The sequence below is a fragment of the Thalassotalea ponticola genome, from assembly GCF_041379045.1.
Lineage (GTDB): Bacteria > Pseudomonadota > Gammaproteobacteria > Enterobacterales > Alteromonadaceae > Thalassotalea_A > Thalassotalea_A ponticola.
Genome location: NZ_CP166871.1, coordinates 2940206 through 3055548 on the forward strand (window position 1 = coordinate 2940206; position 115343 = coordinate 3055548).

Below are 115343 nucleotides of genomic sequence, written 5' to 3' on the forward strand. Positions count from 1 at the left end.
GTCAAACCTGTGGCTTGAGCAACAACGCAATTAACGCCGGCGGTATTCGCGGCTTGTGTAAGCACCGGTTTGACCGCTACAAAAAAGGCTAGCTCAGTGCTAACCTTTTCAGTTTAAGACAACGAGGTGTCTTTGTTATTTGTTCGCACGAGATACGTATTCGCCACTGCGGGTATCTACTTTAACCACTTCACCTATTTGGATGAACAGAGGTACGCGAACCACGGCTCCGGTGCTCAATGTCGCTGGCTTACCACCTGTTCCGGCGGTATCGCCTTTTAAGCCAGGGTCGGTGTCAACAATTTCAAGTTCTACAAAATTTGGCGGAGTTACGGTAATTGGGCTTCCGTTCCACAAAGTGATGGTACACATGTCACCTTCTTTTAACCACTTCACATTATCGCCCACTGCTGCTTCGTCTGCTGCAATTTGTTCGAACGTGTCGTTGTTCATAAAGTGCCAAAACTCACCATCGGCATATAGGTACGCCAAATCGGTATCCATAACGTCAGCACCTTCAACTGACTCACCTGATTTAAAGGTTTTTTCAAGAACTTTACCTGAAATTAGCTTGCGGATTTTTACGCGGTTAAATGCCTGACCTTTACCGGGTTTAACAATTTCGTTTTCTAGAATGTTACACGGCTCTCCGTCAATCATTAACTTCAGGCCAGCCTTAAATTCATTGGTACTATAATTACCCATAGTGTTCTCTTATGTATTTGTGTTCTCGAATAGATTAAAATCTGTCGCCAAGATAAATACGCTTGGTATTTACCCGTAGAGATTATTAATGACGCAAATAATAACCCGAATTGAGGACAATGTGCATAGCTTTTGGGAAAAAGAGTTAGCAAATGTTGTCACCGACCCCAAACAACTCTTGTCTATGCTAAATATAGACGAGAAACAGTACCGTTCACATTTTAATGCGCGCAAGCTGTTTCCAGTTCGAGTACCGCGCCCGTTTATTGCCAAAATGCAATGTGGGAAAATTGACGATCCGCTATTGCGTCAAGTCATGCCGAGCAGTGAAGAGTTTGTCGACGTCGAGGGCTTTATCAGCGATCCGCTTGAGGAACACAACACCGTAGCCGAAGGTTTACTGCACAAATATCACAATCGCGTATTGATGATTGTTAAGGCCGGTTGTGCGGTTAACTGCCGCTATTGTTTTCGCCGTCATTTTCCCTACCAAGACAACAGCCCGAACAAGCAAAGGTGGCAGCCAGCACTTGACTACATCAGTGCCCACGACGAGCTCAACGAAGTGATCTTTTCAGGGGGCGACCCACTCATGGCAAAAGACAGCCACCTGCAATGGCTCGTTGACAAAGTCAGTGACGTTAGCCACATTAAACGCCTGCGCATTCACACTCGACTACCTGTTGTCATCCCCAAGCGCATTAACCAAGCGCTACTCGACACCTTGTCGCAAACTCGCTTGCAAGTTGTTATGGTATTACACATTAATCACAGCAACGAGTTGTGTGACGATCTTGCTCAAGCGGTGGCGCAACTAAGACAGCACAATGTACTGGTACTTAACCAAAGCGTGCTGTTAAAAGGCGTCAATGACGATAGTGCGGTACTGTGTGAGTTATCTGAGCGCTTATTCGATATTGGTGTGATACCCTATTACCTGCATCTGCTCGATCCGGTAAAAGGGGCTGCTCACTTTAACGTTGAGCTAAGCGCCGCCACCACGATTGCCAAACAAATGATGGCTAACTTGCCTGGCTTTTTAATGCCCAAAGTTGTGCAGGAGCTCGCTGGAGAAGCCAACAAAACCCCGATTAATTTATCATTGTGTTAAGAAATACTTATGACGTCAAATATTGAAAAACACCTAGTAGACAACATTTCTCAATTGTTAAAACGCTCGCTAACGATCGATGCGACGCTAAACGAGTTACGCCAACAAAAGCAAGCTAACTTTAACGCTATTTTCCCGAAGAACAGTGAGTTTAAGGTACACGCTGATACGTTTCAGCCGTATATTGAAGAGCTCGCTGATGAATTGCTTATTTTTCAGCAGACCCAAAATAATGAGTTGCTTATGGCGATGGTGAAAAAGATCGAGTTGTTGTACTCACTGATCAACAAGTTTGAAACCTTATACGAACAGTAACAATGAGCGGGCAATGGTTATGCCATTGCCTGCGTTATTTACCATCGCTAAACGTTTGTTCAAACCACTCGCCAATCATCGCTTTTTCATAGCTAAAGTTTTCGTGGCGCATGCTGCGTTTTGGACTGTTAAAAAAGCCCATGTCCTTGAGCTTCTCTTCGCCTTGCTTCAATACTTCGCCACTTGCGTCGGTCAACTGATAGCGAAAACGCATTTTTGGAAAGTACAAGTCTTCAATGACTCTGACTGTTGCATTATTAGGGCCTACCATGTAGCGAACATCACCTGCCAAATCGAGGTTAGTAACATCCATTTGTAGTGTTTGTCCGTCGGGTAACGTTGCCGCCAGTTCACCTATATAGGTTTCTAGCTCACTAAATACGCGCTTTTCAAAGCGTTTACGAGGTTCATCGCCAGGACGAATATCGGTGTAGGTATTTGGTTCGATCCAATTGACTTTCGCCTCACCGGCATAGGCGTGCGTTATTGAAAACAGAGCCCCACAGATAAGACTGTTCAGAATAAACGTATTTATCTTCATTGATATCACCTTGTCATTATATTTACCCTACATAGACAACGCAGTTGGTAATAAAGTTTAATAAAATTTCAACATTTATTATCGTAACAGGGACACCGCCTTACCCGCCCCTATGGTTTATCGGTGGCGTACCGGTGGTGTGCGAGTCGATTCGACATTGTCGCTTCTGCTTTTGCTGAACGTATCATCAGCCGCTAGGAACTGTTAAAGGTTGTGATAGCACCACACCTAGCGCTGACAGCGGGTGTTTTAACAACGCGACCATAGCTGATATTTTCTAGGCTGTACAAGCCATGACAACGCATTAACTCTCGATTAAGACTAACCTAGCTTTGACTGCTTTAACAGCGCACAGCGCAAGCGTTTTCTACACGATTAACTTGAAAAACGTACAGTTTGTGTGTTTTGATTATTTGAAAAACAGTATACAGTTAGCTTCATAGGGATGATTTATTAGGGTTTATTGACATAAATGTAGCTCGACCTAATTGTTATCGAACCATTGATATTAATAATATGAAATTCGTTACCTCCTTCAGACATTATTTTTTTCTATCGGCCTTTATAGGGATTATGACGGCTTTAATGATGGTATTTTTAGAGCCTTTTGATACCAAACAGCAATTTAGCGTTATTGATACTCTGCGCCTAGCTGGATACGGGGTAGTGGTGACTATCTCGTTATTAATCAGTTACTCACTGGAGAGGCAGTGGTACATAAAAAGTGGCAAGGTCTGGCATATTGCCAACGAAGTGTTTGCCATGACGTTTTTGTTTATTCTGATCGCAACGTGTACTAACGTGTATCACGCATTCATGTTTGGTGCTGAAGATAAGTCTATGATCGAATTTGGCTTGTTTGTGATCAAGTTTGTCTTGCCATTTGCCGTGTTCTTTTTCCCCGTCATCATGTTACTCAGACAATATTTTGGCTCTGACGCTCAACCATCCGCTAATGAGCCAAAGAACATTGCACCTACCGATGCTTTGGTGACGTTAAAAGGTGAAAATACTGACGAGCAGTTGACGTTTGCGTCTTCGCTTTTTTGCTGTGCGATAGCCCAACAAAATTATGTATCGCTAAGTATACTCAACTCACAGGGCGAAATAACAGACGTGTTGTTACGAGCGACACTGTCTGACATTCACAGGCAATTGCCTGAGGCGATGCGAGTACACCGCTCCTATTTAATCAATCCCAATAAGATAACAAAAGTGTTTGGCTCTAAGCGCAACGCCAAAGTCGTTATCGAACATATCAGTACGCCAATCCCCATTGGAGTTACCTATTTCGACAAGGTCAAAAACAAGCTGTAGTTTCGTCCCTGAAATCGGTAATTCATCCCAAAAACAGCGACTTAATCAAGCGTTCGGTCCCCTCGTCACTGATTTCCCACATTAGCGTTTTATTTCGATATTGTTGATACAACACATCAAAGCCAAATGGGAAATGAACAATGAAATTGACAAAGTTACTAGTCGCTATCTTATCCATCATCACCATATCTGCCTCAGCAACCTGGGGGCTTTTCTATGCGAGTGAATATGTGTCAGGAACAGACTATGTTGAGTATTTAAACAGGAACAAAGAATCAAAACCCTTATCCGAGCCGTTTGAGTTTGATTTGATCAAAGGAGATATCAGCCGCCACTCGTTAATCTTAGTAGGCGAAATTCACGGATTTCATACTCCCACTGAATTCGATGTAGAATTTTTTACCTACCTAAGAAAGCATTTCAATGTTAAAACTTACCTACTTGAAATGGACTTTAGCCAAGCCTACTTCATGAATAAGTACAACCAAACTGGTGATGAGGAAATTCTTGAAAAGGTGTTAAAAAACTGGGTGGTGAACATTGGTCAGGATAATTCATCGTATAAAAAGCGCTGGCAGAAGTTACAGAAACTCTATCAAACCGGTGCCACCTTCGAATACGTTGGCAACGATAAACTGCGCGACATAGGCATGCTCTATGCCCATCTTAATGAGTTAGACCAGCAACTGTTATACGGTGTTGATACCAATCAATCTGAACAGGAACTACTGCGATTAGCACTTGAGGCGATAAATAGCCGCTTGGCGATGGATATAGCAGCCGAACTCACTAGTCAATTAACCCACATAAAACGCAATATCGAGTATAAGATTGAAAACACCCATAGAGAACAAGTGCTAACAACGAATCTGCTTGACTTATATGAGCTTTATGGCCTTTATGAACAACAAGTTTACGGGTTTTATGGGCTAGGTCACACCTTGCTAGATCCCATTGCTGAAGGTCATAACCCGATGGCGTCCAGACTGACTGAACACGACAGCTGGTTTTTGGAGAATACACTGGCGATCAACATGGTGTTTGTTGACAGCAACATGACCGTAAGAAGCAATACATTACCGGCATTTATGCAAGATGAAGGGACGTATTCAAAACTGCCGGTGTCTTACGACAGCCTGCTTACGTATTATGCATATGGCATTATGGATCTGAAGCAAGCAACCAGTCGAGGTTCTAAAACGCTGTTCAAATTAAACAATGTCGATAGTCCATATCAACAAAGCCAGCGCCTGTTTAATGCCTTTAAACTTCTGCCGATGGGCCAGACGATAACCGCCACCGATAAGTCGGTAACGACAGATTACAGTCAGTACTTACTGTTTATTCGGGATTCAGATTGGGCTATGCCATAGACAAGATGTATGCCTAAAAAGAAAAAACCCCGCAACCGAATGGGTTGCGGGGTTAATGAAACAGTAAGTGTTTCGATGAACGGTGGACGTTCGGGCTTACATCATGCCGCCCATGCCACCCATGCCGCCCATGCCGCCCATATCAGGCATTGCTGGAGCTGCATCGTCTTGTGGTACATCAGTTACCATTGCTTCGGTAGTCAGCATTAACGCGGCTACAGAGGCAGCGAACTGAAGCGCACTGCGGGTTACTTTAGTCGGATCAAGGATACCCATTTCCAACATGTCGCCGTAGGTGCTGTTACCAGCGTTGTAACCAAAGTTACCTTCGCCTTGGCGCACAGCATTTAATACTACCGCAGCTTCGTCACCACAGTTGGTTACGATTTGGCGAAGCGGTGCTTCCATCGCGCGCAACGCTACTTTAATACCGTGGTTTTGGTCTTCGTTAGCACCTTGAAGATCTTTGATCTTGTCGGCAACGCGCACTAAAGCAGTACCACCACCAGCAACAACGCCTTCTTCAACGGCAGCGCGAGTTGCGTGTAATGCATCTTCTACGCGTGCTTTTTTCTCTTTCATTTCAACTTCAGTTGCTGCGCCAACTTTAATTACCGCAACACCGCCAGCCAACTTAGCTAAGCGTTCTTGTAGTTTTTCTTTGTCGTAATCAGACGTGGTATCTTCGATTTGACCGCGAATTTGCGCAACGCGACCATTGATATCTGCCTCTTCACCGATACCATCGATAATCGTAGTGTTGTCTTTTGAGATCACAACGCGCTTGGCTTGACCTAAATCTTCAAGAGTCGCTTTCTCAAGTTCCATGCCGATTTCTTCAGAGATAACCGTACCAGCAGTTAGTACCGCGATGTCTTGTAGCATTGCTTTGCGACGGTCACCGAAGCCAGGAGCTTTAACCGCTGCCACTTTAACGATACCGCGCATGTTGTTTACAACCAGTGTTGCTAGTGCTTCACCTTCAACGTCTTCTGCGATAATTAACAGTGGCTTACCTGCTTTAGCTACCGCTTCAAGTGTACCTAGAAGTTCGCGAATATTTGAAATCTTCTTATCGACTAATAGGATAAATGGGTTTTCAAGTTCAACAGTACCGTTTTCTTGGTTGTTGATGAAGTATGGCGATAAGTAACCGCGGTCAAACTGCATACCTTCAACGACATCCAGTTCGTCAATTAGCGCTTGACCTTCTTCAACAGTGATAACGCCTTCAGTACCCACTTTCTCCATCGCTGTTGCGATGATTTGACCTACTGTGCTGTCAGAGTTCGCAGAGATAGTACCAACTTGTTCAATCGCCTTGTTATCTGCACATGGCGTTGAAAGGGCTTTTAATTCGGTAACCGCTGCACTAACAGCTTGATCAATACCGCGTTTTAAATCCATAGGATTCATGCCCGCAGCAATTGATTTTAAACCTTCATTTACGATAGCTTGCGCTAATACGGTTGCGGTAGTCGTACCGTCACCAGCTTCGTCATTGGCTTTAGACGCAACTTCTTTAACCATTTGCGCACCCATGTTTTCGAACTTGTCTTTTAGTTCGATTTCTTTCGCTACGCTTACACCGTCTTTGGTGATCGTTGGACCGCCGAAGCTTTTGTCTAACACAACGTTGCGGCCTTTAGGACCTAGGGTTACTTTTACTGCGTCTGCTAAAACATTAACGCCCTTAAGCATTTTTACACGAGCGTCATTACCAAATAATACGTCTTTTGCTGCCATTTCTTTTTCCTTCTAAGCTGTTCTATTCGCGTTGGATTACACCAATGCGCTGTAAATTATTCTACGATTGCCAGAATGTCGGCTTCACTTAAAATCAGTACTTCTTCGCCGTCTAATTTCTCAGTTTTGGTACCGTAACCTTCTGAAAATATGACTTGATCGCCAATTTTCACATCTAATGGACGTACCTCACCGTTTTCAAGAATACGACCATTACCAACGGCAATAACCTCACCGCGAGTTGATTTTTCTGCTGCACTACCGGTCAACACAATGCCACCAGCAGACTTAGTTTCAACTTCTTTGCGCTTAACAATCACACGATCGTGTAAAGGACGAATGCTCATTTTTTTCTCCTGATATAATTATGAGAACTTCTACATGTTTATGTTTTAAGCAAATAAGGGTTCGCTTAATGTTTTTCAAGGTTCTTTTACTAAAAAATAGCGAACTAATTTTTTTTAGAGTAAAGACGCCTTATTTATCTAATCTTTTGGTATTTTCGTCGGTCTCGACAACCGTACTCTCAACTTCAATATCAATCACATCATCACCGGCATCGTCGCGGCGTTGCGAGGATGAATTTCTCTGCTGATAAAAATCGTGGTATGTTTGCTGAGTACTGCTGTAAAAAAAGGCTGAACCGTTTTTGTTGGCCTTGAGCAGTTGCTGTTGTACGAGCTTGACAATCGCCGATCGAGATACCGGCCAAAGCAGGGCTAAGCCAAAGGCATCGGTAATAAAACCAGGGGTTAACAGTAAAACGCCGGCCACCAGCAATAACAAGGCAGCGATAATTTCATCCGACGGCATTTGCCCTTGTGCCAGCTTGTGCTGTACCGACTGATACGTGGTTAAGCCTTGTTGACGCACCATTGTCGCGCCAAGCCATGCGGTGATGATTACCAATAAAATCGTCGGTAACGCGCCAATAAAAGCCCCAACATTGATCAACACCATTATTTCGATAATGGGCATAATAATAAAAAGTAAAAACAGTACTTTGAACATGGCTTAAATCTGAAATCTGTATTTGATGCAACTTATATTGGGTTTATTCGCTATTTTTCAAGCGCCAAGCCCGCTTTCGTGTTAAAAAGTGAAGCCATTGTTATCTAAATTCGGGTTAACAACGTACATCATCGATGATAAGGATCAATAACCGTGTATCAAACCGTATTGTGTAATTGCCCTAGTAAAGACATCGCCGTCGATATTGCCAAGCGCTTGGTGCGTGATAAACTTGCAGCCTGTGTTAACGTGATTGACAATGTCAGCTCGATTTATCAATGGCAAGGCGACGTCGTTGAAGACATTGAAGTGACTTTAATTATCAAAACTAAGGCAAGCGTTTTTGATCAGCTAGCAACAACCATAGAGTCTATGCACCCCTATGACGTGGCTGAAATTATCGCTTTCGACATCAACCAAGGTAGCCAACAGTATTTGGCGTGGATCAACGAAACAGTGAAGTAACCTATGCGCTTAATCCCTTTAATATTTGCCGTATTATGGCTAGTAACAAGTGGTACTGGTAAAGCTCAAGAGTCCCTTTTTGATACCTCATCACTCGATAATCTTTTTTCTAATCAGCAAGAATTTTTGCCCGTTGAAGAAGCCTTTCGCTTTGACTTCAATCAACAACAGTCCGAATTAGAAGTCTACTTTGCCATAGCCGATGGCTACTACATGTACCGCGATAAATTTAAATTTACCGCCAATAAAGCCACCTTTGAGCAACCCGAACTACCGTTAGGTACTGAGCATCACGATGAATACTTTGGCGTGCAGCAGGTGTTCTACAACCAAGTCAAATTTACCATTGACCTGTTAACCGTAGACGCCGATGCGGATATTACCATTACCTATCAAGGCTGTGCCGATAAAGGGCTTTGTTACCCGCCGACCAAAAAAGTGGTTAATTTAGCGCAATTGAGTAACACATCATCATCTGCTAGCGATGTGTTAGCCAGTATCGCTGGCCCGTCACCGCAGCAAGCCAGCTCAGATACCAAGGCACTTAATAAGCCACCAATAAGTCAACAAGATAATTTGGCTGCTCGTCTGAGTTCCGATAATCTGCTTTGGGTATTGCTGAGCTTTTTTGGTTTGGGTGTACTGCTGTCGTTCACCCCATGTGTCTTTCCTATGTACCCGATTTTAACCGGTATCATCGTTGGTCAAGGTAACTCTTTAACGACCAAAAAAGCGTTTGCTTTGTCGTTTTCCTACGTTCAAGGTATGGCCATTACCTATACCATTTTAGGGGTCGTTGTCGCTCTTGCGGGGGCACAATTTCAAGCTGCTTTCCAGCACCCTATTGTACTTGTTGCACTGAGTATTTTGTTTATTGTCTTAGCGTTGTCGATGTTTGGCGTATTTAACTTAGCGCTGCCGTCTAGCTGGCAAAACAAACTCACCGAAATAAGTAACGGTCAAAAAGGTGGAGCCTATTCTTCGGTGTTTACCATGGGGGCGATATCCGGTTTGGTGGCGTCCCCGTGTACTACAGCGCCACTTACCGGGGCGTTGATCTACATCGCTCAATCAGGCGACGTTGTGGTTGGCGCCTCGGCGCTTTACGCATTGAGTTTAGGTATGGGCTTACCGCTACTGGTATTGGGCAGCTCCGGTGGTAAATTACTGCCCAAAGCCGGTAATTGGATGACGGTTATAAAGAATATTTTTGGCTTTTTACTGCTCGCCGTACCGATCTTTTTACTCGAGCGCTTCATTGATCAAGATATAAGCCAACTGCTGTGGGCATTGCTTATTTTTGCCACTGCCAGCTACTTTTACGTGGTTAATTCAACGACTAAGATTGAAGCAAGAGGCTTTTGGTTTGGAGTGCGAGCCTGCTTTATTTTTGCCCTGCTGTTCACCGGTGCTATAGTCGCGTATCAAACCTTAGTTAAACCGGAACACGTCGTTGCTGAGCACAAAACGGGGTTTGTTCACGTCAACAATTTAGCCGAATTACAGCAACAGATAGCCATAGCCAATCAACAAGGCTTAACGGTGATGGTCGACTTATACGCCGACTGGTGTATCGCCTGTAAAGAATTCGAACAATACACGTTTCCCAAGGCCAATGTTCAGCAAGCGTTAGCCAATTCAGTAATGATTCAGATAGACTTAACGGATACTGGTAACGACGAGAGCATTGAGCTGATGCAACATTTTAATGTGTTTGGTTTACCGTCGATTTTATTTTTTGATACCCAAGGCAATGAACTCACCCAACAACGCGTAACGGGCTTCATGGCAGCCGATCCATTTGCCGCTCATATCAATCGCATCTTTAATCAATAATCGATTACTCTCTACTCAAACGCGATCACCACTGAGGTGATCGCGCATTTCCGCCGCCTACAAACCACCTGTAGTGATTAGACCAGTATTTTGGTGCTAATTGCTGCGAAAATAACTATAATGTGCGCTAATTTGGAAAAACTTGCATTTGTGTGAAAGTTTCAGCAAGCTTTTTGATAACGACTCATGCTATTGTCTAACAATAATAAATAATAAACGGAATTCTCAACAAATGACGACAAAGTTTAAAGTTTTACTGCTTAATGGCCCCAATTTAAACATGTTGGGTAGACGAGAGCCGAGCGTATACGGCGATCAGACCCTTGATGATATTGTTGGCCAATTACACGTTGCAGCCAAAGCACTAAACATTGAACTGTCGCACCAGCAGAGCAATGCCGAGCATGAATTAATTGATGTTATTCATCAAGCGCACAACGACGTTGATTTTATCATTATCAACCCCGCGGCATTCACCCACTCGAGCATTGCCTTGAGAGACGCTTTATTGGCTGTAAGTATCCCATTTATTGAAGTGCATTTATCAAATATTCATGCACGTGAACAATTTCGCCATCACTCATACCTTTCAGACATTGCTGAAGGGGTTATTTGTGGTTTGGGCGCGCTAGGTTATCAATACGCCTTGCAACACGCCCACCATGTATTGAATAAAAATTAAGTAAAAACATTATTAATTAAAGGTGTACCAATGGACATTCGCAAAATTAAAAAGTTAATCGAACTGGTTGAAGACTCAGGTATCAACGAATTAGAAATCTCAGAAGGGGAAGAGAGTGTGCGCATCAGCCGCGGTGGTCAAGTTGTGGCTGCGGCACCAATGGCAGCACCAGTTGCAGCGCCTGCACCAGTAGCTGCGTCTGCACCAGCAGCGGCACCTGCGGAAGCGGCAACAGCGGCCAGTGAAATTACCGGTCACATCGTTCGTTCACCGATGGTTGGTACCTTCTATTCTTCGCCTTCTCCTGAGGCTCCTGCGTTTGTTGAAGTAGGTCAACACGTCAACGCTGGCGATACTCTGTGTATTGTTGAAGCGATGAAGATGATGAACCAAATCGAAGCGGACAAATCAGGTGTTATCAAACAAATCCTTGCTCAAAACGAAGACACCATCGAGTTTGATCAACCTCTATTTGTTATCGAATAAACGACAAGGGAAAGTAATTCCATGTTAAAAAAAGTTGTAATTGCTAACCGAGGCGAAATTGCACTGCGCATATTACGTGCCTGTAAAGAGCTAGGTATCAAAACGGTTGCTGTGCATTCTACTGCTGACAGAAACCTAAAACACGTGTTGCTAGCAGATGAAACCATTTGTATTGGCAAGCCAGCCGCCACGGAAAGCTACCTTGATATTCCGCGCATTATCACCGCGGCCGAAGTCACCAATGCAGACGGTATTCACCCCGGCTACGGCTTCTTGGCTGAAAACGCTGATTTTGCTGAACAAGTAGAAGATTCAGGTTTCGCCTTTATCGGCCCTAAAGCCGATGCGATTCGCTTAATGGGTGACAAAGTATCTGCCATTGAGGCGATGAAAAAAGCCGGCGTACCATGTGTACCGGGTTCAGATGGTCCTCTAACAGATGACGACGAAGCCAACTTGGCTCACGGTCGTCGCATTGGCTACCCAGTGATTATTAAAGCATCAGGCGGTGGTGGCGGACGCGGTATGCGCGTTGTTCGCGAAGAATCAGCACTGTTAGAAGCGATTCAACTCACCAAATCTGAAGCTCGAGCAGCGTTTAATAACGATATGGTTTACATGGAGAAATTCCTTGAGAACCCTCGTCACGTTGAAATTCAAGTACTCGCAGATGGCCAAGGTGGCGCAATTCACCTAGGCGAGCGCGATTGCTCAATGCAACGCAGACACCAGAAAGTGGTTGAAGAAGCACCAGCGCCAGGCATCAGCGAAGAAGTTCGCGCTAAAATTGGCGAGCGCTGTTGTAATGCGTGTATTGAAATTGGTTATCGCGGTGCCGGTACATTTGAGTTTTTATACGAAAATGGCGAATTTTACTTCATCGAAATGAACACCCGCATCCAAGTTGAGCACCCAGTCACCGAAATGGTTACCGGCGTTGACTTAATCAAAGAACAGTTGCGAGTTGCGTCTGGTGAAAAGCTCACGTTAAAGCAGCAAGATATCAAGGTATCTGGTCACGCTATTGAGTGTCGCATCAACGCCGAAGATCCGCGCACGTTTATTCCTTCTCCGGGCAAAATTAGTCGCTTCCACCCACCAGGTGGAATGGGGGTTCGTTGGGATTCACACGTCTACACGGATTACTCTGTGCCGCCACATTACGATTCAATGATCGGCAAACTGATCACCTACGGTGAAACCCGTGACGTAGCTATTGCTCGTATGAAGAATGCGTTGGATGAGTTGGTCATTGACGGCATCAAAACCAACATCGCTTTACAAGAAGACATTATGGATGACGCAGGCTTTGCTCGTGGTGGTGCTAATATTCACTACTTAGAGAAAAAGCTAAGTAACCAAGATTAGTGTTGATCACGCGTTGTCGACACAACGTACATTAACCAATATCTGATAACGCCAAAAACCCTGCTTATGCGGGGTTTTTTGTTGTTGAGACACGCGTTATTATATGTCGGAACTTGATCAACAATAGGTAGTGATATGTCAAACAGCACTTCAACAATGGAAAAACCGCTTCCCCCAGGCGACGGCGAATGTTGTGAAAGCGGTTCGTGTAACCCATGTGTATGGGACTTTTACTACAGCGAATTACAGCAATGGCGTATTCAACAAGCCGAACTGAAAGCTGAGCAAGCAACATCGCCCTCAAGCGACACTGATTCCTGATTGTTCTAGGGGCTAACTAAGCATTGTTGTCAGCCTCTTAGAACAAAGCTAATGCGCTCGCATGTCAAACCTAGCATTGCCAAATATTGTCTGGCGACGGTAAACAACGCTTGCGGCGCTACCCGCATTTACCGACTCGATTTATAGCTCTCGACGTACCCATGCCCCGTTTTGGCGTATGGCAAATGCCATTGCTCTCCCTGCAATACCCGTCAGCGTGTATTTAGGCTTGCGACGTATTGAACTCGCTTTTTTCAGCTATAGTAATATATAGCATTTTGTTTGCTTAACACTCCCCCTGTTTAGGGGTATTGCCTGAATTTTTTGTGTGGTGAATCCGCTTCAGTTAGTGTCAGAATTATTTACACATTGTGAAGGCTCAAACGCCATCGGCACGTGTAACGTCGTACAAGGCGCTGATAATCAAGCAGACTAAATACATGGCGTAATAATTGCATTTATTTACTCAAGAGGAACTGTGTCGACGTAATGATGTAAAGTTGCCATGCGCTGTTGACAACGCGCATGATCAAGCAGTAGCAACTTGTTGTAATAAGGAACACAAGCAGTACTTATGGCAATGGACGTGCACTGGATATGGAATAGCCAGCGTATACGGAATCCGGTACGTGTTTGTCAGCGTTTTACACATGTCCCTTTCATTTAATCACTCCGTTAGAGCGGTTAATGGTAAGTTTTAGTTTGGAGAGGTAATTATGAAAACAATTAGGCTGATAGCGCTGTTTTTTGTCACCGCTTTTTCTAGCCAAGCCTATGCAAATCTGGTGTTGAGTCCAGAAGTTTGTGATGGTGGTGAAATATGGTGTGCGACGTCAAATGACAATAGTGCCAATAAAACGCTACAAGAGTTGTTTGGTGTTGACGCTTCTGATCTTCTCTACAAAGGTCAGGTTGGTGGAAGTGATGAGGGTAGCGCTGCATCGGTATATGATACAGTTTTTGCGAATACGTCTAATGATCCAGAAGACGCCACCATTTCTTACACTTCGGGCGATGCGTTAGATTGTGTCAACAACGAATGTTATCTTGAAGTAAAAGACGGTAAGCAAGAACCTGCGCGTTACTTATTCAACATTACTGGTTGGGACGGCACGACAGATATTGTTGCTCAGAACTTCTGGCCTGACAACGGCGCCATTTCGTATATTGCGATTTGGGGTGGTTCGCCAATTTGTACCGATGGACAATCGTGTCCTCCGGGCGACCCGCGCACCGACGTACCAGAGCCGAGTACACTGATGATTTTATCGCTGGCTTTACTCGGTTTAGTATCGCGTCGTAAATTAAAGGCATAACGCGAGCTAAGTTGTCAATCCGGTATCTGTGGTTTACGACACATAACAAGGATTGAGCTAAGTACTCGTAGTTATTAAGAAATCAAGGGAAACGGGGCATACCGTTTCCCTTTTGTGCTGGTATGTTATTTGATTGCGCTTATGATTGCGCTTACAAAACGCCTCACAGAGCGTTTTCCTTCCTTCTTGATAATACCCCACTATTCTTTACCTAGCGCTATGTGTTGTTATCTGTAGTGCAATATTTCACCTACATTAGCGGCTGCGTTGATAGCCAAAGGGACGACCACAATGACATGGCATTATTAAACTATGCTTTGGCGTTGGACGAAATACTGAGGTTTGATCGCAAAAAGTAAATAATGAGCACTAATGAACTAAACATCAGTAGCGCAAAAGGCAGCGGTGTATCATTGTGAAAAAAGGTTAATATAGGCCCTGCTGCGGCGCCGATGCCAAAGCGAAGTGTACCGATAACAGCGGTCGCGGTACCACTGTGCTCGGCAAATTCCATTAAAATTAACGCATCCGAGTTAACCGCGATCAAGGCTATGCTGCCCATTAACGGCATAATACAGACAACGGTCCATACAAGGGACAGTTGTAGGACATGGATCAATACCAACAATGAGGCAAACAGTAGCCCGAGATAAAGCGCGCGAATTAAAATGTATGTCGAACCCAACCGAGATACAAAGCGGGAATTGAAAAACTGAGCCAACATAAACGAGACAATATTTAACGCAAATAAGGCACTGAAAACGAATTCGCCCGTTTGATAAAACTGTAAGTAAATAAATGGAATCGAGGTTAAATACGCAAAAAACGACAAGGAAACGAGCATTGAGGTGATAATGTACTTACGCGCCGGTTGATGAGAGAACACGGTTTTGTACCGCCCAATAATATCAATTGGTGGACGACTTGGCTCTGTCGAGAAAGCGCTGTGCGGTAATTTGGAAACGCTAAGAGTAAAAATACTTATACCGTATGCCCCGAGAAAGTAAAACATCGCCTGCCAACCTAAAGAGTACATGATCACGCTTCCCATTGTTGGCGCAACAAGAGGGGCCAGCATCATAATCATCGATACGTAAGACATGCCTTTGGCTGTGTCTTTACCATAAAACTGACGTATCACCCCTGGCACAACAACGGTTGCTGCACTTCCACAGAATGCTTGAATAAAGCGCAATACGGTAAACATCTCCACCGATGAACACAGCGGTAATAACAAACTTGCAATAGAAAACGCCAACAGACCGGGCAACGCCAATGCTCGCCGACCAATGCTGTCGACCATAGGACCAAAAAGAAGTAAGCCGGCGGCATAACCCGCTAAGTAAACACTCAACGAATTTTGTACAATAGCAACTGAAGTGTGAAAATAGTCAGCTATGGTTAACATAGCAGGTAAATACATGTCTAATGCCAACGGAGTGATGGCGACAATCGATGCTAGCAACGGTAGCAATGTTGTCATCCGTGAAGCGGCTGGCTTGGAACGAAAAAAAGACATGTTGATATTGCCTAACGATTTGCACTAATTTAGTTTATGATGAGGGCTACAGTATAACGGATTTTTATTTTTGCCGTAGCAAAAGCTGATATCCTCGTATTAACCACGTTTGGCATTATGACAATAAAGACCATCACTAACCTATATGCGTACCCGATTAAATCCACCTCGGCTATCGAACTACAACAGGCTAAGGTAAGTGATACTGGTATCGATTTTGACCGTTATTTTGTCGTCACCGATCGCAATGGAAAGTTTATTACCGGTCGTACCAAAGCAAAACTAGTCTTAGTACAAAGTCATATACGCGGTAAGCAACTGACCATCAGCGCCCCAAACACGGAAGCACTAACACTAGATATCAACCAATTTCCCCAACAGTATCGCCCGGTTAGCGTTTGGAACGATACGATATCGGCACAGCTCACCCATGAAAAAGCCAACCAATGGTTTAGCCGTTTGCTCAACTGCGAGTGTTACTTGTACTTTTTAGGAGCTGAATCGATTAGGCCGCTTGCTAATTTTAACAATAACTTGAGTTACGCCGACGGCTATCCCTTACTGATTATATCCAAAGCATCATTGCGTGATCTCAATCAACGTTTGCAGCACCCGGTAAGCATGGCCCATTTCCGCCCGAATATCGTCGTTGATGGCTGTGAACCTTATGAAGAAGACAGCTGGCATACAATCCGTATTGGCGACATGTCATTGCAGATCGTTAAACCTTGTAGCCGCTGTATTTTTACCACCGTCGATCCGTTAACCGGTGTTCGCCGTAGCAATCGCGAACCATTAACAACCCTAGCGGATTATCGCCAGGCCCACGATGGACAGGTTTACTTTGGTCAAAATGCGCTGGCACTGCAACGCGGAACATTGCGCGTTGGTGACTCACTTGAAGTCGTGCGCAAACAAACTGCAATACAGTTTAGTCAATAAAATATTTGCTCGTTTTACCGCGTAACGGCAAACATAACTAGGTTTTACCCGCTAAGGCGATATAATACACACGAGTAAAACCCGACAATTTATTTGGAACCATGCATGTTATTGATGATTGATAACTACGACTCGTTTACGTATAACTTAGTCCACTATTTTGAGCATTTAAACGAACGCGTTGTCGTGGTCCGCAATGATGAAGTTAGCATTGCTGATATTATCAGCATGAATGCGGATAGAATTGTTATCTCGCCCGGCCCCTGCAACCCAGATAAAGCAGGTCTGTCACTCGACATCATTGATCACTTTAAAGACAAATTGCCGATATTAGGCGTGTGCTTAGGACACCAGTGCATAGCCCAACACTTTGGCGCAGTGGTTGAACGAGCCCGCCAGGTAATGCACGGTAAAACATCGTTGGTGAGCCATAATAGTCACGGTTTATTTGCGAACTTGAACCAGCCACTGCAGGTCACTCGCTATCACTCGCTTGTCGTCAACAAACAGTCGTTACCGACTTGTTTACACGTTACCGCTTGGACCGAGGACGCCAACGGTGAAATGGATGAAATTATGGCCCTTGAACACAAAACCCTGCCTATCATGGGAGTGCAATTTCATCCCGAGTCGGTGTTAACAGAACAGGGTCATCAATTATTAGATAACTTCTTGTCAATTTAACTCACTGAAATTTTGCGTTATTTTGATAATTTCACAACTTAAGTTATGATTGAAAAATAACAACTAGAAAAATGATTTCCATGGAAGCCAGACTACACCCGCGCAAAAATATACACGCGAGCATCCGTTTGTTAGCCGACCCCGAACAACAGCGCTTTGATACAACCAGCACCAATCTATCGATGTCTGGCATCCAAATTGCGGCCAACAAAGAACTCGTTGACCACTTACTGAAACAGCAAACACGACCAATCCACTTTGACATCTTGTTTGACACATATGACTCATTGCCATTTCGATGTCGCCTCATCGTTAACCGGCGACAATCGCATGACGAGTTTTTGCTTGGCTGTAAATTTATTCAATTGAGCGATGAGCACCTTGAATTGTTAACCCGCATACTAGACCAGCAAGCGTAGAGCTCTGCCACTGTCATCGCTTGTGGTCGCTAAATACGTCAGCATAACTAGTATCAACTCGTTATTGACCTACCCTCCCCTAAAACATTCATAGCATTTAACCAACAGCCCGCTAAAATCAATGAAACACTAAACCAACAAAACTTTTACCTTGTAATCCACAATTATGTGTTTAAAAAGCTCATAATAGTTATGCAACGAAAATGAATAAAACTCGCCAACCCCTTATTTTCATTGATGTCCAGCGCGATTGGCTAAAGACAACTCGCTTATATTCTGCGATAATGTTGGCACTTTTTTAGCTGAACCGCCCACAAACAAAAGTTTATTAGCAAATAACAAGGTTCACTAACTTTGATTTTTCAATGAGGATTTCGAACATGACTGAGCAAATTTCAGTAAATCGCGAATTATTTGATGATGTGATGGTGCCTAACTATTCACCGTCAGCAGTTATTCCAGTAAGAGGTAAAGGCTCTCGAGTATGGGACCAAAATAATAATGAACTGATCGACTTTGCTGGTGGCATCGCGGTAAGCTGTTTGGGTCACTGCCATCCAGCGCTAGTTGAAGCTTTAAAATCACAGGGCGAAAAGCTATGGCATTTATCAAATGTAATGACCAATGAACCAGCATTGCGCTTAGCTAAAAAACTCGTTGATAATACGTTTGCAGAAAAAGTGTATTTTGCCAACTCGGGTGCCGAGTCTAACGAAGCAGCCCTAAAATTGGCTCGCCGTTGGGCATTAGAGGTTCACGGTGAACACAAGTCGCAAATTATTTCGTTCAAACAAGGCTTCCACGGCCGTACCTTTTTTACCGTAACCGTTGGTGGCCAAGCGGCTTACTCGGATGGCTTCGGCCCTAAGCCGGGTGCGATTGATCACGCAGAATACAACAACCTAGCGTCGCTTGAAGCCCTGATCAGTGACAATACCTGTGCGGTAATGATGGAGCCACTGCAAGGTGAAGGTGGCATCGTATCACCGACTCAAGAATTTGTTGAAGGCGTTCGTGCGTTGTGTGACAAGCACAATGCATTGCTTATTTTTGACGAAGTACAAACGGGTGTTGGTCGTACCGGCGACTTATATGCTTACATGGGCCTGGGTGTTACACCTGATATCTTAACCACAGCTAAAGCACTCGGTGGTGGCTTCCCGATTGGCGCAATGTTAACGACAACTGAGCTTGCTAAGCATTTAAAAATTGGTACACATGGTAGTACATACGGTGGTAACCCGCTGGCCTGTGCTGTAGCAGAAGCGGCATTTGATACCGTTAACGATCCAGCGGTATTAACCGGCGTTCAAGCAAAAGAGCAGATTTTTAAGCAAGCGTTGCAGAAGATCAACGACAAATACAACGTATTTAGTGAAATTCGCGGTAAGGGCTTATTGATCGGTGCCGTGCTAAACGAACAATACCAAGGTCGCGGTAAAGACTTCTTAAATGCGGCTATGGCACAAGGTCTGATGACCCTCGTAGCGGGCGCGAACATTGTTCGCTTTGCACCATCGCTTATTATTCCTGAAGTTGACATCCTAGAGGGGATGGATCGTTTTGAAAAGGCGGTCAACACAATCGTAAACGGTTAATGCTACTCAACACTAGGACGATACTATGATTATTATCAGGCCAATTCGCAGCAGTGATTACGAAGCGCTACATCAAATTGCTGTTGAATCGGGACATGGATTTACTAGCTTGCCGGTCAACGAAGAACTGCTGGTTAACCGTATCAGTCGTGCTAATCAAGCCTTCCATCGCGATCAAATTGAAGGTGATGAAGGCTATTTATTTGTCATGGAAGATACCGCCACAGGCGAAGTTGTTGGTACCAGTGGTATCGAGGCTGCGGTTGGCTTAAACGATGCGTTTTATCACTATCACTTAGGCAAAGTCGTGCACTCATCACGCGAGTTAAATATCTACAACAATGTCGATATTTTAACCCTCAACAATGATTACACTGGTGCTACTGAAATATGTACCTTGTATTTACGCGAGTCATATCGCGCCAATAACAACGGTCGTTTCTTGTCGAAATTTCGATTTTTATTCCTAGCCGAGCACCAGCAACGCTTTAACCACCGAGTTATAGCAGAAATGCGCGGCGTCTCTGATGAAAATGGTAAGTCGCCGTTTTGGCAGTGGCTAGAAGAGCATTTCTTTTCAATGGACTTTCCAACTGCAGACTACTTAAGCGGCATTGGTAAGAAAGAGTTTATTGCCGAGTTAATGCCCAAGTACCCCATTTATGTCAGCTTACTGAGCAAAGACGCACAAGCGGTTATTGGTAAAGTACACGATAATACACTACCTGCCCTGCGTTTATTAGAAGGTGAAGGTTTTGTAAATCGGGGTTATGTCGACATTTTTGACGCCGGACCAACTGTTGAATGCGAGCTTGACGCGATTAAAACCGTTCGCCGTTCACGCAAGATGACGGTCTCCATTGGCGAGCCTCATGCCGGTCAGCGAACGATGATAATCAATACCAAAATTCAAGACTTTAGAGCGGTTTTCCAAGATGTTGCCATCGATGAAGACAGTAACACAGTCACCATTAACGCCGCGACAGCGGATGCTCTGCAAGTCGGTGAAGGCGATACTGTTCGCCTAGCAAACAGCTAAATTAGAGGAACTTATGACTCAATTAGTACAATTTATAAATGGCCAGTGGCTTGCAGGACAAGGCACTTCGATGCAATCACTAAACCCTGCGACCAATGAGACCTTATGGCAGGGAAAAAGCGCATCGCCAGAGCAAGTCGATAACGCTATTCACAGCGCGCGGAAGGCGTTTGAAAGCTGGGGGTTCTTAACCGTTGACGAACGCCTTGCCATCATCAATCGCTTCTTAGACGTGCTAACTGAAAATAAAGAGCAGATGGCAATCGCGATTGCTCGAGAAACCGGTAAGCCACTTTGGGAGACCCGTACCGAAGCAGGTGCCATGATCGGTAAAGTGAACATCTCGATTAAAGCCTATAATGAGCGCACCGGTACCGTTGAAAACCCAATGCCGGGTGCAAAAGCGTTTATTCGCCACAAGCCTCACGGTGTTGTCGCCGTATTTGGTCCATACAACTTTCCAGGTCACTTACCTAATGGTCACATTGTACCTGCACTTATTGCTGGTAACACCGTGGTATTTAAACCTTCAGAACTAACACCTATGGTTGCCGAGCTTACCATGAAGCTTTGGCAACAAGCAGGCTTACCTGACGGCGTTATTAACTTAGTTCAAGGTGAAGTTGAAACCGGCAAAGCCCTTGCATCACACCCTGAAATCGACGGCTTATTCTTTACCGGTAGCTCAACCACTGGTAAGTTGTTACACCAACAGTTTGCTGGTCAGCCTGGTAAAATCTTAGCCCTAGAGATGGGTGGTAATAACCCGCTCATCGTGAGTGATGTGGCTGACGTTGACGCGGCTGTACACGATATTATCCAGTCTGCGTTTATTTCAACGGGTCAACGTTGTACTTGTGCGCGTCGCTTATTCTTAAAAGACGACGCCAACGGCGATGCCATTTTGACTAAACTAATTGCCGCAACTAAAGCGATTAAAGTAGGTTACTACGATGATGAGCAGCAACCGTTTATTGGTTCGATGATCAGTGCAAAAGCGGCAGCAGGTATGGTTGCAGCGCAACAAAAAATCATTGAATTAGGCGGCAAAGTGTTGGTTGAATTAACCCAACCAAATGCTGAAACCGGTTTTGTTACACCGGGCATCATCGATGTAAGCGAGGTAACTAACCTTCCCGATGAAGAGCACTTTGGTCCGCTGCTTAAAGTTTACCGCTACAGCGATTTAGACCAAGCGATTGATCAAGCCAACAACACTAGTTTTGGTTTATCAGCGGGCTTATTAAGTGATAGTGAAGCAACTTACCAACACTTCTTTAAGCGCATCCGTGCAGGTATTGTTAACTTTAACAAGCCGATTACTGGTGCAAGCAGCGCAGCACCATTTGGTGGCATTGGTGACAGCGGCAACCACAGAGCGAGTGCTTACTACGCTGCTGACTATTGTGCATTCCCAGTTGCCTCTGTTGAAGCCGAAAAAGTTAGCTTGCCTGAAAGCTTAAGCCCTGGACTGAGCATTTAATGAAGTTAAGTTACCAACTGCAAGTCGCTAGTATCAAACCCGGCTTTTTCAAAGCGGTTGATAACCTATAAAACAACAGGCGAAGGCGCTCTCCTTCGTCTGTTAATTCGCATTAACTCACCAGAGCCTCTTCGCCTACTTAACAATAACACCACATTGCGGTGATATATGGGGATAACTATGAGTAACGAAGTAAAACAATTATTCGCCAACATTTGGCAACAATATCTTGAAGTAACGCCATCTGCAAAGCAAGTACATCAATTACTGGGTAATGGTCACGATATCATTAATGACCACGTTGCCTACCGCACCTTCAATTTAGATAAAGTAAACTTAGACAAGCTAGCACAACATTTGCTTAAGTTAGGCTACCGCGAGTGTGGCGAATACCATTTTGAAGCGAAAAAGCTTTACGCCAAACACTTTGAACACGCTGACGATACATTACCAAAAGTATTTATCAGCGAATTATTGGTTGAGCAATTATCAGCTCAAGCACAGCAGATCATTAAGCGCATTGTTGATGATATTGACGCTGATGCAATGAATGATGCAAGCATCCTCTACGCTGGCCGTAGCTGGGATATCAGCTTTAAAGAATACCAACAATTAGCGAGCGAGAGTGAATATGCTGCGTGGCTTGCTGCATGGGGCTTTAGAGCGAACCATTTCACAGTAAGCATCAATCACTTAGCCAACTACGAAAACATTGAACAAGTTAACCAAGCAATTAAAGACGGTGGTTTTGAGCTAAATAGTTCAGGTGGTGAAATAAAAGGTGATGCGAGTGTGATGCTCGAGCAATCATCGACGATGGCTGATAAAGCCGATGTTGCATTTACCGACGTAACCACAAGTATCCCAAGCTGTTTTTACGAATTCGCCAAACGTTATCCGATGAATGACGGAAAACTTTACACCGGTTTTGTCGCAGCGTCAGCGGATAAGATTTTCGAAAGTACTAACAACTAAACCTCTGGTAGCCGAATAAAGTGAACCTTGGGTTCACTTTTTTTTAACTGTCACTTTCTCGAGTATTTAACACTTGGCCACATGTAAAAACTAATCGCTATGCAAGCGCCTTGTTAAATTCTTAGTGTCAGTTAGAATAAGCCGACAAATTAAAAGGAGTGTATATGAAAGCACAAGTTAAATGGGTAGGCGATAACACCTTTATGGGCACATCTGATAGTGGTCATAGCATGTTAATGGACGCCAATGGTGGTGCCACAGCAGTAAGCCCAATGGAAAACGTACTACTGTCATTAGGTGGCTGCTCGTCAGTTGATGTGGTTAGTATTCTAGAAAAAGCTCGCCAACAAGTGACTCAATGTGTCGTTCACCTTGAGGGAACCAGAGCTGAAAGCACACCAAAAGTGTTTACTGATATCCACCTGCATTTTGTAATTACAGGGCACGATGTATCAGCTAAGCACGTTGAACGAGCTGTAGCACTATCTGCCGATAAGTATTGCTCTGTTGCTCTAATGCTTAACAACACGGTGAATATTACTCACGACTTTGAGATTGTTGGTGCCTAATCAACTTCTATCTACAACTTGTCGCTAATCTATTAGCGACAAGTTATCTGCGCTTGCCAACGACGTCGCGCCAATTACTACGGTATCCCCTCGTAACAGAACATCCCCACTTAATGGCGGATTATACGCTTATATAAAAATAAACCCTGTTCTGCGCATACTCGCATTCTAATAAAACCGCAATAAGGGTAACACTAGTACTCCAGCGCTCGCCTTAGAGTGCAATAGAGCGTCGCTAGCACTCTTATCGCGCTTATCGTTGATAACGAGTAACATGGACCTTACAAGGGCGCTTAAACCCAATGTCACGCCTTAGAGATGCAACGTGGTGGCATCGCAACACCCCAATCAACGGTAGGTTTGCATCCAGTCCATTTGCTGGTTAGCAAGTTGCTTTTTTTCCATGAGTTGCTCTATCAACGGGGTTAATATTAGCTCCATAGCTAAACCCATTTTACCCCCCGGTACCACAAGCGTGTTTATACGCGACATAAATGCGCCATCAATCATCCGCAAATAATATGGGAAATCGACGTTTTTCTTTTCGCGAAAACGAATAACGACAAAACTCTCATCGGCGGTTGGGATGGCTTTCGCGGAAAATGGATTAGAGGTATCAACGGTTGGCACCCGTTGAAAATTGATATGAGTCCGTGAAAACTGAGGTGTGATAAAGTTGAAATAGTCATCCATTGAATTGACAATGCTATCACTGACTGCTTCTCTAGAATGGCCACGTCGGCTCGTATCGCGAATGATTTTTTGAATCCACTCCAAATTGACAATCGGTACCAAGCCAATTAATAGATCAACGTGCTTTGCCACATCGTTTTGTTCAGTTACCACGCCCCCGTGTAAACCTTCGTAAAACAATAAGTCACTATCGGCCCCAATTGACTCCCAAGGAGTGAACGTGCCAGGCATTTGATTATATGGCACCGCTTCGTCAAAGGTGTGTAAATAACGACGCATGGTACCCTCACCCTTCTCGCCAAAATCGCGAAACAGTTGCTCTAAGGCACCAAAATCATTGGCTACGTCACCAAAATAACTCACCGAACGGCCTTCGCTTTTTGCTTTGCGACGCTCGAGTTCCATCTCCGGTCGTGAGAATCGGTGAAAACTATCACCCTCGACCATCGCTGCACGGATATCAAGCGACCGAAACATATGGGCAAATGCTTCAGAAGTCGTTGATGTGCCGGCACCGGATGATCCAGTAACCGCAATAATAGGGTTGCGTTCAGACATGATGTTTAAAAAAAGTTAACAGACCTACTGTTATACGGCGAATTGGCTGACGGGTCAAGGTTTGAGCGATTTGCAGGAGTTTAAACATCTAAACCACAACGGGATTTAAAGAGATCACATCCTCGGCATCTGCTCAATGCGTTGCTCTACCTCCTGAATCCTTGAAATCGAAAAACGTGATGGGATGATGTATAGGGACATACAAATGCCAGCAGATTCAGGGATGAATGCGTTATGGTGGTGACGTATAGGGACATACCAATGCCAGCAGATTCATGGGTGAGTAGTTTATGGTGATGACGTGCAGGGAAATACCAATGCCAGCAGGTTCATGGATGAAAGCTTTATGGTGGAGAGGACGCTACTTTTCTAACGCTAAGCAACATAGAGCGAGGAAACATTGATATGTTCACGGCAAGTAAATACGAGGTGTGGTGTTATACGTGAGTATTGACTTCACAAAGAACGTAGCGGTTTTAACCACTCTAAAATTAAGAAATAAAAAAAGGAGCCCTTAGGCTCCTTTTTCACATCTTATATTGCAATTATGCTTCAGCTGAAGTTTCTTCTACTTCAACAGTCTCTTCAACTGCTGGTAGGTCAACAAGCTGGATATAAGCCATAGGTGCTTTATCACCAGTACGGTAACCGCATTTAAGGATGCGAGTGTAACCACCTGGACGCTCTTGGTAACGAGGACCAAGTTCGTTGAATAATAAACCTACTACTTCTTGGTCGCGGGTACGAGCAAACGCTAAACGGCGATTTGCAACGCTATCAGTTTTAGCCAATGTGATTAGTGGCTCAACAACGCGACGTAATTCTTTAGCTTTAGCAACAGTAGTTTTGATTGTACCGTGCTTAACTAGAGAACTTGCCATATTGCGGAACATCGCTTGACGATGACTGCTATTACGGTTTAACTGGCGACCGCTTTTACGATGGCGCATAAGTTAATCCTTCTTCTCTATAAACTATTAATGTGATCGACTTAGTCGTTATCAGCAATGCTAGCTGGTGGCCAGTTTTCTAGGCGCATACCTAGAGATAGACCACGAGACGCCAATACGTCTTTGATTTCAGTTAGAGACTTCTTACCAAGGTTTGGTGTTTTAAGAAGTTCTACTTCAGCACGCTGTACTAAGTCACCAATATACTGAATCGCTTCTGCTTTCAAACAGTTAGCTGAACGAACTGTTAATTCTAGATCGTCAACTGGACGCAGAAGAATAGGATCAAAAGCAGGTTTTTCTTCCTTAACTTCTTCTTCTTTAACGTCACGTAAGTCAACAAATGCATCTAATTGCTCAGCAAGGATGGTTGACGCACGACGGATAGCTTCTTCTGGATCTAACGTACCGTTAGTTTCCATATCGATAACAAGCTTATCCAAATCAGTACGCTGTTCAACACGAGCTGAATCAACGTCATAAGCAATTCTATGAACAGGACTAAAAGAAGCGTCAACTAGTAAGCGACCAATTGCGCGCTCCTCTTCTTCGGCATTACGACGCACAGAAGCAGGTACATAACCACGACCCATTTCTACTTTGATGCGCATGCTGATCGAACCGTCACCTGTAAGTGTACAGATAACGTGCTCAGGATTAGCAATACTAACATCGCCATCGTGCTGAATATCAGCTGCCGTTACAGGGCCTTCACCCGACTTAGTTAAAGTTAAAACTGCTTCAGTTTTGCCTTCTAAACCAACAGCCAAACCTTTTAGGTTCAACAAGATCTCGATGATGTCCTCTTGAACACCTTCTTTAGAGCTGTATTCGTGCAATACACCATCAATTTCCACTTCAGTCACTGCGCAACCAGGCATAGATGAAAGAAGGATACGACGTAGTGCGTTACCTAAAGTATGACCAAAACCACGTTCAAGTGGTTCTAAAGTTACCTTGGCACGAGTTGGCGATACATTTTCAATACCAACCAATTTCGGCTTAAGGAATTCGGTTACAGAACCCTGCATTATTGTCCTCTCTTAAAGTTCAGCTTTATTTCGAGTAAAGCTCGACAATCAACTGTTCGTTAATTTCTGCTGATAGGTCAGAACGGTCAGGAATACGCTTGAACGTACCTTCCATTTTCTTACCATCAACTTCAACCCAGACTGGCTTCTCACGTTGCTCAGCAAGTTCTAAAGCAGCAACAATACGCGCTTGAGATTTTGCTTTTTCACGAATAGAGACCACATCGTCTGCCTTAACAGCGAAAGATGGAATGTTAACAACTTTACCGTTAACCATGATAGCCTTGTGGCTAACTAGCTGACGAGCTTCTGCGCGAGTTGACGCGTAACCCATACGGTAAACTACGTTGTCTAAACGCTTTTCTAAAAGCTGTAGCAAGTTTTCACCTGTGTTACCTTTTAGACGAGCAGCTTCTTTATAGTAATTACGGAACTGTTTCTCAAGAACGCCGTACATACGACGAACTTTTTGCTTCTCACGAAGCTGAACACCGTAGTCAGATAAACGACCACGACGTGCGCCGTGCTGACCCGGAATAGTTTCGATTTTACATTTAGTATCGATCGCGCGAACACCAGACTTAAGGAATAAGTCGGTACCTTCACGACGGCTAAGTTTTAGCTTAGGACCTAAATATCTTGCCATTTTCTTTCTCCAACTTACCTATTAAACGCGACGTTTCTTAGGTGGACGACAACCATTATGAGGAATAGGTGTTACGTCAGTGATGTTGGTGATTTTAAAACCAGCAGCATTTAAGGCACGGATTGCAGATTCACGACCTGGACCTGGACCTTTAACGAACACTTCAATATTCTTCAAACCAAACTCTTGTGCGGCTTTACCAGCACGATCTGCAGCAACCTGTGCAGCAAATGGAGTAGACTTACGTGAACCACGGAAACCTGAACCACCAGCTGTTGCCCAAGATAACGCGTTACCTTGACGATCAGTTAGAGTTACGATTGTGTTGTTGAAAGAAGCATGGATATGAGCCATGCCATCAGCAACTTGCTTTTTAACGCGCTTACGTGCGCGAGTTGGTGTTTTAGCCATGTCTAATTACCTCGATCTACTTTTTAATCGGCTTACGAGGACCTTTACGGGTACGCGCATTAGTCTTAGTGCGTTGACCACGTAGAGGAAGACTGCGACGATGGCGTAAACCACGGAAACAGCCAAGGTCCATCAGACGCTTGATGTTCATTGATACTTCACGACGTAAGTCACCTTCAACGGTAAAATTCGCCACTTCGTTACGAAGCAAATCGATTTGAGCTTCGTCTAATTCACTGATCTTAGTATCTTCAGCGATACCAGTTGCCGCACAGATAGCTTTTGCGCGGGTTGCACCGATACCGTAGATAGCAGTAAGGGCAATTACTGCATGCTTACGATCAGGGATGTTAATGCCAGCGATACGGGCCACTAACACATCTCCTATAATTTAGGTTAAAAGAAACCGGTTGAAAAGCCCGTAAGGATACTCAACCAGCAGTTTATTTGCAATATAAAGTGTCACAAATTGCACTATTTTACAACTTGTGACACTTGAATAAAAGATTAAGCGATTAACCTTGACGTTGCTTGTGCTTAGGGTCGGTCTTGCAAATTACGCGAACAACACCTGCACGTTTAACAACTTTACAGTTACGGCAAATCTTTTTAACGGATGCACGAACTTTCATTTTATACTCCGCTGGTCTTATCGACCATAGCCTTTAAGATTGGCTTTCTTCAGTACGCTGTCATATTGATGTGACATCAAATGAGTTTGTACCTGCGCCATAAAGTCCATAATTACTACCACAATAATGAGTAGAGACGTTCCACCGAAGTAGAATTGTACGTCCATAAATATCATCATGAACTCAGGAACCAAACAAATCAAAGTAATGTATAGAGCCCCAGCTAATGTTAAGCGGGTCATTACTTTATCAATATACCTAGAGGTTTGCTCACCAGGACGAATGCCTGGGATAAACGCACCAGATTTCTTCAAATTATCTGCTGTTTCACGCGGGTTGAAAACAAGCGCCGTGTAGAAAAAGCAGAAAAAGATTATTGCTGCAGCATATAGCATTACATACAGTGGTTGACCTGGTGACATTGCCAGAGAAATCTCTTGCAAGAAATCAGCAACCGGGCCACTACCTTGACCGAACCAACTCGCGATGGTTCCAGGGAACAAGATAATACTTGAAGCAAAGATAGGTGGGATTACACCCGCCATGTTTACTTTCAACGGTAAATGCGTGCTTTGAGCGGCAAATACTTTACGACCTTGTTGGCGTTTAGCATAGTTTACCACAATGCGGCGTTGGCCGCGCTCAACAAATACCACAAACCAGGTTACAACAGCAACGATACCACCAATCAACAATAATGCTAGTGGATGCAGTTCACCTTGACGCGCCATTTCTGCAGTTTGACCAACTGCTGATGGCATGCCTGCAACAATACCAGCGAAAATAAGGATTGAGATACCATTACCGATACCGCGCTCTGTAATTTGCTCACCTAACCACATTAAGAACATGGTGCCGGTTACTAACGAAACTACTGCGGTAAAGTAGAAGCCAAAGCCTGCGTTAACCACAAGACCAGGCATCATACCAGGTAAACTTTTCGCAATCGCTATCGACTGAACTGTTGCCAGAAGCAGTGTGCCGTAGCGTGTGTATTGGCTGATCTTACGACGTCCAGCTTCACCCTCTTTCTTCAATTCCATCATGCTCGGTACGACGTGAGTCGAGATTTGCATGATAATCGAGGCTGAAATGTACGGCATAATACCAAGTGCCAATACAGAGGCTCGCTCAAGTGCACCACCGGAGAACATGTTAAACATTTCTACGATGGTGCCCTTTTGTTGTTCAAACAACTGAGCTAGTACAGCGGCGTCAATACCAGGGATTGGTACAAATGATCCTAAACGAAACACGATAAGCGCTCCGAGTACGAACAACAATCTTTGTTTAAGCTCAGACAAACCGCCTTGAGCCTTGTTTTCCATTCCTGGTTTAGCCATTTTTGTACTATTCCTCTACTGTACCACCGGCAGCTTCAATTGCTGCACGTGCACCTTTTGTTACTGCAAGGCCACGAACCGTAATCTTACGGGTGATCTCACCAGACAACATGATCTTAGCTGTTTCCATGTTGCGTGAGATGATGCCTGCTTCCTTAAGCGCGTGAATGTCAACAACATCTGCAGTCATTGTGTTTAACTCGTGTAAGCGAACTTCAGCGCGAACTAAAGACTTACGTGAAGTAAAACCAAACTTAGGCAAACGTTGCTTAAGTGGCATTTGACCACCTTCGAAACCAGGGCGTACACCACCGCCAGAACGAGACTTCTGACCTTTGTGACCACGGCCACCAGTTTTACCTAGGCCAGAACCAATACCACGACCAACACGCTTCTTAGCTGATTTAGAACCAGGTGCAGGGGATAATGTGTTTAAATGCATTGTTTAGTCCTCCACCTTAACCATGTAACGCACTAGGTTGATCATACCGCGTACTGATGGAGTATCTTCTAACTCTACAGTATGATTGATACGACGTAAACCTAAACCTTTTAAAGTTGCACGGTGAGTCGGAAGACGACCGATTGAACTTTTAACTTGAGTTACTTTAACAGTCTTAGCCATTGTTCATTACCCCAGAATGTCAGTAACGCTCTTACCACGCTTAGCAGCAACTGCTTCAGGTGACTTCATGCCAGCTAAAGCGCCGATGGTAGCGCGAACAACGTTAATTGGGTTAGTAGAACCGTATGCTTTTGACAATACGTTCTGTACGCCAGCAACTTCTAGTACGGCACGCATCGCACCACCGGCGATGATACCTGTACCTTCAGATGCAGGTTGCATGTAAACTTTAGAACCTGAGTGCTTACCTTTAACAGCGTGCTGTAAAGTAGTACCTTTAAGGTCAACGTTTACGATATTACGGCGAGCCTTTTCCATTGCTTTTTGGATTGCAGCAGGTACTTCACGTGCCTTACCGTAACCAAAACCAACACGGCCATTACCGTCACCAACTACTGTTAGTGCAGTGAAACTGAAGATGCGACCACCTTTAACCACTTTTGATACGCGGTTAACAGCGATTAGCTTTTCAGCAAATTCACTTTGTTGTGTGTTTTCTACATTAGCCATTATCTACTCCTAGAATTTAAGGCCAGCTTCACGAGCTGCTTCAGCTAGAGTTTGAATGCGACCGTGGTATAAGAAACCTGAACGATCGAAAGCTACTGATTCAATACCTTTAGCAGCAGCGCGTTCTGCAATAGCTTTACCTACAGCAGCAGCAGCTTCTTTATTGCTAGTTGCTTTAACTTGCTCACGGATTTCTTTGTCAAGAGTTGATGCAGATGCAACAACTTGAGCGTCAGCCGTGATAAGTTGAGCGTAAATGTGACGAGGAGTACGGTGTACAACTAAGCGATTCGCACCCAACTCGCTGATTTTAGCACGCGTGCGCTTAGCACGACGTAAACGAGATGTTTTCTTATCCATTGTATTACCCTACTTCTTCTTAGCTTCTTTACGACGAACGATTTCGTCTGAGTAACGAATACCTTTACCTTTATAAGGCTCAGGCTTACGGTACGCACGAATGTTCGCAGCAACTTGACCAATCACCTGCTTATCAGCACCAGTAAGTACGATTTCAGTTTGACTAGGAGTTTCAACTTTAACGCCAGCTGGAATTGCGTGTTCTACTGGGTGAGAGAAACCTAAAGCTAGGTTTAACGTTTGACCAGCAGCGTTTGCACGATAACCAACACCGTTAAGAATTAAGCGCTTTTCAAAGCCTTGGCTCACACCAACAATCATGTTGTTGATAAGTGCGCGAGCAGTACCGGCTTGCATCCAAGCAGCTTTTGACTCTTCAGCTACAACAGTTTTGATTTCGTTCTCTTCATGAGCAACGTTAACAAGGCTGTTGATAGTGCGAGATAATTCGCCCTTTGGACCTTTAACTGTGATGTCTTGACCAGATAACGTAACAGTAACGTCAGCAGGTACAGCCACAGGTGCTTTTGCAACACGAGACATATTCTTGCTCCTTACGCTACGATACCGATGATCTCACCGCCTAAACCTGCATTACGTGCAGCGCGGTCAGTCATTAGACCTTTAGAAGTTGAAACGATAGCGATACCTAGACCTGCTAATACTTGTGGTAGATCGTTGCTACCTTTGTATACGCGAAGACCTGGGCGTGAAACACGCTTGATAGTTTCGATTACTTCTTTACCTTCAAAATATTTCAAAGTAACAGATAACTCAGGCTTTTTGCCTTCGATTACGTTGAAATCGTTAATGTAACCTTCTTCTTTAAGCAAGTTTGCAATAGCAACTTTCAGCTTTGAAGATGGCATAGTTACTGCAACTTTAGCTGCAGATTGACCGTTACGGATGCGTGTGAACATATCCGCGATAGGATCAGTCATCATAATCGCTTACTCCTTACCAACTTGCTTTCTTAAGACCAGGTACTTCACCACGCATGGTTGCTTCACGTAACTTGATACGGCTTAAGCCGAACTTACGCAAGTAACCGTGTGGACGACCAGTAACAGTACAACGGTTACGTTGACGGCTGCTGCTTGAATCACGTGGTAAAGTTTGTAGTTTTAACACTGCATCCCAACGCTCTTCGTCAGAAGAGTTTACGTTTGAGATGATATCTTTTAGTGCACGACGCTTTTCAGCGTACTTGGCTACTAATTTTGCACGCTTTGCTTCACGTGCTTTCATTGATGATTTAGCCATTACTCTACACCTTATTTCTTAAACGGGAAGTTAAAGGCAGTCAGCAAAGCACGACCTTCCGCATCGTTACCCGCAGTAGTAGTGATAGTGATATCCATACCGCGAATTTTATCTACTTTATCGTAGTCGATTTCAGGAAATATGATTTGCTCACGCACACCCATGCTGTAGTTACCACGGCCGTCGAACGATTTAGGGTTCAAGCCACGGAAGTCACGGATACGAGGAACTGAAATTGAGATTAAGCGCTCAAAGAATTCCCACATGCGCTCGCCGCGTAGAGTTACTTTTGCACCAATAGGGTAGCCTTCACGGATCTTAAAGCCAGCAACAGATTTGCGTGCTTTAGTCACTAGAGGCTTTTGACCCGAGATTGCAGCAAGATCAGCTACAGCGTTGTCTAGCACTTTCTTGTCAGAAATAGCTTCACCAACACCCATGTTTAGCGTGATCTTCTCAATTCGAGGGACTTGCATGACACTTTTGTATCCGAACTCTTTGGTCAGTTCAGCAACAACTGTATCTTTGTAAAAATCATGCAGTTTCGCCATCGTTTACTCCAAATTAAACTAATTCGTTGTTAGACTTGAAGAAACGAACTTTTTTGCCGTCTTCAATTCTAAAACCTACGCGATCAGCCTTGCCAGTAGCAGGGTTTTTAATCGCAACGTTAGATACGTCGATAGCAGCTTCCTTTTCAACGATACCACCAGCGATGTTCATTTGAGGAACAGGACGTTGGTGTTTCTTTACTAGGTTGATGCCTTCAACGAAAACTTTACCTTCAGCTGTAAGAACTTTAGTGACTTTGCCACTTTTGCCCTTATCTTTACCAGCTAGGATTACTACCTCGTCATTTTGACGAATTTTAGAGGCCATTTCATAGACTCCTTATAGTACTTCTGGAGCTAGTGATACGATCTTCATGAACTTTTCAGTTCGAAGTTCACGTGTCACAGGCCCGAAAATACGAGTACCAATTGGTTGTAAGTTGGTGTTCAACATTACAGCCGCGTTACCATCGAAACGGATGGCTGAGCCATCTGGACGACGAACGCCTTTTCTAGTGCGCACCACTACCGCGTTTAGTACATCACCCTTCTTCACTTTACCGCGAGGAATAGCTTCTTTAACAGAAACCTTAATGATGTCACCAATGCCAGCATAGCGACGGTGCGAGCCACCTAGAACCTTTATACATTGCACGCGTCGAGCGCCGCTGTTATCAGCAACGTCTAGCTGTGATTGCATTTGGATCATTTTATGTGCTCCGCTTATGTTAAAATTCAAGACTAATTAACTAGTCTTTCACTGCCTTAAAATCCATCCACTTAGAGTGAATGGGCGCGAGATTATAACACTACAAATGTAAAAGTGGTACTTTATTTAAACAAAATTTCAGACAAAGCCTAAAAAGTTAAAAACTTGTTACCAGATTCAAATATTAACTGTCTGATTTACCTTAATAAAAAACACAAACAGCAATTACAAATTGTTACTAAGTCAATGCGTACCACTGAACTTATGAAGCTCGACAGTTCGATTAAAATAATCTCATTCCCCAAGCGCGGCACGATTATAATTTAACCAACGATATCGTACAAATTTTATACACCCCTTTTGTGTTTAAAAAATGTAACCGAGATTGGTGTCTAGTCAGTAAATAGCACTTACGTGGTTACTGCGTTCAGTTGCGCAAAGATGGGCAATACGTGCGATTCAATATGGGTACCACGGCGCGCGTGCTATTAGCCGCCAACACTTTCCTATCTCACTAATGTTTTGCTATACATAATAATGAGTAACAAACAACCAAACGATTAGTTCAAAAGCGGTTACACGTCGCGAGAGTTAGACGGATAGAACTGAGCTAGTTAACGCTGAATGTGAGATAGGAGAGACAGTATGGGAAGCAATGTAGGGATCGTCGACAGAGTGATGCGCATCGTTGTTGGCTTGGTTATGATTTGTTGGGCGGCTACTTACGGCCCATCCTGGGGATACATAGGCATAGTACCTTTACTTACCGGTATCTTTAAATTTTGTCCAGTCTATCGTGTGCTAGGAATGAATACTTGTGGAAGACACTGATGCCATCAGTCGAAAGTATTATTTCTAGCACCGTGAGTACAGGTCATTAGTACTTGATAGCACAAAAAGGGCTCCAGTGAGGAGCCTTTTTACAGCTTTAAGAACAATCTTAAATTAACAAGTTGTCTGGAACAACTTATAAGCGCATAGCGACCTGCAGGGCAGCTTATATGGAGATAAGCTGTTCTTCTTTTTCTACAACGTCAACTAAAGTCCAAGACTTAGTTTTTGAAACCTGAGGTGTTGCCACATTCAATGAATGTGCATTTCAACATGCTTGTTGTAAGCACTTAGATATTTTCCAAGCCTATTTATAAAAACAAAAAGGGCTCCCGAAGGAACCCTTTTTACAGCTTTAAGAACAATCTGAAATTATGCTTTTTCTACAACGTCAACTAAAGTCCAAGACTTAGTTTTTGAAACCTGAGGTGTTGCCACATTCAATGAATGTGCATTTCAACAAGCTTGTTGTAAGCACTTAGATATTTTCCAAGCCTATTTATAAAAACAAAAAGGGCTCCCGAAGGAACCCTTTTTACAGCTTTAAGAACAATCTGAAATTATGCTTTTTCTACAACGTCAACTAAAGTCCAAGACTTAGTTTTTGAAACCTGAGGTGTTGCCACATTCAATGAATGTGCATTTCAACAAGCTTGTTGTAAGAACTTAGATATTTTCCTAGCCTATTCATAAAAACAAAAAGGGCTCCCGAGGGAACCCTTTTTACAGCTTTAACAACAATCTGAAATTATGCTTTTTCTACAACGTCAACTAAAGTCCAAGACTTAGTTTTTGAAATAGGAGCACATTCACGAATTGTTACTACATCACCTTCGTTACATACGTTAGCTTCATCGTGTGCTTTCAACTTAGTTGAACGAACCATGAACTTACCGTAGATAGGGTGCTTAACACGACGCTCAATCAGTACAGTGATAGACTTGTCCATTTTGTTACTGATAACGGTGCCTTGTAGAGTACGAATAGTTTCGCTCATTATGAAGCCGCCTTCTGATTTAGGATTGTCTTAACACGTGCGATATCGCGACGTACGTTACGTAGCAAATGCGTTTGAGCTAGCTGACCAGTGCTTGCTTGCATGCGATAGTTAAACTGTTCGCGCAATAAACTTAGCAATTCAGCATTAAGCTCTTCAATGCTTTTATCTTTTAGTTCACTAGCTTTCATTACATTACCTTACGAGTTACGAAAGTTGTTTTGAAAGGAAGTTTAGCAGCTGCTAAAGCAAATGCTTCGCGTGCAAGTTCTTCGCTTACACCTTCCATTTCATAAAGAACGCGACCTGGTTGGATTTGACAAACCCAATACTCAACGCCACCTTTACCTTTACCCATACGAACCTCAAGAGGCTTCTTGGTAATTGGCTTGTCAGGGAAAACACGAATCCAGATTTTACCTTGACGTTTAATGTGACGAGTCATCGCTCGACGTGCTGCTTCGATTTGACGAGCAGTCATACGACCACGCTCAACAGATTTCAAACCGAACGAACCGAAGTTTACAGTGCTACCAGTGTGAGCTAGACCACGGTTACGCAGTTTCATCTGCTTGCGGAATTTAGTACGTTTTGGTTGTAACATGACTTACTTTCCTTACTTACTGCTCTTGCCTTTGCCTTTTCTCTTCGGCTTAGCTGGTGCTTCAGCCTGTAGAGGCATACCACCGATAACTTCGCCTTTGAAGATCCAGACTTTAACACCAATAACACCATAGGTAGTGTCTGCACGAGCTGTTGCGTAATCGATATCAGCACGTAAAGTGTGTAATGGTACACGACCTTCACGATACCACTCAGCACGTGCGATATCCGCACCGCCAAGACGACCGCTAACTTGTACTTTGATACCTTTGGCACCTAAACGCATAGCGTTTTGTACAGCACGCTTCATTGCGCGACGGAACATAACACGACGCTCTAATTGGCTCGCAATGCTGTCTGCAACTAGTTGCGCATCCATTTCTGGCTTGCGAACTTCAGCGATGTTGATTTGTGCAGGTACACCAGCGATTTGAGAAACTTTCTTACGTAACTTCTCAACGTCTTCACCTTTCTTACCAATCACAACACCTGGACGTGCAGTGTGGATAGTTACGCGAATAGACTTAGCTGGACGCTCAATAACAATTTTCGACAAAGATGCACGCTTTAACTCTTCAGTTAGGTAAGCACGAACTTCGTGGTCACCTTTGATGTTAGCTGCATATTCTTTAGTATTTGCATACCAAGTAGACGCGAAAGGTTTAGTGATACCTAGGCGAATACCGGTAGGATGTACTTTCTGACCCATTCGAATATCTCCTAGCTATCAGATACAACCACAGTGATGTGGCTAGTACGCTTAAGGATACGATCCGCGCGACCTTTCGCACGAGGTTTAATACGTTTCATTGTTGGACCATCGTCAACCATAATGGTTTTTACGAATAGTTCATCAATGTCTGCACCTTCGTTGTGCTCAGCATTAGCGATTGCAGAGTTAAGAACTTTCTTAACTAGAACAGCAGCAGACTTGTTGCTGTATTCTAGAATTTCAAGAGCTTTCTCAACATGTAAACCGCGGATTTGGTCAACAACCAAACGAGCTTTTTGAGCTGAACCACGGGCAAATTTATGTTTAGCGATAGCTTCCATTTAATTTCCCCTTATCTTTTCTTCGCTTTCTTATCAGCAGCGTGGCCGCGATAAGTACGAGTAGGTGCAAATTCACCCAGCTTGTGACCGATCATTTCATCGGTAACGAATACTGGAACGTGTTGACGGCCATTATGGACAGCAATGGTCAATCCGATCATCGAAGGGATGATCATTGAACGACGAGACCAAGTTTTGATAGGTTTCTTGTTCCCGCTTTCCAGAGCTTTCTCTACCTTCGTTAACAAGTGCAGGTCAATAAAAGGACCTTTCTTGAGAGAACGTGGCATGGTAATTCCTCTTAATTAAAAATTAGTACTACTTAGTACGACGACGTACGATGAACTTGTCAGTACGCTTGTTCTTACGAGTCTTGTAACCTTTAGTAGGTACGCCCCATGGAGATACAGGGTGACGACCACCAGAAGTACGACCTTCACCACCACCGTGTGGGTGATCTACCGGGTTCATCGCAACACCACGAACGGTTGGACGAACACCACGCCAGCGAGTTGCACCCGCTTTACCTAGTGAACGCAACATGTGTTCTGCGTTACCGATTTCACCTAATGTCGCACGACACTCAGCTTCAACTTTACGCATTTCGCCTGAACGAAGACGTAGAGTTACGTAAGCGCCATCTTTTGCTACTAACTGTGCGTAAGTACCCGCAGCACGAGCGATTTGTGCACCTTTACCAGGCTTAAGCTCGATTGCGTGAATTACAGAACCTAGTGGCACGTTACGAAGTGGCATAGTGTTACCAGCAGAGATTGGTGCATCTACACCAGACTGCACTGTATCACCAGCTTTCAGGCCTTTAGGAGCCAAGATGTAACGACGCTCACCGTCTGCGTAAAGTACAAGTGCGATGTTTGCACTGCGGTTTGGATCATATTCCAAACGCTCTACTTTCGCAGGGATACCATCTTTAGTACGTTTAAAGTCAATCAAACGATAGTGATGCTTGTGACCACCACCAACGTGACGAACTGTAATACGACCAGTATTGTTACGACCACCAGACTTAGAGTTTTTCTCTAAAAGAGGCGCGTAAGGCTTACCTTTGTAAAGCTCAGGGTTTACCACCTTAACAACGTGGCGACGACCCGGAGAAGTAGGTTTACATTTTACAATAGCCATTACTCAATCTCCTATTGCTCAGCGCCAACGAAGTCGATGTCGCTGCCTTCTTTAAGAGTAACGTAAGCTTTTTTCCAATCGCTACGACGACCCATGCGCATACCTGTGCGCTTGGTTTTACCCTTAACATTTAGAGTGCGAACACCAGTTACTTCAACTTCGAAAAGTTTTTCAACGGCAGCTTTGATTTCTGCTTTAGTTGCATCGGTAGCTACTTTGAAAACAACAGTGTTGTTTGCTTCAGCAGATACAGTTGCTTTTTCAGAAATGTTTGGTGCTAAAAGCACCTTCAACAAACGTTCTTCGTTGATCATGCTAACATCTCCTCGATTTGCTTAACTGCAGCTTCAGTTACCAAAACTTTTTCGAAGCCAACTAGGCTTACTGGATCAATACCAGCTACGTCACGAACGTCAACTTTGTATAAGTTGCGAGCCGCTAAGAATAGGTTCTCGTCAACTTCTTCAGCAACGATCAACACATCTTTAAGCTCAAGTTCTTTTAACTTAGCTACTAATTCTTTTGTTTTTGGCGTCTCTACCGCGAAATCCTTAACAACAACTAAACGCTCTTGACGTACTAGTTCAGAAAGGATGCTTTGGATCGCACCGCGATACATTTTACGGTTAACCTTCTGGCTGTGATCTTGTGGCTTCGCTGCGAAAGTTACACCACCAGTACGCCAGATTGGGCTACGAGTTGTACCAGCACGTGCGCGGCCAGTACCTTTTTGACGCCATGGCTTTTTGCCACCGCCACTAACTTCAGAACGAGTCTTTTGAGCTACAGTACCTTGACGAGCACCTGCTGCGTAAGCAACAACTACTTGGTGTACTAGAGCTTCGTTAAACTCACGTCCAAAGGTAGCTTCAGAAACTTCAAGAGCGCCTGACGCGTCTTTTAATGCTAATTCCATCACTAATCTCCTCAGACGTTAGGCTTTAACAGCTGGTTTAACGATTACGTTACCGTTAACAGCACCTGGTAACGCGCCCTTAATAAGAAGCAAGTTACGCTCAGCGTCAACGCGAACTAATTCAAGGTTTTGAGTAGTAACTTTCTCAGCACCCATGTGACCAGACATCTTTTTGCCTTTAAATACACGACCAGGTGTTTGACACTGACCGATTGAACCGTTTGAACGGTGAGACAAAGAGTTACCGTGAGTAGCGTCTTGCATACGGAAATTCCAACGCTTGATACCACCTTGGAAACCTTTACCTTTCGAGGTACCGGTAACGTCTACTAATTTGGTCTCGTTTAAAACTTCAACAGTTAACTCACTGCCAGCTGCGAAATCTTCACCTTCACCGTCTTTAAGACGGAATTCCCACAAACCACGACCAGCTTCGATGCCAGCTTTAGCGAAGTGACCCGCCATTGGCTTGTTTACACGGTTAGCTTTCTTAGCACCAGTGGTAACTTGAATTGCGCGATAACCATCGTTTTCAAGTGTTTTAACTTGAGCAACGCGGTTCGCTTCAACTTCTACGACTGTAACTGGAATTGAAACGCCATCTTCAGTGAAGATACGAGTCATACCAACTTTACGTCCGACTAAACCAATAGTCATAGTTGTACTCCCCTTATTAACCCAAGCTGATTTGAACGTCTACACCAGCTGCAAGATCAAGACGCATTAGAGCATCAACAGTCTTTTCAGTAGGTTCAACGATATCAATCAAACGCTTGTGAGTACGGATTTCGTACTGGTCACGAGCGTCTTTGTTTACGTGTGGAGAAATCAAAACAGTGAAACGCTCTTTGCGAGTAGGAAGTGGAATTGGACCACGAACCTGTGCACCAGTGCGCTTAGCTGTATCTACGATTTCAGCGGTTGATTGATCAATCAAACGATGATCGAACGCTTTCAAACGAATGCGAATTCTTTGATTTGACATGTAATCAAATCCCCAATATTAAAAAAAGAACGAACAAAGTACGACTCATCTCCACCATAGTGAGGTGGGGAGCGTACCGCTATTTTCATTCGACTCCCAATCGGAGTCGCTGTAGGCCTGCGTAAACCATTATAGGCGCAGCAACAAGTACCAAGGGCACCCCGTTGTTGCTCTATTTTACAAGACACTCATTACTGTGTATCTACTCCGCACTGAGGCGGCGTTTACCGGCAAAATACCTTAGCCATTTCGGCTAGGTCGGCGTATTATACTTAAATAGCTAACCAATGCAAGTTTATTTTATGTACAGGGCCAGAGAATATTGTATAAAAATTGTTAACGGGCTTAATGGGTGCTTCGACGTAATAATTTTGTAGAAACTGTTCACCGTCGTCCCACCATGTCTTTGTGTGGGATCTCGTGCAGTTTCGAAGTGACTTCGTTGTAGGCGCACTATTACCCAAGGAGGTCCCACCCTCGGCAACTGCTCCATGGGTTGCTCTACCTCCTGCATCCGTGCAGTCGAAAAGCATGATGGGATGACGCTGTATATTTTTAAAGATAGTTCTAAATTGCAATGTGATTTAGTTATAGCCCACTATAGCAACACGAGGTACCGGACATCCGCAGAGCTGATTCCGAGATGACGGTGAGCAAGTTGTTAGCTCGTTAATACGCCTCTAACAAAACGCCAGCTTGTGCTGGCGTTTTCTATGAAGCTTATTATAGAAGAGGTTTCAGGAACCTTGCGGTATGCGACGTTTTGTCATCGGCCACCTGCTCTGGCGTGCCGGTAACTAAAATTTGCCCACCACCCGAGCCCCCTTCAGGCCCTAAGTCGACAATCCAGTCGGCGGTTTTGATCACATCTAAATTATGTTCAATGATCACAACCGTGTTACCGTGATCGCGCAAGCGATGTAAAACCGCTAACAGTTGTTTAATGTCGTGAAAGTGCAAGCCAGTAGTCGGTTCATCTAAAATATAGAGAGTTTTGCCCGTGTCGCGTTTCGATAACTCTTTAGATAACTTCACCCGTTGGGCTTCACCACCAGACAAGGTTGTCGCCGACTGACCTAACTTAATATAGGACAAACCGACATCCATTAGTGTCTGTAATTTACGTTTGACCGCCGGTATAGCGTGAAAAAACTCAAACGCTTCTTCAATGGTCATATCGAGAACTTCATGAATATTTTTGCCTTTGTAACGAATTTCTAAGGTTTCTCGATTGTATCGCTTGCCCTTACACACATCACAAGGAACATACACATCCGGTAAAAAGTGCATTTCAACTTTAATAACGCCATCGCCTTGGCACGCTTCGCATCGTCCACCTTTAACGTTAAAGCTGAAGCGACCTGGTTTGTAACCGCGCGAGCGCGCTTCTTGCGTAGCGGAAAATATATCGCGGATATTGGTAAAAATCCCCGTATACGTAGCAGGATTGGAACGCGGCGTTCGTCCGATTGGGCTTTGGTCGATATCGATGACCTTATCAAGTAGCTCTAAACCGGTTATCGATTGATAAGGCGCGGGTTCATCCAATGTCGCGTTATTCAATTCTAGGTGCGCTATTTTGTATAAAGTGTCGTTAATTAGCGTAGACTTGCCCGATCCCGATACCCCGGTAATACAAGTCATTAATCCCACCGGAATAGTCAAATCGACGTTTTTCAAGTTATTACCACTAGCGCCTGTTAGCTCGACAACTGCATCACTGTTATAGGGTGTTCGTGTTTTGGGAACACCGATAGCTTCTTTGCCACTTAAATACTTACCTGTAAGCGAGTGCTCACTTGACAATATATCTTCTAAAGGTCCACTAGCCACGACCTCGCCACCGTGTACACCGGCACCGGGGCCAATATCAATGATGTAATCCGCTTCTTTAATTGCGTCTTCATCGTGTTCAACCACAATTACTGTATTACCCAAATCGCGCAGGTGTATCAAGGTTTGTAGTAGTCGTTCATTGTCGCGTTGATGCAGACCGATAGAGGGTTCATCTAACACGTACATTACACCGACAAGGCCAGCGCCAATTTGCGAAGCGAGACGAATGCGTTGAGCTTCACCGCCGGATAGGGTATCGGCACTGCGAGATAAGGTTAAATAATTCAGCCCCACGTTGACCAGAAACCCAAGTCTGTCGTTGATTTCTTTTAGTATTTTCTCAGCGATCTTTCCCTTCTGCCCCGGTAACTCCAAAGTTTGGAAAAACGCAGAGCAATCGGCTATTGAGTAGTCAACGATATCGTGTAGTGGTTTGTTATCGACAAAAACATTGCGAGCTTCCAAGCGCAATCGCGATCCGTGACAGCTTGGGCAGTCTTGATTGTTGAGATATTTTGCTAACTCCTCTCGTACCGCATTCGATTCCGTTTCGCGATAGCGTCGATCCATGTTAACCAAGATACCTTCAAATGGGTGTTTGCGAACCACAATATCACCTCGATCATTCATGTACTTGAACTCAACTTCGGTCTTGCCACTACCGTTCAAAATTATTTGTTGAATGTCAGTATCAAGCTGTTCAAATGGAACATTGAGGTCAAAGTCAAAATGATCCGCGAGCGAGGTTAACATTTGAAAATAATAAAAGTTGCGCTTATCCCAGCCGCGGATGGCTCCGCCCGCTAAGCTTAGTTCTGCATTACTCACTACACGTGCAGGATCAAAAAACTGTTTATGGCCTAAACCATCACAGCTTTGACAAGCGCCTGCGGGGTTGTTAAATGAAAATAACTTGGGTTCGGGCTTGGCCATTGAATAACCACATTGAGGACAAGCAAAGTTGGCAGAAAACAGCAGTTCGTCTTGTTCCGGGTGGTCCATAAAGGCAATCGATGCAATCCCATCGGTCAACGATAAAGCGGTCTCAAACGACTCGGCTAAGCGAGTTTGAATGTCATCGCGAACTTTTAAGCGGTCGACAACCACTTCAATGGTGTGTTTTTTGTGTAAATCTAATGGCGGCGGATCCGATAAGTCGCACACTTCGCCGTCAATACGGGCGCGAATGTAGCCTTGAGCGGCTAAATTATCGAGTAATTTAATATGCTCGCCTTTGCGGTCAACCACCACAGGGGCTAACAGCATTACCTTGCTACCCTCGGGTAACTCAAGCACTTTATCAACCATTTGACTGATAGTTTGTGCAGCCAGTGGTTCTGCGTGCGTTGGACAGCGAGGTTCACCGACCCGAGCGAATAACAAACGCAAATAGTCGTACACTTCGGTGATGGTTCCGACCGTCGATCTAGGATTGTGTGATGTCGACTTTTGCTCAATTGAAATTGCTGGGGATAAGCCTTCGATATGATCGACATCTGGTTTTTCCATCAATGACAGAAACTGGCGCGCGTAAGCAGACAAAGACTCTACGTAACGTCGTTGTCCTTCCGCGTATAATGTGTCAAAGGCGAGTGACGATTTGCCAGAGCCAGATAAGCCGGTAATAACAATTAATTTATCACGTGGAATATCAAGATCGATATTTTTTAAGTTGTGGGTACGTGCGCCACGCACTTCAATTTGCTTCATGCCAAATCCTGAAAGCTTACTGTCGGGAGAAAGTGGGTCTGCTACACCACTGGTTATACACCTATCTACAAAAATGCGTTGCAAACAACGCTTAACGCCGTGATTTGCAACGCACTAGGTTAACATATTTTTACGCTTGAAAAAGCCATTGGCGCAATATATGTAATTTGCCCCATCGTCATTGGCGCGTTTACATGAGTTAAATCTTAGCTGCTAGCTCGGCACCTTGCCTGATTGCGCGTTTTGCATCGAGCTCGGCGGCGACATCAGCGCCGCCAATGAGGTGCACCGATTGACCTAAGTTAATCAACTCTTGATATAAATCACGCTGAGACTCTTGCCCGGTACACAGGATTACGTTATCCACATCGATAGACGTCGGTTTACCATCAATCACCACGTCAACACCTCGCTCGGTAATGCGCTGATACTCGACGCCTGCCAACATCTTCACTCCGTGTTTCTTCAATGTGGCTCGATGTATCCAGCCGGTCGTTTTACCAAGCCCCTGCCCCACTTTGCTTTGTTTGCGTTGCATTAAATATATCTGACGCGGATTGTCTATGGCTGGTATCTTTGATGCGAGCGCACCAGGGTTTTCGAAGCTCTTGTCGATGCCCCATTGCTCGAGCCATTGTTGCGGTTGCTCAGTTAAAGAATGTTGTTCAACTAAAAACTCGGCGACATCAAAACCGATGCCACCGGCACCAATAATTGCGACGCGCTTGCCCACTGGTAGCCTTCGCTTCAACACATCCACATAGCTCAGCACCAACTTGTGCTCCACACCTTCTAAGTCAGGGATTCGCGGTTCTACGCCAGTTGCGATAACAATGTCATCGTAGTTTTTGCCTATTAACGTACTGGCACGTTGTCGCGTGTTGAGGTGAAGGTGAATATTCAAGCGCGCTATTTGCTGCGCAAAATATCGTATCGTTTCGTGAAACTCTTCTTTCCCAGGAATTTGTTTGGCCATATTAAACTGACCGCCAATCTCTGAATCCGCTTCGTATAAATCAACACTGTGCCCTCGTTGGGCAGCGTATACACTGGCAGCTAAACCAGCCATACCGGCACCAACCACGGCGATGCGTTTTTTCGTTGTCGCCGGCTCAAAAGTAAGCTCTGTCTCATAACATGCTTGAGGATTTACAAGACACGAAGCGCGCTGTTGTTTAAACACGTGATCGAGACACGCTTGATTACAGCCGATGCAGGTATTAATTTGCTCACTGTGCCCTTGGGCTGCTTTATGAACAAAGTCTGGGTCTGCCAAAAATGGTCGCGCCATAGACACCATATGCGACTGGCCAGACGCAATGACTCGCTCCGCAACTTCTGGTGTATTAATGCGATTTGTCGCGATTAGAGGGATGTTCACCTGCTCCATCATGCGTTCAGTGATCCAAGTAAACGCCGCTCTTGGCACGCTTGTGGCGATAGTTGGTACTCGCGCTTCGTGCCAACCAATTCCCGTATTAATGATCGTCGCGCCGGCAGCTTCTATGGCTTTAGCCATGGTCACTACTTCGTCCCAAGTATTGCCGCCTTCAACTAAATCCAACATGGATAAGCGAAAGATGATAATAAAGTTGTCACCAGCTTTTTTGCGTACCGCCTTAACCACTTCCACAGCAAAACGCATCCGGTTGGTAATATCCCCACCCCATTTGTCGATGCGCTTATTGGTACGTTGACAGCTAAATTGATTGATGAGGTAGCCTTCAGAACCCATGATTTCAACACCGTCATATCCCGCTTTTTGGGCTAAACCTGCCGCCTTAGCAAAATCTTTAATGGTGGTTTTTATTTGTCGTTCCGACATCGCCGACGGTTTGAATGGGTTGATAGGTGATTTGATCGCACTGGCTGAAAGCGAGAAAGGGTGATAGCCATAACGTCCTGCGTGCAACAATTGTAAGCATATTTTGGTCGGATATTGGTGCACCGCTTGGGTAATTAAGCGATGCTTACCAACGTGCCACCACTTACTGAGTTCGCTGCCAAAAGGCGCCAACCGACCGCGAAAATTGGGACTGATCCCACCGGTTACAATGAGGCCCACGCCGCCTTTTGCTCGGGCTTGATAAAACGCGGCAAGCTTTTCAAAACCGTCGCGTTCTTCTTCTAATCCCGTGTGCATCGATCCCATAAGGACGCGATTGGACAATTGGGTAAAGCCAAGGTCGAGAGGGCTCAATAGATGAGGATAATGCTCATTTAAAGTAGCGGTATTACGCAATTCAACAGTCGACATAAATTTCCCTAAACTCCAGAAGGTGTTGTTGCTATTTATTCAGATCTGACCACAAATGTAAACACTTGTTTGAAATGCACAGCACCCGGTTCAGGGAAAGACGGTTTAATACACCAAATTCGCCACCATCACTATAACCGGTAAAGTAACTAGCGTTCGCAATAAGAAAATAACAAACAGTTCAAAAATATTTACGGGTATTTTAGTGCCGAGTAGCATCGCCCCTACTTCAGATAAATAAATTAGCTGAGTAATCGACAAAGCGGCGACAATAAAACGGGTCATTTCGTTATCAACTGATGCGACCAAAATAGCTGGTAAAAACATATCGGCAAAACCGATAACAACAGTTTTCGAGGCAGCAACGGCCTCAGGTACGCCCAGCAACTCGAGATAAGGAACAAACGGTTTACCCAGCCAATCAAACACCGGTGTGTATTCAGCGCAAATTAATGCCATTGTACCCACACCCATAACAACCGGAATAACCACTAACACCATCTCTAACGCATTCTTGACGCCATCCTTTAACACGTTACTGACGCTGTCGACTTGCGCCGCCCGATTCATTGCCAGCTTCAAGCCGTGGCTAAATACATTTTCATGGTCTGGAACTTTATCGGCTTCGGCGTCTGGAACGGTGCCATCGATATATTGATGTTTTTTCCAACACAGTGGCGGTAAACGGGGCACGATAATGGCGGCGACAAAGCCGGCTAAACACACTGCCGCATAAAATGGGACAAACATATGAATCAAACCCACTTCGGCAATAACGATTAAGCTAAAGGTTATCGATACCGCGGAAAATGTGGTACCGACAATCGCCGCTTCTCGTTCGGTATAGACTTTTTGCTCGTACTGCTTGCTGGTAAGTAATACGCCCACGGTGCCATCACCTAGCCATGAGGTGGTACAATCAACAGCGGCGCGACCGGGTAACTTAAACAGAGGACGCATTACCTTACTGAATAAACTACCCACTAATTCAAGCAAACCAAAATTCAGTAATAAAGGTAAAAATAGACCGGCAAAAATAAACACCGAAAACAACACCGGCATTAGGTCATGTAGCAACAAACCTCCAGTTGCTTTGCTCCATATTTGTTCTGGACCTAATTGTAAATAAACCAATAGCGCAAATACGGCTCCTAAACAGCGAATCAGCAACCACGCTGGACTTACCGTAAACAAGCTCGCCATAAACGAGTCGGCTTTAAAGCGTCCTTTGGCAACCACCGAGTAGGCAAGCGATAGTAAAGCACTGACAATAGTCACTAAGCATATTATTTCTATGACGATGCCAGAGACTTGCGATTGAAACCACTTGGCCAACACCGCGACAGGGATGCTTGTTTGATCCTTGTATTCGATGGGAAACATAAATAGCAACATACCCAATAACGAGGGTACGAGGAATATCAATAGGTTACGAACGCTGATGGGGTTTTGCATAATCTTAAAAGTAGGTAAATATCTAAAAAACACGCCATAATATGCTAAAAAACGTGCGTTTTCCATTTGTTTCGCGAAAATTACTGTCAAATTTATGCACAAATGGCTACAATCCGCGGCAAAGTTCAAAAGGTATCGATCCGCTATGCTAAGTCACATTAACCCTGACCATTATCAAACTCAACTCGAGCAAAAGAAACACGCCATGCGAGAGCTATTTGCATCGTTCAATATGCCTGAGCCCCAAGTGTTTGCATCAGAGCCACTACATTATAGGTTAAGAGCAGAGTTTCGTGTGTGGCACGACGGCGATGATCTTTACTACATCATGTTTGATCAACAGACTCGACAAAAGTTTCGAGTGGATCAGTTCCCTGTCGCGTCAACGCTAATCAACGCCGCTATGCAGCGCTTAGTTGATTACATTCGCGATAAGGAGGCGTTGAGACGCAAATTGTTTCAGGTCGACTTCTTATCAACACTGAGCGGTGAATTACTGATTAGCTTGTTATATCACCGCCAATTAGATGACCAATGGCTGAACCACTGTAAACAGTTAAAGCAGCATTTAGCTGATCTTGGTTCGATTGATATTATCGGCAGAGCGCGCAAGCAAAAGATCATTGTCGATAAAGACTATGTGACGGAGCGACTGCAAGTAAAAGGCAAAGAATTAATCTATCAACAAGTAGAAAATAGCTTTACCCAACCCAACGGCAAGGTAAATGAACAGATGCTTGAGTGGGCTATTGACGCCAGTACCACTCCCGATGCGGATTTGGTTGAACTCTATTGTGGCAACGGCAATTTTTCAATCGCGCTAGCCCCATACTACAAAAAGGTATTAGCGACTGAAATATCCAAGTCATCTGTACAGTCGGCGCAGTTTAATATCGCAGCAAACCGCGTTGAAAACCTAGCGATCATTCGCATGTCGGCAGAAGAATTTAGTCAGGCGATGAATGGTGAGCGAACATTTCGACGTTTAGAAGGCTTTGATCTTAGTCATTACAGCTACGACACGGTACTCGTTGACCCGCCGCGCGCTGGTATGGATATCGATTCATGTCGACTTGCCGCCCGCTTTGATAAAATTATTTATATCTCGTGTAACCCGCAAACCTTACACGACAATCTGAACGTCCTAACTCAAACTCACAATGTCGATAAATTCGCACTGTTTGATCAATTTCCTTATACCGATCACATCGAGTGCGGTGTGGTATTAACCCGTAAATAAACAGCGACTTGATGAACGCTGGAAATGTAACCGTCAACCTTGATCGTTGACGGTTTCCGATTGCTGCTTGCGCTGCGCCATGTCAAGAGCACCGCGAGCAATAAAGCGCAATTGCGTAATCATCCGTTGCGCGAGTTCGACTCGCTCTTCTGGTGTCGCATCGAGCGCTTCGGCACCAGTGCTAAAGACGATGGTCACTGCCGCATTGGCTTGCAAATAGCTAATTTCAGCATCGAGTTTATTGGCCTGCTGTAAATAATCACATAACTCCATAGTAAAGTAGCGAATTTCTCGATTTACCGCAGCCCGAAATTCAGCTGAGGTACCCGAACGCTCGCGCAGTAGTAAGCGAAATTCATTGCCGTTAGACTCTATGAATTCCATAAACGTTTTTACCGATATCTGAATAACCGAACCGCCTTTTTCGATGCGTTGCCTGGCTTGGCGCATCAATTGACGCAATGTGAGACCCGCTTCGTCTACCAAGGTTAAGCCCAATTCCTCCATATCAGTAAAATGACGATAAAACGAAGTCGCCGCCAAGCCGGCTTCTTTGGTGACTTCGCGTAAACTCAAACTCGAAAAACTGCGATCAGCACTCAACTGACTCAATGCCGCATCGATTAGTAAACGTCTCGTCTTTTCTTTTTGCTTGGCTCTAATTCCTGACATTACCCTTATACATCCGTTAGTTACCTTGAAAGCCTATTAATGGTAACACAATTAATTGAAATTATACTTGACCCAAATGCACTAACAACTAAAATAGCGAACACTTGTACACTGAAATTAACAGATAATTAATAGTTCAATGAATAAACCTCGCCCAATTTGGCTTAATATCACTCTATTTTTAACCACTTTCTTAATTGCTGTCATTTGGGTTCCATACCGCGCATTGACTCATGGATTCGATAGCTTTGAAATTATCGCTGCCATTGCCTGTTTTTCATACTGCGGTATGTCTATTACCGCCGGCTATCACCGCCTTTGGTCACATCGCACCTACAAGGCACATGCGAGTGTTCGTTTCTTATATGCAATAGGCGGAGCTTTTGCATTGCAAAACAGTATTTTACATTGGAGTTCTGATCACCGTGTGCACCACAAGCACGTTGATAACAACGACATCGACCCATATTCAGCCAAGCGTGGATTTTGGTTCTCACATATCGGTTGGATGTTGCGAGACTATCAAGGCGATACGTACCACAACTACGACAATGTACGTGACTTACAAAAACAAAAGATTGTCACTTGGCAACATCGCTATTACCTACCTTTGGCGATGATTACCAATGTCGGCATCCCTGTTGCGTTAGGTTGGTTAAACGGTGATATATTGTCTGCTGTACTGCTTATTGGCGTGTTGCGATTAGTGTTGAGCCATCACACCACATTTTTTATTAATTCGTTAGCGCATGTGTGGGGGCGTCAAACCTATACCGATAAAAATACCGCTCGAGACAACGGATTTTTAGCGCTGTTTACCTTTGGCGAGGGTTATCACAATTTTCATCATATTTTCGAAAACGATTATCGCAACGGTATTCGCTGGTTTGATTTTGACCCAACAAAATGGTTGATCCAAGGTTTAGCTCGTGTCGGTCTTGCCGAGCAGCTGCGCACGACGCCAGAAGATAAAATAGCCAAAGCAAAAGCTGCGATGCAATTAAAGTTAATTCAGCAAAAAGCTGCGCAACTGAGCAATGCAGAGGAGCTGTTGCAAAAACTGCAAACTGAGTATGACTTATTAGTAGAGCAACTTGCTGTTTATTACGAAGCGAAGAAAAACTTGCTTAATAGTAAGCGCGATCAACTTGCTAAAGACGTTGAAAAGTCAATGTTAATGTGCCGCTATAAAGAGGTGAAAGCAGAGTTGGCTGAGCGTAAAAAGCAGTGGGATTTAGTGCGAGCGGCCTATGCTTAAGCACCGCTTGCTGTTACTGCTGACCTTGTGTCTGACTAGCGCAACCAGCGTTAGTGAGGAGACCTTGGCGGATTATCAGCTGTATTTAATTCGCCATGCGGAAAAACAGACAACCGATATTGATCCCGCTTTAACTCACTGCGGTCTACAACGAGCGAAATTTTTGGCTAGGTACTTTAGCGATAAGCAAATCAAAACCGTTTACACAACTGACTACAAGCGAACTCAACAAACGGCTAGCGCGATTAGCCAAGCGAATGAATTAACGCTACAAGAGTATGACCCTGGCAAGCTATCTGAGTTAGTAACAAGAGTTAAAAACCAACAACAAAGCGCTGTTGTTGTTGGCCACAGTAATACCACGCCAAACTTAGCAGCACTGATTATCAGTGATGACGTGGCTCCGCTATCGGAAGAGATATACGATACAATATACTACATCCAAGTAAGTGGTTCTGAAACGAGTTTACGCGTGTTGAAGCAAGACTTTAGCTGCCAATAACAGCGTGTTGTAAACGCTCATAAGTTTGGGTTATGAGCGTTTTTACCCGCTTCTAATAATTCCGCTTTTAGCACTTTAAACGGTTGGCCCCACTGCTCAATGGTCATCATATTTTTTGCAGGGTAACCATAGACTTTGATTTTGGCACCGTCTTGCAACAACGACTTGTCCAAGCCTATTAGCAATAACCGTTCCCCCGTTTCACCGTGAAAACCATAAAAGCCCCCTTCTAACGCGTAGTAGCGCAACTTACCAACATACCAAGCCGCTTTTAATTCGCCTTTGCTCAATTGATCTACTGGGGGAGTATTATCACGCATAACGGGATCCTGTTCAGTCTTCTCTACTTTGCGCAACGGCGCTTTTTTAACCTCTGATGCGGTTACCTTTGGTTGTTGCTGGTCTTGTCGCTCGTCAGCACATCCCGTTGATGTGACCAACGTTAAAGCGCTGCCCAACAGAACAATTAATAGCTGATTCGAAATTTTCATAGTTACCTATAACCTCAATACGTGTGTTTTATTGATCCGTATAAGCTCTATTGTTATCAAGACTGACCGCGCAAAGCAAATTGTTCTGATCAGCGACACTATCATTCGGGCTTGTGTAAATGGACATCCATCTGCGGAAACGGAATATTAAGCCCCTCTTGATTAAAGCGTTTATAGATATTTTCATTCATGTCGAAAAACACATCCCAGTAGTCAGATGCTTGTACCCATGCTCTGACCGTAAAGTTAACCGAACTGTCAGCGAGCGCCGACACCGCAATAAGCACTTCAGGCTCATTTAAAATGCGTTGATCAGCGTCACACAATTTTCGAATAACTGCTTTAGCTTGATCAATATCATCTCCGTAAGCTATGCCAAACGTCCAATCAACACGTCTGGTTTGTTCGGTTGAATAGTTAATCATCGACCCAGTTGCCAAGCCACCATTGGGGATAATGATGGTTTTGTTATCTGGTGTTTTTAAAATCGTGTTAAAAATCTGAATTTCACTGACTTTGCCTACGTAGCCTTGGGCATCAATAACGTCGCCTATTTTGTAGGGTTTAAACAGTAAAATCATGACTCCGCCAGCAAAGTTTTGCAGTGTACCCGATAATGCCATACCCACCGCTAAGCCGGCGGCACCAAGGATAGCCACAAACGAGGTCATCTCTATACCGAGCATGCTCAATACGGTGATCACTAACAGGATTTTTAATAGTGCCTCACACAGGCCGCGAATAAACGGTCTTAGTGATGCGTCAGCATCTGCCTTGTCTAACGCTCTATTTAATGCCAGCATAACGCCTTTGATGACCCAAGAGCCAACAATGAATATCACTATCGCCGCGATTAATTTCGGCCCATAGAAGACAACCATATTGGTCAAGTCACTCACAACTTTATCGTAATCCACTGTTTTTTCTCCGAGTTTTTTAGTTATCTTTATTTAAAATAGCACATTATTTTGCCTGCGCTCAAACTACTCTCCGTCATTGCGGCATGTCGTTGGCCGTAACCTCGTGACACTGAAAAGTGCATATAACAGGGGCACTTCATAATTGGCCACTGAAAAGTGGTTAAAAGGGATTTTTATGGACGTACAAACAAAAAGAGCAGCCATTGGCTGCTCTTTTCAGGTTTAGTGTTTAAAAATCATTATTCAATGATTTTTGATAAACCGCCACGGAAGGTGAGAATGCAAAAAACGCACTAACACATGGACGTGTTTAGGTAGAACAATGTAGGAGCAATTGTCGAGGAGCAGTTTTTTGTCAACACCAGCACTATGACCGCCATGGATGGTGGAAATGCCGAAAATGCATGGAGCAATTTTCGGCCTGTACGACTCAAATAAATCATAAATGATTTAGCCCCATGCCGGAGTCATGTGGCAAATTCGGAAAAATTCTTATGGAAAGAATTTTCACAGCTTCGCTGCCTTTAGGTGGTTGGCATGGATGCCTGACATACAAATTGTCCACTAGGACATTTTTCTCATCGAATTTGTCATCACGGAACACCGTGAAGCCGGCCGTACATACAAAAAGAGCAGCCATTGGCTGCTCTTTTCAGGTTTAGTGTTTAAAAATCATTATTCAATGATTTTTGATACAACACCTGCACCTACTGTACGACCACCTTCACGGATAGCGAAGCGTAAACCTTCGTCCATCGCGATTGGGTTGATTAGCTCAACAACAAACTTTAAGTTGTCGCCTGGCATTACCATTTCTACACCTTCTGGTAACTCTACTGCACCAGTGATGTCCGTTGTACGGAAGTAGAACTGTGGACGGTAGCCTTTGAAGAATGGCGTGTGACGACCACCTTCATCTTTAGTTAGTACGTATACTTCTGACTCGAACTTAGTGTGAGGAGTGATTGAACCTGGCTTAGCAAGTACTTGACCACGTTGTACTTCATCACGCTTAGTACCACGAAGAAGAACACCACAGTTCTCACCAGCACGACCTTCGTCAAGAAGCTTACGGAACATCTCAACACCAGTACACGTTGTTGAAGTAGTGTCTTTGATACCTACGATTTCTACGTCGTCACCTACGCGGATGATACCACGCTCAACACGACCTGTTACAACAGTACCACGACCTTGGATTGAGAATACGTCTTCAATCGGAAGGATGAAGTCACCGTCAATCGCACGCTCTGGCTCTGGGATGTAAGTGTCTAAGTGGTTCGCTAGCTCAAGGATTTTCTCTTCCCATTGAGCTTCGCCGTTCAATGCACCTAGTGCTGAACCTTGAACTACTGGTAAGTCATCACCTGGGAAGTCGTACTCAGATAGAAGTTCACGTACTTCCATTTCTACTAGCTCTAGAAGCTCTTCGTCGTCTACCATGTCACATTTGTTCATGAATACGATGATGTAAGGTACACCAACCTGACGAGAAAGTAGGATGTGCTCACGTGTTTGTGGCATTGGACCATCAGTTGCTGCAACTACTAAGATAGCGCCGTCCATTTGAGCCGCACCAGTGATCATGTTTTTAACGTAGTCGGCGTGGCCTGGACAGTCTACGTGCGCGTAGTGACGGTCAGCTGTGTCGTACTCGATGTGAGAAGTATTGATTGTGATACCACGCTCACGCTCTTCTGGAGCGTTATCGATTTGTGCGAAATCACGAACTTCACCACCGTGAGTTTTAGTTAGAACTGCAGAAATCGCAGCTGTTAGAGTTGTTTTACCGTGGTCAACGTGACCGATAGTACCAACGTTAACGTGCGGTTTCGAACGTTCAAATTTTTCTTTAGCCATTTTAAAAATACCTTAAAAGTTATAAACAAGCGGGCGGCAACCCGAATTTACTGCTTAATTATCGCTCAAAAAACAGCGAATTATTAGTAAATCGTCTATTTTTTTCCTGTTAAAAACAGGCTAGCGAATTTTCAGGGGCACAATTTAGCAAACTGAAGGCTAATTGTCTAAACTTTATGCTTTTATGAGGGGATAAAATGGCAAAAAATTACATTTTTTTTGCCATGTCTCATTTTGTCAGCGGAGTTTACAAACTTTCTTGGCTTTATTGCTTATTTTTTATCAATTTTTGATGTTAGTTTGTCGCAACTGATGTATAATCCGCGCAAAAATTTTTTCGAACCGCGCAAAAAATTTTACGAAACGTTAAATTTAACATAGAGAAATGTAATGGCTGATTTATCAAAATACAGAAACATTGGTATTTTCGCTCACGTTGATGCTGGTAAAACCACCACAACCGAGCGTATCCTTAAACTTACAGGTAAGATCCATAAACTTGGTGAAGTTCACGACGGTGAGTCAACAACTGACTTCATGGAACAAGAAGCTGAGCGTGGTATTACTATCCAGTCTGCTGCTGTTACTTGTGAGTGGAACAAGCACCGTTTTAACGTAATCGACACCCCGGGCCACGTTGACTTCACAGTTGAAGTTTATCGTTCTCTTAAAGTTCTTGACGGTGGTATCGGTGTATTCTGTGGTTCTGGTGGTGTAGAGCCTCAATCAGAAACTAACTGGCGTTACGCGAACGAGTCAAAAGTAGCTCGTTTGATCTTCGTTAACAAACTAGACCGCTTAGGTGCTAACTTCTTCCGCGTTAAGGATCAAGTTAAGAAAGTACTTGGCGCTAACCCTCTTGTTATGACACTTCCAATTGGTGAAGAAGACAACTTCGTAGGTGTTGTAGACGTACTAAGTCAAAAAGCGTACGTTTGGGATGATTCAGGTCAACCAGAAAACTACGAAATCACTGATATTCCAGCAGACCTAGTTGATCAAGCGGCAGAATACCGCGAGCAACTAATCGAAACTGCTTTAGAAGCAGACGAAGACATGCTAATGGACTACTTAGAAGGTGAGTTAGACCCAACTGAAGAGCAAATTAAAGCGTGTATCCGCAAAGGTACTAACGAACTATTGTTCTTCCCTACTTACTGTGGTTCTGCATTCAAGAACAAAGGTATGCAACTTCTTCTTGACGCTGTTGTTGATTACCTACCTTCACCAACTGAAGTTCCACCTCAACCGTTAACTGACGAAGAAGGTGAGCCTACTGGTGAATACGCAATCGTAGACGCTGATGAGCCATTCCGCGCATTAGCATTCAAAATCATGGATGACCGTTTCGGTGCTCTTACCTTCGTACGTATCTACTCTGGTCGTCTGAAGAAAGGTGATACTGTTCTTAACTCATTCACTGGTAAAACAGAACGTATCGGCCGTATGGTTGAGATGCAAGCTGATGACCGTACTGAGCTTACTGAAGCACAAGCAGGTGACATCCTAGCTATCGTTGGTATGAAGAACGTTCAAACTGGTCACACTTTATGTGATGTTAAACAACCTTGTACGCTTGAAGCAATGGTATTCCCAGAGCCAGTAATCTCAATCGCTGTTTCTCCTAAAGAGAAAGGTGGCGCTGAGAAGATGGGTATCGCTATCGGTAAAATGGTTGCTGAAGATCCAACGTTCCAAGTTGAAACTGACGAAGATTCAGGCGAAACCATCCTTAAAGGTATGGGTGAACTTCACTTAGATATCAAAGTAGATATCCTTAAGCGTACTTACGGTGTTGAGTTAGAAGTTGGTAAGCCTCAGGTAGCATACCGTGAGACTATCACTCAAGAAATTGAAGATTCTTACACGCACAAGAAGCAATCTGGTGGTTCAGGTCAATTCGGTAAGATCGATTACCGCATCAAGCCAGGCGAGCCAAACACAGGCTTCAAATTCACCTCAACAGTTGTTGGTGGTAACGTTCCTAAAGAATTCTTCCCTGCTATCGAAAAAGGCTTCGCGAGCATGATGGAAGAAGGTCCAGTAGCTGGCTTCCCAGTACTAGACGTTGAAGTTGAACTATTTGACGGTGGCTACCACGCGGTTGACTCATCAGCAGTTGCGTTTGAAATCGCTGCTCGTGGCGCGTTCCGTCAATCAATGCCAAAAGCTGGTGCTCAATTACTAGAGCCAGTGATGAAGGTTGACGTGTTCACTCCAGAAGACAACGTTGGTGACGTTATCGGTGACTTAAACCGTCGTCGTGGTATGATCAAAGACCAAGAAGCTGGCACTACCGGTGTTCGCATTAAAGCTGACGTTCCTCTATCAGAAATGTTCGGTTACATTGGTCACTTACGTACTATCACTTCAGGTCGTGGTCAATTCTCTATGGAATTCAGCCACTACTCAGCAGCTCCAGCAAACATCGCTGAGCAAGTTGTTGCAGAAGTAAAAGAGCGTAACGCTAACAAGTAACAACAACTTTGTTATTCATGAAAAAAGGTCGCATTTGCGACCTTTTTTATTATCTCAATAACCAGTACAGCTGTTTTGATTGAGCAGTTAAACAACAACGCAATTAATAGCGTGTTAATTTCCCTTGCGTATCGATTTCGTATCCATCATCAAGCTCATATTCTGCATATTGGCTGGTACGACAATCACTCCGCCTTCGTTATTAGCAAACATTTTCAGCGCTTCATTTAGCTCGTGTTGTAAGTACTCTGGCGTTAACGATGAATTTATAATGGCATTTGCCTCTGCAATACCGCGGGCTCTGGCTATTTCAATTTCCGCGTCTTTGCCAGCTATTTCCACTTCAACCTTTTTCGCCTCAAGTGTTTTTTGCGCCTGAACCGCTTTTTGAATCGCCGCTTCAATGGTAGGATCAGTATTAAGAGCGCGAATAGCTACGCGGGTAATAGTGAAGATGCCCGGATCTTTATCGTCAAGTTTCAACTGCAACTCCGTTGCTATACCCAAGCGCAATTGGTCGCGATTTCGGTGTAGCGCTAGCGAATCAATTTTGGTCACCTCTTCGTAGATGACGTCACGCCCCTCGCGGTAAACAACATTATAAGCCGGCAGCAACGCGTCTTTACCCTTGGTATACGACGCCGCATATTTAACCATCATTTCTGATATCTTACTCGGGTCAACCTTGTAATAAATACTGATATCAAGATCTTGTAAACGCAGGTTATCACGTGCTTTAGGACGCAGATCATTAAAGTCTATCGCTATTTCTTTTGCAGAGAATTCATAGGCTTGAGTCAGTAAGGGCAACTTCCAGTTTAACCCAGCTGGAACTTCTTCCATATCCACCGTACCTAAGGTTTTTTCGACGGCGATATGGCCGGTATCAACAACGTACCAAGACGTAAAGAGCATTAAAGCGATGATCAATACGGTAATCGAGCTAAACACTTTTGAAATCATTCAATTCACCTTTATTATTTTTTTCAATAGGTTAACAAAACACTATTGAAAAGAGTAGGTAAATGTTTAGTCGATAAATGAAAGGGTTAACACAGTAAAGCAAAGACTTCGCCTGTGACTAACAAAGACGTTTGATAATGCGTTCATGTTACCACATAAAAAAGGCGCCATCAGGCGCCTTGATATGCTTGTGAACACATCACTAACTTAAAATGAGTAGCTATAACCCAAGGTTAGGGTACGTGGCTTGCCAACCATCGTTGAACCATGGGTGCGACTGGTCACGTAAGTTTGATCAAACACGTTATCGACAGTTAACGATAGTTTTTGCGCTTTATCCAATGCGTAGTGTGCGCTTAAGTCCGTTATGGTACGGCTATCGATACGCTGGTCAGCAACCAAAGTGCCTTGGCCTGCTTGCGTGCGCATGTCACCCATGTAACGAACTAAGACATTCGCAGTGAACTGTTCAAACTCTACGCCTACGGTTAATTGCAGTTGTTGTTCCGGAACATACGGCAATTCATCACCAGAGCTTACATCACCCCAAGTATCTAGACCTGACGAAAATGAGTTTTGGAATTCCGTCTCGGTAAAGGTGTAAGCTAAATCAACTGGGATAACGAAACTACCAAATGCAAAACTGTCACCCAATTTAATTTCAACACCGCTAATTTCAACTTCACCAGCGTTGTACTGATTACCAATATTATCTTCATCACAACCTTGGCTAGCAGTACAGTTACCGTGCATGTTGTCGTAATCAGAATAGAAAGCGATTGCTTCAGCATGTAAGCTATCAACAATGTAACGCGCACCGAATTCGTAGTTTACACTTTCCTCGTTTTCTGCTTGCTCGTTGCCTGGTGCTGGAGGTGCAAAACCTTTTTGTACACCAGCTAACAAAATCAATTCGTCAGTCAGCTTGTAGGTTAATGCAAGTGACGGTAAAACTACGTCAACGTTATTTTTCTTGCGACTTGGGTCCAGGTCACGACCGCTGTCGTTTTTACCCCAATCTTTGCGCTTAATGATTATATCTTCGTAACGAAGACCGGCGTTAACCACAAAATTGCCAATAGTCCACTCATCGTGAACAAATAACGCCAGCGCCTCAGCACTGTCAATGCGGTTTGAGTCTGTACCTGGTACGCCAGCACTGCTCAACGTCATCGTATAGTCGGCGCCTAACTCGTACTTATCTACCCACTGGAAACGATCCATTTGATCTTCGTGATAGCGCACACCAAACTTCATTTGGTGATCATTAAGATCGGCGTTTAATACCGTTTGCACACCTTGCGATAAGTAGTCGCGATTGTTGGCTTTAATGTCAACGGCCAAGGTATCTGCGCCAGCGCCTTGATCAAATTCGGCTGCAGCTTCGACACCGCCTGAGCCCAAGCTCAAACCACCGATTTTGCTCGCTTTGTACCAATTGCGGTGAAAATCATTGTAATAAGCATTAGTGCTTAACGTTAACCGCTCTGATAGGTTGATAAAGTGGTTTACTTGCAATTGCTTGTGCTCGGTTGCCATGTTATCGAGCTGTGACGCTGAATAACGGCTATATGGATTACTAGCAAAATCAGCGTCAGTTAAACCGATATAGGTTTCATTTGAATCTTCGTCAGAGTATTTTAATTTGAACTCTAATTCCTGATAATACTTGGCGTTGTCGTCACTGTTAAAGCGAACTTTCGTTAGCACATCATTTTTTTCAAAACCACTATCGCGATCGGTGTGATTAATATTTTTAAAGCCATCCGCTTGATAGTGGAATACCTCAAAAACTGAGCTAACATTATCGCCTTTTCCGCCGGCATAAGCGTGTAGCTTGGCAAAACCGTCTTCGCCCAAGTTGGCTTTGAATTGACCAGCAAAATCTTGCTCGGGTATTTGACGCGATAACATATTTACCACACCACCGGTCGTGCGCGGGCCATACATAGCACTAGACGTACCTTTTAGTACTTCAATTTGAGTCATACGACCTGAGGTTGGAAAATAATAAGCAGAAGGCGCAGCATAAGGAGCTGGAGCAGCCAATACATTATCTTCCATAATAGTGACTTTTTCGCTGCGGTTTTGACCGGTACCACGCATGCCGACATTTGGACGTAAACCGTAACCGTCTTCTTCAAGAACGTATACACCTGGTACCGCTGTTAAGGTACGCATGATATCGGTGTAATCAAACTTCTCTAATGTTTTCGCATCGAGCATATGAGCAGAGCCAGGCACATCATTAACTGGGTTAGATTTTGAAAAGATAGTGACGAGTTCAATATCTTTCACCTGCTCTTTTGCCATTGCCGGCATAGCGGCTACAACAGCTAAACAAATCAAGCTTGGTTTAATAAATGTTGCGGTTTTCATGTGGTTTTCTACCTGATTAAAACAGTCTTATACGACAATGAGGCGCATTTAAACACAAACCTAAATGCGAATCAATCTTATTTACAATTTTATTCTCTATTTTTGATCTGGCGCAAAATTGTTGCTAACCACAAGCAAATAAGGCCGCATTGCGACCTTATTTTGTTTTATACAGGATGAGTTGCATCAACAGAACTGCTGCTGCAGAAATTGGATCAGTAGAATGGCTGTTGGGTTGGCGATCGAATAGTAAATCGTTTGCGACTCGCGCCGAGTCTTCACCAGGCCCTCTTGTCTTAACTTAGCTAAATGCTGTGATAAACTCGACTGGCTTAAGTCAACACATTGATTCAGCTCTCCTACGGACATCTCCTTTTCGCCAAGGTGACACAGAATCAATAAGCGATTTTCATTGCTTACCGCTTTGAGCAAATCAACCGCTTGGCGGGCATTAGCTCTCATGTCATCAATATCTAATTGCGCTTGCATAACATCCCTAGTCTCTCGTCCGCAGTTAGTAGTATATTAGATCAGGATTGGGGTCTGGTCTATAGTCGAAGCGGTAGCGCTTGCATTGCAATCCGGTTTTGCGCTATTAAACGCCATTGTCATTCACCTCATCTGCAACCAGCGTCACTAACAGTGACGGTAAAAACGTTAAAGTGAGAATTGTTGAAGCAAAAATACCACTCAATACAATAATACCAACCCCGCGATAGAGTTCAGTACCTTCCCCTGGGATCAACACCAAGGGTGCTAGACCAAAAATAGTCGTTGCGGTTGACATCATAATTGGCTTAATCCGTTTTTGTAATGCCTGTGCGACCGCCTCTTTTACCGCTAAGCCATCACTGACAAAGCGTCGGGTTTGATCGACAATGAGTATCGGGTTATTAACCACCGTCCCCAGCAAAATTAAAAACCCCAGCATCGTAATCATATCAAATGGTTGATGGAGAGCATTCATTCCCAACGTGGCAAGTAAACCATTTACCCCATTAACAGTAATAAGGCCAAGCAAGCCTCCCGCCATACCCAACGGCACGGTTGCTAAGATAAATAGCGGGTAACGCCAATGATTAAAAATGGCCACTAGCAACAGATAACAGAGCACCAGAGCAATGGCAAAGTTACCGGTCAACGCCCCCCGAGTTTGCTCCAATTGATCAGCCGCACCACTGATGCTGACATTGACACCTTGAGCTATTTGTCCTTGTCGCCACAATGCAGGTAGCAGTTGCTCACGTACCCGCTTTTCAGCATTTTCCAATGCTACACTGCGCGGTGGAATAATATAAACGGTGACGGTTCGATTGCCGTCGATACGGCGCACGGAATTACTGTTTTGGCTGGTGATTAAATCAGCAAGTGCGTTGAGTGGCAATATTTGTCCATCGCTTACCGCAATAGGCGTAAATGCGAGCGAGTCTAAGTCTTGTTCATAACCACGACCACTAAACATAAAAATATCAATTTTGTCATCGTTCAATATAAACTCGTCGACATAGGCACCGTCACTCATTGCTGCAACGGTGTAGCCAAAGTCGCGGTTACTCATACCTAACTCCGCTAAGCGATGCCAGCGCGGTTTTATTTCAATCAGCGGCTGATCTAAGGTTAAAGAGCCAGGTTGCGAGTTAATTTGAGGATTATCAAATAACTGTTTGGCTTGTTGGTATACTGCTTCGGCGGCTTGGTACAATTCAACGATATTACTACCTGAAATATCGACGGCTACCGCGCGCGTCCCCCCGTCATTACTTGAAATAATCGAACCGCGAGCAGAAAACGCTCGCATGTTGTCATAGCTGCGAAACTTTTCGGTGATTGCATCCATCATCGCACCAATGTGTTCGGCGTCCACCGGCGCACTTAAAAACCAAATACGCCCCACCGATACCGACATCGAATAATAGGCAAGTGGTGGCATATTGGTGTTGCCGTTGACAAAATCATCATCGTCGGCATTGAGGTACTGGGCAAAATAACTGCGCAATTCATCACCGATGCGTTCCATCTCCGTAAGGTTGTAGTTAGGGGGTGCAATCATCATTGAAAACGCCTTGGGCTCCTCGCCTTCGGGCAAATATTCAGCAGCCGGCATAAAATAATACGCCGCTGCCAAGATAACTAGCGAAATAGCGATAACACTGGTCAAAGCCCGCTGGCGCGTTGCGTAAAACTTACTGGATACCTTCAGCCAAACCGCTGACAACTTAAACTGACGCCCCTTTTCTAGGTCAGCAGCACCGACCAAGCCATTAAGCAACACTGGGACCACAAAAATCGCCACTAACATTGACGCAATGATCGCGCCTGATATGGCAATGGCGATATCTGAGTAAAGTTGCCCAGCTTCTTGTTCAACAAACAGAATGGGAGCAAATACTAATACCGTTGTTGCTGTTGACGCCAGTACTGCCGGCCACACATCTTGCACACCGCTAACCGCTGCTTGAAAGCGACTTACCCCCTTGCGCTTTGCCTGTACAATCGACTCGAGTACGACGATGGTATTATCGACCGTCATACCTATTGCAAAGGCAACCCCAGCTAGCGAAATAACATTAATGGTTCGGTTGAACACCATAAGTGCCCAAAACGCAGCTATGGTACAAATCGGAATACCTAGCACGCCGACCAAGGTCGCTTTGCCCGAGCGCAAAAAGTAATACATCACTAATGTCGCCAAAAGTGCGCCTAAAATTAGATTAATCCACACGTTTTCAAGTGAACTTTGCACATATTGTACATCGTCGCTAGTCAAGTTCAGCTGCAAGCCGTTTTGGCTCAGTAAATCTCGATTGATTTGCTCAACCACCTGCAGCATATCGCGCTTGATGTTAATCACATTGGAGCCGTCTTCACGACGCACCGACAAGGTTAAGGTACGCTCACCATTGTTAAACGATATACTGCGCGTTTCAAAGTGGTCTAAGCGAACAGTGGCGACATCCTTGAGTAAAATATTGGCCCCGTCAATGCGCTTAATGATCAAATTCTCCAGTTGTTCTAACTGTTCAAAACGGCTCACCACGCGCAGTAAATAACGACTTGTGCCAGTCTCGATATCACCGGCTGACGCATCTTTATTGCGATTGCGAATCGCGTCGCGCAGCTCGGGTAAACTGATATTGCGTTGGGCTAGTTTGCTGGCGTCAACTTTTATTTGAATTTGACGCTCTGCCCCACCGCGCACATCCACCTCAGACACGCCTTCGACACTTTCCATGCGAGGGCGAATGTAATCATCGGCAAAATCGCGCAGTAAATCGACATCGAGGTCCAACGGGTTACCGGGTAAGGGCTTGAGTACAAAATACATGAAGGCATTACCCGAAAACGAACTTGAAAAAATTCTTGGTTGGTCGACGTTTTCAGGATAAGACGGTACCTGACTCAATGCGTTATTGACACGTATCAGCGCATCGTTAACATCGATACCAAAGGGAAACTCTAATTCAATAGAGGCACTGCCCATATCGGCAAATGATGTCATCCGCTTTAGATTAGTGACGCTGCGCAAATAGCGCTCTTGCTCTATCAAGATTTCCTTCTCAATATCTTGAGGCGTAGCGCCAGGCCAACCGGTTTGCACGGTAATCGTGCGAACTTGCAGGTCAGGTATCATTTGCACAGGGATGTTCAACGCTGCAACAATCCCCAACAAACAGGCGATAGATAAGATAACCGCGACCAGTGTACCGCGCTGTACCGCTTGCACTATCATGGCTGACCACCTTGATTGTCATCATTGATGGTCACCGGTTCACCGTCTTTCAACAGCTCGACAGCCGATACGACAATAGGGTGTGTGGTGGGAATGCCCACTACCCCCATTTGTTGTTGCTTTTGCTGAACGACATCAACTATATAGCGCTTGGCTTTACTATCAACCACTGCAAAAACACTAAAGCCACCATCGGGGTGTTGCTTTACCGCTTGCTTGGGCAACCAAACCACCGCGGTTGCAGCGGTCGGTAGTTGAACATTAACCGTTGCCGACATACCGGCCAACAAAGGGCTATTAATGGGTAAGTTGACATAACCTAGTAAAGCGCGCGTGTTGCGATTGGATACGGTGACCAATCGATCGAGTTCTGTCGCTATCGGTTGTGCACCAGTAAAATCTGGCAATACGGTTACCGCCACATTGTGGTTACTGGCCAGTAAGCCGTAATATTCTTGGGGGATAGCAACTCTTACTCTTAACCGGTTTTGCTCCACTAAGGTAAACGTTGCAGATTGTTGCGTAACCCACTCGCCGACATCGATAAGGCGCTCGCTAATAATACCGTTAAACGGTGCGTAAAGCGTATGCTGTTGGAGAATCGCTTGTTGCAAATCCATGTGCGCTTTTAAGCGAGCGAGCTTTGATTCAGCTGTAGCAATTAGAGCACGGCGCTCCTGTAACTGAGTTGCAGGTACCAGTTGCTGCTTCGATAACGTCACCGATTCTTGATACTGGCGCTTTGCTTCGCTTACCTCAATCAATGCCGCATCAACGTCAGCTTTGGCTTGCGATAGGTCAAGCTGAGCCAGTGTATTGTCTATCTCTAATAACTTTTGTCCTGCTTGTACTCTATCACCCACTTCAACAAAGATTTCGGCAACAACACCGGCTTGAAGAGTGGCTAAATTTGCATTTTGATGCGCTTCAACTGTGCCACTTAAACTCACCAACTTTTGACTGTCGATCGCCTTAGTACTAACCACATCGACCGCGACGGGCTGTGCGTGTACTGTTGCTGGTAGCGACATCGACCAAATCGCGACAAATACAGTTAATAAACGATAAGCATACAAGGACATGAAAAAAATCTCATAGTTTCAGAATGATAGACTGTTATCAACTATAAGTGGAAGGTGCATCGATAATCAATATAAAAAATACTGATGGCAAGAACTCTCCAATAGCAACCCTATCCACGGTTCTGTCGCAAAACACGGTATAGCATATACTGGGCGTTTATAACGACTGTACAAGTGGTACTTACCGTCGTTGCAATTAGATCATATCTTTTCTGTTGACTAGAATATAACCATTAAATTGGTGAAAGGGGCTTAGTGATGAAACTTCACGATTTACACAACGAAGTTCAAACGGGTATTCTCGACTACCTTGCTGCCCACCCTAATGCGATGGGATCTGTTGAACATATTTGTAACGGATGGCTTGCTAATGAGAAATATCAACACAACCTAGAACAGGTAAAAAGCGCCGTCGACATCATGGTAAAGCGCGGTGAACTGATACCTCGACTTGGCGGTGACTTTTATTCGCTCTAAAAAAAATGCCCGATACTTTTTTGATCGGGCATTGTTATATCAACCTAAAATACACTTAGATATGCTTAGCAATAAATTTATCAATAGCTTTGAGTGCTTGCATTCGATTATTACTGTTACTTAGATAATGATCGCCTTGCTCGAGCTCGATATATTCGACTGAGCGCCTTTTGTCTTCAAGCTCATCTGCCATAGCTTCAGACTGGTGGCTAGGAACGACTTTGTCGTGCTCACCGTGAATAAGTAATATTGGAATTTTTACTTTTTCAACGTGATTGATAGGCGAAATTTGTTGCAAGTGATTATCGGCCAAATTATCGGCCGCAATTACATTGCGCCAATATTCCACCACCCAGTGATTTGAACCATAGTCTCGTTTTTCGTCGCGCATCATACGTTCGATATCAGCAACACCATTAATAGACACCGCACACTGATATACATCAGGCGTAAATGTTGCCCCAGCTAACGCAGCATAGCCCCCGTAACTGAGTCCAACAATACAAACGCGATCTTGATCAACATAGCCCGATTTAACTAACGTACGCACCGCGTCTGTCAGGTCATCCTGCATTTTACGACCCCATTCGCCACGACCTTTGGCTTTAAAATCCCAACCAAAACCATCTGAACCGCGAAATTGTGGCTGAATAACCAAATAGCCTCGACTGGAAAAATACTGCGCCAACCAGTCAAAACGAACTCTGTCGTAAGCCTCCGGACCACCGTGTGGTAACATAATCGCTGGTAACTTTTTTAGCTCTTTATTTGGTAGGGTTAATAGCGTAGGAATTTTTAGACCATCGCGTACTTTAATCTCAGTTTTGACAATTTGATGCACGCGCTCCGATGGTATTTTCGGCCGCTGACTTGCGATAAAATTAAAACCATTTTTATCGTATAGGTAGTAATCACCTGCGCTGCCATTACCCTCTACTAAAAATAGTATCTTCTGCCAATCTGGAGTGTAATCCACTAAGGTTACTGAGTTGTCAGGAAGCATTTCGACAACCTCATTAACCACGGTTGCAATATTACTATCAATAAAGTCATAGCTCGGGGTAAAACCAGAGTAGCGCACACCGTAAACGATGCGGTTTATGTCGGTGATCACCGACTCAACATCTTTACTATCGTGGTTAAAATGCGGAGCACTTATTTTACCGTCCTTTAAGGCCATCGTGTGATAGGCAACACGACCGTTCTCGTGATATTGAAGCATCACTAAATGTTTTATATCTGCCGTTAAGCCAACAAACGATTTGGTTCGAATACTTGCCGTTTCACTAAATATCTCATGCCAATCACCGTCATCATGTACCTCAATACGGTGCTTGTTCGATCTTTCATCGTAGCGTTCTCTGGCAATCACCGTGTCGTTGTGAATGAAAAAATCGATCGTATCATCATGACCTCGGGCGAAGCGACGAGGACCACGTCTCGAATCTAATTTAGATTCATACAAGTTAAAATTGGTCGAGTCTTCCCATGCGGGCATATAAACCGATTTACCGTCATTGGCAACTCCGACAATCCGCCCTAGTGCCGTTTGTCCCTCATAGATATCATCTCCTCGACGCAGTAACTGCTTAATCGACTTATCGCTAATGTTATAGCTAAATGCCACGCTAACGTCATGTCTGCCGCGATACCCCAACAGTTTAGCGTTGTCACTGACCACCAAAATCAATCGTTGGTCGTCGATAAAATAGGCATTTGTAGGACGAATCTCGCTGAGATCTACCGCCGCTATCGACTTCTTCTGCTTTAAGTCGTAGACCATATAAAAGTCTTTACCCGCTGAGCCATCGGTAACTCGGTAAGCTATTCTGTCGCCACTCGGTGCGATGCGCATCATACTGGTGCGTTCTAACTCGCCAAACACATCCAAAGGCAACTCAGACTGTGCACATACCGCACAACTTAGCCAAAATAAGCAAAAAGACAGGAATCGTTTCACGTGTTCTTCCTTGAAGATCAAAATTATTATTATCAGTAAATCAAACATAGCACAGTGGCCACTGGTTGGTAAATAATCCGTTATGTAATTGGTATTGCGGCATGTTGTAAACCTAAACCTCGAAACACTGAAAAGTGCTTAAATGGGAATTTTAAGGACGCACAAACAAAAAGAGCAGCCAATGGCTGCTCTTTTCAGGTTTAGTGTTTAAAAATCATTATTCAATGATTTTTGATACAACACCAGCACCTACTGTACGACCACCTTCACGGATAGCGAAGCGTAAACCTTCGTCCATCGCGATTGGGTTGATTAGCTCAACAACAAACTTTAAGTTGTCGCCTGGCATTACCATTTCTACACCTTCTGGTAACTCAACTGCACCAGTGATGTCCGTTGTACGGAAGTAGAACTGTGGACGGTAGCCTTTGAAGAATGGCGTGTGACGACCACCTTCATCTTTAGTTAGTACGTATACTTCTGACTCAAACTTAGTGTGAGGAGTGATTGAACCTGGCTTAGCAAGTACTTGACCACGTTGTACTTCATCACGCTTAGTACCACGAAGAAGAACACCACAGTTCTCACCAGCACGACCTTCGTCAAGAAGCTTACGGAACATCTCAACACCAGTACACGTTGTTGAAGTAGTGTCTTTGATACCTACGATTTCTACGTCGTCACCTACGCGGATGATACCACGCTCAACACGACCTGTTACAACAGTACCACGACCTTGGATTGAGAATACGTCTTCAATCGGAAGGATGAAGTCACCGTCAATCGCACGCTCTGGCTCTGGGATGTAAGTGTCTAAGTGGTTCGCTAGCTCAAGGATTTTCTCTTCCCATTGAGCTTCGCCGTTCAATGCACCTAGTGCTGAACCTTGAACTACTGGTAAGTCATCACCTGGGAAGTCGTACTCAGATAGAAGTTCACGTACTTCCATTTCTACTAGCTCTAGAAGCTCTTCGTCATCAACCATGTCACATTTGTTCATGAATACGATGATGTAAGGTACACCAACCTGACGAGAAAGTAGGATGTGCTCACGAGTTTGTGGCATTGGGCCGTCAGTTGCTGCAACTACTAAGATCGCGCCGTCCATTTGAGCAGCACCAGTGATCATGTTTTTAACGTAGTCGGCGTGACCTGGACAGTCTACGTGCGCGTAGTGACGGTCAGCTGTGTCGTACTCGATGTGAGAAGTGTTGATTGTGATACCACGCTCACGCTCTTCTGGAGCGTTATCGATTTGTGCGAAATCACGAACTTCACCACCGTGAGTTTTAGTTAAAACTGCAGAGATAGCAGCAGTTAGAGTTGTTTTACCGTGGTCAACGTGGCCGATTGTACCAACGTTAACGTGCGGTTTCGAACGTTCAAATTTTTCTTTAGCCATCTTAAATGTACCTTAAAGTTAAAGTTGTCTGCATGGCAGACGCGTAATTGAATTTTTATTTTTTGCTATCCAGCGGCCTAAAAATGGCCACCTTCAATAATTGCATCAGTAACGTTTTTCGGTGCTTCAGCGTATTGCTTAAACTCCATAGAGTATGATGCACGGCCCTGCGTTGCACTGCGAAGGTCGGTTGCGTAACCGAACATTTCGCCAAGTGGTACAACGGCATTAACCAATTTCATGCCGGCAGGACCTTCATCCATACCTTCAATCATGCCGCGACGACGGTTTAAGTCGCCAACAACATCACCCATGTTTTCTTCAGGGGTGGTTACTTCAACCTTCATCATCGGCTCTAACAAGACTGGATTTGCATCCATTGCACCTTGTTTGAAACCCATAGATGCGGCGATTTTAAATGCCATCTCATTAGAGTCAACATCGTGGAACGAACCATCAAATAATGTGACTTTAATGTCTAGCATTGGGAATCCGGCCAACACACCGTTTTCCATTTGTTCTTGACAACCTTTTTCAACGGCTGCCCAGTATTCTCTCGGAACTGCGCCACCAACGATTTCAGATTCAAACTGGAATCCTTCGCCTTCGCCAATAGGCTCCATGCGCAACCAAACATGACCAAACTGACCGCGGCCACCAGATTGACGCACAAACTTACCTTCAACTTCAACTGATTTGCGAATCGTTTCGCGGTAAGACACTTGTGGTTTACCAACATTCGCGTCAACCTTGAATTCACGCTTCATCCGATCAACGATAATGTCTAGGTGTAGCTCGCCCATACCAGAAATAATTGTTTGCCCTGTTTCCTCGTCGGTTTCAACGCGGAACGACGGATCTTCAGCCGCAAGTTTACCCAAAGCAATACCCATTTTTTCTTGGTCGGCTTTAGTTTTCGGCTCTACTGCTACCGAGATTACCGGCTCAGGGAATTCCATGCGCTCTAAGGTAATCACGTTTTGCTGATCACATAAGGTATCACCCGTGGTAACGTCTTTCATACCGATCAGTGCGGCGATATCACCGGCGCGAACTTCTTTAATTTCTTCGCGGTTGTTTGAGTGCATTTGCACGATACGGCCAATGCGCTCTTTTTTGCCTTTAACAGGGTTATACACCATGTCGCCGGTTTTCAGGATACCTGAATAGACGCGAACAAACGTTAACGTACCAACAAACGGGTCTGTTGCGATCTTAAACGCAAGCGCGGCAAACGGTGCCTTGTCATCTGCCTCGCGGGTGTCTTCGGTTTCGTTTTTGTCGTCTTTAATACCTTTAATCGCTTCAACTTCGGTTGGCGACGGTAAATATTCAACCACAGCGTCTAGTACCGCTTGTACACCTTTGTTTTTGAAAGCACTACCACAGGTAGTTAACACAATGTCATTTCTCAATGTCAGTTGACGCAACGCAGCTTTGATCTCTTGCTCAGACAACTCACCTTCTTCAAGGTATTTGTCCATAAGTTCGTCGCTTGCTTCGGCAGCAGACTCAACTAAGTGTTCATGCCACTCTTGCGCAAGGTCGACCATATCCGCTGGAATTTCTTCGTATTCAAAGGTCATACCTTGGTCGGCTTCATTCCAGTTGATGGCTTTCATTTTGACTAAGTCAATAACACCGGTGAAGTCTTCTTCACTACCAATTGCCAATTGAATTGGTACAGCATTGGCTCCTAAGCGGTCTTTACATTGTTTTACAACGTTTAAGTAGTCAGCGCCCATGCGATCCATCTTGTTGACGAAAACCATACGCGGAACTTTGTATTTTTCCATCTGACGCCAAACGGTTTCAGTTTGCGGTTGTACGCCTGATGAGCCACACAGAACTAATACGGCGCCATCTAACACGCGTAGTGAACGTTCCACTTCAATGGTAAAGTCAACGTGGCCTGGGGTGTCGATAATGTTAATACGGTGGTCTTCGAATTGGCCTTGCATGCCTTTCCAAAAACACGTAGTCGCCGCTGAGGTAATGGTAATACCGCGCTCTTGTTCTTGTTCCATCCAGTCCATGGTAGCAGCGCCATCATGCACTTCACCAATCTTGTGAGATAAACCGGTATAAAACAAAACGCGTTCTGTTGTTGTCGTTTTACCTGCATCTACGTGTGCAGCAATACCTATGTTACGGTAACGTTCAATAGGGGTTGTACGAGCCACTGATGGATTCCTCTATAGTCGGCGTGTTCCTTAAACTAACTTTCGAAAATACTAAAGATACTTTAGAAAGTAAGCTTCTAAAACCATTAACTGTTGTTGATTTTTTGGTCTAGAACTGACAGTTGAAAAACGAGAAAAGCGCAGCGGCTAACGCCGCTACGCTTAACATTATATTACCAACGGTAATGTGCGAATGCTTTGTTCGCTTCAGCCATTCTGTGAACGTCTTCACGTTTCTTCACAGCTGAACCTTTGTTTTCAGAAGCATCTAACATTTCGTTAGCTAGGCGTTGAGCCATTGATTTTTCACCACGTTTACGAGCAGCGTCAACTAACCAACGCATGGCTAGAGCGTTACGACGTACTGGACGTACTTCTACTGGAACCTGGTAAGTTGAACCACCAACACGACGAGATTTAACCTCTACGTGTGGACGGATGTTCTCAAGAGCGATTTCGAACAAGTCTAAGTGCTCTTTTTCCGGGTTTTTTTCAGCTAGAATGTCTAGTGCACCGTAAACAATTTTTTCTGCTACAGATTTTTTACCATCAACCATAAGGATGTTGATGAATTTTGCTAAAAGTTCGTTTTTAAACTTCGGATCAGGTAAAATTTTACGCTGACCTACAACACGTCTTCTTGGCATTGTCAATTCTCCGATTAGCTTCAGGATAATCCCAAAACAATTAAATATTAAAAGTTAGTTTGGCCTTACTTGACGGAGAACCGTTAAGATTTAGGGCGCTTAGCACCGTACTTAGAACGGCCTTGTCTACGATCGTTAACACCAGAACAATCTAGTGCACCACGAACGGTGTGATAGCGAACACCAGGTAAGTCTTTAACACGACCACCACGGATTAAGATAACGCTATGCTCTTGTAAGTTGTGACCTTCACCACCGATGTATGATGTAACTTCGTAGCCGTTAGTTAAACGAACACGAGCTACTTTACGTAGTGCTGAGTTAGGTTTTTTAGGTGTAGTAGTGTACACACGAGTACATACACCGCGACGTTGAGGACAGGCTTGTAACGCTGGAACGTTACTTTTCTGAACCTGCTTAACACGTGGCTTACGTACTAATTGGTTAATAGTTGCCATTATAGCTCCTGATTAGTTAAAACTGGTGAATCAATCCAGCGTCTTCGCTGATTTTGAACTCACCCTCATAAACGTGATAAAACCTTGCCATCACAGCAAGGTCGCAGAATTCTATTAGTGATGGGGGTCACTGTCAAGCAAAGAGTAAAAGATCAGCGATCTTTTTTGATCGAATATTAAACAAAAAGGGATCTAAACGATCCCTTTTTTTATTCATTTCGCCACGGCGGTTAACGCCGTACTGAATTATTCGTTATCCGTTAACGCGTCGGTATCAGAACCGCCTAACATTTCCGCATTTAATGCGTCAGTTAGTGCTTGTTCTGCATCTTCTGCTGAAACCGTTGCTTCTACAGGCACTTGAGCTGCCTTAGCTGCGCGGTTCTTGTGGTACGCATAACCGGTACCAGCTGGAATCAAACGACCAACAATAACGTTTTCTTTCAAACCGCGTAAGTCATCTTTCTTACCAGCAACAGCTGCTTCGGTAAGCACGCGCGTTGTCTCTTGGAACGATGCCGCTGAGATAAACGATTCTGTCGCTAGTGACGCTTTAGTGATACCCATTAGCATGGTTTGGAACTCAGCAGGTTTCTTACCTTCGGCTTCAAGTTCGCGGTTGGCGATTTTAACACGCGCAACTTCTACTTGTTCACCAGGTAGGAAATCACTGTCACCACCATCCATAATCTCACATTTGCGGATCATTTGACGAACGATAACTTCGATGTGCTTATCGTTGATCTTAACACCTTGTAAGCGATATACGTCTTGAACTTCGTTCACGATGTAATTGGCAACATCAGAAATACCGCGCAAACGCAGGATATCGTGTGGCGACTCAGGACCGTCAGCGATAACTTCACCTTTTTGTACAGCTTCACCTTCGAATACGTTAAGTTGACGCCACTTAGGAATCATCTCTTCGTATACATCACCGTTTGTTTGGGTGATTTGTAAGCGACGTTTACCTTTGGTTTCCTTACCAAAACCGATAATACCGGTTTTCTCAGCAAGAATTGCCGGCTCTTTCGGCTTACGCGCTTCGAACAAGTCAGCTACACGTGGTAGACCACCGGTAATATCACGAGTTTTTGACGACTCTTGAGGAATACGCGCTAACGCATCACCGATATTTACCGCAGAGCCATCTTCTAGGTTAACAATCGCGTTACCCGGTAAGAAGTACTGTGCCGGAATATCTGTACCAGCGATCATTACGTCATTGCCTTTGCCATCGACAAGTTTAACCATTGGGCGCATTTCTTTACCCGCTGATGGACGCTGACCGACATCGGTGATAACGATGCTTGATAGACCCGTTAACTCATCTGTTTGACGAGTCATGGTAACGCCTTCAACTAAGTCAACAAACTTGATCTTACCAGCAACCTCAGTGATGATTGGGTGAGTATGCGGATCCCAGTTTGCAACGGTTTCACCCGCTTCAATACTTTCGCCGTCACCTTTACCTAAAATCGCACCGTAAGGGACTTTATAACGCTCTTTCTCACGACCTAACTCGTCAATAACCGTTAGTTCAGATGAACGCGAGGTAATAACTAGCTTGCCGTCAGAGTTACTTACGAACTTCGCATTTTGTAACTTGATGGTACCGTTGTTCTTAACCTGAACACTGTTTTCTGCTGACGCTCGTGATGCCGCACCACCGATGTGGAACGTACGCATGGTAAGCTGTGTACCCGGCTCACCGATTGACTGAGCCGCTACAACACCGATTGCTTCACCTTCATTGATTAGGTGACCACGTGCTAAGTCACGACCGTAACACTGTGCACAAATACCGTAGTCAGTATCACAGGTGATGATTGAGCGAACCCAAACTTGGTCAACTGAGTTTTCTTCTAAGGTGTCACACTTCGCTTCGTCTAATAACGTGTTACGAGCAAACAACACATCTTCCGTACCCGGTACGAAGACATCTTGCGCAACAACACGACCTAGTACGCGCTCGCGCAATGGTTCTACAACGTCACCACCTTCGATAAGAGGTGTCATCAATAGACCTTCTTCAGTGCCACAGTCGTTTTCAGTAACAACCAAATCTTGTGCCACGTCAACGAGACGACGAGTCAAGTAACCCGAGTTCGCTGTTTTAAGTGCGGTATCGGCCAAACCTTTACGCGCACCGTGAGTTGAGATGAAGTACTGTAGTACGTTCAGACCTTCACGGAAGTTCGCGGTAATTGGTGTTTCGATGATTGAACCATCTGGTTTTGCCATTAGACCACGCATACCCGCTAGCTGACGAATCTGAGCCGCACTACCACGAGCACCCGAGTCAGCCATCATGTAGATCGAGTTAAACGAGTCTTGTGCTTCCATTTCGCCATCGCGATTTTCAACGTAATCTTTCGATAAGTTGTCCATCATCGCTTTCGAAACTTTTTCGTTGGCTGATGACCAAATATCGATAACTTTGTTGTATTTCTCACCCGCAGTTACAAGACCTGAGTCAAACTGAGATTGGATTTCTTCAACTTCTTTCTCAGCGGCTTCGATGATGGTGTATTTCTCATCTGGAATTACCATATCGTCGATACCAACTGACGCACCCGCGATCATCGCATAGTGGAAACCTGTGTACATAATGTGGTCGGCAAAGATAACGGTATCTTTAAGACCAAGGTTACGGTACGCATGGTTAATTAGGTTAGAGATTTGCTTCTTACCTAATGTGCGGTTGATGATCTCAAACGGTAGACCTTTAGGACATACCATCCACAAGATCGCACGACCAACTGTAGTGTCGATTAACGAGGTTTGCTCTTCGCCTTTTACAAGCTGGGTAATGCGCACTTTAACGCGCGAGTGAAGACCCGCTACTTCTGTGCGATACGCCTTTTCCGCTTCTTCAGGTGAGCCAAAAACCATACCTTCGCCTTTGCCGTTTACGCGGTCACGGGTAAGGTAGTACAAACCTAGTACAACGTCCTGTGAAGGTACGATGATTGGATCACCGTTCGCAGGAGATAGAACGTTGTTGGTTGACATCATTAGGGCACGTGCTTCTAATTGAGCTTCAATCGTCAACGGCACGTGAACAGCCATTTGGTCACCATCGAAGTCAGCGTTGTACGCCGCACACACTAGTGGGTGTAACTGAATCGCTTTACCTTCAATCAGTACCGGTTCAAACGCTTGGATACCCAATCTGTGAAGTGTCGGTGCACGGTTAAGCATTACCGGATGTTCACGGATAACTTCGTCAAGAACATCCCAAACCTCTGCCACTTCGCGCTCTACTAATTTCTTCGCCGCTTTGATTGTGGTTGCTAAACCGCGAGTTTCAAGCTTGCCGTAGATAAATGGCTTGAATAGTTCTAACGCCATCTTCTTCGGTAAACCACACTGGTGTAGACGAAGTGTAGGACCAACGGTAATTACAGAACGGCCTGAGTAGTCAACACGCTTACCAAGAAGGTTTTGACGGAAACGACCTTGCTTACCTTTGATCATATCAGCAAGTGATTTCAACGGACGCTTATTCGAGCCAGTGATGGCGCGACCGCGACGACCGTTATCTAATAGTGCATCAACAGACTCTTGTAGCATACGCTTTTCGTTGCGTACGATAATGTCTGGTGCAACTAAGTCTAATAGACGCTTCAAACGGTTGTTACGGTTGATTACACGACGGTATAAGTCGTTCAAATCAGACGTCGCAAAACGACCGCCATCTAGTGGAACTAGTGGACGTAGGTCTGGTGGAAGGATCGGTAGAACCGACATGATCATCCACTCAGGCTTATTACCTGATTGAGCGAAGGCTTCCATAAGCTTAAGACGCTTAGTGATCTTCTTGCGCTTGGTTTCGCTACCAATTTCAGGTAGTTCTTCACGCATCTGCTCAATTTCACCGAGTAAGTCAATTTCTTTTAACAAGGCTAAAATGGCTTCTGCACCCATTTTCGCATCGAACTCATCACCGTGCTCTTCTAACGCATCTAGATACTCTTCTTCAGTTAGAATTTGACCTGTTTCTAGCGTTGTCATACCCGCTTCGGTTACAACATACGATTCAAAATACAACACGCGCTCGATATCGCGCAATGTCATATCAAGCAATAAACCAATGCGAGACGGCAATGATTTTAAGAACCAAATGTGGGCTACTGGGCTAGCCAGTTCAATGTGACCCATACGGTCACGACGAACTTTAGTAAGCGTCACTTCAACGCCACATTTTTCACAAATAACACCGCGGTGCTTTAAGCGCTTATACTTTCCACATAAACACTCATAATCTTTTACTGGGCCGAAAATACGTGCACAGAAAAGGCCGTCGCGTTCTGGTTTGAACGTACGGTAGTTGATAGTTTCAGGCTTTTTAACTTCACCGTATGACCATGAACGGATCATATCTGGTGAAGCTAAACCGATGCGGATACCATCGAATTCTTCAGTTTGATTTTGTTGCTTAAGAAACTTAAGTAAATCTTTCACACTCTATCTCCTGTCGGAGTTAACATCTGGGAGGGTTTTCACCCTCCCGTTATATACTTTAACGAGAACCTAAGCTCTACTCTTCGTCCAACTCAATGTTGATACCTAGAGAGCGAATCTCTTTCAACAATACGTTGAATGATTCTGGCATGCCAGGTTCCATGCGATGGTCGCCATCAACAAGGTTTTTGTACATCTTCGTACGGCCGTTAACATCATCTGACTTAACTGTTAGCATTTCTTGTAGAGTATATGCGGCACCGTATGCTTCTAATGCCCACACCTCCATCTCACCGAAACGCTGACCACCGAACTGAGCTTTACCACCAAGTGGTTGCTGAGTAACAAGTGAGTAAGAACCAGTTGAACGAGCGTGCATCTTGTCATCAACCAAGTGGTTAAGTTTCAACATGTACATGTAACCAACAGTCACAGGACGCTCAAACGCGCGACCAGTACGACCATCATAAAGCGTGAATTGTCCGCTTTCTGGCATATCCGCTAGGCGGAATAGCTCTTTAATTTCTTTTTCTGCCGCACCGTCAAATGCTGGTGTTGCAATTGGTAAACCGGCTCTTAAGTTATTCGCAAGACGCATAACTTCATCGTCTGAGAAACTGTCAATATCAACATCTTGGCGAGATTCGCCAACCGCGTAGACATCTTTCAAGAAACTGCGAAGTTTGGCCAGCTCTTGCTGTTCTTTAATCATGCGATCGATCTTCTCACCGATACCGCGTGCCGCCATACCTAAGTGAGTTTCCAAGATTTGACCGATGTTCATACGCGACGGTACACCCAGTGGGTTAAGCACGATATCTACCGGCTCACCGTTTTCGTCGTAAGGCATGTCTTCAACCGGAACAACATTCGAGATTACACCCTTGTTACCGTGACGACCAGCCATCTTGTCACCAGGTTGTAATTGACGCTTAACGGCTAAGTAAACCTTAACGATCTTAAGCACGCCCGGCGCTAAATCATCACCTTGAGTGATCTTACGACGCTTGGTTTCAAACTTCTTATCGAAGTCGGCTTTAATCGCATCGTATTGCTCTGCGATTTGCTCAAGTTCAGTTTGCTGTGCTTCGTCAGCTAAACTTTGCGTCAACCACTGATCACGAGACATACCGTTAAGGTCGCTCTCGTTCATGCCTGCAGCCATTAACAGCTTCTTGGCACGAGCGTAGATACCGTCTTCTAGAATGCTAAATTCATCGCCTAAGTCTTTCTTGACTTCGCTCAGTTGCATCTCTTCAATTTCAAGTGCGCGCTTGTCTTTTTCAACACCGTCGCGAGTGAAAATTTGTACGTCGATGATGGTACCTGACACTGAGTTAGGTACGCGTAACGAACTGTCTTTTACGTCGGCAGCTTTTTCACCAAAGATTGCACGTAAAAGCTTCTCTTCAGGTGTTAGTTGAGTTTCGCCTTTCGGTGTTACTTTACCAACTAGGATGTCGCCACCCTTAACTTCAGCACCGATGTAAACAACACCAGACTCATCAAGTTTGCTAAGTGCTGATTCACCTACGTTCGGTATATCAGAGGTAATTTCTTCTGCACCGAGTTTGGTATCACGTGCGATACAGCTAAGCTCTTGAATGTGAATTGTGGTAAAGCGATCTTCCTTGGTTACACGCTCAGAGATCAACATCGAATCCTCGAAGTTGTAACCGTTCCAAGGCATGAATGCGATACGCATGTTTTGACCAAGAGCAAGTTCACCAAGGTCTGTTGAAGGACCATCAGCTAATACGTCACCGCGTTCTACCGGCTCACCAACTTTACAAGTTGGACGCTGGTTGATACACGTATTTTGGTTTGAACGCGTGTACTTGGTTAGGTTGTAGATATCAATACCTGCTTCACCTGGAACCATCTCACTTTCGTTTACGCGAACTACGATGCGCGAAGCATCTACGTAATCCACTACACCGCCACGCTTAGCTACGGCTGTAACACCAGAGTCTACTGCGATGGTTTTTTCCATACCTGTACCAACAAGTGGCTTATCAGCCTTCAATGTAGGTACCGCTTGACGTTGCATGTTCGCACCCATCAATGCACGGTTCGCATCATCGTGTTCAAGGAATGGAATAAGTGACGCAGCCACAGAAATAATTTGCTGTGGTGATACATCCATATACTGAACTTGATCAGATTGCATTAAGGTGAATTCGTTCTTGTGACGACATGGCACTAGGCCGTCAACAAGTTTGTTATCGGCATCAACTTCAGCGTTTGCCTGTGCAACTACGAAGTTACCTTCTTCAATCGCTGATAAATAATCGATATCATCAGTTACCACACCATCGACAACTTTGCGATAAGGCGTTTCAAGGAAACCGTAATCATTGGTACGAGCGTAACAAGATAACGAGTTAATCAAACCGATGTTTGGACCTTCCGGCGTTTCGATTGGACACACACGACCGTAGTGAGTTGGATGTACGTCTCGAACCTCAAAGCCTGCGCGTTCACGAGTTAGACCACCTGGGCCTAACGCTGAAATACGACGCTTGTGCGTTACTTCAGACAGCGGGTTGTTTTGGTCCATAAATTGTGACAATTGCGATGAACCAAAGAATTCTTTAACAGCGGCAGAGATAGGCTTAGCGTTAATTAAATCTTGTGGCATTACTGCATCAAGATCACCAAGAGATAAACGCTCACGAACCGCACGTTCTACACGTACAAGACCTACGCGGAACTGGTTCTCGGCCATTTCACCAACCGAACGAATACGACGGTTACCTAAGTGGTCGATATCGTCAACTTCACCTTTACCATCGCGAATCGTGATCAAGGTTTTCATCACGTCAATGATATCGTCGTTCGATAATACGCCTTCGCCAGTTGACTCATCACGGCCAACGCGACGGTTAAACTTCATACGACCAACATTTGACAGGTCATAGCGCTCTTCTGAGAAGAATAAGTTGTCAAAAAGCGCTTCCGCTGCTTCTTTCGTTGGCGGCTCACCTGGGCGCATCATACGGTAAATTTCAACTAGCGCCTCTAAGCGGTTAGTCGAACTATCGATACGCAATGTATCCGACATGTACGAGCCACAGTCGAATTCGTTCATGTACAAGGTTTCAAGCGACTTATAGCCAGCCTCAACTAACTCAGCAACTAACTCTAGGGTTAGTTCTGTGTTCGCTGCGGCAACTAGCTCGCCTGTGCTCTTGTTGACGTAGTCTTTGGCCAATACGCGACCAACAATGTAGTCTGCTGGTACGTCTAAAGTATTAACGTTTTCTTTTTCTAATGCACGGATATGACGAGCAGTAATACGACGGCCTTGTTCAACGAGCACATCACCGTTTGGCATTTTAATATCGAACGTTGCTGTTTCACCGCGAAGACGTTCTGGAACCAATTCCATAACCATCTTGCTTTTCTTAATATCGAAACGCGTGGTGCTGTAGAACATCGCCAGAATTTCTTCTGTGCTGTACTCAAGCGCACGTAAGATGATCGATGCAGGTAGCTTACGACGACGGTCAATACGAACAAATAGATTGTCTTTCGGATCAAACTCAAAATCTAACCACGAACCGCGGTAAGGAATTACGCGTGCGTTGTAAAGCACTTTACCCGATGAGTGAGTTTTGCCTTTGTCGTGATCAAAGAATACACCAGGTGAACGGTGTAACTGAGATACGATTACACGTTCCGTACCATTGATAACGAACGTACCGTTCTCTGTCATCAATGGGATTTCGCCCATGTAAACTTCTTGTTCTTTAATATCTTTAATGGTACCTGGCGCAGCTTCTTTATCGTAAATAACTAAACGCAAAGTAACGCGTAAAGCCGCTGAGTAGGTAACGCCACGGATTTGACATTCTTTCACATCAAATAGAGGCTCACCTAAGCGGTAACTTACGTATTGTAATTCTGAATTACCAGAATAACTTTTAATTGGAAATACACTACGGAATGCAGCTTCTAAACCAACTGTACCCATTTCATCGATATCAATAAACTTGCGGAAAGATTCGAGTTGGATAGACAACAGGAATGGATAATCCATTACCTGAGCGCTCTTACCAAAATCCTTTCGAATACGCTTCTTCTCAGAATAAGAGTAAACCATGGGTTCCTCATCTTGCTCGTTATGGCCAACCTGGCAGCCGGGTGGCATCGCCAGGAGTAAATCTCTTTAAATCTTAAGCAAATATCTCTTGGGTCATTTGCTTAAAACTCAGATATAGCTCTCACCGTAAACTGCGCTTTGATTGACTCAAAGAACGCAATGTTGTGATGTAAGAACTTGTATTCACGTTAAAAAAGACGATAACTTTAAACATTATCAACTAACCGTTTAAAAAACAATCTCTTTTAGCGCAAAAAGGCCGGTGACATTAGTCACCAGCCATTGCCTAAATTAGGCAGCTAATCTGTATGTATACAGATTACTTGATAGCAACAGTTGCGCCTGCTTCTTCAAGTTCAGCTTTAAGAGCTTCAGCTTCTTCTTTAGAAACGCCTTCTTTAAGAGCTTTAGGAGCTGATTCAACAACTTCTTTAGCTTCTTTAAGACCAAGACCAGTAGCACCACGTACTGCTTTGATAACAGCAACTTTGTTGCCACCGAAGCTTTCTAGAACTACGTCGAACTCAGTTTGTTCTGCAGCAGCAGCACCTGCGTCAGCAGCAACTGCAACAGCAGCAGCAGCAGAAACGCCGAACTTCTCTTCCATTGCTTCGATAAGTTCAACAACTTCCATTACTGACATTTCAGCAACAGCATTTAAGATATCGTCTTTAGAGATAGACATAATCATCTTTCCTATAAAATTTAAACAGCCAACACGCTGTTAGATAAAAAACTATATAAATACAAGCTAACAGCGCAATTAAGCTGCTTCTTGCTCTTTCTGATCGCGAATTGCAGCAATAGTGCGTACAAGTTTGCCAGCAGATGCTTCTTTCATTGCGCTCATCAAGCGTGCAATTGCTTCGTCGTAAGTAGGTAGCTTAGCTAGTACTTGTACGTCAACAACTTCACCTTCGTATGCAGCAGTTTTCAGTTCAAAGATTGCGTTTTCTTTAGCGAAATCATTGAAGATACGCGCTGCAGCACCTGGGTGCTCGCTTGAGAATGCGATTAATGAAGGACCTACGAATGATTCTTTCAAACATTCGAATGGAGTACCTTCAACTGCGCGACGTGCTAACGTGTTACGAACGACTTTCATCCATACACCGTTTTCACGAGCTTGCTTACGCAATGCAGTAATCGCTTCAACTGTTACACCGCGCGAGTCGGCAACAACAGCTGAAAGAGCGCCAGAGGCAGCTTCTTGAACTTCAGCAACAATTGCTTTTTTATCATCAAGATTAATAGCCATTGGCTTTAACTCCTGGTTCACCGGATAACCGGTATTTAACTCTCCTAAAACGCACGCGTCTTAGGCCTCTACGGCGAGAGCCAGAAATTTAGGAAAATATCTGGGTAATCACCATCTACGTAGGAAATTAAGCTGTGTTAATCACACTCATGAAGTGCTTAAGATCTCAACAACACCTACGGTCTTTGACGGGAGCTGAACAGTGTTTACATTGTAAACCGCGTTGTTCAACACCTACCAAAAATTTAGGGGGCGAATTATAGATTAAAATTCACCCACTGTAAACGCTTTATTAGATGTCTGACAAAGAGTTTTGAGCGATAGTTACACCAGCGCCCATAGTCGTTGAAAGAGATACCTTCTTGAAGTAAGCGCCTTTTGCTTGTGCAGGCTTAGCTTTCTTAAGCGCAGCTAGCAATGCAACTAGGTTTTCTTCAATTTGGTTAGCGTCGAAATCTACCTTACCGATAGTAGAATGGATGATACCATTCTTGTCGTTGCGGTAACGGATCTGACCAGCTTTTGCGTTCTTAACAGCAGTAGCTACGTCTGGAGTTACAGTACCAACTTTAGGGTTTGGCATTAGACCACGTGGACCTAATACTTGACCTAGTTGACCTACAACACGCATCGCATCTGGAGTTGCGATAACAACGTCGAAGTTCATTTCGCCAGCTTTTACTTGCTCAGCTAGATCTTCCATACCAATGATGTCTGCACCAGCTTCTTTAGCTAGTTCTACGTTTGCGCCCTGTGTGAACACAGCAACACGAACGTCACGGCCAGTACCGTGAGGTAGTACAGTTGCACCACGAACGTTTTGGTCAGATTTACGAGCGTCGATGCCTAGCTTAACAGCAACATCTACAGACTCTTTGAAGTTAGCTGTAGCTAACTCTTTCAATAAAGCGATTGCTTCATTGATTTCGTATTCTTTCAATACGTCTACTTTTTCACGGATTAGACGAGCGCGTTTTGATAATTTAGCCATTGATTAGTCCTCTACTACCAAACCCATTGCACGAGCTGAACCTGCAATAGTACGCACAGCCGCTTCCATTGAACCAGCAGTTAAGTCTGGCTCTTTCATCTTAACGATTTCTTCAAGTTGAGCTGTTGTAACAGTACCAACTTTTTCAGTGTTAGGACGACCTGAACCGCTCTTGATACCAGCAGCTTTCTTAAGTAAGTAAGAAGCAGGTGGAGTCTTAGTTTCAAAAGTGAAAGAGCGATCGTTGTAAACTGTGATTACAACTGGAACTGGAGCGCCTTTATCTAAAGAATCTGTACGTGCGTTAAACGCTTTACAGAATTCCATGATGTTTACACCATGTTGACCTAGAGCAGGACCAACTGGTGGTGACGGGTTAGCTGCACCAGCAGCAACCTGTAGCTTGATTAAAGCTTGGACTTTCTTAGCCATTGTTTAATACCTTTAGTTTGGGTGATAACGCTGAAACAATTCAGCTCCCCGGTTAATAAAAACGATTTTACTTGCGTTAAATAAAATCGGCAGCGGATTATATATTAATCAATGAACAATAAGCAAGCACGGACGACATTTTTTTAATTCGCCGTTGGTGACAAGGTACTAAGGACTTAGCTCAGGTGGGTAAATATTCGCGTGATGGCTCCTGAAAATCATTGTTTTGACAACGCTTTAGAGCCGATTAATAGGGATAAACTGCTGTTATTACGTTGGCCGATATAGGCCCAATTAATGTCTCGAAATCGAACTAATCCCCAGTCTGTCAGGCTATTTCTAGCGGTACAATAATTAAGCGATACCGGCGATGCCCACGAGTAGAATCCAGCTACCGAGAAATAGCTTAAGCCGCTGTGCGCCGAGCCACAGTGCTAAATAGCGAGCTAATAACGCGCCAACCATCGCACCGGGTGCAGCAAACATTAACACCTGCGTGTTGATTAGAGACAATTCGATAAAATAAGGTACGCCACAGATCACGGAAATTGCCGAGACAATAACCCCGGTGGCGACGGAAAACATCACAGAAAAGCCGCGGATTAACAAGATAACCGCGACAATTTCACCGACGCCAACCGAAATCCACGCGGTAATAATACCACCGATAAAACTAACAAAGGCAATTAAGGCGACTTCTTTCGCCGTGAGCGTTTTTGCGCCTCGATGCGTGGAGCGCTTATTCAAATAGGCACAGTGGTACAAAACGACTATGCCAAACACCAATGAAAACACACTGAATATCAGATTGATTGATGCAACTGGTGCAATCGGTAAATACTGGACTAGCAATAGACCCGCAATCGAAAACGGCACACTTGCCAATAAGGCTTGATAAAGCAGATTTACCCGCTCGACTCTCTGCTTACTGTTTGAATTAAAAAAGAGCAACCAAGATATACTGCCAACCGTCATGCCAAAGCATTGAATAGCAAAACTGGTGGCAATCACTTGGTCAATGTGCATGCCGATGGCATCAAAGAATGGCACAAACACCACACCACCACCGGCCCCGGTTGAATTGGCCGCTATCGCGCCGCCTATACCCAGAAAGAAGAATGCAAAGTAATCACTTACTAACGTACCGATATTTGGCTGTACACTCAGCACCGCCCCCCAAGCGATAAATACAGTGATAAGGGAGGCCGCAATGTATTGCGTGCGATTAGTGAATAATTGGGAAATCATAGCAAATAGAGATACGTCAAAAAACTAGGCCGACAAGGCGATGATAATTGATGTAGTGCCATTACGCAATTAGCGAGGCGTAAGTTCAGTGTTCATCGTACAGATACAAAAAAGCCGTGCTTAGCACGGCTTTTTCATCGATAACTCGACTAGGTTTTCTCAACCTGAGAAAACTCCAGTTCAACAGGGGTTGAACGACCGAAAATCGATACCGATACTTTGATTCGGCTTTTTTCGTAATCCAACTCTTCAACCACACCGTTAAAGTCAGCGAATGGACCGTCGATAACACGTACCACTTCGCCTGGTTCGAATAAGGTTTTTGGACGTGGCGCTTCTGAAGACTCATCAAGACGCTGTAAAATACGATCCGCTTCGGCTTTAGTAATTGGTGCTGGACGATCTGACGTCCCACCAATAAAGCCCAGTACGCGAGGTACGCTTTTTACTAAGTGCCACGCTTCTTCATCCATAGCCATTTCAACTAACACGTAGCCAGGGAAGAATTTGCGCGCACTTTTGCGTTTTTGACCAGCACGCATTTCAACAACTTCTTCGGTCGGCACTAATACCTGGCCAAACTTGTCTTCCATGCCATGGATTTTAATATGCTCTAAAAGCGTTTTTTGAACGCGGGCTTCGTAGCCAGAAAAAGCTTGAACTACATACCATCTTAATTTGATTTCTTCAGACATTAGTGCACCTATAGCGAAGTAATAAAGCTTACGATTTCATATAATAGACTATCTAGTCCCCAAAGAATCAGTGACATAATTAATGTTGCAACGATAACAATACCGGTTGTCTGCATAGATTCTTGTTTTGTAGGCCATACAACTTTGCGTACTTCAGTACGAGATTCCTTAGCAAAACTAAAAAACGCTTTACCCTTTTCGGTTTGCAAAGCGATAATTGCAGCAATAGCAACTGCGGCAACAACTCCTAACGCACGGAATAATACCGACTCTTCACCAAAGTAGTAGTTGCCGAACACGGCACCACCTAAAAGTAGAAAAACAACAATCCACTTAACTGTATCTAGAGAACCACCTTGTGAGGTTTCTGTACTTGCATTCATAACTTCTGACCTGTTCCTGTCAACATCAAGACAAACGCACCTCGCTCCTATAGCGAGATTGAAAATATTTGGCAGGGGTGGAGAGACTCGAACTCCCAACCGTCGGTTTTGGAGACCGCCGTTCTACCAATTGGAACTACACCCCTAAATCTTTGTGGTACCTCGATGGTACCGATACACTTATCATGTGTTTTTTCTGCGCTTTCGAAGGGAAAATTGAGAATTACATGAGAAGTGAACGGTTATTATACTTAGCTTATCCAATTACTCAAGATTTAATTGTCGTTCGATACCGCTAAAGTGTGATGTTTTTGTAAACCGAGAACGCGATATACAAAAGGGTAAAGTCTTACTGCAGTACGTGCGATGTACAACGCCAGATAAGATAGAGCCAAGAGACGAAAGGGGTTGTCTTTGGCAAAACACAAACAGCGCCTGTTAACGGAGTGTGCCTTGGCCACCGCTCTTTAATACATAGGTTTAATCATTGATTGGATTTGTTACTGTATCTATTGTCTTTGCCTATGATATTGCTCTTAGCTATGCCCTCTTCTCGTCAACATCAGTAACGCATAAGTTATGACCTGATAGACGATTTTACCAAGATCATTTGGACTATTGCCACCCACCACAAAAAGCAGTAACGTACTAATAATTAAAACGAAAAATAACAAGGATGTATGATGCAAAAAGCAATTATTGCCATTTTGATAGCCGCGCTTTACGGTTGCGGTGGCGGCGATAGCACCGACACGGTTAGCGCCAAAACGCCTAATTATCCCGATTATACGCCAAGTATTTCTCAACTAGCAGGGGTTTGGGATTCGTCAGCGCAAATCGATGGATTAGTTGACGTAGCCTACATGGTATTTCGCAGCAACTACAGTGCAGAATTTTACGATTACCTCGGTGATGAATATGACCTAGGAGAAGACTGCTATTACACAGGTGAATCAATAGAAAACGAGCTAAATGTTAGCCTGTATACCCAACTGGTCGACTTAGACGATGGATATTACGATTTGATCACCGTTACGGAAGATCTGTACGTCGATTACCACGGCACGGCTAGCGTGTTGGGTCAGTATACGTTAGAAGATGAAGATACCTTAACAGTAACAGTCTTCTCAACCAATCTGATATTACATTCAGCAGCTGACGAGGTTATTTATTATGAGACTATGACGGTGGATACTCCCAACCAACGGAGCTTTGAACTTTTCGAAAATGGTGAATATTTTGATGTTGTATTAACTCGCTCCAACAGCGATGCTGCTTGGCAAGTCGACAGTGGCTTTTACTATGATATGGCCTACTTAATCGATACTGCTGAAGATTATCAACTGACAAGCATGTACCAACGCAGTGACAAGCGCGAAAGCGATCTAAGCCCGGTTTGCAGTGGCGCATCGTATGCCATTGCACAACCTCTAGCCAATAGTGACGGCCAAGTGCGTGACAATCGCAACGCAAAGCTGGCGACCAAGCTGAAGCGGTTGAGCAAATACGCATACTAACGCTTAGTACAAACATACAAAAAGAGCAGCCGTGAAGCCGGCCGTACATACAAAAAGAGCAGCCAATGGCTGCTCTTTTCAGGTTTAGTGTTTAAAAATCATTATTCAATGATTTTAGATAAACCGCCACGGAAGGTGAGAATGCAAAAAACGCAGGAGCAGTTTTTTGTCAACACCAGCACCTACTGTACAGGTTAACCATCAATGGTTAATCCAAATACCTGAGGCATTTGGCAAATTCTGGAAAATTGTCCACTAGGACATTTTTCTAATCGAATTTGTCATCACGGAACTCCGTGAAGTCGTACGTACTTTTGTCGGCGTAAAAAAAAGGTCGCAAATGCGACCTTCTTTTTTAGCTATTTCAAAAATTATTCAATAATTTTTGATACAACGCCAGCGCCTACAGTACGGCCGCCTTCACGGATAGCGAAGCGTAAACCTTCGTCCATCGCGATTGGGTTGATTAGCTCAACAACAAACTTTAAGTTGTCGCCTGGCATTACCATTTCTACACCTTCTGGTAACTCAACTGCACCAGTGATGTCCGTTGTACGGAAGTAGAACTGTGGACGGTAGCCTTTGAAGAATGGCGTGTGACGACCACCTTCATCTTTAGTTAGTACGTATACTTCTGACTCGAACTTAGTGTGAGGAGTGATTGAACCTGGCTTAGCAAGTACTTGACCACGTTGTACTTCATCACGCTTAGTACCACGAAGAAGAACACCACAGTTTTCACCAGCACGACCTTCGTCAAGAAGCTTACGGAACATCTCAACACCTGTACAAGTTGTTGAAGTAGTGTCTTTGATACCAACGATTTCTACGTCGTCACCTACACGGATGATACCACGCTCAACACGACCTGTTACAACAGTACCACGACCTTGGATTGAGAATACGTCTTCAATCGGAAGGATGAAGTCACCGTCAATCGCACGCTCTGGCTCTGGGATGTAAGTGTCTAAGTGGTTCGCTAGCTCAAGGATTTTCTCTTCCCACTGAGCTTCGCCGTTCAATGCACCTAGTGCTGAACCTTGAACTACTGGTAAGTCATCACCTGGGAAGTCGTACTCAGATAGAAGTTCACGTACTTCCATTTCTACTAGCTCTAGAAGCTCTTCGTCGTCTACCATGTCACATTTGTTCATGAATACGATGATGTAAGGTACACCAACCTGACGAGAAAGTAGGATGTGCTCACGTGTTTGTGGCATTGGACCATCAGTTGCTGCAACTACTAAGATCGCGCCGTCCATTTGAGCAGCACCAGTGATCATGTTTTTAACGTAGTCGGCGTGGCCTGGACAGTCTACGTGCGCGTAGTGACGGTCAGCTGTGTCGTACTCGATGTGAGAAGTATTGATTGTGATACCACGCTCACGCTCTTCTGGAGCGTTATCGATTTGTGCGAAATCACGAACTTCACCACCGTGAGTTTTAGTTAAAACTGCAGAGATAGCAGCAGTTAGAGTTGTTTTACCGTGGTCAACGTGGCCGATTGTACCAACGTTAACGTGCGGTTTCGAACGTTCAAATTTTTCTTTTGCCATTTTCAATTACCTTTAAAGTACAAAACAATAGTTTGCATAGCGCGTTATCAATTGACACTGTTGTTACAGATCGAAAATTCACGCTGTTTTCAGATTCAGGCCTGTATTAATCACTAAATCTCTTGTATTCATAGGCAAGAGAAAATCAACACACCCTAAAATGTTTCGCGTTAAAAACAAAGAATAGACGGACTAGGAAGGTTCTTCAAAAAAGCGAGTCAGGAGTGGTGCTAATGGGGAGATTCGAACTCCCGACCTCACCCTTACCAAGGGTGCGCTCTACCAACTGAGCTACATCAGCATCCTGAATTCCAAATGGAGCGGGTGACGGGAATCGAACCCGTTTCTCTAGCTTGGAAGGCTAGGGTAATAGCCAGTATACGACACCCGCGCGTCTATCTGCTATCTAGCGAAATATGGTGGAGGGAGGTGGATTCGAACCACCGAAGGCAGAGCCGTCAGATTTACAGTCTGATCCCTTTGGCCACTCGGGAACCCCTCCAAAATTCTTTCGTCACCAACGTTTAGGAACGAGGTGAGTTAATGGTGCCGACTGCCGGAGTCGAACTGGCGACCTACTGATTACAAGTCAGTTGCTCTACCTACTGAGCTAAGTCGGCACTGCATTAAGTGAGGCGAATTCTAGAGTAATGTTTTGCACCTTGCAATAGCAAAATCAAAAAAAATTGGAGTTTTTTTTCGTTTGCTATTTTTTTGTACAATAACTGTACTAAATTTTAGCGCCATCGATTTTGCGCGGTTAATTTAACTGCTCGCAGTGCTGTGAATCACGCAAAAAACGCGCGATACCGTGAAAAACTAAGTCGGGTATCACCGCGCCGTTAAAGTCACCTAACTTATTTAGCTCTGCACCGTTGCCGCCGGTGAACAACAGCAGAGGATCAGTTAATTGGTGTTGCTCACACAATCGCTGTGCCTGCACAACCAAGCCAACCGCACTAGACCACACACCGAAATTTACGTTGTCAGAGGTTGAGGTGCCAAAGGCTAAACGGCTCACCGAGCTTACCTCGCCAAATACCTTATCCGTATGACTAAACAGACTGTTGGCCATAAGTTGAATACCAGGTGCAATCCAACCACCTAGGTGTTGCTTATTCGCCGATAGCACATCAACGGTCGTCGCAGTACCAGAGTCAATTATGATGGCGTTGCGATGGGGATATAGCCACTGTGCCCCAACCACGGCCAACCAGCGGTCTACTCCCATAGTGTGATAATTGGCGTAGCTGTTTTTTATCGCAAACGACTCGGCTTGTGTTTCTAACAAGATAAAATTGACTTGTTGTTGTTGCGCCCATTGCGCAATTTGCTCGTTAAACGCGTCATTGGCAACACTGGCCAACGCAATGGCCTTAAGGTCGGTAAAGGCGGCAAGTCGTTCCAGGAACTCGCGATTACTGCACTGCGCTAACTCGCCAATACCACCATCGATTGAGAGCATATACTTGAGCCGCGTATTGCCGGCATCGACTAGTAAATACATGGTTTTACTCCACTCCCCTCAAACTTATTTCACCACCGTAAATCGACTGTACCTTACCATCTATTTCTAACAATAGTGCACCATTTTGATTAATGCCTCGGCAAACGCCTTTACTGGTTTTGTTAGCTGAGTTGATCTGCACATCGCGATTGTAAAAGTAATCGCGCTTACGCCAGTCGTCGAGCATCGGCGCTAAACCGTTGCGCCGGTGTTGGTTAAGGCGAATATTGAGCTGGTAAATAAGTTGTGCTGACAATAAATTGCGATCGAGAGGTGTTCCAACGTGTTGGTTTAAGTCCGTCCACGGTTGACCTATCTTACTTGCTGCCAGCGATGGCATGTTAACGTTAAGCCCCAAGCCAATTACACAGTGTGCAGCGCCTGCGCTGGCCCCTTCTAATTCCAGTAAGATACCGGCTAATTTCTTACCGTTAATATAAATATCGTTTGGCCACTTTACTTGCGCGGGTAATTGATATTGATTGATCAACACATCACTAACCGCCAACCCTACCACAAGCGAAATGCCCATGGCCGTCGCTAAACCTTGCTCTAGTTGCCAATACATCGACATATACAAATGTGACGCAAACGGTGAATGCCATTGTTTCCCCCTGCGACCGCGCCCCGCTGATTGGTATTCTGCGATACACACTTGCTGATGCGCCACTCTATTGGGTAAACGTCGCATCAAGTAGCTGTTGGTTGAATCAATCAAGGTGTGCACATCAACGACATTGGTAGCTCCGAGTGTGGCTAAATGCTTTGATATACATTGTTGATCAAGCAGCGTTATCGGTTGTGCGAGTTTATAACCTTTGCCGCGAACCGAAAAAATATCAAGGCCCATTTCGGTCAAGGCTTTGACGTGCTTGGCAATGGCAGTACGAGATACCCCGAGTTGTTCCGCTAATTGTTGGCCAGAGACAAACTGCCCCGTTGCCAAATGCTTAATTAGTTGCTCGCGCAATAGTTTGGCCACTTTAACCTCTCAGTCAGCTAAATTGCGCAAGTGTCATTTCACCGTTGCGACCCACAAAGCGTACTTCCGGTTGCAAGGTAACGGCAAACTTGTCATATACCGCTTGTTGCACGTGTTTAGCCAATGCGATTACGTCATCGCCTTTTGCGTTATTGACGTTAACTAACACCAACGCCTGTTTGACGTGCACGGCTGCACCTTTGTGCTGGTAGCCTTTTAATTGGCATTGATCAATCAACCAGCCAGCGGCCAATTTGACCGTGTTATCCGCTTGCACATAACACGGCAGATGTTCAAATTCACTCAACAATGCTTGATAGGTCGAATAATCAACAATGGGATTTTTAAAAAAGCTTCCAGCGTTGGGCATCACATCAGGATCGGGCAGTTTACTTTGCCGAATAGCCACTACTGTATCAAATACGTGGCGCGGTGTGACGGCACCGGTTAAATCGCTTAACCCGGCATAACTCAGTTTGGGCTGCCACTGCTTTGCCAACCTAATGCCTATGGCACAAATTATCCCTTTATCTTTCAAACGGCGCTTAAAAACACTATCTCGATAAGCAAATTCACACTGATTTAGCGACAGTCTGTGCATTTTGCCGGTGCTAAATTCGAACCAATCAACATACTGACAAACATCGCTAAATTCGACACCATAAGCACCGATATTTTGGATAGGCGCGGCACCACAGTCACCGGGGATCAATGCTAAATTTTCCAAACCGGGCATCTTGTTGGCTAAACAGTAGCACACCAATTGATGCCAATTTTCACCACTGGCGACATGCAGATAATAAGCCTGGTCGTCTTCTTTGACACTGATCCCTTCAAACTTAGGACAAATAATCGTGCCGTTAAAGTCCTCGATAAATAAGGTATTGCTGCCACCGCCAAGAACGTAACGCGGTTCAGGTAAGTTAGCGGATAAACGCTCGAGATCGGCAAGCGATGATAATTCAACCAGATGAGCTGCCTTTGCCTCAAGAGCAAAGCTGGTTAACGATTTTAACGAATGATAATATTGCATCGGCGTGCTGCCTTGTGGGTTGTGCCGTTATTAAAGCGCAAAACCGATTAACTTGGAATAGCTTTAATAAAAAAGGGGCATCTGCCCCTTAATTGATACGAAACTGATATGTCGATTGCCAATTACTTATGGAACGGTTTACTGAAGCGGTGAACCGCATCAATAAAGTAACCTGCGTGCTCTGGATTAACATCAGGGTGAATACCGTGCCCTAAATTAAACACGTGGCCGGTTCCTTTATCACCAAAACCCGTCAAGATACGCTGTACTTCCTCTTCAATGCGCTCTTTTGGCGCATAAAGCATTGATGGATCCATATTGCCTTGTAGTGCCACTTTGTCACCGACGCGGGCAACCGCATCTTCAATGTTAATGGTCCAATCTAAGCCAACCGCATCACAGCCCGTTGCAGCAATAGATTCTAACCACATACCACCATTTTTGGTGAACAGTGTGACAGGAACTTTGCGACCGTCGTTCTCGCGAGTTAAGCCATCAACAATTTTCGCCATGTATTGCAATGAGAACTCTTTATACATGTTTGGCGATAGGACTCCACCCCATGTATCAAATACCATTACCGACTGAGCACCGGCAGCAATTTGTGCATTCAAATAAGAAATAACCGAATCTGCTAGCTTATCGAGCAGTAGGTGCAAAGTTTGTGGCTCTGCAAACATCATTTTCTTAATTTTGGTAAACGCTTTTGAGCTACCACCTTCAACCATATAGGTTGCCAGCGTCCACGGGCTACCAGAGAAGCCAATTAACGGTACTGAGCCATCGAGCGCTTTGCGGATAGAGCGAACAGCGTTCATCACGTATTGCAATTCACCTTCAGGATCTGGTTGACCAATTTTTTTTACATCTGCGGCACAAGTAATTGGGCGTTCAAATTTAGGACCTTCGCCTGTTTCAAAGTACAAGCCTAAACCCATTGCATCAGGAATGGTCAAGATATCACTGAACAGAATTGCCGCATCGAGGTCAAAACGGCGCAATGGTTGCAGCGTAACCTCGGTAGCCAATTCAGTATTGCGGCACAATGACATAAAGTCACCGGCGTCTTTGCGCGTTTCTTTATACTCTGGCAAATAACGTCCCGCTTGGCGCATCATCCATACCGGAGTGTAGTCCACTGGCTGACCTAATAGCGCGCGTAAATAGGTATCATTTTTTAATTGTGTCATCGATTTTTCGCCCTAAAAAAAATTGCCGACATTCTACCCAAAAGCCACAACAGTTACTATAAAAGAAAGCAAAATTTAAGCACTTGTTAAACCGATAAATTTAAAAAAAACAAAATAAAATGAAATATTTTTGTAAAAACAGGTTGCTTAACAACACATGCTTTGATATAAACAAAGGCAAGTTAAGAATAACTAATAAGAAGCTAGTTGAACTAGACCATACAGCGAGCATTTCAGGCCTTAAAGTTTTTTAAGGCCTTTTTATTTCCCCAAATATCGCTTTTGCCAACCTTATTGTTCTCATTTCCAGCTATAGTAACAGCTTCAACTCTCTTTGCTCGGTAAACAAAACACGCTCATGTTGCGCATCTTGATATGGCTAATTGGCCTATCGACTATCGTCTCACCAAACGCTATGGCGCTGGGTAAGCAAGGTCATTCGTTAGTATGCGACCTCACATGGTTGCAACTTGACACAGGTGAGAGACAACAACTGCAGGCGTTACTGCAATTCATCCCTGACACCGAGCAGCGGCGTATAAAGCGCTATATAAATAAACCTCACACAAATCCCCTTTCATTCGCCGATGCCTGTAACTGGGCCGATGCGATAAAAGACGATAAGCGCTTTGCCCACTACAAACCTTGGCACTATGTCAACGTAGACCGAGAGGTGACCCAGATAGTTCAAGACCTTTGTCGAGCAGATACACCGTGTATAACCTATGCGATAACTCAGCACGTTAAGCAACTGTGGCACAGCGATTCGGGGCACGATAAGTGGCAGCCGTTATTATTTATCAGCCACTGGGTGGGGGATATTCATCAACCGTTACACATCGGCTTTCAGTCTGATAAGGGAGGTAATTTGATTTCAACGGTGCACCCAGACCAGGGTTGCGACAATTTACACGCCATATGGGATCGCTGCCTGCTGTACGGACAACATTACCGCCATTGGCTCGGATTATTATCCGCCCGCCTCGATGTGCTATCGAAGCAGCCGCTGGTAACGCACTCTTCTAACCAAACATTAGACGCCAACGTTGCTACTTGGCCAGTTCATCTGTGGGCGACCGAAACACTAGCCATCACTCGCCACCCAAAAACACACTATTGTAGCTTGGTTGAGCAGCGGTGCTCGCTTATTCACACGCCGTTAAAGATCAGCCCTGATTACGTTAAATACAATCAAAACATACTGTTAGAGCAGATACTTAAAGCATCTGTTCGACTAAAAATAATTATCAAAAATTTATTGTAATCAGCGACTGGAAGCTATACTAGATATAAATCGATTCCGCCTTTCCAGCATTATAATCGACAAATCATATACTTATAATCAGATATAAAAATGTGTTGCATTTGTGAACAAAATTCAGTCTTATAGTAAGTGTCTCAAATGCTGCATACGACTAACGGAGGGGACATGCTTACACGTTTAGAACAAGCACAACAACAATGGGGTGGGTCTCACAGCGCCATCGATAACTGGCTCGGTGAACGGCAGCAAGTGCTCATTAACTACTGTCAGTTAGCAGGTATACCTCCGTACGAAAAAGATAAGCACTCTTTACCTAGCCAAAACGAAATTCAATCGTTTTGTCAGTTGCTTATGGACTACCTATCCGCCGGTCACTTTGAAGTGTACGATCAAATAGTCAGTCAATGCGAAGAGCGGGGTCCCGAATCACTCGCCTTAGCGCGTAAGCTTTATCCGCAAATTTCAGCGTCTACGGACGCAGCACTTAATTTTAATGACAAGTACGCCGATATTGAGGCTGTTGATGCCGTTGAAGGCTTTGATGCCGAACTATCCAGCTTGGGACAAATGCTAGAACAGCGCTTTGAGCTCGAAGATAGGTTAATTGAAACGCTCTACGTTAAACACACTGAAGCTTGATAACACGTTCTGGTGTTAGTGGTTAACCGCGCTAACGTTAACCATCACCTCAGTTGCTCGGCAGGCTGTTTCTCGTCTGAAGATCTCCTCAAAGTTATCGTACCATCCGTGCTGTAGACAGTGGATACGACATGCGCTACTGGGCAAAAAAACGTTATTGTTACAGAAGTAAAAACGCCGGTATTAACCGGCGTTTTTACTTCTATTGGTGCAAGTTATTAAGAGTCTGATTGCTCAGCCGGTTTGATCACTTCAAGCAATTCAACTTCAAAGATCAAGGTTGCATTACCAGGAATAGGCCCTGTACCTTGTTCGCCGTATGCCAAATCGGCTGGAATAACAAATTTGTAGTGAGAACCTGGGCTCATTAACTGAACACCTTCCGTCCAACCTTTAATTACGCGGTTTAACGGAAATTCAATCGGCTGATTGCGCTTGTAAGAGCTATCAAATTCAGTACCGTCAATTAAAGTACCTTTATAGTGTACTTTTACCGTATCGGTCGCTGCTGGCTTATCGCCTTCACCTTCTGTTAATACTTGATACTGTAAACCGCTTTCAGTTACCACAACACCATCTTGCTCTGCGTTGTTGGCCAAAAATGCTTTGCCTTCAGTTAGTGCTTTTTCGCGTTCGCTCGCGGCTAGTGCTTCGCGCTTGCCACGAACGCGTTGATCCAATGCCATCAACATATCTTGCATTTGCTGCTCGTCAAACTGGCCCTTGCCATTCATGGTTTCTTCAAAACCGGCTAAGATCAACTCTTTATCTAGATTGATTTCAAGCTTGTCATTTTCAGCTAAGTTATTGGTCATGTAATTGCCAAGTGATGCGCCTAACGCATAAGCTTGCTTTTGATCTTCAGTGTCTAATGTGACGGCTTGCTTTTCTGCTTGTTGTTGGTTACAACCGATAAGGGCAAGTACCGCGACTGCGACCATCGTTGGTTTGGTAATAAATTTCATCTCTTTCTCCAAAACTTCGTATATCAGGAGAAGCCCCCTAAATACTTTTCATTGTTATTAAAGTTACCCAATACTAGCGATAAATTCGCTCATTGCATAGGCTTATTATGCGATTGGTCAACATATCTGTTGATAAGGAATCATATTGGGACAAAAATCTATTTTTAAACGTCACCAGCAATAAAAGGTTTACTTCGTATCTTGGTGAGCGATAATGACCACAAATTTTTGCTAGGAGTGTGTTATGAATCAAAACAACACATTAATATCTGCGCTAGAGGTTCGCATTGATGAGCTGGAAGCCAAAATTGCATTTCAAGATGATGTGATTGAACAACTAAACACGGAAATCGCCATACATCAAGAGAACATCAGCCAGCTTAAAGATCAACTGCATTTGATCATCGACAAAGTGAAAAGTTTGAATGTATCGCAAATTGCTCGACAAGAAGACGAGGCGCCACCGCCACATTACTAGCCCGTTATCAGTTACAAAATCGTCAACTGATACCCATAACTAAAATTAGGGCTTGAATACGCCAATCACGGTCTCGTCATCACGTGTTTGCGGTGCAACTTGTTCATCGGGTTGAGTCATTAACATATTACAGGCAACACAGGTTACTTTTTCTACGCCGTCTTCTTTATACAGCGCTAGAGTGTCAACCTTTTTACATTCTGGGCAGGTAGCGCCAGCAATAAATCGTTTTTTCATATTCAAGCTAAAATACCATGTTACATTGCGCGTATTTTATCGTGTTTAGCGACCGAGAAAAAGGATTAAAGTTTGATCAAAGCATCACAAATCACCTTAGACAGAGGCGTCAAGACTCTTATCAGCGACTCGAGTTTTACCATATACCCAGGTCACAAAGTTGGTTTAGTAGGCAAAAATGGCTGCGGTAAATCCTCGCTTTTTGCGGCCATACTAGGACAACTGCAAGTAGACAAAGGCAACTTAGACATCCCCAAACAATGGGCTGTTGCGACGGTAAAACAAGAAACACCAGCGCTAATACAAAGCGCCATCGATTATGTCATTGACGGCGATCAGCAATTCAGAGCTTTGGAAAAACAGTTATCATCGGCACGACAAGCGAATAACGGCGCCCTCGAAGCGACGTTACTCGACCAAATCGACGCCATAAATGGCTACTCTCTCAATGCGCGTGCAGGCGAGTTACTGCACGGTCTAGGTTTTACTCAGGACCAACTCACTGAGCCTGTTAAAAGTTTTTCCGGTGGTTGGCGGATGCGTTTAAACTTAGCTCAAGCACTGATAAGTCGAGCCGATTTGATGTTGCTCGACGAACCAACTAACCACTTAGATTTAGATGCTGTCCTTTGGTTACAAAAGTGGTTAAATCGCTACCAAGGTACCCTAGTGCTCATTTCTCACGACCGCGACTTCCTTGACGCTGTGGTTAACGAAGTACTGCATATAGAGCATGCGACGGCGAAACTATACAACGGCAATTATTCCGCGTTTGAGCGCCAGCGAGCCGAACACCTTGCCCAGCAAGACGCAATGTATCAAAAGCAAGTAAAAGAACGGCAACAGTTAACGGCGTTTGTCGATAGATTTCGCGCCAAAGCATCGAAAGCCAAACAAGCACAAAGTCGCCTGAAACGCTTAGAAAAATTACCCGACTTAACGCCGGCCCACGTTGACAGCCAATTTAGTTTTGAGTTCAGCAATCCGTCGTATATGCCATACCCTTTGTTGTCGCTTGAAAACAGTGATTGTGGTTATGGCGACGAGGCAAAAATTTTATCTCAAGTATCGCTCAATTTAGTACCCGGCAGTCGCATTGGTTTACTCGGTCGCAATGGCGCTGGTAAATCAACACTGATCAAATCGCTCGCCGGCGAGTTGGCGCTAATGTCAGGTACTCGCTTTAGCGCTCAAGAGCTCAATATTGGCTATTTTTCTCAACACCAGTTAGAGCAACTGCACACTCTTGATACCGCTGTTAATCAGGTGTTACTTGCGCACCCGAGCTTAACCGAGCAACAAGCGCGTAATCACTTAGGTCGCTTTGGCTTTAGTGGCGATCAAGCGTTGAGTGTTATTGATACCATGTCAGGTGGTGAAAAAGCGCGTTTGGTTCTCGCTTTAATCGTACTCGATCAACCTCAATTGCTATTACTCGATGAACCGACAAACCATTTAGATTTGGAAATGCGTCAAGCACTGGTGCTGGCCTTGCAGAATTTTAATGGCGCAATCATTCTCATCGCCCACGATCGCTATTTACTCGAATCGTGTGTTGATGAGTTCTATTTAGTTGGTCAAGGCTTAGTACAACCATTTGATGGCGACATTGACGACTATCAAAAATGGTTAGACGACGACAAAAAGGCGCTGCAAAGTAAGCAAAACCCTACCGACAACGTCGATAAGGTAGATAAAAAAGAACAACGTCGCTTACAGGCTGAATTACGCAAAAAAGCCGCTCCGTTAAAGAAGCAAGCCGATAAGCTTGAACAACAAATCGAATCGTGGCAGCAATCACTCGACGAAATCGAACAGCAAATGGCAGATCCGGCTACCTACGACGAGCAAAACAAAGACAAACTCAGCCAACTGTTGAAGCAACAATCTGAGCTAAAACCAAAACTCGAACAAGCTGAAGAAACCTGGATGACGTTACTCGAGCAAATTGAGGATATCATGGCAGCCGAGTAGTGGTTATTTCGTCGATATATAGACAAAGTCGGCAGATGTTGTGCAAAACCGACTATTCTTAAAAAGACAATTTTGATGGAGCATTAAAATGAAACTGTTACATACAAGTGTGTTGCCGATTGCATTATTGGCTTTGACAGCCTGCCAAGAGGCGACGAATACCAGCGCCCCGGCAGAAAGCGCACCACTAATCGGTTCTGTTTGGAACTTGGTTGAACTTGCAGGCAATCCCGAATCAACCGGTGATGAGGGCAAAACGATCTTTGTTGAATTTAACCAAGAAGATCAGCGTTATTTCGGTTTTGCCGGTTGTAATAATTACCAAGGAAAATACAGCATCGATGGATCAGATATAGATTTTGGCATCGCCGCGGCAACCAAAAAAATGTGTCAACAAGGTATGCAACAAGAAGATGCTTTGTTTGTCGCCCTAGATCAAACCACGAATTATCAAATAACCGGTTCAACGTTAACCCTATCCGATGCATCAGGGCAAACATTAGCCGTGTTTCGCGTTGCTGCGAACAATTAAAACAAGTCACCCATAGTGGCTTCTCTCATATTGACTGAGGGCATACAGCCCTCTATCAACGCCTTAGACATGCCGTCAAAACGGCCTTGATACCTGTTTAATTAACGAAAACACGGTATAATCATCAGCTTGTTCACGGTTGATAAACAACACACGAAAAAATGAAACTAGACAGTAATTTTAAACCTGCTTGGTGGTTGCGCAATTGTCATTTGCAAACCATGGCCGGTAAGCTTCTGAGAAAAAACTTACATCTAGATACGATCACTGAAACGGTAGAAACCCCTGATGGTGATTTCGTTGAGTTGGCGTGGACTGAGGATCCTGCTCATTCTGCACAAAAGCCCATCGTGTTTGTGTTGCACGGATTAGAGGGTTCTATCGATAGTCATTACGCCAAAGGTATGATGGCAGCAATTAAGCAGCGTGGCTGGATTGCCGTGTTAATGCACTTTCGCGGTTGCTCGGGCAAACCCAATCGGCACGGTCCGAGCTATCACAGCGGCGACACGTATGATGTCCATTATTGCGTTCATTATTTACAGCAGCGCTTCGCAAATCGTCAGTTGGCTATTTTGGGCTTTTCGCTCGGTGGCAATGTATTGGCGAATTACCTCGCCCAAGATCAGCACACCCCGTTTCAAGCAAGCGCTATTATTTGTGCGCCGTTGCACTTGCACAGTTGCAGTACCCGCATATCGCAAGGTTTCTCTAAGGTCTATCAAAAGTATTTGGTCGATATGCTAAAAGCAAGTACGCTCACTAAAATTGAACTCGGCTTAATCAATCACATTGACAAAGAGGCATTGCGAAATATTCGCTTACTTGCCGACTTTGACGAGTCGGTTACCGCCCCGATTCACGGTTTTGACAGTGCCATCGATTACTATGAAAAAGTCAGTGGCTTGTATCAATTGGCACAAATTCGTACCCCTACTCTGGTCTTGCACGCCCTCGACGATCCGTTTTTATGCCATCAGTTCATTGATAAGCTGCCTGAAAGTCGATACCTAACTTATGAAATCAGTAAGCGCGGTGGTCATGTTGGCTTTATTGGTGGACACAATCCATTAAAACCGAGTTACTATATTGAGCAACGGGTGCTTGATTACTTTGAACAGACTTGGCCACAGGCGCTATAACTACCGAGATTTACCGATGATAATCCCGATCGAACAGATAAACAGCGACACCTTAGATAATCTCATTGAATCCTATGTACTGCGCGAAGGTACAGACTACGGTGAACACGAGTTATCTTTAGCGACGAAAAAACAGCAACTAAAACAGAAGTTGCAAGCTGGCGAGTACGTTATCGTCTATTCCGAGCTACATGAAACCATCAATATCGTCGAAAAAAGCCAGTTTTTGCAAGCAGGTGACTAAGGCATCGCCACCGACACAAGTGGTGTCAGGTATAAGCACACCACTTGCGGTTATCGCGTTGAGCGATTAACGGGTAAACACTAGGCTAAAGGTTACCGGTACGGCATTTGAAATGCTCGGCAAGCCAGCAATTTCTGTCAGTTTAGTCACCCCTTCGCTTAACCCAAAATCACTGGCACTGATAACAACAGGTTGGCTGGTTGAGACAAATAAAGTATTTTTATCAACGCGAATCACACGACATTTGGCCGTGAATGGTTGGCTTTTACCGTGTAGGTCAAGGTGCCCCTCAAGCGTTAAGGGATGCACCTGGCCGAGGGTTAACCCAGCTAGCATACTTTCGCTTACCTCGGCTCGCACCACCGCGGTGGCAAATTGGTCTGTATTAAACAGCATTTGCTTCATCCGCGTATCTCTAATATCAATACCTGTATTAACACTGTTTAAGGCAATGTCTATTTGCGCTTGGCCATCGTCATTAATGAAACCCGATAGCCTGTCAAAACGATGGACTTCTGCAATATCTTGCTTCTTGATACTGACAAAGCTCAACGATGATTGTTGCCCTTCCAGTTGCCAATTTGCCAGTGCGGTAAAGCTTGTACAGACAAAAGTGGCGATTACTACGCTGCGTAAAAAGGTTATCATATCGCTTCCCTCACATTAAAAGTATCGGTATAAAATCAGTCGCTACTGCGACTGCATCGATGTGGAATGATCACAGATTGCCAATCGATATTACCATTGCCCAAACCAATAAAGTCTGGATTCATTAAACTCGGACGTCGATTATAGCTTAGTGCATTCAATTCACTGTCGACAATATTACCACCGGCCTCTTGTAAAATAATATGGCTAGCACCGGTATCCCACTCACCGGTGGGACCAATGCGTATGTACAAATCTGTACTGCCTTCTGCAATCTGACAACTTTTCAGCGAACAACTGCCCAGTGGCTTGTGTTGATAGGCGTAATCCTGATTTAAATAAGGCTCGATAACCGCTAGCTTTTGTCGACGGGAAACGCCAACATTGAGCGGTCGACGCCCGTCGTAATCGGCTACCTGTATACGTTGGGTATGCGCAAGTGATTGCTTATACGCCCCCTCGCCTTTACTGGCGTAGTACGTCACTTGATGTGCTGGCGCATGAATTACGCCAATCGTTGGCCAATTGGCTTCCACTAAGGCGATATTGACGGCAAAGTCACCACTTCTGGCGATAAATTCCCCGGTACCGTCAATGGGATCGAGTAGCCAGTACCGTTGCCAGTGTTGTCGTTGTTGCCAGTCGAGGTTAGTGCTCTCTTCAGAAATGATTGGAATATCGGGTGTTAGCCGTTGTAAGCCATCAATTAACACCTGATTTGCCGCTAAATCAGCGCTGGTTACCGGTGAGTCATCCGCTTTTTGATATTGCTCAAAATTGCCCTGGTGGTAAAAGCGCATCACCTCCTCACCAGCGGTTTGCGCAAGTTCTATGGCGATTTCTAACAACCTAGCGTGATTCATGGTTAACCTTTTTGTCTATCTAGCAATAACATTAGCGCACTGATACTGCGTGCCTCGGTAAAATCTGGTTGCGCCAGTAATTGGTGATAATCTGCTAATTTCCAATGCACTTGTTGCAATGGTTCAGGCTCATCGCCTTCGAGTTGGCTAGAGTAAAGCCCGCGCGCAACATACAGTTGCATCGTGGCATTAAAAAACGCAGGTGCTAAGCTCACCTGATGCAAAAATTCAATCGACTTTGCGCCGTAGCCAATTTCTTCTTGCATCTCCCGATTAGCCGCTTGTTCGCCACTCTCGCCGGGGTCAATAAGGCCTTTGGGAAACCCCAACTGATATGAATGTGTTCCGGCGCAATACTCGCGCACTAGAATCATCGTGTCATCATCTAACATAGGCACCACTAGCACGGCGCCCGAGCCACTGCCTTTTATTTTTTCATAGGTGCGCAGCTGACCGTTACTAAAGCGAAGATCAATGGCCTCAACTGTAACTAAGCGACTTTTCGCAACATCTTGGCTATGCAATATCTCGGGTAATTGTAATTTGTTATCGTTATTCATATAGCTCTATACTTCTCATCCATCGCGCAACGTAAAACAACGGCATGCCCATGACCCAAAACTTCTCTTTTAAGCATAGCAAAACGATGTTAGTTTCTTAATAATATACTTAAATGATAGCCGTATTGATAGGGTAAACGATGCTAGATTGGGCAAACATAAAAACCGTATTGTTAGATATGGATGGCACCATATTAGATTTGCATTTTGACAACTATTTTTGGTTACAACACCTGCCCAAACGATACGCACAGGTGCACGGCATCAGCGTTAGTGAGGCACAAGACTTTTTGGCGCAAAAATATCGCGATGTAGAAGGAACCATCTCTTGGTATTGCCTCGATTATTGGGCCGAACAAACCAATATGGCCATTACCGAAATCAAGCGAGAAATTGATCACCTGATCCGGTTGCGCGATGACGCGCACGACTTTATGCAGGCGCTGAGACAATCTGGTCGACAGGTTATTTTAGTCACCAATGCCCACCCTGATAGCTTGAGTTTAAAAATCGAAAAAACTGCGTTAGATAAATATTTTGACCGACTGATTTCATGCCATCAATACGGTGTCAGTAAAGAGTCGCAACAACTGTGGCGGCAATTGCAACATGATATTGGTTTTGACAAACAACACACATTATTCGTCGATGATACCATTAGCGTGCTCGATGCCGCCAAACGCTATGGTATCGCTCACCTATTGGCGATAGCCAACCCTGACAGCCAGCAACCCGTGCGCCACATTGAGCACTATCCTGCCATCGCTAATTACGACGTGTTGATCAAAGATATTCTCACTCAGGCACCTGCGCCGTAAGTAGTCATACGATGGCGGCGCTTGGTGGTTGTATCGCATACGAACCACCAAGCACATGATCGCTATTTATGAGGAATGTTAGCCAGAACGCGGGTTAATAGCTTCCAATATTCACTTACCGATGTAATATCGACTTTTTCATCCGGTGAGTGAGGAAACTTTATCGTTGGGCCAATGGACACCATATCTAAATGTGGGTATTCGGTTTTAAACAGTCCACATTCTAAACCGGCGTGAATGACCATCACCTCTGGCCAGTTATCAAATAACTGATGATATGTTTCACGCACTAAGTGCATGATAGGTGAATCCGTACTCGGCTTCCATCCTGGGTAAGCGCCTGAGAACTCTACCTGTGCACCGGCTAAGCTAAACAGTGACTCAACCTGTTCTTCGATTTGAATTCGCCCGTCGTCATGCAGTGAGCGGATCAAGTTAAGCACTACCAGTTTAGGCCCTTTGCAACGTATCACGCCGAGGTTAATTGACGTTTCAACAATACCTTCAATATCATCACTCATGCGCTGCACGCCATTAGGTGCCGCATTAAGCGCTGATAAAATACGGTGCTGACACTCTTTACTCCACATTTGCTCAAACTCTTCAGGCTGAATTAGCATCATGGTTAATTCTGGCTCTACCACGGCTAAATTTGTCTGAATTTGGGCTAAATATGTCGAAAATGCGTTTTGCAATGCATCGATGTGTTTTGCATCAACGACAAAGCTAGCGTTTGCTTCGCGAGGAATTGCATTGCGTAAACTACCACCGTTGAGTTCGGTCAGTTGGATGCCAAACTGCTTACTTGCCTGCAGTAAAAAGCGCACTAGCAACTTATTGGCGTTACCGCGACCGAGGTGAATATCGACACCCGAGTGACCACCTTTTAAACCGGAAATACTCAAATTGAACGATTGCCAGTCCGTTGGTACTGCTTGCATTTCTAATGGAAAAGTTGCTGTTGCATCAACGCCACCAGCACAGCCCATGTATACTTCGCCCTCTTGCTCTGAGTCTGTATTGATCAAAATATCGCCGTCTAACCAACCTGCTTTGAGGCCAAACGCGCCACTCATACCGGCTTCTTCATCAATCGTAACTAACACTTCAAGCGGGCCGTGTTTAAGGTCGTCACTTGCCAATACCGCCAATGCCGAAGCCAAGCCGATACCGTTATCAGCGCCTAGCGTCGTCCCCTCTGCAGTTACCCACTCACCATCGATATAAGGGCGAATCGGATCGTTGAGAAAGTCGTGCTCTGTGCCGGCATTTTTCTGCGGCACCATGTCCATATGAGCCTGTAAAATAACTCCTTTACAGTTTTCCATGCCTGGCGTTGCTGGCTTCTTTAAAAATAAGTTACCGACGGTATCTTCTTTACACTCAATACCCAGTTCACACGCCCACTGCTGAATCCACGCAGAGATCTTTTGTTCGTGCTTTGACGGGTGTGGAATAGCACAAATATTGGCAAATATAGACCATAAAGACGATGGCTGTAACTGACTTAATTCACTCATAATACACTCTTTTAAATAAAATAAAGCCAGCAAAGAAAGTTCCTATTGCTGGCCTGACATTAAATACAAACCGGTTAGTAAAAATCGCTTATTAACACGAGGCGGTTAAAAACTGCCATTGCTCCGCGAAACTTTCACTTGGCTTTTTCTCGAAACCCGAACGCACATAGGCGCCGATTTTGCCTTCGCAATAGCTCAATAAAATATTCGCTAACGCACCTTCGGCTATACTGAAGCTCTTGCCCTCACGCAATTTGCGTTCGCGCAGGATTTGCTTGAATTGGGTTTCAAGTTTCTCGAATAACTGATGCACTCGGGCTCTGAGGCGTTCGTTTTCGCCAACCAGAGCATCACCGGCTAAAATTCTGCACATACCCGGATTGCGTTCGGCAAAGACAAGAATCACATGTGCAATGTGCTGACAACGCACAAGTGTTTCTTTTTGCTCAGATAAAATAATATTAATTCTTGAAAAGATCGCTTCTTCGATGTACTCAATCAAACCTTCAAACATACGGGCTTTTGAAGGGAAGTGACGATACAAAGCAGCTTCAGAAAAACCAACTTCACCCGCCAGCTTTGCCGTGGTAATGCGTTGCCCTGGGCTCGTTTCTAACATGTGCGCCAAGCACTCTAGAATTTGTTGTCTTCTATTCGTTTTTTGATTCTCTGACATTGGATTATTCTTCTTTAGTTTACGTCTACTGATGGCAGCTATTATTCGACCACAGGTGCCACAGATTTATTGTTATCAGCCGTCTGTGCAGCCGTTACCCATGCATTTTCTGCTGAATTAGTAAAACCAGCGCATCCGCTAGTGACTGTTTATTTTGCAATGGCAATTGCTGTTCTCCATCAGACCAAAATACCATCAACGCATTATCGTCACTGTTAAAACCCTGTCCCTGTTTGGCAACGTCGTTTGCGGCGATCATATCAAGGTTTTTACGCTGTAGTTTGCCTTTTGCGTAGTTTTTTACATCTTGTGTTTCGGCAGCAAAGCCGACGGTAAAAGGCTTATTAGTGAGCTTGGCGACGCTTGCCACGATGTCTGGATTTTTCACCAGTTGTATCGACATTTGCTCATTGTCATCGGTTTTTTTGATTTTTTGCTCACTGACGTGGGCCACTTTATAATCGGCGACCGCTGCGCAGCCAACAAATACGTCGCAACAACGCACTTGCTCCATAACCGCATCGTACATTTGTTGACCGCTGTCTACATTGATTCGTTGACAGCCGCTTGGTGTGGATAACGCAACCGGCCCGGATACGATGGTCACTTTGGCACCGAGTTTGTGGGCGGCGGCGGCGATAGCATATCCCATTTTACCGGAAGAGTGATTACTGATGTAACGCACCGGATCGATGGCTTCACGGGTTGGCCCTGCACTAATGAGCCAATGTTGCCCCGCAAGGAGCTGTTGCTGGTCAGTATTAAAGTGCGCCACTACCTGTGCAACAATATCATTGGGTTCTAACATTCGACCATAGCCAACATCCCCACACGCCTGTTCACCTTGTGCGGGTCCCCAAATAGCGACCCCACGCTCGTTTAACACGGCAACATTGTTCTGGGTGGCTTTAGCTCGCCACATTTGTTGATTCATCGCAGGGGCAATAGCTATAGGCGCAGGTGTTGCTAATACGGTCGTCATCAACAAATCATCCGCCATACCTGTCGCCATACGAGCAAGCGTATTTGCAGAAGCCGGAGCGATAAGCAATAAGTCGGCCCACTTCGCTAATTCTATGTGTCCCATCGCCGCTTCTGCCGCTGGGTCGAGTAAGCTGTCTGAAACGGGGTTTGCCGACACCGCTTGTAGGGTTAACGGAGTAATAAACGCTTTAGCGCCATCGGTCATAATCACTCTCACGTTAGCACCTTGCTCTTTTAAGCGGCGAATTAACTCAGCACACTTATAAGCGGCAATACCACCAGTGACACCTAAAACGATATTTTTATTCTGTAAAAACATCTTATCCTGCTAAAATTAACGACACGGTTGTCGCTGTATCTAATGATTGTGCCGATAAGATAGCACGTATTTAAATGGATATTAAATACTTATCCGACGATTAGTGGTCATTCACTCTGCCCAGACACACCGCTGAATCAGTATCCGGCAATGACAATGCAACAAAGCAAGGATCGCTAACATGTTACGAAATTGGCCAGAAAACGAACGCCCTCGCGAAAAACTTATCTCTCATGGTGTTGAACACCTAACAGACGCCGAGCTGCTCGCTATTTTTCTTGGTTCAGGAACCAAAAATCTCGATGCAGTAGCGCTTGGACGTCAGCTCCTTAGCAATTTTGGTTCGCTACACAATTTGTGTATTGCCGAGCGCGAGGCGTTTTGCCAACAACTCGGTGTTGGCAATGCCAAATACGCACAATTGCACGCGTGCTTGGAGATTTCTCGACGATTTCTCGCTAGTAAACTCGATGCGGGGGTTAGCTTGCGTTCGTCGAGCCATACCAAACAATACCTCATCAGTCAGTTAAAACACGAACCTCATGAAGTGTTCTCAATTTTGTTGTTGGATAGTCAACACAAAGTACTGGCTTATAAAAAGCTATTTTTTGGCACCATAGACTGCGCGAGTGTGTACCCGCGGGTGGTCGTTGAAACCACTTTAAAATATCGGGCTTGCGCACTGATTTTGTCGCACAACCATCCGTCGGGAATAGCCGAGCCCAGTTTAGCCGACAAACAAATTACCGAAAAATTGGTTAAGGCGTTGGCACTTATTGACGTAACGGTGTTAGATCACATTATTGTAGCAGGACATCTGGCTTGTTCGTTAGCAGAACGCGGCGACATGTAACGAGTGATAGTCGAGCCAATTGTTTTTGCGGCCGCTGGCATACCAATCCCCTGGGTTACACCGACCAGCATCTAGCTTGTCTGAGCAAGCTAGCTCGTGTCTATGGTCTTTTGGCTATAACCACTCATAACTAGTGCTATCTTGCAAAAATGCAAGGCAAAATCATTGCAACAACAAACGACAAAAGCCAACAGCCCCTAGATCACAAGGCGTTACTGTCAAAGGTATTGCACATGGTAAAGTCGCCGTTGTCGAAGCCGCGCTTAAACCAGCGCACTCGTTGCTCCGAGCTGCCATGGGTAAAGCTGTCAGGCGTTACTCTTCCTTGCGCCTGCTTTTGCAATCGATCGTCGCCAATCGCAGCCGCTGCGGTCAGAGCTTCCTCTAAATCACCGGCTTCGAGCATGTTTCGTTTGGTGTGTGCGTGATATCCCCATACGCCAGCAAAACAGTCGGCTTGTAACTCAAGGCGGACCGACAGTTGATTGGCCTCACTTTTGCCCAGGCTTTGCTGTGCTCTGTGTACCTTGTCGGTGGTACCAAATATCTTTTGTAAGTGATGCCCCACTTCGTGAGCGATAACGTAGGCTTGTGCAAAGTCACCCGGTGCACCATGGCGGTTTTTAAGGTCTTGGTAAAATGATAAGTCAATGTACAGTTTTTCATCAGCTGGGCAGTAAAACGGCCCAACGGCTGAGCTTGCCGTACCACATGCAGATTGCACAGCTTGAGTAAACAGCACCAATACAGGTTCGCGATAGCGCACTTGGTGTTGTTGTAACAACTGTGTCCACGTATCTTCGGTATCGGCCAAGACCACAGAAACAAATTCACCGAGCTGTTGTTGTTGAGGTGTTAGTTCAACACTGCCCTGGGTAGTGCCAGAACTCAAGTTGGGTGCCAAATTAAAGCCCAACATTTGGGCGCCAAAGTAGCCGACAACCCCGACGATTAAAACCATTCGTCCCAATTTACTCTTTAACAAGTAAGGAATAAACCTCACCACTCCAGCCAGTAATCCCGCCCCAGCGACAACTCGTTGCCCTCGTCTGTCTTCTACGTTCGTACTTTTTCGTTTACCTTGCCAACGCATAGCTCACCTCACATTGTGTTACGTTTAAAATTTAGCAGTGAACTGGCTTGAATCCCAATTTAACGACTTATTTAATTAACCTTTATTTACAAGATATCCCGCGAGTAAGCGCCTTATCAGCGTCGTTAATTAATTTCCCAGCTTATCAGCTGGCCGATAAACTAATGATTTGATCGCTATTTACGTGAAAAAAGCGACAATAGAGATGAAATTTTGTTGGGTTTTTCTACAAATACACGTATAATCGCGCCCATTAACAAACATCAGCTTAATTTGTAGCCGATAATGCTTGATCATTTAAAAGGACGTCTATATAATTTGCGACCTTTTTCAGGCTCCCATAGGCGACGGCCTGGGAGATTAAACAAGCTCGAGCTGAAATTAATTATTTGGAGTGACTCACATGTCTAAAGTTTGCCAAGTTACAGGCAAAAAACCGATGGTAGGTAACAACCGTTCACACGCTTTGAACGCTACTCGTCGTCGTTTTTTACCAAACCTACAAACTCACCGTTTTTGGGTTGAAAGTGAAAATCGTTTCGTAAAATTGCGCACTACTCCTAAAGGAATGCGTATCATCGATAAAAAAGGTATCGATGCTGTGTTAGCAGACATCCGTGCCCGTGGCGAAAATATCTAAGGAATTGAACAATGCGTGATAAAATTCGTTTAGTTTCATCTGCTGGTACTGGTCATTTTTATACTACTGACAAGAATAAAAAGACCATGCCTGAAAAGATGGAAATCAAAAAGTTTGATCCAAAAGCTCGCAAGCACGTGATCTACAAAGAAGCAAAAATCAAGTAATTGACTGCGCTTTCTTAAAAAACCCGGTATCGCACCGGGTTTTTTTATATCTAATGTTCAACCCCCCCTCGCCTTGGCTAACACAAGGCCCGCTCACCCGGCAAGCAGTGTCATTTACTACTTGCACCATTTAGCTACAACAGATAAATTAACATTTATCTAACATTCAGATCAGCAAACGGGAGCTCAGCATGGGTTTTTGGATATTTCTTGCGGTTGTCATTGTCGCCGTACTCTACTTTATTGGTATTTTTAATCAGCTTGTCGCATTAAAGAACCGTTACAAAAATGCCTTTGCCCAAATTGAAGTACAGCTAAAGCGGCGTTATGACTTAATACCGAACCTGGTTGAAACAGCTAAAGCGTATATGAGTCACGAACGAGAAACTCTCGAAGCGGTAATTACCGCCAGAAACAATGCCGCAAACGGACTGGCCGCCGCTGCCGCAAGCCCCGGCGACCCACAAGCGATGCAAGCGTTAATGGGCGCAGAGGGATCTCTAATGGGAGCGCTGAGCAAACTGAATGTGGTGATGGAAGACTACCCTGAGCTTAAAGCAAATGAAAATATGATGCAGCTCAATGAAGAGTTAGTAAGTACTGAAAATCGAGTCAGTTTTGCTCGCCAAGCCTTTAATGACCAGGTAATGAGTTACAACACCTATAAGCAAAGTTTTCCACAAAACATATTAGCAGGCATGTTTGGCCACGGTGTTGATGCCCAATTACTTGAATTTGAGGATTCAGAACAAATTCAAAAAGCGCCATCTGTATCGTTTAAATAATCCGTTTACAGAGTAGTATCCAATGGATTTTTTTCAGGCTCAACAAAACGCTCGACGCAAAACAGCGCAGTTAGTTTTCTTGTTTGTGGCCGCGGTAGTCAGTTTAATAGTCATGACCTACACAATGGTGATGGCATTGCAGGCGTTCTTGGTTAAAGATGCCAATCAGTATTTCAGTTGGCAGTTAGTGAGCGCCCAATTTGATTGGCACGCTGCTATTTTTGTCGCCTGTATCGTGAGTCTGATTATTTTTTCAGGTAGCGCCTACAAAAGTATCAGCTTGGGGGCCGGTGGTAAAAAAATTGCCGAGCTGTTAGGTGGTAAACGGATAACCCATGACACCCGAGATAGCAAAGAAAAACAATTGCTAAATGTCGTTGAGGAAATGGCTATCGCCTCGGGGACTCCTGTGCCTGGTGTGTATGTACTCGATGACGAACACGCGATTAACGCCTTTGCTGCTGGCTATCGCACGTCTGACGCTGTAATTGGCGTCACCCGAGGGTCACTTGATTTACTTTCGCGCCAAGAGTTACAAGGGGTTATTGCCCATGAGTTTAGTCACTTACTCAACGGTGACACACGCCTTAACATGCGCCTGATCGGTATATTACACGGTATCTTGATTATCGGTTATATCGGCTATTATTTGCTGCGCACGATTCGCGGCAATGACAAGAATGCTGGCGCGATTTTGGGATTGGGCCTCGCTTTAGTTGTTATCGGCTTTAGCGGTAATTTTTTTGGTGGGTTAATCAAAGCCGCAGTCAGTCGCCAGCGCGAGTACCTAGCTGATGCCAGCGCGGTTCAGTTTACCCGTAGTAAAGAGGGCATAGCCGGCGCGCTGTCCAAAATTCGTCAATCCCAGGTCGGCTCTCAATTGAGTTCACCCCTGGCGCCACAAATGAGTCATGCCTACTTCAGTCAAGGAGTAAGTACATTTGTCGACTCATTGTTTGCCACTCACCCGCCTCTCGCTCGGCGTATCAAGCGCATATCGCCACATTTTGAAATTCAGCAAAAAATCAACCGACAAAACAAGGCAGAACGTGCGCAGCCACAAACAGCTGAAAAAACTCAGGATCAAGCGACAGATAACAGGCAACGCGGTGAAACCTTGGTCAAAACCATCACCGCGGCTGCTGTTGCTCAACAAGCAATCGACAGCATAGGACAAATAAGCGATCAACAGCTTGATTACGCCCATCAATTATTATTGGAAATGCCGGTCAATGTACTTGACGCAGTGCGCAATCGAGTTGGTGCACAAGCGGTTATTTACGGCTTATTACTCGACTCCAAAAGCGACATTAAGCAACGCCAACTCAACTATTTGCAACAACACTGTTCCACCGAATTGACCTCTCAACTGCACGCTATCGATCACACCTTGGCGACACTACATCCGCGTTTTCGCTTGCCGTTGATTGATATGAGTATTCCTTTATTGCAAACACTGGCAGAGAATCAATATCGAGACATGCTAACACATATGCAAGTGTTGATTGATAGCGACCAACACGTTGCCCTGTCTGAGTGGGTATTACTGCGTATGATTCGCCGTCACGTCGGAGGGGCGTTTGAAAAAGCCAATCGCGTCGATAAGCAACACACGCCAAGTCAGTGCTATCACAGTGCCGAGGTATTATTTAGTGCTCTACTGCATCACTTGGTCGACGATCAACAAGAACAACAGCGCTTGCTACCGCTGATCAAACAAACGGCAGAAATGCCAGAGCTCAACTTGTTGAGCAAAACACAGTGCCAATTTAACCACCTTGATCAGGCGTTATCTCAATTAGTCAATTTACAAGTGCAAGCCAAGCCAAATATTTTAAAAGCGTGTTTGTTAATTGCGACTAGTGATAAACTGTTTACTCACCAAGAAATGGAGCTGGTTCGTGCGATTGCCGATACGCTTGACTGCCCTATGCCGCCGAATTTATCTGCAAATTAACCACGATCAGCCAGTAACCCAAAATCGATATAATGGCGTGATGCCAAAGCTGGAACGCCACATTTACATACTATGCCTGAATTACCTGAAGTAGAAACCTGTCGCCGCGGCATTGAACCGCACCTTTTAAATCAAACCGTGAGCCAAGTGATTGTGCGCAATTACAATATGCGCTGGCCTGTCAGTGACGACATCACTGAGCTCGAAGGGTTAACCATCAATAGCATCACTCGCCGAGCTAAATACTTGTTATTGGCGACTGAGAAAGGCACCTTATTATTGCATTTAGGTATGTCTGGTACATTACGCGTATTACCTAAGCAGGCCGCCGTTAATAAACACGATCACTTTGATTTGGTATTCGCCAACGACAAGATATTGCGCCTTAACGATCCGCGACGCTTTGGCGCCGTGCTCTGGCTGACCGGCGATGTGAGCCAACACCCGTTACTGGTAAAGCAAGGACCTGAGCCCTTGTCCGCTGATTTTGATGGTGACTATCTCTACCAAAAGTCTCGCAATAAAACCGTGGCGATTAAAACCTTTATTATGAATAACCTCATCGTCGTCGGCGTGGGGAATATTTACGCCAACGAAAGCTTGTTTAAGGCTGGCATTAAGCCCACATTAGCAGCGGGGAAGCTATCCAAAAAGCGCTGCCAAAACCTAGCCGATGAAATCAAATTGGTCCTTGAGAAGGCCATTGAGCAAGGCGGAACAACATTGAAGGACTTTACCCAAGCCGATGGCAAACCGGGTTATTTCGCTCAATCGCTGGCGGTATATGGTCGCAAGAATTTACCCTGTATCACTTGCCAAACGCCGCTGAAAGAAATCAAACAAAGCGGACGAGCTACAACCTTTTGTCCACAGTGCCAAGCCCGCTAACGGTGCTTGGCTTTATTGTATAGGGTTTGATCAAGCATCTGCTTCACATGCGGATGGACAAATTCAGATACATCGCCACCGTGCAGCGACACCTCTTTGACGAGGGAGGAAGAGATAAATGAGTTTTCTTCTGCTGGAGTTAAAAATACGCTTTCTAAATCCGGATATAAACGACGGTTCATATTCGCCAATTGGAATTCATATTCAAAATCTGAGACGGCGCGTAAGCCTCGTATTAACACACGAGCCTGCTGCTCCTTGGCAAAGTCAACCAACAATCCGGAAAAGCCCACGACGGTAACATTAGCTAAGCTATTAGTGACTTGTTCAATCATTGCCACTCGCTGATTCAGATCAAACACAGGTTGTTTACTCGGACTGGCGGCGACACCGACAACAACGTGTTCAAACAGTTGTGCCGCACGTGCAATCAAATCTAAATGACCATTGGTGACCGGGTCAAATGTACCCGGATATATCGCTTTGTTACTCATTTTTCACTACTTATATCTTGATGATTTTGCCATTTTAGCCTGTCTCGCTTACAAAGCAAATGCAGATACAAATTAAAGCATATACTCAAAAATGTTTCTTTTGTTAGTAAATTGGTAGTATGATGATATCACTGTGTAAACTTTCTTTCACCGCGACATTTATCAATGTCAGGCAGACAACAAGAGCTTTGCGAGAAATGAAAACAAGAGATAAAATTATTCACGCTAGCATCGAGCTATTCAATGAACAAGGTGAACGCAATATCACCACCAATCACATTGCCGCCCACCTCGGTATTAGTCCGGGTAATTTGTATTACCATTTTCGCAACAAAGAAGACATCATTGACACCATATACAGCGAATATGCCGACGACTTAATCTCGCAATTTGAAAACTTGAAAGATACCGAAGATCCGCTAGACAGCATTCTATTGTACATGGATATCGTGTTCCAATTGATTTCCAAGTTTCGCTTTTTCTATTCCAACTTACCGGTATTACTTGCCAAGAATCCGGCGTTGAAGAAGCGCTTTAGCGAAATACAGCGACAAATCAAACAACGCGTACTGAATATGCTGCACTCACTAAATGATGCCAACATATTAGACATTGCCGAAGATGAATACGAAGATTTAACGTGTTTAT

Annotated in this window: 117 protein-coding genes and 5 tRNA genes (1 of these 122 cut by a window edge); 41 read left to right on the forward strand and 81 right to left on the reverse strand. The window is 44.6% G+C overall.

All coding sequences use genetic code 11. The features are described from left to right. Positions 1 to 135: 135 nt before the first annotated feature. A complete protein-coding gene (gene efp / locus ACAY30_RS12845) occupies positions 136 to 705 on the reverse strand; it encodes an elongation factor P (protein ID WP_290252555.1) in 570 nt (189 codons plus the stop codon). A gap of 88 nt (positions 706 to 793) precedes the next feature. Between efp and epmB the strand changes: the two genes are divergently transcribed. Both epmB and ACAY30_RS12855 read left to right on the forward strand, forming a co-directional pair. Continuing rightward, positions 794 to 1816 (forward strand): EF-P beta-lysylation protein EpmB, encoded by a 1023-nt coding sequence (epmB, locus tag ACAY30_RS12850; protein ID WP_290252554.1) that lies wholly within the window; start codon positions 794 to 796, stop codon positions 1814 to 1816. Between the two features lie 9 nt (positions 1817 to 1825). Next, positions 1826 to 2131, forward strand: a complete 306-nt coding sequence (locus tag ACAY30_RS12855; protein ID WP_290252553.1) for a hypothetical protein — start codon at positions 1826 to 1828, stop codon at positions 2129 to 2131. A 34-nt stretch (positions 2132 to 2165) separates the two neighbouring features. Here ACAY30_RS12855 and ACAY30_RS12860 read toward each other — a convergent pair whose 3' ends face one another. Continuing rightward, on the reverse strand, positions 2166 to 2672 hold the full coding sequence (locus ACAY30_RS12860) for a DUF3016 domain-containing protein (RefSeq protein WP_290252552.1): 507 nt from the start codon (positions 2670 to 2672) through the stop codon (positions 2166 to 2168). 585 nt (positions 2673 to 3257) lie between these two features. On the opposite strand from ACAY30_RS12860, the gene ACAY30_RS12865 reads away from it, so the two are divergent. Together ACAY30_RS12865 and ACAY30_RS12870 are read left to right on the forward strand one after the other, a co-directional pair. Beyond that, entirely contained in the window at positions 3258 to 3989 is a 732-nt protein-coding gene (locus tag ACAY30_RS12865) for a LytTR family DNA-binding domain-containing protein (RefSeq protein ID WP_290252551.1), read from the forward strand. Between the two features lie 140 nt (positions 3990 to 4129). Further along, the gene (locus ACAY30_RS12870) at positions 4130 to 5362 is read left to right on the forward strand and encodes a hypothetical protein (protein ID WP_371189929.1); all 1233 of its coding nucleotides are present in this window, start codon (positions 4130 to 4132) and stop codon (positions 5360 to 5362) included. A 96-nt stretch (positions 5363 to 5458) separates the two neighbouring features. On the opposite strand, the gene groL is transcribed toward ACAY30_RS12870, so the two are convergent. The 3 genes from groL to ACAY30_RS12885 form a co-directional block, all read right to left on the reverse strand. Further along, the gene (groL, locus tag ACAY30_RS12875) at positions 5459 to 7108 is read right to left on the reverse strand and encodes a chaperonin GroEL (protein ID WP_290252548.1); all 1650 of its coding nucleotides are present in this window, start codon (positions 7106 to 7108) and stop codon (positions 5459 to 5461) included. A gap of 56 nt (positions 7109 to 7164) precedes the next feature. After that, positions 7165 to 7455, reverse strand: coding sequence for a co-chaperone GroES (locus tag ACAY30_RS12880; RefSeq protein WP_290252547.1), 291 nt, complete (start codon positions 7453 to 7455; stop codon positions 7165 to 7167). A gap of 130 nt (positions 7456 to 7585) precedes the next feature. Then, positions 7586 to 8119 (reverse strand): FxsA family protein, encoded by a 534-nt coding sequence (locus ACAY30_RS12885; protein WP_290252546.1) that lies wholly within the window; start codon positions 8117 to 8119, stop codon positions 7586 to 7588. Between the two features lie 153 nt (positions 8120 to 8272). On the opposite strand from ACAY30_RS12885, the gene cutA reads away from it, so the two are divergent. The 7 genes from cutA (at position 8273) to ACAY30_RS12920 (ending at position 14593) form a co-directional block, all read left to right on the forward strand. Continuing rightward, positions 8273 to 8584, forward strand: a complete 312-nt coding sequence (gene cutA, locus ACAY30_RS12890; protein WP_290252545.1) for a divalent-cation tolerance protein CutA — start codon at positions 8273 to 8275, stop codon at positions 8582 to 8584. A 3-nt stretch (positions 8585 to 8587) separates the two neighbouring features. Then, positions 8588 to 10420, forward strand: a complete 1833-nt coding sequence (locus ACAY30_RS12895; protein ID WP_290252544.1) for a protein-disulfide reductase DsbD — start codon at positions 8588 to 8590, stop codon at positions 10418 to 10420. Between the two features lie 232 nt (positions 10421 to 10652). Further along, complete coding sequence (gene aroQ / locus ACAY30_RS12900) at positions 10653 to 11102, forward strand: type II 3-dehydroquinate dehydratase (protein WP_290252543.1); 450 nt, start codon at positions 10653 to 10655, stop codon at positions 11100 to 11102. A gap of 30 nt (positions 11103 to 11132) precedes the next feature. Beyond that, the gene (accB, locus tag ACAY30_RS12905) at positions 11133 to 11588 is read left to right on the forward strand and encodes an acetyl-CoA carboxylase biotin carboxyl carrier protein (RefSeq protein ID WP_290252542.1); all 456 of its coding nucleotides are present in this window, start codon (positions 11133 to 11135) and stop codon (positions 11586 to 11588) included. Between the two features lie 21 nt (positions 11589 to 11609). After that, the gene (gene accC, locus ACAY30_RS12910) at positions 11610 to 12956 is read left to right on the forward strand and encodes an acetyl-CoA carboxylase biotin carboxylase subunit (protein ID WP_290252541.1); all 1347 of its coding nucleotides are present in this window, start codon (positions 11610 to 11612) and stop codon (positions 12954 to 12956) included. 135 nt (positions 12957 to 13091) lie between these two features. Continuing rightward, positions 13092 to 13277 carry an oxidoreductase-like domain-containing protein gene (locus ACAY30_RS12915; RefSeq protein ID WP_290252540.1) on the forward strand — a complete coding sequence of 62 codons (186 nt, stop codon included), beginning with the start codon at positions 13092 to 13094 and terminating at the stop codon, positions 13275 to 13277. Between the two features lie 716 nt (positions 13278 to 13993). Then, a complete protein-coding gene (locus ACAY30_RS12920) occupies positions 13994 to 14593 on the forward strand; it encodes a PEP-CTERM sorting domain-containing protein (protein WP_290252539.1) in 600 nt (199 codons plus the stop codon). 310 nt (positions 14594 to 14903) lie between these two features. Here the strand turns inward: ACAY30_RS12920 and ACAY30_RS12925 are convergent, their stop codons facing one another. Next, positions 14904 to 16112, reverse strand: a complete 1209-nt coding sequence (locus tag ACAY30_RS12925) for a multidrug effflux MFS transporter (protein WP_290252538.1) — start codon at positions 16110 to 16112, stop codon at positions 14904 to 14906. A 117-nt stretch (positions 16113 to 16229) separates the two neighbouring features. Between ACAY30_RS12925 and ACAY30_RS12930 the strand changes: the two genes are divergently transcribed. The 8 genes from ACAY30_RS12930 to ACAY30_RS12965 all read left to right on the forward strand — a co-directional run bounded on the left by ACAY30_RS12930 (position 16230) and on the right by ACAY30_RS12965 (position 23821). After that, positions 16230 to 17054, forward strand: coding sequence for an MOSC domain-containing protein (locus ACAY30_RS12930; RefSeq protein WP_290252537.1), 825 nt, complete (start codon positions 16230 to 16232; stop codon positions 17052 to 17054). Positions 17055 to 17159: 105 nt separating this feature from the next. After that, a complete protein-coding gene (locus ACAY30_RS12935) occupies positions 17160 to 17738 on the forward strand; it encodes an aminodeoxychorismate/anthranilate synthase component II (protein WP_290252536.1) in 579 nt (192 codons plus the stop codon). An 80-nt stretch (positions 17739 to 17818) separates the two neighbouring features. Beyond that, complete coding sequence (locus ACAY30_RS12940) at positions 17819 to 18157, forward strand: PilZ domain-containing protein (RefSeq protein ID WP_290252535.1); 339 nt, start codon at positions 17819 to 17821, stop codon at positions 18155 to 18157. 392 nt (positions 18158 to 18549) lie between these two features. Next, complete coding sequence (locus ACAY30_RS12945) at positions 18550 to 19755, forward strand: aspartate aminotransferase family protein (RefSeq protein ID WP_290252630.1); 1206 nt, start codon at positions 18550 to 18552, stop codon at positions 19753 to 19755. A 25-nt stretch (positions 19756 to 19780) separates the two neighbouring features. Beyond that, complete coding sequence (gene astA / locus ACAY30_RS12950) at positions 19781 to 20794, forward strand: arginine N-succinyltransferase (protein WP_290252534.1); 1014 nt, start codon at positions 19781 to 19783, stop codon at positions 20792 to 20794. Positions 20795 to 20807: 13 nt separating this feature from the next. Continuing rightward, positions 20808 to 22277 carry a succinylglutamate-semialdehyde dehydrogenase gene (astD, locus tag ACAY30_RS12955; protein WP_290252533.1) on the forward strand — a complete coding sequence of 490 codons (1470 nt, stop codon included), beginning with the start codon at positions 20808 to 20810 and terminating at the stop codon, positions 22275 to 22277. Between the two features lie 180 nt (positions 22278 to 22457). Further along, positions 22458 to 23252: a DUF1338 domain-containing protein gene (locus ACAY30_RS12960; RefSeq protein WP_290252532.1), complete on the forward strand. Its 795-nt coding sequence runs from the start codon at positions 22458 to 22460 to the stop codon at positions 23250 to 23252. 164 nt (positions 23253 to 23416) lie between these two features. Further along, positions 23417 to 23821: an OsmC family protein gene (locus tag ACAY30_RS12965; protein ID WP_290252531.1), complete on the forward strand. Its 405-nt coding sequence runs from the start codon at positions 23417 to 23419 to the stop codon at positions 23819 to 23821. A 348-nt stretch (positions 23822 to 24169) separates the two neighbouring features. On the opposite strand, the gene ACAY30_RS12970 is transcribed toward ACAY30_RS12965, so the two are convergent. From ACAY30_RS12970 to rplN, 18 genes are all read right to left on the reverse strand, one after another. After that, the gene (locus ACAY30_RS12970; protein ID WP_290252530.1) at positions 24170 to 25072 is read right to left on the reverse strand and encodes a phosphoribulokinase; all 903 of its coding nucleotides are present in this window, start codon (positions 25070 to 25072) and stop codon (positions 24170 to 24172) included. Between the two features lie 545 nt (positions 25073 to 25617). Beyond that, positions 25618 to 26022 carry a 50S ribosomal protein L17 gene (rplQ, locus tag ACAY30_RS12975; RefSeq protein WP_290252529.1) on the reverse strand — a complete coding sequence of 135 codons (405 nt, stop codon included), beginning with the start codon at positions 26020 to 26022 and terminating at the stop codon, positions 25618 to 25620. Positions 26023 to 26063: 41 nt separating this feature from the next. Next, on the reverse strand, positions 26064 to 27053 hold the full coding sequence (gene rpoA / locus ACAY30_RS12980) for a DNA-directed RNA polymerase subunit alpha (protein ID WP_290252528.1): 990 nt from the start codon (positions 27051 to 27053) through the stop codon (positions 26064 to 26066). 25 nt (positions 27054 to 27078) lie between these two features. Further along, on the reverse strand, positions 27079 to 27699 hold the full coding sequence (gene rpsD, locus ACAY30_RS12985; RefSeq protein WP_290252527.1) for a 30S ribosomal protein S4: 621 nt from the start codon (positions 27697 to 27699) through the stop codon (positions 27079 to 27081). 21 nt (positions 27700 to 27720) lie between these two features. Further along, positions 27721 to 28110 (reverse strand): 30S ribosomal protein S11, encoded by a 390-nt coding sequence (rpsK, locus tag ACAY30_RS12990; protein ID WP_136736752.1) that lies wholly within the window; start codon positions 28108 to 28110, stop codon positions 27721 to 27723. Between the two features lie 16 nt (positions 28111 to 28126). Next, positions 28127 to 28483: a 30S ribosomal protein S13 gene (rpsM, locus tag ACAY30_RS12995; protein ID WP_290252525.1), complete on the reverse strand. Its 357-nt coding sequence runs from the start codon at positions 28481 to 28483 to the stop codon at positions 28127 to 28129. Between the two features lie 142 nt (positions 28484 to 28625). Continuing rightward, the gene (gene rpmJ, locus ACAY30_RS13000; protein WP_074496180.1) at positions 28626 to 28742 is read right to left on the reverse strand and encodes a 50S ribosomal protein L36; all 117 of its coding nucleotides are present in this window, start codon (positions 28740 to 28742) and stop codon (positions 28626 to 28628) included. Between the two features lie 17 nt (positions 28743 to 28759). Continuing rightward, positions 28760 to 30085 carry a preprotein translocase subunit SecY gene (secY, locus tag ACAY30_RS13005; protein ID WP_290252524.1) on the reverse strand — a complete coding sequence of 442 codons (1326 nt, stop codon included), beginning with the start codon at positions 30083 to 30085 and terminating at the stop codon, positions 28760 to 28762. A gap of 7 nt (positions 30086 to 30092) precedes the next feature. Then, positions 30093 to 30527, reverse strand: coding sequence for a 50S ribosomal protein L15 (gene rplO / locus ACAY30_RS13010; RefSeq protein WP_290252523.1), 435 nt, complete (start codon positions 30525 to 30527; stop codon positions 30093 to 30095). A 3-nt stretch (positions 30528 to 30530) separates the two neighbouring features. Continuing rightward, positions 30531 to 30710 (reverse strand): 50S ribosomal protein L30, encoded by a 180-nt coding sequence (gene rpmD, locus ACAY30_RS13015; RefSeq protein WP_290252522.1) that lies wholly within the window; start codon positions 30708 to 30710, stop codon positions 30531 to 30533. Positions 30711 to 30716: 6 nt separating this feature from the next. Continuing rightward, a complete protein-coding gene (rpsE, locus tag ACAY30_RS13020) occupies positions 30717 to 31220 on the reverse strand; it encodes a 30S ribosomal protein S5 (RefSeq protein ID WP_290252521.1) in 504 nt (167 codons plus the stop codon). 9 nt (positions 31221 to 31229) lie between these two features. Further along, positions 31230 to 31580, reverse strand: a complete 351-nt coding sequence (gene rplR, locus ACAY30_RS13025; protein ID WP_290252520.1) for a 50S ribosomal protein L18 — start codon at positions 31578 to 31580, stop codon at positions 31230 to 31232. Between the two features lie 9 nt (positions 31581 to 31589). Beyond that, a complete protein-coding gene (gene rplF / locus ACAY30_RS13030) occupies positions 31590 to 32123 on the reverse strand; it encodes a 50S ribosomal protein L6 (RefSeq protein WP_290252519.1) in 534 nt (177 codons plus the stop codon). Between the two features lie 11 nt (positions 32124 to 32134). After that, a complete protein-coding gene (gene rpsH / locus ACAY30_RS13035) occupies positions 32135 to 32527 on the reverse strand; it encodes a 30S ribosomal protein S8 (RefSeq protein WP_290252629.1) in 393 nt (130 codons plus the stop codon). Positions 32528 to 32537: 10 nt separating this feature from the next. Then, positions 32538 to 32843: a 30S ribosomal protein S14 gene (gene rpsN, locus ACAY30_RS13040; RefSeq protein WP_290252518.1), complete on the reverse strand. Its 306-nt coding sequence runs from the start codon at positions 32841 to 32843 to the stop codon at positions 32538 to 32540. Between the two features lie 11 nt (positions 32844 to 32854). After that, positions 32855 to 33394, reverse strand: a complete 540-nt coding sequence (gene rplE, locus ACAY30_RS13045; protein ID WP_290252517.1) for a 50S ribosomal protein L5 — start codon at positions 33392 to 33394, stop codon at positions 32855 to 32857. Positions 33395 to 33407: 13 nt separating this feature from the next. Next, positions 33408 to 33722, reverse strand: coding sequence for a 50S ribosomal protein L24 (rplX, locus tag ACAY30_RS13050; protein ID WP_290252516.1), 315 nt, complete (start codon positions 33720 to 33722; stop codon positions 33408 to 33410). 12 nt (positions 33723 to 33734) lie between these two features. Continuing rightward, positions 33735 to 34103 carry a 50S ribosomal protein L14 gene (rplN, locus tag ACAY30_RS13055; protein ID WP_290252515.1) on the reverse strand — a complete coding sequence of 123 codons (369 nt, stop codon included), beginning with the start codon at positions 34101 to 34103 and terminating at the stop codon, positions 33735 to 33737. 702 nt (positions 34104 to 34805) lie between these two features. Between rplN and ACAY30_RS13060 the strand changes: the two genes are divergently transcribed. Next, positions 34806 to 34934, forward strand: a complete 129-nt coding sequence (locus ACAY30_RS13060; RefSeq protein WP_371190286.1) for a DUF2892 domain-containing protein — start codon at positions 34806 to 34808, stop codon at positions 34932 to 34934. A 748-nt stretch (positions 34935 to 35682) separates the two neighbouring features. On the opposite strand, the gene rpsQ is transcribed toward ACAY30_RS13060, so the two are convergent. The 14 genes from rpsQ to ACAY30_RS13130 all read right to left on the reverse strand — a co-directional run bounded on the left by rpsQ (position 35683) and on the right by ACAY30_RS13130 (position 47889). Next, positions 35683 to 35931 (reverse strand): 30S ribosomal protein S17, encoded by a 249-nt coding sequence (gene rpsQ / locus ACAY30_RS13065; RefSeq protein ID WP_290252513.1) that lies wholly within the window; start codon positions 35929 to 35931, stop codon positions 35683 to 35685. After that, positions 35931 to 36122 (reverse strand): 50S ribosomal protein L29, encoded by a 192-nt coding sequence (gene rpmC / locus ACAY30_RS13070; protein ID WP_290252512.1) that lies wholly within the window; start codon positions 36120 to 36122, stop codon positions 35931 to 35933. The genes rpsQ and rpmC overlap by 1 nt, the downstream gene beginning before the upstream one ends. Continuing rightward, positions 36122 to 36535, reverse strand: coding sequence for a 50S ribosomal protein L16 (gene rplP, locus ACAY30_RS13075; protein WP_290252511.1), 414 nt, complete (start codon positions 36533 to 36535; stop codon positions 36122 to 36124). Before rplP ends, rpmC begins: the two co-directional genes overlap by 1 nt. Positions 36536 to 36547: 12 nt before the next feature. After that, positions 36548 to 37243 (reverse strand): 30S ribosomal protein S3, encoded by a 696-nt coding sequence (gene rpsC, locus ACAY30_RS13080; protein ID WP_290252510.1) that lies wholly within the window; start codon positions 37241 to 37243, stop codon positions 36548 to 36550. An 11-nt stretch (positions 37244 to 37254) separates the two neighbouring features. Beyond that, positions 37255 to 37587 (reverse strand): 50S ribosomal protein L22, encoded by a 333-nt coding sequence (gene rplV / locus ACAY30_RS13085; RefSeq protein ID WP_290252509.1) that lies wholly within the window; start codon positions 37585 to 37587, stop codon positions 37255 to 37257. Positions 37588 to 37598: 11 nt separating this feature from the next. Continuing rightward, a complete protein-coding gene (gene rpsS, locus ACAY30_RS13090; protein ID WP_290252508.1) occupies positions 37599 to 37877 on the reverse strand; it encodes a 30S ribosomal protein S19 in 279 nt (92 codons plus the stop codon). Between the two features lie 28 nt (positions 37878 to 37905). Continuing rightward, the gene (gene rplB / locus ACAY30_RS13095; RefSeq protein WP_290252507.1) at positions 37906 to 38730 is read right to left on the reverse strand and encodes a 50S ribosomal protein L2; all 825 of its coding nucleotides are present in this window, start codon (positions 38728 to 38730) and stop codon (positions 37906 to 37908) included. 11 nt (positions 38731 to 38741) lie between these two features. Next, a complete protein-coding gene (gene rplW, locus ACAY30_RS13100) occupies positions 38742 to 39044 on the reverse strand; it encodes a 50S ribosomal protein L23 (RefSeq protein ID WP_290252506.1) in 303 nt (100 codons plus the stop codon). Beyond that, positions 39041 to 39646 carry a 50S ribosomal protein L4 gene (rplD, locus tag ACAY30_RS13105; protein ID WP_290252505.1) on the reverse strand — a complete coding sequence of 202 codons (606 nt, stop codon included), beginning with the start codon at positions 39644 to 39646 and terminating at the stop codon, positions 39041 to 39043. Before rplD ends, rplW begins: the two co-directional genes overlap by 4 nt. 18 nt (positions 39647 to 39664) lie before the next feature. Next, a complete protein-coding gene (gene rplC, locus ACAY30_RS13110) occupies positions 39665 to 40303 on the reverse strand; it encodes a 50S ribosomal protein L3 (RefSeq protein ID WP_290252504.1) in 639 nt (212 codons plus the stop codon). A 16-nt stretch (positions 40304 to 40319) separates the two neighbouring features. After that, positions 40320 to 40631 (reverse strand): 30S ribosomal protein S10, encoded by a 312-nt coding sequence (gene rpsJ / locus ACAY30_RS13115; RefSeq protein WP_115998799.1) that lies wholly within the window; start codon positions 40629 to 40631, stop codon positions 40320 to 40322. 723 nt (positions 40632 to 41354) lie between these two features. Continuing rightward, positions 41355 to 44177: an excinuclease ABC subunit UvrA gene (uvrA, locus tag ACAY30_RS13120; RefSeq protein ID WP_290252503.1), complete on the reverse strand. Its 2823-nt coding sequence runs from the start codon at positions 44175 to 44177 to the stop codon at positions 41355 to 41357. A gap of 199 nt (positions 44178 to 44376) precedes the next feature. After that, positions 44377 to 46434, reverse strand: a complete 2058-nt coding sequence (locus ACAY30_RS13125; protein WP_290252502.1) for an FAD-dependent oxidoreductase — start codon at positions 46432 to 46434, stop codon at positions 44377 to 44379. 105 nt (positions 46435 to 46539) lie between these two features. Then, entirely contained in the window at positions 46540 to 47889 is a 1350-nt protein-coding gene (locus ACAY30_RS13130) for a YjiH family protein (protein ID WP_290252628.1), read from the reverse strand. A gap of 145 nt (positions 47890 to 48034) precedes the next feature. Here ACAY30_RS13130 and trmA point away from each other — a divergent pair, with 145 nt between their 5' ends. Further along, complete coding sequence (trmA, locus tag ACAY30_RS13135) at positions 48035 to 49129, forward strand: tRNA (uridine(54)-C5)-methyltransferase TrmA (RefSeq protein WP_290252501.1); 1095 nt, start codon at positions 48035 to 48037, stop codon at positions 49127 to 49129. Positions 49130 to 49162: 33 nt separating this feature from the next. Here the strand turns inward: trmA and fabR are convergent, their stop codons facing one another. After that, a complete protein-coding gene (gene fabR / locus ACAY30_RS13140) occupies positions 49163 to 49801 on the reverse strand; it encodes an HTH-type transcriptional repressor FabR (RefSeq protein ID WP_290252500.1) in 639 nt (212 codons plus the stop codon). A 139-nt stretch (positions 49802 to 49940) separates the two neighbouring features. Between fabR and ACAY30_RS13145 the strand changes: the two genes are divergently transcribed. Both ACAY30_RS13145 and ACAY30_RS13150 read left to right on the forward strand, forming a co-directional pair. Then, a complete protein-coding gene (locus ACAY30_RS13145; protein ID WP_290252499.1) occupies positions 49941 to 51059 on the forward strand; it encodes a fatty acid desaturase in 1119 nt (372 codons plus the stop codon). Then, positions 51052 to 51561: a histidine phosphatase family protein gene (locus tag ACAY30_RS13150; protein WP_290252498.1), complete on the forward strand. Its 510-nt coding sequence runs from the start codon at positions 51052 to 51054 to the stop codon at positions 51559 to 51561. The genes ACAY30_RS13145 and ACAY30_RS13150 overlap by 8 nt, the downstream gene beginning before the upstream one ends. A gap of 17 nt (positions 51562 to 51578) precedes the next feature. On the opposite strand, the gene ACAY30_RS13155 is transcribed toward ACAY30_RS13150, so the two are convergent. From ACAY30_RS13155 to tuf (ACAY30_RS13165), 3 genes are all read right to left on the reverse strand, one after another. Then, the gene (locus ACAY30_RS13155) at positions 51579 to 52052 is read right to left on the reverse strand and encodes a hypothetical protein (RefSeq protein ID WP_290252497.1); all 474 of its coding nucleotides are present in this window, start codon (positions 52050 to 52052) and stop codon (positions 51579 to 51581) included. Positions 52053 to 52153: 101 nt separating this feature from the next. Next, positions 52154 to 52969, reverse strand: coding sequence for a mechanosensitive ion channel family protein (locus ACAY30_RS13160; protein WP_290252496.1), 816 nt, complete (start codon positions 52967 to 52969; stop codon positions 52154 to 52156). A gap of 678 nt (positions 52970 to 53647) precedes the next feature. Further along, positions 53648 to 54832: an elongation factor Tu gene (gene tuf, locus ACAY30_RS13165; protein WP_371189930.1), complete on the reverse strand. Its 1185-nt coding sequence runs from the start codon at positions 54830 to 54832 to the stop codon at positions 53648 to 53650. A 390-nt stretch (positions 54833 to 55222) separates the two neighbouring features. On the opposite strand from tuf (ACAY30_RS13165), the gene fusA (ACAY30_RS13170) reads away from it, so the two are divergent. Continuing rightward, on the forward strand, positions 55223 to 57310 hold the full coding sequence (fusA, locus tag ACAY30_RS13170; protein ID WP_290252158.1) for an elongation factor G: 2088 nt from the start codon (positions 55223 to 55225) through the stop codon (positions 57308 to 57310). A 114-nt stretch (positions 57311 to 57424) separates the two neighbouring features. Here the strand turns inward: fusA (ACAY30_RS13170) and ACAY30_RS13175 are convergent, their stop codons facing one another. The 5 genes from ACAY30_RS13175 to ACAY30_RS13195 all read right to left on the reverse strand — a co-directional run bounded on the left by ACAY30_RS13175 (position 57425) and on the right by ACAY30_RS13195 (position 65464). Then, on the reverse strand, positions 57425 to 58273 hold the full coding sequence (locus tag ACAY30_RS13175) for an SPFH domain-containing protein (protein WP_290252159.1): 849 nt from the start codon (positions 58271 to 58273) through the stop codon (positions 57425 to 57427). A gap of 207 nt (positions 58274 to 58480) precedes the next feature. Next, a complete protein-coding gene (locus ACAY30_RS13180) occupies positions 58481 to 60652 on the reverse strand; it encodes a TonB-dependent receptor domain-containing protein (RefSeq protein WP_290252160.1) in 2172 nt (723 codons plus the stop codon). Positions 60653 to 60838: 186 nt separating this feature from the next. Next, positions 60839 to 61141, reverse strand: a complete 303-nt coding sequence (locus ACAY30_RS13185) for a helix-turn-helix transcriptional regulator (protein WP_290252161.1) — start codon at positions 61139 to 61141, stop codon at positions 60839 to 60841. A gap of 106 nt (positions 61142 to 61247) precedes the next feature. Further along, complete coding sequence (locus tag ACAY30_RS13190) at positions 61248 to 64382, reverse strand: efflux RND transporter permease subunit (RefSeq protein WP_290252162.1); 3135 nt, start codon at positions 64380 to 64382, stop codon at positions 61248 to 61250. Further along, positions 64379 to 65464, reverse strand: coding sequence for an efflux RND transporter periplasmic adaptor subunit (locus ACAY30_RS13195; RefSeq protein WP_290252163.1), 1086 nt, complete (start codon positions 65462 to 65464; stop codon positions 64379 to 64381). The genes ACAY30_RS13190 and ACAY30_RS13195 overlap by 4 nt, the downstream gene beginning before the upstream one ends. Positions 65465 to 65722: 258 nt before the next feature. Here ACAY30_RS13195 and ACAY30_RS13200 point away from each other — a divergent pair, with 258 nt between their 5' ends. Then, positions 65723 to 65941 (forward strand): hypothetical protein, encoded by a 219-nt coding sequence (locus tag ACAY30_RS13200; RefSeq protein WP_290252164.1) that lies wholly within the window; start codon positions 65723 to 65725, stop codon positions 65939 to 65941. Positions 65942 to 65996: 55 nt separating this feature from the next. Here the strand turns inward: ACAY30_RS13200 and ACAY30_RS13205 are convergent, their stop codons facing one another. The 15 genes from ACAY30_RS13205 to ACAY30_RS13275 all read right to left on the reverse strand — a co-directional run bounded on the left by ACAY30_RS13205 (position 65997) and on the right by ACAY30_RS13275 (position 86316). Further along, a complete protein-coding gene (locus ACAY30_RS13205) occupies positions 65997 to 67901 on the reverse strand; it encodes a S9 family peptidase (protein ID WP_290252165.1) in 1905 nt (634 codons plus the stop codon). Positions 67902 to 68118: 217 nt separating this feature from the next. Continuing rightward, complete coding sequence (tuf, locus tag ACAY30_RS13210) at positions 68119 to 69303, reverse strand: elongation factor Tu (protein ID WP_371189930.1); 1185 nt, start codon at positions 69301 to 69303, stop codon at positions 68119 to 68121. Positions 69304 to 69380: 77 nt separating this feature from the next. Then, a complete protein-coding gene (fusA, locus tag ACAY30_RS13215; protein WP_290252156.1) occupies positions 69381 to 71486 on the reverse strand; it encodes an elongation factor G in 2106 nt (701 codons plus the stop codon). A 173-nt stretch (positions 71487 to 71659) separates the two neighbouring features. Further along, positions 71660 to 72133 (reverse strand): 30S ribosomal protein S7, encoded by a 474-nt coding sequence (gene rpsG / locus ACAY30_RS13220; protein WP_290252155.1) that lies wholly within the window; start codon positions 72131 to 72133, stop codon positions 71660 to 71662. 83 nt (positions 72134 to 72216) lie between these two features. Further along, complete coding sequence (gene rpsL / locus ACAY30_RS13225) at positions 72217 to 72591, reverse strand: 30S ribosomal protein S12 (protein ID WP_284243994.1); 375 nt, start codon at positions 72589 to 72591, stop codon at positions 72217 to 72219. A 246-nt stretch (positions 72592 to 72837) separates the two neighbouring features. Beyond that, positions 72838 to 77058, reverse strand: coding sequence for a DNA-directed RNA polymerase subunit beta' (gene rpoC / locus ACAY30_RS13230; protein ID WP_290252154.1), 4221 nt, complete (start codon positions 77056 to 77058; stop codon positions 72838 to 72840). A gap of 76 nt (positions 77059 to 77134) precedes the next feature. Continuing rightward, on the reverse strand, positions 77135 to 81163 hold the full coding sequence (gene rpoB / locus ACAY30_RS13235; RefSeq protein ID WP_290252153.1) for a DNA-directed RNA polymerase subunit beta: 4029 nt from the start codon (positions 81161 to 81163) through the stop codon (positions 77135 to 77137). Positions 81164 to 81482: 319 nt separating this feature from the next. Beyond that, positions 81483 to 81848, reverse strand: coding sequence for a 50S ribosomal protein L7/L12 (gene rplL, locus ACAY30_RS13240; protein ID WP_290252152.1), 366 nt, complete (start codon positions 81846 to 81848; stop codon positions 81483 to 81485). Between the two features lie 78 nt (positions 81849 to 81926). Beyond that, complete coding sequence (gene rplJ, locus ACAY30_RS13245) at positions 81927 to 82421, reverse strand: 50S ribosomal protein L10 (protein WP_290252151.1); 495 nt, start codon at positions 82419 to 82421, stop codon at positions 81927 to 81929. A gap of 292 nt (positions 82422 to 82713) precedes the next feature. Continuing rightward, positions 82714 to 83412, reverse strand: a complete 699-nt coding sequence (rplA, locus tag ACAY30_RS13250; RefSeq protein WP_290252150.1) for a 50S ribosomal protein L1 — start codon at positions 83410 to 83412, stop codon at positions 82714 to 82716. Positions 83413 to 83415: 3 nt separating this feature from the next. Next, on the reverse strand, positions 83416 to 83844 hold the full coding sequence (gene rplK, locus ACAY30_RS13255) for a 50S ribosomal protein L11 (protein WP_290252149.1): 429 nt from the start codon (positions 83842 to 83844) through the stop codon (positions 83416 to 83418). Positions 83845 to 84198: 354 nt separating this feature from the next. After that, positions 84199 to 85092 carry a sulfite exporter TauE/SafE family protein gene (locus tag ACAY30_RS13260; protein WP_290252148.1) on the reverse strand — a complete coding sequence of 298 codons (894 nt, stop codon included), beginning with the start codon at positions 85090 to 85092 and terminating at the stop codon, positions 84199 to 84201. A gap of 149 nt (positions 85093 to 85241) precedes the next feature. After that, the gene (gene nusG / locus ACAY30_RS13265; protein WP_290252147.1) at positions 85242 to 85787 is read right to left on the reverse strand and encodes a transcription termination/antitermination protein NusG; all 546 of its coding nucleotides are present in this window, start codon (positions 85785 to 85787) and stop codon (positions 85242 to 85244) included. 8 nt (positions 85788 to 85795) lie between these two features. Continuing rightward, positions 85796 to 86170, reverse strand: a complete 375-nt coding sequence (secE, locus tag ACAY30_RS13270; protein ID WP_290252146.1) for a preprotein translocase subunit SecE — start codon at positions 86168 to 86170, stop codon at positions 85796 to 85798. 69 nt (positions 86171 to 86239) lie between these two features. Next, positions 86240 to 86316 (reverse strand) — tRNA-Trp (locus ACAY30_RS13275). A gap of 534 nt (positions 86317 to 86850) precedes the next feature. Between ACAY30_RS13275 and ACAY30_RS13280 the strand changes: the two genes are divergently transcribed. Further along, positions 86851 to 87687 (forward strand): hypothetical protein, encoded by an 837-nt coding sequence (locus ACAY30_RS13280; protein WP_371189931.1) that lies wholly within the window; start codon positions 86851 to 86853, stop codon positions 87685 to 87687. 371 nt (positions 87688 to 88058) lie between these two features. On the opposite strand, the gene tuf (ACAY30_RS13285) is transcribed toward ACAY30_RS13280, so the two are convergent. The 9 genes from tuf (ACAY30_RS13285) to hemE form a co-directional block, all read right to left on the reverse strand. After that, on the reverse strand, positions 88059 to 89243 hold the full coding sequence (gene tuf / locus ACAY30_RS13285) for an elongation factor Tu (RefSeq protein WP_371189930.1): 1185 nt from the start codon (positions 89241 to 89243) through the stop codon (positions 88059 to 88061). 225 nt (positions 89244 to 89468) lie between these two features. Next, positions 89469 to 89544: transfer RNA gene (locus ACAY30_RS13290), tRNA-Thr, on the reverse strand. 15 nt (positions 89545 to 89559) lie between these two features. After that, positions 89560 to 89634: transfer RNA gene (locus ACAY30_RS13295), tRNA-Gly, on the reverse strand. 26 nt (positions 89635 to 89660) lie between these two features. Next, positions 89661 to 89745, reverse strand: a tRNA-Tyr gene (locus tag ACAY30_RS13300). 42 nt (positions 89746 to 89787) lie between these two features. After that, positions 89788 to 89863, reverse strand: a tRNA-Thr gene (locus tag ACAY30_RS13305). Positions 89864 to 90003: 140 nt separating this feature from the next. After that, entirely contained in the window at positions 90004 to 90750 is a 747-nt protein-coding gene (locus ACAY30_RS13310) for a type III pantothenate kinase (RefSeq protein ID WP_290251681.1), read from the reverse strand. Positions 90751 to 90754: 4 nt separating this feature from the next. After that, positions 90755 to 91732: a bifunctional biotin--[acetyl-CoA-carboxylase] ligase/biotin operon repressor BirA gene (birA, locus tag ACAY30_RS13315; RefSeq protein WP_290251680.1), complete on the reverse strand. Its 978-nt coding sequence runs from the start codon at positions 91730 to 91732 to the stop codon at positions 90755 to 90757. Positions 91733 to 91745: 13 nt separating this feature from the next. Further along, on the reverse strand, positions 91746 to 92765 hold the full coding sequence (murB, locus tag ACAY30_RS13320; protein ID WP_290251679.1) for a UDP-N-acetylmuramate dehydrogenase: 1020 nt from the start codon (positions 92763 to 92765) through the stop codon (positions 91746 to 91748). 122 nt (positions 92766 to 92887) lie between these two features. Then, a complete protein-coding gene (gene hemE, locus ACAY30_RS13325) occupies positions 92888 to 93955 on the reverse strand; it encodes a uroporphyrinogen decarboxylase (RefSeq protein WP_290251678.1) in 1068 nt (355 codons plus the stop codon). A 358-nt stretch (positions 93956 to 94313) separates the two neighbouring features. On the opposite strand from hemE, the gene ACAY30_RS13330 reads away from it, so the two are divergent. Then, the gene (locus ACAY30_RS13330; RefSeq protein ID WP_290251677.1) at positions 94314 to 95219 is read left to right on the forward strand and encodes a S1/P1 nuclease; all 906 of its coding nucleotides are present in this window, start codon (positions 94314 to 94316) and stop codon (positions 95217 to 95219) included. Between the two features lie 165 nt (positions 95220 to 95384). Next, a complete protein-coding gene (gene rsd, locus ACAY30_RS13335; protein WP_290251676.1) occupies positions 95385 to 95858 on the forward strand; it encodes a sigma D regulator in 474 nt (157 codons plus the stop codon). A gap of 218 nt (positions 95859 to 96076) precedes the next feature. Here rsd and fkpA read toward each other — a convergent pair whose 3' ends face one another. Next, a complete protein-coding gene (fkpA, locus tag ACAY30_RS13340) occupies positions 96077 to 96823 on the reverse strand; it encodes an FKBP-type peptidyl-prolyl cis-trans isomerase (RefSeq protein ID WP_290251675.1) in 747 nt (248 codons plus the stop codon). 244 nt (positions 96824 to 97067) lie between these two features. Here fkpA and ACAY30_RS13345 point away from each other — a divergent pair, with 244 nt between their 5' ends. Continuing rightward, on the forward strand, positions 97068 to 97301 hold the full coding sequence (locus tag ACAY30_RS13345; RefSeq protein ID WP_290251674.1) for a SlyX family protein: 234 nt from the start codon (positions 97068 to 97070) through the stop codon (positions 97299 to 97301). A gap of 45 nt (positions 97302 to 97346) precedes the next feature. Here ACAY30_RS13345 and ACAY30_RS13350 read toward each other — a convergent pair whose 3' ends face one another. Continuing rightward, positions 97347 to 97544, reverse strand: coding sequence for a YheV family putative zinc ribbon protein (locus tag ACAY30_RS13350; protein WP_290251673.1), 198 nt, complete (start codon positions 97542 to 97544; stop codon positions 97347 to 97349). 66 nt (positions 97545 to 97610) lie between these two features. Here ACAY30_RS13350 and ACAY30_RS13355 point away from each other — a divergent pair, with 66 nt between their 5' ends. From ACAY30_RS13355 to ACAY30_RS13370, 4 genes are all read left to right on the forward strand, one after another. Further along, positions 97611 to 99512: an ATP-binding cassette domain-containing protein gene (locus ACAY30_RS13355; protein ID WP_290251672.1), complete on the forward strand. Its 1902-nt coding sequence runs from the start codon at positions 97611 to 97613 to the stop codon at positions 99510 to 99512. Positions 99513 to 99600: 88 nt separating this feature from the next. Further along, positions 99601 to 100044 carry an META domain-containing protein gene (locus ACAY30_RS13360; protein ID WP_290251671.1) on the forward strand — a complete coding sequence of 148 codons (444 nt, stop codon included), beginning with the start codon at positions 99601 to 99603 and terminating at the stop codon, positions 100042 to 100044. A 161-nt stretch (positions 100045 to 100205) separates the two neighbouring features. Then, positions 100206 to 101186 (forward strand): hydrolase, encoded by a 981-nt coding sequence (locus ACAY30_RS13365; RefSeq protein WP_290251670.1) that lies wholly within the window; start codon positions 100206 to 100208, stop codon positions 101184 to 101186. Between the two features lie 16 nt (positions 101187 to 101202). Then, a complete protein-coding gene (locus ACAY30_RS13370; protein ID WP_290251669.1) occupies positions 101203 to 101430 on the forward strand; it encodes a YheU family protein in 228 nt (75 codons plus the stop codon). Between the two features lie 66 nt (positions 101431 to 101496). Here the strand turns inward: ACAY30_RS13370 and ACAY30_RS13375 are convergent, their stop codons facing one another. From ACAY30_RS13375 to nudE, 3 genes are read right to left on the reverse strand one after another with little or no spacing between them, the layout of a single operon-like run. Then, complete coding sequence (locus tag ACAY30_RS13375; RefSeq protein WP_290251668.1) at positions 101497 to 102078, reverse strand: YceI family protein; 582 nt, start codon at positions 102076 to 102078, stop codon at positions 101497 to 101499. A gap of 35 nt (positions 102079 to 102113) precedes the next feature. Beyond that, positions 102114 to 102941, reverse strand: a complete 828-nt coding sequence (gene cysQ, locus ACAY30_RS13380) for a 3'(2'),5'-bisphosphate nucleotidase CysQ (RefSeq protein ID WP_290251667.1) — start codon at positions 102939 to 102941, stop codon at positions 102114 to 102116. Positions 102942 to 102943: 2 nt separating this feature from the next. Next, positions 102944 to 103501, reverse strand: coding sequence for an ADP compounds hydrolase NudE (nudE, locus tag ACAY30_RS13385; protein ID WP_290251666.1), 558 nt, complete (start codon positions 103499 to 103501; stop codon positions 102944 to 102946). A 140-nt stretch (positions 103502 to 103641) separates the two neighbouring features. Here nudE and yrfG point away from each other — a divergent pair, with 140 nt between their 5' ends. Then, positions 103642 to 104319, forward strand: coding sequence for a GMP/IMP nucleotidase (yrfG, locus tag ACAY30_RS13390; RefSeq protein ID WP_290251665.1), 678 nt, complete (start codon positions 103642 to 103644; stop codon positions 104317 to 104319). 62 nt (positions 104320 to 104381) lie between these two features. Here yrfG and ACAY30_RS13395 read toward each other — a convergent pair whose 3' ends face one another. The 3 genes from ACAY30_RS13395 to coaBC all read right to left on the reverse strand — a co-directional run bounded on the left by ACAY30_RS13395 (position 104382) and on the right by coaBC (position 107818). Then, positions 104382 to 105839 (reverse strand): aminoacyl-histidine dipeptidase, encoded by a 1458-nt coding sequence (locus ACAY30_RS13395; RefSeq protein ID WP_290251664.1) that lies wholly within the window; start codon positions 105837 to 105839, stop codon positions 104382 to 104384. A gap of 91 nt (positions 105840 to 105930) precedes the next feature. Next, positions 105931 to 106515, reverse strand: a complete 585-nt coding sequence (slmA, locus tag ACAY30_RS13400) for a nucleoid occlusion factor SlmA (protein ID WP_290251663.1) — start codon at positions 106513 to 106515, stop codon at positions 105931 to 105933. A gap of 94 nt (positions 106516 to 106609) precedes the next feature. Further along, positions 106610 to 107818, reverse strand: coding sequence for a bifunctional phosphopantothenoylcysteine decarboxylase/phosphopantothenate--cysteine ligase CoaBC (gene coaBC / locus ACAY30_RS13405; RefSeq protein WP_290251662.1), 1209 nt, complete (start codon positions 107816 to 107818; stop codon positions 106610 to 106612). Positions 107819 to 107999: 181 nt separating this feature from the next. Here coaBC and radC point away from each other — a divergent pair, with 181 nt between their 5' ends. Continuing rightward, positions 108000 to 108671: a DNA repair protein RadC gene (gene radC, locus ACAY30_RS13410; protein WP_290251661.1), complete on the forward strand. Its 672-nt coding sequence runs from the start codon at positions 108000 to 108002 to the stop codon at positions 108669 to 108671. A 202-nt stretch (positions 108672 to 108873) separates the two neighbouring features. Here the strand turns inward: radC and ACAY30_RS13415 are convergent, their stop codons facing one another. Continuing rightward, positions 108874 to 109764, reverse strand: a complete 891-nt coding sequence (locus tag ACAY30_RS13415) for a neutral zinc metallopeptidase (RefSeq protein ID WP_290251660.1) — start codon at positions 109762 to 109764, stop codon at positions 108874 to 108876. Positions 109765 to 110167: 403 nt separating this feature from the next. Between ACAY30_RS13415 and rpmB the strand changes: the two genes are divergently transcribed. The 5 genes from rpmB to mutM all read left to right on the forward strand — a co-directional run bounded on the left by rpmB (position 110168) and on the right by mutM (position 114201). Further along, a complete protein-coding gene (gene rpmB / locus ACAY30_RS13420) occupies positions 110168 to 110404 on the forward strand; it encodes a 50S ribosomal protein L28 (protein WP_290251659.1) in 237 nt (78 codons plus the stop codon). 11 nt (positions 110405 to 110415) lie between these two features. Next, positions 110416 to 110571 carry a 50S ribosomal protein L33 gene (gene rpmG, locus ACAY30_RS13425; protein WP_033078277.1) on the forward strand — a complete coding sequence of 52 codons (156 nt, stop codon included), beginning with the start codon at positions 110416 to 110418 and terminating at the stop codon, positions 110569 to 110571. Positions 110572 to 110762: 191 nt separating this feature from the next. Continuing rightward, positions 110763 to 111356, forward strand: a complete 594-nt coding sequence (locus ACAY30_RS13430; protein ID WP_290251658.1) for a LemA family protein — start codon at positions 110763 to 110765, stop codon at positions 111354 to 111356. A gap of 22 nt (positions 111357 to 111378) precedes the next feature. Next, positions 111379 to 113313, forward strand: coding sequence for a M48 family metallopeptidase (locus ACAY30_RS13435; RefSeq protein ID WP_290251657.1), 1935 nt, complete (start codon positions 111379 to 111381; stop codon positions 113311 to 113313). A 72-nt stretch (positions 113314 to 113385) separates the two neighbouring features. After that, entirely contained in the window at positions 113386 to 114201 is an 816-nt protein-coding gene (gene mutM / locus ACAY30_RS13440) for a bifunctional DNA-formamidopyrimidine glycosylase/DNA-(apurinic or apyrimidinic site) lyase (RefSeq protein ID WP_290251656.1), read from the forward strand. Here the strand turns inward: mutM and coaD are convergent. Continuing rightward, positions 114198 to 114695, reverse strand: a complete 498-nt coding sequence (gene coaD / locus ACAY30_RS13445; protein WP_290251655.1) for a pantetheine-phosphate adenylyltransferase — start codon at positions 114693 to 114695, stop codon at positions 114198 to 114200. The genes mutM and coaD overlap by 4 nt on opposite strands. A gap of 197 nt (positions 114696 to 114892) precedes the next feature. Here coaD and ACAY30_RS13450 point away from each other — a divergent pair, with 197 nt between their 5' ends. Further along, a protein-coding gene (locus ACAY30_RS13450; protein WP_290251654.1) for a TetR/AcrR family transcriptional regulator crosses the window boundary here: on the forward strand, positions 114893 to 115343 show its 5' portion. 209 nt of this gene lie beyond the right edge of the window; the window shows 451 of its 660 coding nt (coding positions 1-451); it begins with the start codon at positions 114893 to 114895; its stop codon lies off the right edge, out of view.

What these genes read in the sequence shown, in the direction of transcription:
- rplK (WP_290252149.1), bottom strand. Translation starts at nt 83,844, where the DNA reads ATGGCTAAGAAAGTCCAAGCTTTAATCAAGCTACAGGTTGCTGCTGGT.
- fusA (WP_290252158.1), top strand. Translation starts at nt 55,223, where the DNA reads ATGGCTGATTTATCAAAATACAGAAACATTGGTATTTTCGCTCACGTT.
- ACAY30_RS12870 (WP_371189929.1), top strand. Translation starts at nt 4,130, where the DNA reads ATGAAATTGACAAAGTTACTAGTCGCTATCTTATCCATCATCACCATA.
- ACAY30_RS12935 (WP_290252536.1), top strand. Translation starts at nt 17,160, where the DNA reads ATGTTATTGATGATTGATAACTACGACTCGTTTACGTATAACTTAGTC.
- rplE (WP_290252517.1), bottom strand. Translation starts at nt 33,394, where the DNA reads ATGGCGAAACTGCATGATTTTTACAAAGATACAGTTGTTGCTGAACTG.
- ACAY30_RS12915 (WP_290252540.1), top strand. Translation starts at nt 13,092, where the DNA reads ATGTCAAACAGCACTTCAACAATGGAAAAACCGCTTCCCCCAGGCGAC.
- rpsS (WP_290252508.1), bottom strand. Translation starts at nt 37,877, where the DNA reads ATGCCACGTTCTCTCAAGAAAGGTCCTTTTATTGACCTGCACTTGTTA.
- rplA (WP_290252150.1), bottom strand. Translation starts at nt 83,412, where the DNA reads ATGGCTAAATTATCAAAACGCGCTCGTCTAATCCGTGAAAAAGTAGAC.
- ACAY30_RS12865 (WP_290252551.1), top strand. Translation starts at nt 3,258, where the DNA reads ATGATGGTATTTTTAGAGCCTTTTGATACCAAACAGCAATTTAGCGTT.
- ACAY30_RS13375 (WP_290251668.1), bottom strand. Translation starts at nt 102,078, where the DNA reads ATGATAACCTTTTTACGCAGCGTAGTAATCGCCACTTTTGTCTGTACA.
- rplQ (WP_290252529.1), bottom strand. Translation starts at nt 26,022, where the DNA reads ATGCGCCATCGTAAAAGCGGTCGCCAGTTAAACCGTAATAGCAGTCAT.
- rpoB (WP_290252153.1), bottom strand. Translation starts at nt 81,163, where the DNA reads ATGGTTTACTCTTATTCTGAGAAGAAGCGTATTCGAAAGGATTTTGGT.
- rplF (WP_290252519.1), bottom strand. Translation starts at nt 32,123, where the DNA reads ATGTCTCGTGTTGCAAAAGCACCTGTGGCTGTACCTGCTGACGTTACT.
- cysQ (WP_290251667.1), bottom strand. Translation starts at nt 102,941, where the DNA reads ATGAATCACGCTAGGTTGTTAGAAATCGCCATAGAACTTGCGCAAACC.
- rpsD (WP_290252527.1), bottom strand. Translation starts at nt 27,699, where the DNA reads ATGGCAAGATATTTAGGTCCTAAGCTAAAACTTAGCCGTCGTGAAGGT.
- ACAY30_RS12925 (WP_290252538.1), bottom strand. Translation starts at nt 16,112, where the DNA reads ATGTCTTTTTTTCGTTCCAAGCCAGCCGCTTCACGGATGACAACATTG.
- nusG (WP_290252147.1), bottom strand. Translation starts at nt 85,787, where the DNA reads ATGTCTGAAGAAATCAAATTAAGATGGTATGTAGTTCAAGCTTTTTCT.
- ACAY30_RS13370 (WP_290251669.1), top strand. Translation starts at nt 101,203, where the DNA reads ATGATAATCCCGATCGAACAGATAAACAGCGACACCTTAGATAATCTC.
- fabR (WP_290252500.1), bottom strand. Translation starts at nt 49,801, where the DNA reads ATGTCAGGAATTAGAGCCAAGCAAAAAGAAAAGACGAGACGTTTACTA.
- rplW (WP_290252506.1), bottom strand. Translation starts at nt 39,044, where the DNA reads ATGATCAACGAAGAACGTTTGTTGAAGGTGCTTTTAGCACCAAACATT.
- slmA (WP_290251663.1), bottom strand. Translation starts at nt 106,515, where the DNA reads ATGTCAGAGAATCAAAAAACGAATAGAAGACAACAAATTCTAGAGTGC.
- rplD (WP_290252505.1), bottom strand. Translation starts at nt 39,646, where the DNA reads ATGGAATTAGCATTAAAAGACGCGTCAGGCGCTCTTGAAGTTTCTGAA.
- aroQ (WP_290252543.1), top strand. Translation starts at nt 10,653, where the DNA reads ATGACGACAAAGTTTAAAGTTTTACTGCTTAATGGCCCCAATTTAAAC.
- mutM (WP_290251656.1), top strand. Translation starts at nt 113,386, where the DNA reads ATGCCTGAATTACCTGAAGTAGAAACCTGTCGCCGCGGCATTGAACCG.
- rplC (WP_290252504.1), bottom strand. Translation starts at nt 40,303, where the DNA reads ATGACTATTGGTTTAGTCGGACGTAAAGTTGGTATGACTCGTATCTTC.
- ACAY30_RS12930 (WP_290252537.1), top strand. Translation starts at nt 16,230, where the DNA reads ATGACAATAAAGACCATCACTAACCTATATGCGTACCCGATTAAATCC.
- ACAY30_RS12855 (WP_290252553.1), top strand. Translation starts at nt 1,826, where the DNA reads ATGACGTCAAATATTGAAAAACACCTAGTAGACAACATTTCTCAATTG.
- ACAY30_RS13150 (WP_290252498.1), top strand. Translation starts at nt 51,052, where the DNA reads ATGCTTAAGCACCGCTTGCTGTTACTGCTGACCTTGTGTCTGACTAGC.
- rplB (WP_290252507.1), bottom strand. Translation starts at nt 38,730, where the DNA reads ATGGCTATTGTAAAATGTAAACCTACTTCTCCGGGTCGTCGCCACGTT.
- astD (WP_290252533.1), top strand. Translation starts at nt 20,808, where the DNA reads ATGACTCAATTAGTACAATTTATAAATGGCCAGTGGCTTGCAGGACAA.
- tuf (WP_371189930.1), bottom strand. Translation starts at nt 54,832, where the DNA reads ATGGCTAAAGAAAAATTTGAACGTTCGAAACCGCACGTTAACGTTGGT.
- astA (WP_290252534.1), top strand. Translation starts at nt 19,781, where the DNA reads ATGATTATTATCAGGCCAATTCGCAGCAGTGATTACGAAGCGCTACAT.
- rpmG (WP_033078277.1), top strand. Translation starts at nt 110,416, where the DNA reads ATGCGTGATAAAATTCGTTTAGTTTCATCTGCTGGTACTGGTCATTTT.
- rplX (WP_290252516.1), bottom strand. Translation starts at nt 33,722, where the DNA reads ATGGCCTCTAAAATTCGTCAAAATGACGAGGTAGTAATCCTAGCTGGT.
- rpoA (WP_290252528.1), bottom strand. Translation starts at nt 27,053, where the DNA reads ATGCAGGGTTCTGTAACCGAATTCCTTAAGCCGAAATTGGTTGGTATT.
- ACAY30_RS13430 (WP_290251658.1), top strand. Translation starts at nt 110,763, where the DNA reads ATGGGTTTTTGGATATTTCTTGCGGTTGTCATTGTCGCCGTACTCTAC.
- rpsE (WP_290252521.1), bottom strand. Translation starts at nt 31,220, where the DNA reads ATGGCTAATGTAGAAAACACACAACAAAGTGAATTTGCTGAAAAGCTA.
- murB (WP_290251679.1), bottom strand. Translation starts at nt 92,765, where the DNA reads ATGCAATATTATCATTCGTTAAAATCGTTAACCAGCTTTGCTCTTGAG.
- rpsG (WP_290252155.1), bottom strand. Translation starts at nt 72,133, where the DNA reads ATGCCAAGAAGACGTGTTGTAGGTCAGCGTAAAATTTTACCTGATCCG.
- ACAY30_RS13125 (WP_290252502.1), bottom strand. Translation starts at nt 46,434, where the DNA reads ATGTCGACTGTTGAATTGCGTAATACCGCTACTTTAAATGAGCATTAT.
- ACAY30_RS13345 (WP_290251674.1), top strand. Translation starts at nt 97,068, where the DNA reads ATGAATCAAAACAACACATTAATATCTGCGCTAGAGGTTCGCATTGAT.
- rpsJ (WP_115998799.1), bottom strand. Translation starts at nt 40,631, where the DNA reads ATGTCAAATCAAAGAATTCGCATTCGTTTGAAAGCGTTCGATCATCGT.
- ACAY30_RS12920 (WP_290252539.1), top strand. Translation starts at nt 13,994, where the DNA reads ATGAAAACAATTAGGCTGATAGCGCTGTTTTTTGTCACCGCTTTTTCT.
- ACAY30_RS13415 (WP_290251660.1), bottom strand. Translation starts at nt 109,764, where the DNA reads ATGCGTTGGCAAGGTAAACGAAAAAGTACGAACGTAGAAGACAGACGA.
- rpmD (WP_290252522.1), bottom strand. Translation starts at nt 30,710, where the DNA reads ATGGCTAAGACTGTTAAAGTAACTCAAGTTAAAAGTTCAATCGGTCGT.
- ACAY30_RS13060 (WP_371190286.1), top strand. Translation starts at nt 34,806, where the DNA reads ATGATTTGTTGGGCGGCTACTTACGGCCCATCCTGGGGATACATAGGC.
- rpsN (WP_290252518.1), bottom strand. Translation starts at nt 32,843, where the DNA reads ATGGCTAAATCATCAATGAAAGCACGTGAAGCAAAGCGTGCAAAATTA.
- rsd (WP_290251676.1), top strand. Translation starts at nt 95,385, where the DNA reads ATGCTTACACGTTTAGAACAAGCACAACAACAATGGGGTGGGTCTCAC.
- rplR (WP_290252520.1), bottom strand. Translation starts at nt 31,580, where the DNA reads ATGGATAAGAAAACATCTCGTTTACGTCGTGCTAAGCGCACGCGTGCT.
- ACAY30_RS13145 (WP_290252499.1), top strand. Translation starts at nt 49,941, where the DNA reads ATGAATAAACCTCGCCCAATTTGGCTTAATATCACTCTATTTTTAACC.
- yrfG (WP_290251665.1), top strand. Translation starts at nt 103,642, where the DNA reads ATGCTAGATTGGGCAAACATAAAAACCGTATTGTTAGATATGGATGGC.
- ACAY30_RS13130 (WP_290252628.1), bottom strand. Translation starts at nt 47,889, where the DNA reads ATGCAAAACCCCATCAGCGTTCGTAACCTATTGATATTCCTCGTACCC.
- ACAY30_RS12895 (WP_290252544.1), top strand. Translation starts at nt 8,588, where the DNA reads ATGCGCTTAATCCCTTTAATATTTGCCGTATTATGGCTAGTAACAAGT.
- ACAY30_RS12880 (WP_290252547.1), bottom strand. Translation starts at nt 7,455, where the DNA reads ATGAGCATTCGTCCTTTACACGATCGTGTGATTGTTAAGCGCAAAGAA.
- ACAY30_RS13185 (WP_290252161.1), bottom strand. Translation starts at nt 61,141, where the DNA reads ATGCAAGCGCAATTAGATATTGATGACATGAGAGCTAATGCCCGCCAA.
- tuf (WP_371189930.1), bottom strand. Translation starts at nt 89,243, where the DNA reads ATGGCAAAAGAAAAATTTGAACGTTCGAAACCGCACGTTAACGTTGGT.
- secE (WP_290252146.1), bottom strand. Translation starts at nt 86,170, where the DNA reads ATGAATGCAAGTACAGAAACCTCACAAGGTGGTTCTCTAGATACAGTT.
- ACAY30_RS13155 (WP_290252497.1), bottom strand. Translation starts at nt 52,052, where the DNA reads ATGAAAATTTCGAATCAGCTATTAATTGTTCTGTTGGGCAGCGCTTTA.
- coaBC (WP_290251662.1), bottom strand. Translation starts at nt 107,818, where the DNA reads ATGTTTTTACAGAATAAAAATATCGTTTTAGGTGTCACTGGTGGTATT.
- efp (WP_290252555.1), bottom strand. Translation starts at nt 705, where the DNA reads ATGGGTAATTATAGTACCAATGAATTTAAGGCTGGCCTGAAGTTAATG.
- rpmJ (WP_074496180.1), bottom strand. Translation starts at nt 28,742, where the DNA reads ATGAAAGTTCGTGCATCCGTTAAAAAGATTTGCCGTAACTGTAAAGTT.
- rplJ (WP_290252151.1), bottom strand. Translation starts at nt 82,421, where the DNA reads ATGGCTATTAATCTTGATGATAAAAAAGCAATTGTTGCTGAAGTTCAA.
- rpsC (WP_290252510.1), bottom strand. Translation starts at nt 37,243, where the DNA reads ATGGGTCAGAAAGTACATCCTACCGGTATTCGCCTAGGTATCACTAAA.
- ACAY30_RS12970 (WP_290252530.1), bottom strand. Translation starts at nt 25,072, where the DNA reads ATGTCTGAACGCAACCCTATTATTGCGGTTACTGGATCATCCGGTGCC.
- ACAY30_RS13395 (WP_290251664.1), bottom strand. Translation starts at nt 105,839, where the DNA reads ATGAGTGAATTAAGTCAGTTACAGCCATCGTCTTTATGGTCTATATTT.
- ACAY30_RS13365 (WP_290251670.1), top strand. Translation starts at nt 100,206, where the DNA reads ATGAAACTAGACAGTAATTTTAAACCTGCTTGGTGGTTGCGCAATTGT.
- ACAY30_RS12940 (WP_290252535.1), top strand. Translation starts at nt 17,819, where the DNA reads ATGGAAGCCAGACTACACCCGCGCAAAAATATACACGCGAGCATCCGT.
- ACAY30_RS12860 (WP_290252552.1), bottom strand. Translation starts at nt 2,672, where the DNA reads ATGAAGATAAATACGTTTATTCTGAACAGTCTTATCTGTGGGGCTCTG.
- radC (WP_290251661.1), top strand. Translation starts at nt 108,000, where the DNA reads ATGTTACGAAATTGGCCAGAAAACGAACGCCCTCGCGAAAAACTTATC.
- ACAY30_RS12965 (WP_290252531.1), top strand. Translation starts at nt 23,417, where the DNA reads ATGAAAGCACAAGTTAAATGGGTAGGCGATAACACCTTTATGGGCACA.
- rpsK (WP_136736752.1), bottom strand. Translation starts at nt 28,110, where the DNA reads ATGGCTAAAACACCAACTCGCGCACGTAAGCGCGTTAAAAAGCAAGTT.
- ACAY30_RS12885 (WP_290252546.1), bottom strand. Translation starts at nt 8,119, where the DNA reads ATGTTCAAAGTACTGTTTTTACTTTTTATTATTATGCCCATTATCGAA.
- accB (WP_290252542.1), top strand. Translation starts at nt 11,133, where the DNA reads ATGGACATTCGCAAAATTAAAAAGTTAATCGAACTGGTTGAAGACTCA.
- trmA (WP_290252501.1), top strand. Translation starts at nt 48,035, where the DNA reads ATGCTAAGTCACATTAACCCTGACCATTATCAAACTCAACTCGAGCAA.
- ACAY30_RS13190 (WP_290252162.1), bottom strand. Translation starts at nt 64,382, where the DNA reads ATGATAGTGCAAGCGGTACAGCGCGGTACACTGGTCGCGGTTATCTTA.
- fkpA (WP_290251675.1), bottom strand. Translation starts at nt 96,823, where the DNA reads ATGAAATTTATTACCAAACCAACGATGGTCGCAGTCGCGGTACTTGCC.
- rpmB (WP_290251659.1), top strand. Translation starts at nt 110,168, where the DNA reads ATGTCTAAAGTTTGCCAAGTTACAGGCAAAAAACCGATGGTAGGTAAC.
- ACAY30_RS13260 (WP_290252148.1), bottom strand. Translation starts at nt 85,092, where the DNA reads ATGATTTCCCAATTATTCACTAATCGCACGCAATACATTGCGGCCTCC.
- rplN (WP_290252515.1), bottom strand. Translation starts at nt 34,103, where the DNA reads ATGATCCAAATGCAATCACAGCTAGACGTTGCTGATAACAGCGGCGCT.
- ACAY30_RS13360 (WP_290251671.1), top strand. Translation starts at nt 99,601, where the DNA reads ATGAAACTGTTACATACAAGTGTGTTGCCGATTGCATTATTGGCTTTG.
- ACAY30_RS13435 (WP_290251657.1), top strand. Translation starts at nt 111,379, where the DNA reads ATGGATTTTTTTCAGGCTCAACAAAACGCTCGACGCAAAACAGCGCAG.
- ACAY30_RS13175 (WP_290252159.1), bottom strand. Translation starts at nt 58,273, where the DNA reads ATGATTTCAAAAGTGTTTAGCTCGATTACCGTATTGATCATCGCTTTA.
- hemE (WP_290251678.1), bottom strand. Translation starts at nt 93,955, where the DNA reads ATGACACAATTAAAAAATGATACCTATTTACGCGCGCTATTAGGTCAG.
- ACAY30_RS13180 (WP_290252160.1), bottom strand. Translation starts at nt 60,652, where the DNA reads ATGAAAACCGCAACATTTATTAAACCAAGCTTGATTTGTTTAGCTGTT.
- rpmC (WP_290252512.1), bottom strand. Translation starts at nt 36,122, where the DNA reads ATGAAAGCTAGTGAACTAAAAGATAAAAGCATTGAAGAGCTTAATGCT.
- accC (WP_290252541.1), top strand. Translation starts at nt 11,610, where the DNA reads ATGTTAAAAAAAGTTGTAATTGCTAACCGAGGCGAAATTGCACTGCGC.
- ACAY30_RS13310 (WP_290251681.1), bottom strand. Translation starts at nt 90,750, where the DNA reads ATGTATTTACTAGTCGATGCCGGCAATACGCGGCTCAAGTATATGCTC.
- coaD (WP_290251655.1), bottom strand. Translation starts at nt 114,695, where the DNA reads ATGAGTAACAAAGCGATATATCCGGGTACATTTGACCCGGTCACCAAT.
- ACAY30_RS13330 (WP_290251677.1), top strand. Translation starts at nt 94,314, where the DNA reads ATGTTGCGCATCTTGATATGGCTAATTGGCCTATCGACTATCGTCTCA.
- rpsL (WP_284243994.1), bottom strand. Translation starts at nt 72,591, where the DNA reads ATGGCAACTATTAACCAATTAGTACGTAAGCCACGTGTTAAGCAGGTT.
- groL (WP_290252548.1), bottom strand. Translation starts at nt 7,108, where the DNA reads ATGGCAGCAAAAGACGTATTATTTGGTAATGACGCTCGTGTAAAAATG.
- nudE (WP_290251666.1), bottom strand. Translation starts at nt 103,501, where the DNA reads ATGAATAACGATAACAAATTACAATTACCCGAGATATTGCATAGCCAA.
- rplO (WP_290252523.1), bottom strand. Translation starts at nt 30,527, where the DNA reads ATGCATTTAAACACATTATCCCCTGCACCTGGTTCTAAATCAGCTAAG.
- secY (WP_290252524.1), bottom strand. Translation starts at nt 30,085, where the DNA reads ATGGCTAAACCAGGAATGGAAAACAAGGCTCAAGGCGGTTTGTCTGAG.
- ACAY30_RS13280 (WP_371189931.1), top strand. Translation starts at nt 86,851, where the DNA reads ATGATGCAAAAAGCAATTATTGCCATTTTGATAGCCGCGCTTTACGGT.
- epmB (WP_290252554.1), top strand. Translation starts at nt 794, where the DNA reads ATGACGCAAATAATAACCCGAATTGAGGACAATGTGCATAGCTTTTGG.
- ACAY30_RS13200 (WP_290252164.1), top strand. Translation starts at nt 65,723, where the DNA reads ATGAAACTTCACGATTTACACAACGAAGTTCAAACGGGTATTCTCGAC.
- ACAY30_RS13195 (WP_290252163.1), bottom strand. Translation starts at nt 65,464, where the DNA reads ATGTCCTTGTATGCTTATCGTTTATTAACTGTATTTGTCGCGATTTGG.
- tuf (WP_371189930.1), bottom strand. Translation starts at nt 69,303, where the DNA reads ATGGCTAAAGAAAAATTTGAACGTTCGAAACCGCACGTTAACGTTGGT.
- rplL (WP_290252152.1), bottom strand. Translation starts at nt 81,848, where the DNA reads ATGTCTATCTCTAAAGACGATATCTTAAATGCTGTTGCTGAAATGTCA.
- ACAY30_RS12960 (WP_290252532.1), top strand. Translation starts at nt 22,458, where the DNA reads ATGAGTAACGAAGTAAAACAATTATTCGCCAACATTTGGCAACAATAT.
- uvrA (WP_290252503.1), bottom strand. Translation starts at nt 44,177, where the DNA reads ATGAAGCAAATTGAAGTGCGTGGCGCACGTACCCACAACTTAAAAAAT.
- rplP (WP_290252511.1), bottom strand. Translation starts at nt 36,535, where the DNA reads ATGTTACAACCAAAACGTACTAAATTCCGCAAGCAGATGAAACTGCGT.
- rpsQ (WP_290252513.1), bottom strand. Translation starts at nt 35,931, where the DNA reads ATGAGCGAAACTATTCGTACTCTACAAGGCACCGTTATCAGTAACAAA.
- rplV (WP_290252509.1), bottom strand. Translation starts at nt 37,587, where the DNA reads ATGGAAGCTATCGCTAAACATAAATTTGCCCGTGGTTCAGCTCAAAAA.